We start from the raw sequence: 113933 nt of genomic DNA on the forward strand, positions 1-113933 counted from the left end.
CCTTCGCCGGCCAGCACATGCTGAACCTGCTGCTGGCGGTGGCCATGATTGGCTTCGGCGCCATCTTCTGCCTGTCGCAGGCCTGGCTGCCCTTCCTGCTGATGCTGGCGATCGCCTTCGTGCTGGGCGTGCTGATCATCATCCCGATCGGCGGCGCGGACATGCCGGTGGTGGTGTCGATGCTCAACTCGTACTCGGGCTGGGCGGCGGCCGGCATCGGCTTCTCGCTCAACAACCCGATGCTGATCATCGCCGGCTCGCTGGTGGGGTCCTCCGGCGCCATCCTCTCGTACATCATGTGCAAGGCGATGAACCGCTCCTTCTTCAACGTGCTGCTGGGCGGCTTCGGCGGCGCGCCCGCGGCGGCCGCGGCCGGCGGCCAGGCGCAGCGCAACGTCAAGTCCGGCTCGGCCGACGACGCGGCCTTCCTGATGGGCAATGCCGAGACCGTGATCATCGTGCCGGGCTACGGCCTGGCGGTGGCGCGGGCGCAGCATGCGCTCAAGGAACTCACCGAGAAACTGGTCGAGCGGGGCGTGACGGTGAAGTACGCCATCCACCCGGTGGCGGGCCGCATGCCGGGCCATATGAACGTGCTGCTGGCCGAAGCCGAGGTGCCCTACGACCAGGTCTTCGAGATGGAAGACATCAACAGCGAGTTCGGCCAGGCGGACGTGGTGCTGGTGCTGGGCGCCAACGACGTGGTGAACCCGGCCGCCAAGACCGACCCCGCCTCGCCGATCGCCGGCATGCCGATCCTGGAGGCCTACAAGGCCAAGACCATCATCGTGAACAAGCGTTCGATGGCCGCCGGCTACGCCGGCCTGGACAACGAACTGTTCTACATGGACAAGACCATGATGGTGTTCGGCGACGCCAAGAAGGTGGTCGAGGACATGGGCAAGGCGGTCGACTAGACACGGTGCAGGCCGCGGACGTCATCTGCCTTGGCGGGATTTACGCGGCTCGTAGAAGGTGATACAGCCTGGGACTGTCAGTCGACAGTCGTCCAACCGGCGACCGAGAGACCAACCGGTGGTGCCCCTTGCAGGCTAGCGGTGCACCGCACGTGGGACAAACGCGCTTTCGCCTCCGCCAGATGCGGCCCTAGTGATCCGGCATCAAAGGCCGTTCATTCGAACGGGAGATCTCCGTGGCGGTGGCGGGCGCGTCCCCTTCGTCCTGCACTACGACTTGCAAGCGCTGATACGCACGGCCGCCCTCCTTCCCTGAACATGCTGCGGCGACCAGTCTACGCCTGGAGCTGTCGCAGCCAATCATTGACGAGGTACAACTCAGCCAGGTAATCAGTGCGCCTCGGATGCGCTGAACCGTCGCCTGTAGTAACCCGGGCTGGTTCCAAGCCGAGTCCTGAAATGATTGCGCAAGGTGGCTGCAGCACCAAAACCGACTTGCACCGCGATTTCATCCACGGACAAACCGGTCTCTTCGAGCAATGCCCTGGCGCGGCCGAGGCGCTCGGAAAGCAGCCACTCCCCTGGCGGCATCCCCATCGTACTGACAAAGTGCCGCTGAAAGGTTCGGGCACTCATCGCCGTTTGCTTTGCCATTTTGACAATCGACCAGCCTTCGTCCAGTGTTGCGCGCACCGCGTCCACCAAGGGTGCCAGCGAAGAGCCGCTACGCTTTGAGACCGGCTCGTCGATATATTGGGCCTGCCCGCCTTCGCGGTGGGGTGGCATGACAAGCCGGCGTGCGACCTGATTGGCTGCGCGCGGCCCAAGGTCCCGGCGAATCAGGTGGAGGCACAAGTCGATTCCCGCCGCACTACCGGCAGACGTGAGGACATCGCCGGCATCGACGTAGAGCACGTCCGCTTCCACTTGGACGTCCGGATATCGCGCCGCGAGCGCTGCGGCATGACGCCAGTGCGTAGTCGCACGCTTTCCGTCGAGCAACCCCGCTGCCGCCAAGACAAAGGCGCCCGTGCAGATCGACATGACGCGCGCCCCGCGTTTGTTCGCCTTCCTCAACGCGCGGCAGAGTTCCGGCGGGACGTCCGCTTCGATACCGCGCCACCCCGGGATAATGATGGTCTTCGCTTTGGCCAGGAGTTCGAGGCCGCCGTCAGCCTGTACCTGGATGCCACCCGAACCGCGCAACCGTCCCGACTCGGCGGAACAGGTCGTGAAGCGATACCAGCTGTCGCCCATTTCAGGTCTTGGCAGACCGAACACTTCAACGGCGCAGCCATATTCAAAGAGGCTCAGGCCGTCATACACGACGACGGCAACCAGTCCGGCGTTGACAGACGATTGTGATTTGGTCTTTGGCACGATAGGGACGAAAACTGGCATTGATGCCACTAGCGATTGATTTTGCTCCATCTGCACTACGTCTCGCAAGACTCTCCCCCATGTCTGTTGCGGGTGCTGCGATCCGGGTCGCCGCCACTCCCCCCCAAGTTGGCACGATCTTAACGCAAATTGTCGTTCGTGCCACTGGTGAGTTTGATTTGCACTGCTTATCCTGTGGTCGGTGGTTCGCGGTACGGCAAGCGACACGCGTCCGCCAGCAAGTTCAACCCACAGAGAGAGTGAAAGTGAAAGACAAACTATTCATGCTTCGCCCCGGCTTTTTTTCAGGCTCGGAAGGTCCGTTCTATTGCGGAGATTCCGTTGCCGTTGAAGGCCTGCTCGGCTTCTTCCCGCAGTTGCGCAATGAAGTTGATGTCGAATACATCGATGCGCCCCGCCCTCGCATGGCAATTGTCGGACTGATTGGCGAGGCGAACCAGTCCGCCCCCGTCCTGGTGCTCGGCGCCGGGCGCGCGCCGGTCGATGACGGTGTGGAGATTCACGTACACGGCCAGGCGCGTTTTATCGACTCGCCCGACCATATCCGTCGATACCTGTCGTCGCAGTACGGTGTGGCGCGTCCCGCCTCCTGACTACAGCCCAACCCGGCTCATGCGTGAAGAGGCCTTCCATGCACCCCCGGCGGGCCATCGCAACCATTGCGATCGGCGGCATCGTCTACCGCAACATTGCGGCACCCATGCGTGGCGGGCCTCGACTTCGGCTCTGCTCGGTAATCGCTTCAGGCAATCGCCCGAAGTCCCTTGAATAAGCTATGGATTCTCCAATGTCTTCGCCCAAGCACGCCAAGGTCCTGATTCTCGGCTCCGGCCCTGCCGGCTATACCGCCGCCGTCTATGCGGCGCGCGCCAACTTGTCGCCGGTGCTCGTCACGGGCCTGGCGCAAGGCGGCCAGCTGATGACCACGACCGATGTCGAAAACTGGCCGGCGGACGCTACGGGGGTGCAGGGCCCAGAGCTGATGCAGCGCTTTCTCGACCATGCGGAGCGCTTCAACACCGAGATCGTGTTCGACCACATCCACACGGCAAAGCTCGACGGCAAGCCGATTCGCCTGATCGGCGAATCCGGCGAGTACACCTGCGACGCGCTGATCATCGCGACCGGCGCATCCGCACAGTATCTCGGCCTGCCGTCCGAGGACGCCTTCATGGGCCGCGGCGTGTCCGCCTGCGCGACCTGCGATGGCTTCTTCTACCAGCAGCAGCATGTGGCCGTGGTTGGCGGGGGCAATACGGCAGTCGAGGAAGCACTGTATCTGGCCGGCATCGCGAAAAAAGTCACGGTGATCCATCGCCGCGACAAGTTCCGTGCCGAGCCGATCCTGGTCGACCGTCTGCTCGAGAAGGAGAGGCAAGGCGCCATCGAGATCAAATGGAACCACGTGCTCGACGAAGTGAATGGCGACGCGGCCGGCGTGACCGGCCTGCGCCTCAGGCATGCGCAAACCGGCGAGATCGCTGACCTCGCGGTGCAAGGCGTCTTCATCGCCATCGGCCACAAGCCGAACACCGATCTCTTCAAGGGCCAGCTCGAGATGGCGAACGGCTACATCATCACCAACGGCGGCCTCTGCGGCAACGCCACGGGCACGAGCGTGCCGGGCGTGTTCGCGGCAGGCGACGTGCAGGACCATATCTATCGGCAGGCGATCACCAGCGCCGGCACGGGCTGCATGGCCGCGCTCGATGCGCAGCGCTATCTGGATCTCGCGGCTGCATGAGCATGGTCACCCATCGCAACAGCATGGCGTCGCGTCACCGATAAGCAAGCTCCTCTTCGACAACAACATGACAAGCTCACTAGCCTCTTCCCTGCTACGCCCGGTCCCCTACATGGGCGTGATCCACGTCGTTCACGAAGCCGTCAAGCTCGGCTTCCGGAACGGCCATCCCGACTGGTGCAATCTCGGCCAGGGGCAGCCTGAAATCGGGCCCATGGCAGGCGCGCCGGAACGGCTGGCTTCGCTGCAGTTCGACGTGGCCGATTGCGCCTACGGGCCGGTCGGCGGCATCGATGCGCTGCGTCAGGCGGTTGCGGACGATTACAACCGTCGCTATCGTCGCGGCAAGGCATCGCAGTACACGAAGGACAATGTCGCAATCGCCTCCGGTGGGCGGCTTGCGCTGTCGCGCCTGCTCGCCACCCTGGGAGAAATTCGTCTGGGCCACATCGTGCCCGACTACACCGCCTACGAAGATCTGATCGCTTACCACCGCCACCGCTTCACGCCGGTCACGCTGCCGGTGGGGCCCGAAGACGGCTTTGCCATCCCGGCGCAGGCGCTCGAGGGATTGATCGCCAGGGAAGAACTGAACGCGCTGCTGTGGAGCAATCCCAACAACCCCACGGGCGCCGTGGTGCGTGGTGAAGCACTGGCGCAGTATGTGGCGGCGGCGCGCAACACGGGCTGCTGGATGCTGCTCGACGAATTCTATTCGCACTTCGTGTTCGAAGATGGCCACGCCCCCGCTGACCATCCGGTCTCTGCCGCCGAATTCGTCGAGGACGTGGAGACGGACCCGGTCGTCATCGTCGACGGCCTGACGAAGAATCACCGTTACCCCGGCCTGCGCGTAGGCTGGGTGGTGGGGCCGACCGACGTGATCGACATGATCAGCCGTGCGGCAAGCGCCATCGACGGCGGCCCGCCGACGATCGTGCAACGGCTTGCCGTGCAGGCGCTGCAACACGACCGTGCGGATCAGGAAACGTCCGCATTGCGGGAAATGTTCGCCAGGAAGCGCCGCATCATGCTCGACGCGCTGACCGAAATGGGCGTCGAAATCCCCTGCCCCGGCAACGGCACGTTCTATCTGTGGGGCCGGGTGCATCGGCTGCCCGCGCCGCTGAACACCGCGGACACCTTCTTTACCGAGGGTCTCAAGCGCAAGGTCATGACCGTGCCCGGCAGGTTCTTCGACGTCAATCCGGGCAAGCAGCGAACGACCGGGTATATCGACGCAAGCTGGGTGCGCTTCTCGTTCGGCCCGCCCGAGCCCAATCTCCGCATGGGACTGGAGCGCCTGGGCGACATGGTCAACAGCGCCAGACGAGGGTAATCCGGATGTCCCCCGATACCTACCTCTCGCACGGCGTCATCGATCCCGACGATTTCGGCGGCGCCGTCAATCCGCCGGTCTTCCACGCGTCGACCGTGACGTTTCGCAATCTCGACGACATGGAAGCGCGCGGGCGTGCCATGTCGGGCGCCGACACGGATGTCATGTGGTACGGCCGCAAAGGCACGCCGACCACCTTCGCGTTGCAGAATGCCTTGGCCCAACTCGAAGGCGGGCACCGCTCGCTGCTGGTGTCGTCGGGCCTGGCGGCGTGTACGAGCGCGATCATGGCGTTCGTCAAAGCCGGCGATCACATCCTGGTGAGCGACAGCGTCTATGGCCCGACGCGCCACTATGTCGAAACGGTACTGGCCCGCTGCAACGTGTCTGCGACGTTCTACGACCCCACGCTTGGGCCCGACATCGCGGCCTTGTTCCGTCCGACCACGACCCTCGTGTTCGCCGAGTCACCGGGTTCGCAGACGTTCGAAATGCAGGACATTCCTGCCATTGCGAAGGTCGCACACCGGCATGGCGCGGTCGTCGTGATCGACAACACGTGGGCCACGCCCTTGTTCTTCAAGCCATTCGAGCACGGCGTGGATGTCTCCGTGCATGCGGGAACGAAATACATCGTTGGGCATTCGGACGCTTTGATGGGTGTGATCACGACCAACCGCGAGTCATGGAACACGGTGCGCGAATATGTCTTCGCCACTGGCCAGCACGCGGGCCCGGACGACGTTTATCTCGCGCAGCGGGGCTTGCGGACGATGGCCGTGCGCCTTGAGCGGCATCAGCGTAGCGGACTGGCCATTGCCGATTGGCTGGCGGGCCGTCCGGAGGTGGCCCAGGTGTTGCACCCCGGGCTCCCAGGTGCGCCGGGCCACGCACTCTGGCGTCGGGATTTCACCGGGGCTTCAGGATTGTTCAGCGTCGTACTCAAGCCTGGATATGGGCGCGAGGCGTTCCGCGCCTTCATCGACGACCTGAAGTTGTTCCGCCTGGGCTTTTCCTGGGGCGGATTCGAGAGCCTGGTGATGCCCTTCGATCCCAGGGAGGAGCGTCCCGCAGCCGCCTGGCCGTATGCCGGCCAGGCATTCCGATTGCACGTGGGCCTTGAGGCCAAGGAGGACTTGATCGCCGATCTGGAAGCCGCGTTCCGCCGACTTGTCGGGCAATAGCGTTGCCCTTCAAAAAAAATATCTATTCCTACATTGGAGACAAGGCATGAAATCCCTGAAGTTGCTGTTGCAAAGCGCGTGCATCGCGACCCTCCTGAATGTCATGGCGCCTGCCGTGCACGCTGAAGATCTGCTGGATTCGGTCAAATTCAGCGGTGTCCTGAAAGTCGGCATGGAGGGCACTTACCCACCCTTTGGCTATCGCAATGGCGACGGTCAGCTCGACGGCTTTGACGTGGCCGTAGCCAAAGCCGTGGCCGACAAGATGGGGCTCAAGATCCAGTTCATCACCACCGAGTGGAGTGGCATCATTGCCGGCCTGCAAGCCGGCAAGTTCGACGTCATCGTCAACCAGGTGAGCATCACGCCGGCGCGCCGCCAGGCTCTGGATTTCACCCAGCCATACGTCTATTCCGCGGTCCAGGTACTTCAGCGCAGCGATGACAAGCGCGAGTTCCAATCGCTGGAAGAACTGAAGGGAAAATCCGTCGGCGTCACCCTGGGCAGCAATTATGCCGAACTGGCGAAATCTGTGCCGGGTATCCTGGTGCAAACCTATCCGGGTACGTCGGAAAACCTGCGTGACCTGGCGGCCGGGCGCATCGATGCCGCCCTCAATGACCGCCTGATGCTGCCGTACCTGATCAAGAACTCCAAGATGCCGCTACGCACCGGCGCGCTGCTCGCTGGCACGAAGCTAGAGATGGGCATCCCGTTCCGCAAGGGCAATCCCAAGTTTGCCAAAGCCATTGACGACGCGCTGAACGCGTTGCAGCAGGATGGCACATTGCGCAAGCTGTCCATCCAGTGGCTGGCTACCGACGCCAGCAGACCCATCGCCCAGTAATCGCTGCCACGCCGGCCGGCTCGTTCCATTGCTGCAGGCATGGGCCTGGCCGGCCACGCGGCCACTGCTACGGATTGAATCATGGAATCTCTTGATCTAGTTATTCATGCATCGCCTGTACTCCTGCACGGAGCGGCGATCACCGTGAAATTTGCCTTGGCGTCGATGGTGTTCGGCCTGCTGGTCGGGATCGTGGTCGCCATCATGGGTATCAGCACCAGTCCAATCCTGGGCGGCATTGCCCGCACCTATGTCAGTGTCATGCGCGGCACGCCCCTGCTGGTGCAGATGTTCGTCGTCTACTATGGCCTGCCAGACCTCGGCATTTCCCTGGATCCCACCAGCGCCGGCATTCTTACCCTTACGGCCAATGCCGGCGCGTACCTGTCGGAGAGCATGCGCGGCGCGATTCTCGGTATCGGCAGAGGGCAATGGAGCGCAGCGCACAGCCTCGGGCTGAGCCATCTGCAGACACTGCGCTACATCGTCTGCCCGCAGGCCTTGCGGCTTGCCGTGCCAAGTCTCGGCAACACGCTCATCAGCCTGATCAAGGATACGTCGCTGGTGTCAGTCATCACCGTGACAGAGTTGCTCAGGTCGTCCCAGGAGATCATCGCATCCACGTTCCAGCCGCTTCCCCTGTATCTGTCGGTAGCGGCGATCTACTGGCTGCTCAGCACCGGATTGTCATGGGTGCAGCGTCGCCTCGAGGCGCGTCTGACACTGCCCGTGACGCGTTGATTTAACGGGTCGGAACCCCGAAGAAAGCAATCTGCAAGTAGGAGACAAAACAATGATCGCGCTCGAAGGCGTATCGAAGTGGTACGGTCAGTTCAAGGTGCTTGATGCGTGCAGCACCCAGGTAGAAAAAGGCGAGGTCGTGGTCATCTGCGGCCCTTCCGGATCAGGAAAATCCACGCTGATCAAAACGGTCAACGGCCTCGAGCCGTTTCAGCAGGGCCGGATCAGTGTGGACGGTGTGATGGTCGGCGATCCGAAGATCAAGCTCGCCCAGTTGCGTGCGCGGGTTGGCATGGTGTTTCAGCATTTTGAGCTGTTCCCGCATCTGTCCATTCTCGACAACCTGTCCCTGGCGCAGGTCAAAGTGTTGAAACGCCGCAAAGCGGAGGCACAGGAGAACGGCATGCGGCTGCTCGAACGCGTCGGCCTGAAAGCGCATGCGCGGAAATACCCCGGGCAGCTTTCGGGCGGGCAACAACAGCGTGTTGCGATTGCGCGCGCGCTGTCGATGGATCCGATCGCCATGCTGTTCGACGAACCGACATCGGCGCTCGATCCCGAAATGATCAATGAGGTGCTGGACGTCATGGTCGAACTGGCACGCGAGGGCATGACGATGATCTGCGTCACCCATGAAATGGGGTTCGCGAAAAAGGTCGCCAGCCGCGTGATTTTCATGGATGGCGGCGCCATCGTCGAAGATGCCGGCAAGGAAGCCTTCTTCGGCGACCCGAAGTCGGCCCGTGCGAAGGAATTCCTCGCAAAGATTCTGCATTGACTCACACCAGCTTGCATGAAGGCGGGGGAAGTCGAGGGCGATCAAGGTCCCCGCTGACAACACCCGCCGCCTCCCCATCTTGGTCCACCTCCCCAAAAATCGAAATCATGAAGATCACGGATCGCCTTGCCTCTTTCTCCCGCCTCGATCTGGTCGGCGCGGCCACGCCCCTGCAAAAGCTCGATCGCCTGTCCGGGATGCTCGGGCGCGACATCTACATCAAGCGGGATGACACCACGCCACTTGCGTTTGGCGGAAACAAACTGCGCAAGCTTGAGTTCCTGGCGGCTGACGCCTTGCGCCAGGGCGCCGATACGCTGGTAACGGCCGGAGCCATACAGTCGAATCATGTCCGGCAGACGGCCGCGCTGGCGGCCCGTCTTGGGCTACGCTGCAGCGCTTTGCTGGAAAACCCGACCGGCACGGCAGACAGCGACTACCTGCACAGCGGCAACCGCCTGCTGCTCGATCTGTTCGACGCCCAGGCCGAGCCGGTTGCCAGTCTCGACAACGCCGACGCACAGTTGCAAGCCCTTGCGGAACGGCTGCGTAGCGAGGGGCACAAGCCTTATGTCATCCCAATCGGCGGGTCCAATCCGCTGGGGGCATTGGGGTATGTACGTGCCGGCCTGGAACTGGCCCAGCAAGCCGAAGCGATGGGTCTTGCATTCTCGGCGGTCGTGCTGGCGTCCGGCAGTGCCGGAACCCATGGCGGGCTTGCGTTAGCGCTCGCACACGCGATGCCGGGTACACCGGTCGTCGGCGTTACCGTGTCGCGCAGCGTCGCGGCGCAAACGCCGAAGGTGGCTGGGCTGATCGAGGGTACTGCTGCGCTGCTCGATGTCGAGGTGCCGGCAGGGCTGAAAGTCGAGCTGTGGGACGAGTACTTCGCACCTCGCTATGGTGAACCCAACCAGGCTGGGCTGGAGGCCATCCGCATCCTGGCCGGTACCGAAGGCGTGTTGCTCGATCCCGTTTATACGGGGAAGGCGATGGCCGGCCTGCTCGATGGTGTCGCGCGCCGGCGCTTTACCGGCGATGGCCCGGTGTTGTTCCTGCATACCGGCGGTGCGCCGGCGTTGTTTGCGTATCGCAATGCAATCAACATGGAAATACGGACAGCGGCTACGACGATCCCAACGACGTCCGCGTTCTGACCCATGGCGCATTAGATCTCGTTGGCGTTGCAAACGACCAGAACGACCTTCCTTTCGATACCGAATGGGGGCTCGACTGGGCGTACATCGGGCGAATGTTGCGACACGTCGATCAGGCTATGACGCCTCTGGCGTATCGGATCGGCATTCGAACCGTGGGATCCGTTCGTCCGCTTTTGACGATCAGCAAGGGGAAAAAGGCCCCGTCACCAAGATGGGTGAGGCCTTTGCGTTGCAGGCCGCCGAGGCAGCTCAAAGAGCATGTGATGGATGCATGCGAGCATTCTGCAAGACTGCCTGCACCACTGCGCAAGAAGGCCTTTGTTACATACCGTTGGACTGTCTTTAGAACTTGTGGCGAATACCTGCGGCGACACCAAGCATATTGCTTTGACCGCTGGCAAGCGTGTAGCTATTGCCAAGGGACAGGCAGTTGGCAAAGCCGATCATCGCAGAATCCAGTCCCAGACCCGCATTCTTTGAATATGCCATGGTCAGGTAGACATCAATCCGCTGGTCGACGCCGGCTACCTGGCCGGCAACCCGCTCTCGCTGGCGCGCAGCCGGCGCGGCGCGGCCACGCCGCGCATCTCGCGCTACCTGAGCCACGACCTGAAGCAACTCAAGCAGCACTTGTTTGGCGCCGATACCCGTACCACCACATCCGCGCCAATTTATGGCGCAGTTAGACAAACTGCGCCATAATCGCGCCACCGTTTAAACGAACTGCGCCACAGCCCACATGTCCACCGCCAATGCACTGCTAGAAAGCGTTCGGAAAGCCTCCGCGGGATTGATGCTCGCGGAGTTGCTTGCACAGCATCCCGACGTTGCGCGACGGACAGCACAACGCTGGATCAGCCAATTGATCGATAGTGGACAGATCAGAGCGATCGGCGAAGGGCGCGCCCGCCGTTATCTTCCAGTGAAATCGGCAGCGATTGCCCCGGCTGCCACTGAGGAAGACCGCCTCCCAAGTTACATCCCGCTTTCCGCCGACAGCCGCGATATCGTGGCGTATATCGACCAGCCGCCGGAGGCGCGGAAGCCCGTGGGTTACCAACGCGAATTTCTTGACGTCTATCGGCCCAATGTCACTTGGTATCTGTCGGAATCGCTGCGGCGTCAGCTACACAAGATGGGCAAGACCGCGCAGGCTGATGCACCCGCTGGAACCTATAGCAGGGCAATTCTGAACCGGCTCCTGATCGACCTATCATGGGCATCGAGCCAATTGGAGGGGAACACCTATTCCCGGCTGGACACCCGTGAGTTGATCGAGCACGGGAAAGTCGCGCAAGGCAAGGCGGCCATTGAGACCCAGATGATCCTCAACCACAAGACTGCCATCGAGTTGCTGGTGGAGAACATCGGTACGGTCGGTTTTGACCGCTACACCTTGATGAACCTGCATAGCGCCTTGTCGGAGAACCTGTTGCCTAACCCTGCCGATGAAGGCCGGATTCGCCAGCACGCCGTGGACATTGGCCAAAGTGTTTACCGTCCCCTGTCCGCACCACAACAGATCGACGAGGCGCTGAATGTCCTGCTCGAGAAGGTGAATCAGATTGCCGATCCCTTCGAACAGTCATTCTTCGTGATGGTGCATCTGCCGTACCTGCAGCCATTCGCCGATATCAACAAACGCACCTCGCGCCTGGTGGCCAATTTGCCGCTGTTCCGCGCAAACCTTTGTCCGCTCACTTTCCTCGATGTGCCGGAGCACGCTTACAGCCGCGCCATCCTCGGCATGTATGAGATGGCCCGCGTCGAGTTGCTGCGCGATCTCTATGTTTGGGCCTACGAGCGGTCGACGCAAGAGTATCTGGCCATCAAGCAGGATCTGGCGGAACCAGATCCGCTGCGACTTGCCTGGCGTGATCTGATCAAACAAGCGATCCGGGACGTCGTGATGCAACCCAATCAGGATGCACTAACAGTGATTCGGCAGGCGGTCATGGCAAGAGTGCCGGAAGCCGAGCGCGACAATGTGCAAGCGCTGATCGTGGAAGAGCTCCGGCGCCTGCACGAGGGTGTGCTGGCACGCTACGGCTTGCGCCCCTCGGAGCTCACCGTTTGGAAAGCAGTCCAAATGGCGGGGCCGCCCAACTGATCGCATTGCCGCGGCGCGAGATGGGAAGCACTCAGCTTTGTCTCCTCGGCGCATGGCGCAAGATCCTGCGATACGCACGACAAAAGCACTTTCTTCGCGCCCTCAGCCACATGAGCCACCAGCAGGTCGACCTGCGCCTCGTGCGGGACAATGTCGGGCACGCGTGCGTTGCGACCACAAGCGCCTGCCTGCACACGGAAGACAACGTGCGACACACGGCTACGCAGGAACGGCACTGAATCGCGTGGAAACGCTAGCATTGGCGCCCCTTTGTTGCCAGACTTCGGTTTTCCGCTTCGGCAAACGCATTCTTGAACTCGGGAAGGCGACCGGCTTGTCCCAAGAGGCATTTGCCGATAGGGTTGGCTTTGCACGGACCTATATGCGTCGGATTGAAACGGTACCAGCCACTCCGATGCGCTGCCGGGATCTTTGTGCCTGAGCAATTCAAGACTCTAGCCCTTCAAGCAAAAGCTCACCTCGGACCCAGCTAGCGTACCCAATTCTGCGAGACATCGATTGAGCCGCCAAAGATATTTGGAGACCCGCGGTTGGCGGGCAAAGGCAGCAAAAGTTCAATGCCGGGCAGATGGCTTAGGCAGAAGTTGAGGGGCGGCGGAGCTGACGCGCTACCGTCGTGCCCACGGCCCTGCCCGCAGCACCCTTGCCCGCCGAGGACGCTCCCTCGTGCTGCCGGCCATCGGCCAGATCTGGGCGGCGCGCTGCATCTGGTGCTGAAGGAGAGATTCGCGCCGGCTGCCGAGCGGCGGCGCGCGCGTGGCCCCGAATGGGAAAGCCAAATTCACGCTGGCCACCTCCGGCGCCTACCTGCATACAGAGGACGATGCCCGGCACGCGGCCACGCAGGAGCTGCTCTGAATCGGCTGGACGCCAACCACTGCAGTGCCAGCCGAGCCGGAGGCGGTGCCGTTGGACTCCACTGCCGGCACGCCCTGCAAACTTTCACGTTCGTGAAAGTATCCGTGGCCCTGTCACTCGGCCCTCGTGGCTACGCTCGGCGGGTACGGCAGACGGACAGGACCCCGCGTTCGTCACGCGAGAGGGGTTAGGTTCGGCGCGGGTGGCGCCAAACCCGTGCCGAGCCGTCTATTGCGGAAACGAGGCGCGGTACGCCAGTGCACCACCGGCGGATGGGATGGACGTCCTGCGCAGGCGGAAGGCCCTGCCGGCCGGCGACCCTGGCGCCACGTCGCGCCCCTGGCAGATATCTTGATCTACCCAACCTCGGATCAAGGTTGGGTAGAAATTCTGGCGATTAATTGCATTCTTGCACCATAGGCATATGGCACGTTCACCGTTCGTCTTCACGCGAGCCTGCGTGAGCGCGCATGGGGCAGCGCTCGGGTTTCGGGGCGAATTTTCCCTCGCCCAGCTTCGCCCATCCATTGACTCCACGCGCACCATGAAAGTGCTTCTTGAGACGCTAATTTTTCATATAATATAAGATATATGATTGTAACTTATAGAAATCTGCAAGGAATTTTCGCCTTACATGGGAACTACTCGTCGGTTGAAGGGATGGCTCTTTGCCTGCAAATTGGTGTCCCGCCTAGCCTTGCGGTCGTCGATTCTTTAAGATAAATGGATGTAACTAAAATGAGGTCGTTATGACTTCCTGGGGATTCTACGGACGGACGGGGACGCTGGAGACGCTCGACCGGATTGTCCATGGTCCAAACTGGTTCTTCTGCCGCATCCAAGGCCGACGACGCATCGGCAAGACGACCCTGCTGCGCGAGCTCTCCAGGAGCGAGCCGTCGTTACTCGCCCGAATGGTCTACATGCAGATACCGGACTCGGACGAGCGAGATGTGGCGGCTGGGTTTCGTCGGGCGCTGGAAGACTGCGAATCCCAAACCGCCAATGCACTGGCCCCGCAAGTCACTGACTTCGCCTCGATGGCTGGCGTGATCGGCGATCTATGCCGCAGCGGCGTGATCGTTGTGCTGGACGAATTCCAGTACTTCACGCAGGCCAGGCTCTACGCCTTCAACTCATTCCTGCAGGAGCAAGTGGACCGGTTGCGCGATACGCAAGGGGGCGGGCTATTTGTCCTCGGCTCCCTGCAGTCGGAGATGAGCGCTCTCCTCGGCGATAAGGGTGCGCCGCTATTTGGGCGGCTTACGGCGACTATCGATCTGCAGCACTGGGATTTCGAGGACTTGACCGAGGTGTATCGCGCGCACGACATCCGCGACCCGCACCATTGGCTCACGCTCTGGGGCTTCTTCGAGGGCGTTCCCAAGTTTTACCGGGACGCGTATGACCAGGGCCTATTTCAGGTGGGCGCCGGGTTTCAGGAGGCCTTGCTCGAGCGGATGTTCCTGCGTGAAGGCAGCCCTCTGGCCGAGGAGGCGGACACGTCCTTCCTTCGCGAAGTGAAGGGCAGGCTGCTCTCGGTACTGAACTTCCTCGCAGAGCATCCGGGCTCGAGCCACGGGCAACTGGTCGACACACTGCTGCGGGATGAGGACGCCGCGTCGTTGAAGGCCACGGTCAAACGTTTGGTCGACAACTACCATATGGTCGACAAACGCCACCCGGTGTTTTCAGAGAGCAAGAGCCGCAACGCCCGCTATTACATCACCGACAACTTTCTGCAGGCATGGCTGTCGGTCGTGAAGCCGGCGCGGGACGCTTCCCGCATGCGCCCACTATCGAAGGCGATCGATCTGACGCTGCCCCGGCTGCACGGGCACGAGGGATACGCCTTCGAGAAGCTGATTCGTCAGTTGCACGTGGAGTGCTCGCGAAAGGGCGTGGGCGACTTCTCGCTGACCTCGATCGAACTGGGCTACTGGAATCGGCCGCGGGACGAACGGAACGCGATCGAAATCGACGTTGTCGCACTCGACGAAGACACGCGGCGCATCCGCTTCGGCTCCTGCAAGCGCAGCGCGAGCAAGCACATCCGGTCCTCGCTTGCCGAGTTCGAGCGACACATCGAGCGGTTCATGTCGACAAAGGAAGGGCGCCGGGTAAAAGGATGGACGTTGACCAAGGCCCTGTTCTCTCCAGTCTTTTCCGAAGAAGAGGCTCGGGTGTTGACGAGCGCCGGCTACCAGTGCCTGGACTTGCCGGCGTATGCACGGATACTGGCGTCTCCGCGGTCGGCGTGATGCTCCAGCCGAGCCTTAGCCTTTCCACTGCCCGGTACAGATACTTCCATTGGCCACGCACCAGGATGCAGGTCGCGTCCATGCGCCAGCTTCTACCCACCGGGCGCTTGCGACGACGAAACACCTTGTGCAGTTCCGGCAGCAGCTTGAGCGCCCACCCCGCTCAGACCTTTACTTCAAACAAGCAGCCGGACAGCGGCGCCTTGGCCAGCGTTTCCAGCGGCACCTGTTGACGCGAGGAGGTGATGTAGAGCGTGTCGAGGCTAGCGCCGCCGAGCGCCACATCGCTGGGGCACGGCACCGGCATGCCCACCACGCGATCGAGCGTGCCGTCGCGCGTGAATCGCACCACGCTCCAGCCTTCGCACAGTGCAGTCCAGATGCCGCCGCCGGCGTCCAGCGCAAGCCCGCTCAGCTTGCCCGCGCCCGGCGGCATGCTGGCCAGCCGGCGCACCGCGGATGAGCCGGGTTGCAGCATCAGGATGGCACCGGAGGCGGGCGTGGTGGCATAGAGCGTGTCATCCGCTGCGCTCCAGCACAGCGCCTGCACGGCCTCGCCGATATGCCAGCGCGCGTCGAGGCTGCCGTTCGCGCGCAGCAGGCCCACCGACGACCCTCCCTCCGCCGATTCCATCGCGGCCCACACGGCTTGCGTGACTTGCGCGCCGTCGCCAGCATCGCCACCATCGCAAAACGCCTGCAGCGGCGTGCGAGGCCAGCCCTCCAGCGGGCGCCGGCTGCCGTCCGCCGCGATGGCGACCGCGCCATCGTCATGCATGGCCCAGACCTCATCACCGCGCAGCAGCATGCCCTTCACAGGCGCTTCCAGCCGCAGCAGCTGCTCGTCGCGCGCGGGATCCTGCGTGGTGTCCAGCATGCGCACCGAGGGCGCCAGCACGTCGGCCCAGTACAGCCGCTGGCGCTGCGCGCACCACAGCGGATGTCCGCCCTGGAAAGCCCACGGCCCGGGCACGGCCGTCACCGCGGCGTCGCCTGCCGGCGCGCGCACGCCTTCGAGTTGCGCACCGATACGGCGGGCTGCCTGCGCCACTTCCGGGCCCAGCAGCTCCAGGCGCGCCCGCGTGAGGCGGTAGGCGGGCCCGGCCACGCTGATGGCGCCGCGCACCGCTCCTTCGGGGTCGACGATGGGCGCGCCCACGCAGCGCACACCCATCACGATCTCTTCATCGTCAATCGAGTATCCGCGCGCCGCGGTGATATTGAGCTCCGCGTTGAGACGGCGGCGATCGGTGATGGTGAGCGGCGTGAGCGCCTTCAATGTCAGCTCGCGCACGATGGCATCGCGTGCCGGGCCCTCCATGGCCGAGAGGATGGCCTTGCCCTGGCTGGTGCAATGCACAGGCTTGCGCTGGCCAAGCACCGCGGCCGAGCGTTCGCTGTGGGCGCCGTCGCAGCGCTCCAGGGAGATCACCTCCAACCCGTCCAGCGTGGCGAGATAGCACGTCTCGCCGGTAAGGTCGCGCAGTCCGCGCATCTCGTGCGCGGCGGCGGCCACCAGGTCCGGCATGGCGTAGGCCTGGCGCGCCATCTCGAAGCAGCGAAAGCCCAGCCGGTACACCTTGCGCAGCGGATCGCGCCGCAGCATGCCACGCGCCACCAGCGTGGCCAGCAGGCGGTACACCGTGGTGCGCGGGAGCGCAAGCTGCGCGGCCAGGTCGCTCTGGCTGACGCCGCCGGGGGTGGCGCCAACCGCTTCCAGCACGTCGATGGCTTTCTCGATTGCGCCGGTACCGTCACCGGGATTCACGGACATGGTGGCTTGTCTCAATATATGGAAAAAATGAAGGAGTCTGGCGGGGCCGCTCCTCTGACGAGCATTTTAAGTTCCGGGGAAGTTCAATACCATTCAAACAGCCAGCACAGCTGACACGCGGCCAGATTTGTCCCACCGATTGGGACGAGGGCCGCCCCAACTACTTGCAACCCGGACAGCGCGCACCATGAGCACCAACCCCACCTTCACGCCTCCCCCGCCCCTGGCCAAGATCCCGCAGCGCGCCCCCGCGCCGTTCGTGCCGGATTCGGTACTTGACCGCCTGGCCAAGGTGACCAGCGGCTCGCTCACCACGCAGCTCTACATCAAAGGCTTCCGCCAGCCCGTATTGCACGGGCTGACGCCGCTGAACCCCAAGGTCAAGCCCTTTGCCGGGCGCGCGTACACCATGCGCTTCATCCCGGCGCGCGAAGATATCGACGTCTACGGCAACCTCACCACCGAGCCCTCCGCGGACAACCTGCAATGGGTGGGCGTGGAGCAGATCGAGCCGGGCCATGTGCTGGTGATCGACAGCAATCGCGACGGCCGCGCCGCGTCGATGGGGAATATGCTGATCACGCGCATGATGATGCGCGGCGCCCGCGCGGTCATCACCGATGGCAGCTTCCGCGACGGCACGGAACTCAGCCAGATGGATTTCCCGGTGTGGAGCACAGGCGTGACCGCCACCACGCGGCTGTCCTACCACCATGTGGCCGACCTGCAAGTGCCGATTGGCTGCGCCGGCGTGGCGATCTATCCCGGCGACGTGATCCACGGCGACGGCGACAACATCACCGTGATCCCGGCCCACCTGGCCGAGGAAATGGCCAACCTGTGCGAGAAGCGCGACGACATCGAAGCCTACCTGGCGCTGCGCGTGCAGGCCGGCGAAGCGCTGTGGGGCCTGTACCCGCCCAGCGAAGCGACGCGCGCGCAGCATCGCGAATGGGTTGCCGCCGGCCGCCCGCCGATTCCGGCAGCCAAGCCCGCCGGCAGCCGCTGAGTCCGCTGCATCCCCCAACCGGACACAAGACCCAAATGACAGCCAAATTCACCCCCGAACAACATGCCGCGCTGATCCGCCGCTACTTCGACGCCTGCAACGCGGCCGACTACGACGCGCTGGTGGACTGCTTCACGCCCGACGCCGTGCACTACTTCCCCGCCGGCCTGCCCGAAGTGCCCTGGTGCACCGCCGACACCATCGCCAAAAAATGGATCTGGTGCGTGGAAACGCTCGGCTCGCAATGGACCATCGAGCGCCTCATCGTCAGCCATGACAGCCCTGAAGCGATGATCGAGTGGACGCACTGGAAGAACAAGAGCGGCACCGCGCTGCGCGGCGCCGAGTGGTATGACTTCGATCCGGAAACCGGCAAGATCGCCGAGATCCGCGCCTACTACGCCTCGCCCGCCGACAAGGCAACGCCCATCAACGAACTGGTGGCATTCGACTACGCTGGCCGCGGCTATCACTTGAAGAGCGTATGACCATGACCTCGCTGCTCCAATCCATCGACGCGCGCAGTGGCCAGCCCACCGGCGCAAGCTGGCCGGCCTCCACGCCGACGCAGATCGATGCCGCCGTGGCCTCCGCTGCTGCAGTGGCCGGCCAATGGGGCGCCAGTTCCGCCGCGCAACGCGCGGCCCTGCTGCGCGCGCTTGCCGCCGCGCTCGAAGCCGATCGCGAAACCCTGGTGCCGCAGGCCGACAGCGAGAGCGCGCTCGGCCTGCCGCGCCTGAATGGCGAACTGGACCGCACCGCCTTCCAGCTGCGCGGCTTTGCCGACGTGCTGGAGCGCGGCGACGCGCACGCCAGCCTCGACGATCCCGCCGTGGCCGGCGCGCCACCCGCCGGGCGTCCGCGCTTGACCCGCGTGCGCGTACCCGTGGGGCCGGTGGCGATGTTCTCCGCCAGCAATTTCCCGTTTGCGTTCTCGGTGCTCGGCGGCGACACCGCCGCGGCACTCGCGGCCGGCTGCCCGGTGGTCGTCAAAGCGCATCCGGCGCATCCGGAACTGTCGCGCAAGACCGCCGCGCTGGCGCAGCGCGTCGTGGCCGAACAAGGGCTGCCCGCTGGCATCTTCGGCTTCGTCGAAGGCGCAGCCATCGAGACCGGCGTGCGCCTGGTGCAGGCGGAGGCGATCGCGGCCGTGGCTTTCACCGGCTCGTTCAAGGGCGGCACCGCGCTGGCCAAGGTGGCTGCCGAGCGGCCCCACCCGATTCCGTTCTACGGCGAGCTCGGCTCCGTCAATCCGCTGGTGGTGCTGCCGGCCGCGCTGCGCGGCAACAGCGCGGAGCTGGCGCAGAACCTGGCCAGCTCGATCTGCCTTGGCAGCGGCCAGTTCTGCACCAGCCCCGGCGTGATCGTGGTTGGCAAGGACGCGGCGGGCGACGCCATTGTCGGCGCGCTGGCCGGGGCCCTGGACGCGCTCGCGCCGCATGCCATGCTCAGTGCCGGCATTCGCGCCGCTTTTGACCAGGGCGTGGCGCGCTGGCGCGCGTCCGGCAAGCTCAAGCCACTGCTCAGTGAAGTGGCGCGAGCGGACGCCGGCGGCCTGCCTCGCCCCTACCTCGCCGAAGTCGACGCTGCGGACTTTATCGCCGACCACAGCCTGCACGAGGAAGTCTTCGGCGCCGCCGCGCTGGTGGTGCGGATCGACTCGCCGGAGCAGGCGCAGCAAGTGCTGCGCGCCGTGGGCGGCTCGCTCACCGTGACGCTGTGGGGCGTGGATGCCGGCAGCGAGACACCGGACGCCACCACGCTGGAACTCGTGCGCGCCGCCACCCAGGTGGCCGGGCGTGTGCTGTTTGCGGGCGTGCCCACCGGCGTGGCCGTGACCGCCGCGCAGCAGCACGGAGGCCCCTTCCCCGCGTCGACGCAACCGCTTTCCACCTCAGTGGGCTACGCCGCGCTCGATCGCTTCCTGCGCCCGGTGGCGCTGCAAGACGCGCCGGCCTGGCTGATTGCACGCGCGGGGGTGCCATGCTGAGACATATCGTGTTGTTCCGGCGCAAGCCAGAGGTAACCAAGGACGCAGTGCTGGAGGCGGCGCTGACCGCACGCATGCTGGCCCTCGGCGCGCAGGTCCCGGCCATACGCAGCTGGCGCTTTGCCGCCAATGAGCTGGATCGTGCGATCTGCTGGGACTATGTGCTGGAGTCCGAGGTGGATGGCAAAGCCGCGCTGGATACCTATCTGTTCCATCCTTTGCACCAGGCGCTGGTGGCGGATCTGAAGCCTTACTTTGAGTGGGCCGCGGTGGACTACACGGTTTGAGGCGGCGGGGTTTTCCCGCGCATCGCGCACGACCGTCCCATTTGCTGGGAGTGCGCTGGCGATCCCGCCGCGCGAGCATCGCCAGCGCGCGCAAAGCTTCCTATTGTGTTGATTCCCGCAAGATCAGGACAAAGGAGCCCGGGCATGGAGACACAAGCCAATTCGCATCACCCTGAGCAGCAAGAATTTCCGCTTCCGCAAGCCGCTTCTGCGCAGCGCCGCGGCTTCCTGAAGGGTAGCCTTGCACTGGCGGCCAGCGCCGCCGCCGGTAATGCCGCAGCGCAGTGGACACCTTCGCTGCGCTACCCCGACCCCAGTGTCGTCATCCTCGACCCCTCCTTCTCGAAGTACCGTCTGTTCAACGCCAGCGTGGAACAGCTCGCCACCGGCCTGCGCTGGGCCGAGGGCCCGGTGTGGATCGGCGACGGCGGCTACCTGCTTGTCAGCGACGTGGCGTCCAACCGCATCATGCGCTGGGATGAGGCCAGCGGCCAGCTCACTACCTTCCGCGCGCCAGCCAACTATCCCAACGGCAACACGCGCGACCGCGAGGGCCGGCTCATCACCTGCGAAGGCGCAATCACGCGGCGCATCAGCCGTACCGAGCATAGCGGCAAAGTGCTCACGCTGGCCGACAACTTCGTAGGCAAGCCCTTCAACTCTCCGAACGACATTGTCTGCAAGTCCGATGGCTCCATCTGGTTCACCGATCCGCCCTTCCAGCTCAGCAACAACTACGAAGGGCGCATCGGCAAACCAGAGCTGCCGCACGCGGTTTATCGCATCGACGGCGAGACCGGCAAGCTCACCCAGGTCATCAACGACCTGGCCGGGCCGAACGGCCTGTGCTTCTCGCCGGACGAGAAAACGCTCTATGTGATCGAAGGCCGTGCCCAGCCCAACCGGCTGGTGTGGGCCTACAGCGTCGGGCCCGATGGACGCCTGACGAACCGCACCAAACATATCGACGCCAACGGCCCCGGTGCGCTGGACGGCATCAAGTGCGACGAGGACGGCAACATCTGGGCTGGGTGGGGCAGCGGCGGCGCGCCCGGCGTGGACCCGGCACCGCTGGACGGCGTGATGGTGTTCAATCCCAAGGGCAAGCCCATTGGCCATGTCCGCCTGCCGGAGCGCTGCGCCAACCTGTGCTTCGGCGGCCTGGAGAACAATCGGCTGTTCATGGCCAGCAGCCACTCCATCTACGCGCTGTACGTCAATACGCGTGGCGCCGGCGCTGCCTGACGCGAGGCGGGTGTCAAACGCAACCGGCGCGCTCTTGGGCGCGCCGGTTGCGTATGGCTTGGTGCGGCTTGGTGCGCTATCGCTAGCAACTGCCTACGGCCGCACCCCAAACTCCACCTTGTCCCCCGTCCAGGCCAGCGCCTGCTCGCTCAAGCTAAACCCAAGACCCGGCCGGCTGGGCACGATCATCCTGCCGTCGCGCAACTCCAGCCGCTCGTTGAACATCGGCTCCAGCCATTCGAAATGCTCCAGCCACGGCTCCTGCGGATAGGCAGCAGCCAGGTGCAGGTGGATCTCCATGGCGAAGTGCGGCGCCAGCTTCAGCCCCTTGAAGTCCGCCAGGCTCATGATCTGCAGGAAGGGGGTGATGCCGCCCACGCGCGGCGCGTCGGGCTGCACGAAATCGCTGGCATGCGCGGTGATGAGCTGCGCGTGCTCGCCGAAGCTGGTCAGCATTTCGCCGGTGGCGATCGGCGTATCGAGCGAGGCCGCGAGCGCGGCGTGGCCTTCGATGTCGTAGGCGTCGAGCGGCTCTTCGATCCACACCAGGTTGAACTGCTCCAGCACGCGGCCGAAGCGCTGCGCGGTGGTGCGGTCCCATTGCTGGTTGGCGTCCACCATGAAGGGGAAGTCGTCGCCCAGCAGTTCGCGCACCGCCTTGACGCGCTTGAGGTCGGTGGCGGTATCGGGCTGGCCGACCTTGATCTTGATGCCGCCGATGCCGTTGGCGCGGGAGGCCTCGATGTTCTTCAGGACCTGGTCCAGCGGCATCGACAGGTAGCCGCCGGAGGTGTTGTAGCAGCGCACGGAATCGCGGTGCGCGCCCAGCAGCTTGGCCAGAGGCAGGCCGGCGCGCTTGGCCTTGAGATCCCATAGCGCGATATCGAACGGGGCGATGGCCTGCGTGGTCAGGCCGCTGCGGCCCATCGACGCCCCGGCCCACAGCAGCTTGTTCCAGATGCGGGCGATGTCGTTCGGGTCCTCGCCGATCAGCTCCGGCGCGATCTCCTTGGCGTGGGCGTACATGCCGGGGCCGCCTGCGCGCTTGGAGTAGCCGAAGCCAATACCCTCGTGACCGTCGCGGGTGCGGATCTCGGCAAAGATGAAGGCGATCTCGGTCAGCGGGCGCTGGCGCCCGGTCAGCACCTTGGCGTCGCTGATCGGGGCCGCCAGCGGCAGGGTCACCAGCGAGACCTTGACCCACGCGATACGGTCGCCCGAGGCTTGTGCCGCTGGCATTGGCGCGGCGGTTGCTTGATGTGAAACGTTGCTCATGATTTGTCCTTGTCTCTCTCGAATCCTGTCTTGCGGCGCAGCGCATGTGCGCCGTCATTCCGGCTTGATACCGGCCTCCTTGATGACCTTGCCCCAGCGCTCGGTCTCGGACTGCACAAAGCGCGCGTAGTCCTGCGAGCTGGATGCCACCACCACGAAGCCGCTGGCTTCCAGTCTGGATCGGATCTCCGGCTGCCGGAACGCCTTCATCATCTCCGCCTCCAGCTTGTCGAGGATGGGCTTCGGCGTGCCCTTGGGCGCGGACAGGCCAACCCACGACACCGCCGAGAAACCGGGATAGCCGGATTCCGCCACCGTCGGCACATCCGGGAACAGCGCGTTGCGCTGCGCGCTGGTGACCGCCAGCGCGCGCAGCTTGCCGGCCTTCACATAAGGCAGCACCGCGTCCTGGTTCACGAACATGGTGGGGATCTGGTTGGCCAGCACATCGGTCAGGGCCGGGCCGCCGCCACGGTAAGGGATGCCGACCATGTTCAGGCCCGCTGTCTGCTTGAGCAACTCCATCGCCAGGTGGCCGGACGACGCATTGGTGACGCCGTAGTTGACCTTGCCGGGGTTGGCTTTGACGTAGTCGACGAACGCCTTGAAGCTCTTTGCCGGAAAGGCGGGGTTGACCACCAGCACGTTAGGGCCGGCGATCAGCTGCGAGATCTGGATGAAATCGCGGCTCGAATCGTAGCTGGGCTTGGGCGACATGCCGTGCGCGATCGCGTTGCTGCCGATGCCGGAGAGCAGCAGCGTGTATCCGTCCGCGGGGGCTTTTGCCGCTTGCTCGGCGCCGATGGTGCCGCCGGCGCCGCCCCTGTTCTCGACGATGAACGGCTGCTTGAGCGCCTTGCCGAGCTGCTCGGCGATCAGGCGGCCCATGATGTCGCTGGTGCCGCCGGCCGGGAACGGCACGATCATGCGCACGGGCTTGGCCGGCCAGGTGTCACCTTGTGCGTGCGCGGTGGCCATGATGCCTGCGAGCGCCAGTGCACAACCGGTTAGAAACCTTCTTTTGCTGATGCTTGTCATGCTGTGTCTCCTGATTTTTATAATGAGATGCGGAAGCGCAAGAACTGCAGGGGATCAATCGACCACCCCGATCGGCCAGGGCACGAACTCGTTCAGGCCCACCCCGAGCGCTTCGCTGCAGGTCTTCTCGCCGGAGGCGTGGCGCAGCAACTGCGCGAAGATCTGCTGGCCCATCTGCTCGATAGTGGCTTCGCCGTCGATCACCACGCCGCAGTTGATATCCATGTCCTTGGCCATGCGCTGGTACATCGGCGTGTTGCTGGCCAGCTTGATGGTGGGCGCGGGCACCGAGCCAAAGCAGGAGCCGCGTCCGGTGGTGAAGCAGATCAGGTTGGCGCCGCCGGCAATCTGCCCGGTGGCGGAGACCGGGTCGTAGCCCGGCGTGTCCATGAACACCAGGCCGTGCTGCGTCACCGGTTCGGCGTATTTGTAGACTTCCATCAGCGGCGCGTTGCCGCCTTTCTTGGCGCCGCCCAGGCTTTTTTCCAGCACGTTGGCGAGACCACCCGCGTTGTTGCCGGGGCTGACGCGCCCGTTGATCTGCGTGTCGCGGCCCTTGTTGTATTCGAGCCACCAGTTGATGCGTTCGACCAGTTTCCGGCCCACCTCGGGCGTGACCGCGCGGGCGGTCAAGGTCTGCTCCACACCGAAGATCTCCGAGGTCTCCGACAGGATCGCGGTGCCGCCGTGGCGCACCAGGATCTCCATCGCCGCACCCAGCGCGGGATTGGCCGACAGGCCGGAAAAGCCATCGGAGCCACCGCATTGCAGCCCGACGGTGATGTGCTCCGCCGAAACGGGCTCACGCGTAACGGCATTGGCCGTGGACAGCATCTGCTCGACCAGCGCGATGCCGGCCTCGATGGCGCGGCGCGTGCCGCCGGCGTCCTCGATCACCAGCGTCTTCAGCATGGGGCCAGGCTGCAGGCCCTGGTCGGTCAGGAAGGCGGGCAATGCGTTGTGCTCGTGCCCGAGCGCGATCACCAGCGCGCCCGCGGTGTTGGGGTGGCGGATGTAGCCGCCAAGCGTGCGGCGCAGCAGGTCCATCGGCTCGCCGCTCATCTCCATGCCGCTGCCTTGCTCGTGCACATAAGGCACCACGCCATCGACGCTGGGAAAATCCGCCATGCGCTGGGCGTCGAACGCGTTGGCGATCTTGCGCGCCACCGTGGCGCCGCTATGGCCCACCAGGAACACGCCGATGTAGTTGCGCGTGGCCACGCGGCCATCGGCGCGCACGATGCCCATGAACTGCGCACGCTGCGCCGGCGGCACGTAGTCCGTGGGCTTGTAGTCCAGGCCGTGGCGGTAGTCCTTTACCAGCTCGCCGAAGGCAATATTGTGGCTGTGCATCCAGGTGCCGGGGGGCAGGTCATCGGCCGCGAAGCCGATCACCGTGTTGTACTTGAGCACCGGCTCGCCCTTGGCGATAAAGCGCGCGGCCACCTTGTGGCCGGACGGCACGAGCTGCAGCGTGACAAGACTCTCGCCGGGCACGGCGGTGCCGGCTGGCACTTCCATGCGCGCCACCACCACATTGTCCTGGGGGTCGAGGCGGATAAAGGGGTTGCGCGCGCTGTCCTGCCTATCGGGATTGGGATCGGGATTGGGATTCATCTTGTTGTCCTTTGCGAAGTCGTTCAGGCGAGCACGCCGATGGGCCAGGGCACGAACTCGTTCTCGCCCACGCCCAGCGCTTCGCTGCAGGTCTTCTCGCCGGAGGCATGGCGCAACATCTGCGCGAAAATGCGTTGCCCCATCTCCGCCACCGTTGCCGCGCCGTCCACCACCGGGCCGCAATCGATGTCGAGGTCGTCCTCCATGCGCTTGAAGGTGCGCGTGTTGGAGGCCAGCTTGATGGTGGGCGCGGGCAACGCGCCAAAGCCCGAGCCCGTGCCCGTGGTCAAGCAGATCAGGTTGGCGCCGCCGGCAATCTGCCCGGTGGCGGAAACCGCTTCATAGCTGGGCGCATCCATGAACACCAGGCCGCGCGCCGTGACGGGATGCGCGTACTCGTAGACCGCCGTCACAGGGGAGCTGCCGGCGCGGCGCACGCCGCTGGCGGCCTTCTCCAGCGCGTTGCTCAGGCCGGTGGCGCCGCCGTCGGCGCGCACGCGGCGGTTGAGCTGGGTATCGCGCCCCGCGTGGTACTGGCGCCACCAGGCCATGCGCTGCGCGAGCTGGCCAGCCACCTCCGGCGTCGCGGCCCGCGCGGCAAAGCGCTGCCCCAGGCTTGCCAGGTCTACGGTTTCCGACAGGATCGCCGTGCCGCCCTGGGCCACGAGCAGGTCCACGGCCGCGCCCAGCGCCGGATTGGCCGAGATGGCGGAGAAGCCATCCGGCCCGGCCGCTTGCAGGCCCACCACCAGGTGCTGCGCCGAAACCGGCTGGCGCACATGCGCGTTGGCCGCCGGCAGCATCTGCTCGACGATGGCAATGCCCGCCTCGATGGTGTTGGCGGTGCCGCCGATTTCCTGCATCACCAGCGTCTTCAGGGTAGGGCCTACTTCAAGCTTCTCCTGCTCCAGGAAGCCGTAGATATTGTTGCGCTCGCAACCCAGCGCGATCACCAGCGCGCCGGCGATATTGGGATTGCGGATGGTGCCCGACAAGGTGCGGCGCAGCAGGTCCATCGGCTCTCCCGTCATCTCCATGCCGCAGCCGATTTCGTGCACGAAGGGCACCACGCCGTCGACATTGGGATACGCTGCCAGGCGCGACCCGGTGAACCAGTCGGCCACCTTGCGCGCGGCGGTGGCGCCGCAATTCCCCACCACGAACACGCCGATATAGTTGCGCGTGGCCACGCGCCCGTCGGCACGCACGAAGCCCTGGAAGACGGCACGCCGCGCCGCAGGCACGGCTTGCAGCGACGTGCTTGCGCAGGCGGCCTCGGCTGGGGCATCGCTGGCCGCGTCATCCGCCGCCAGGTTGTGCGCATGCACCCAGCCACCGGCCGGCACGTCTTCGGCGGCACGCCCGATGGCGATGCCGCCCTTGATCACCGGCTCGCCTTTGCGGATGGCCCGCACGGCGAGCTTGTGCCCCCCGGGGATGCCCTGCAATGTGTTGGCGCCGGCTTCCGGCAAGAGTGTGCCGGCTGCGATCTCCGTGCGCGCCAGCACGACATTGTCGGGCTCGGCAAGGCGGACGGTGAGCTTGTATGAGAACGGGTTCATGGTGTCTTGGTGAGGCCTGGCGCCAGCGTTTTGCCGCAGGATGGCGGGCCGCTGCGCGCCCTGATGGATGCGCTTCCATTTTTCGGGATGGTGGCCGACAATACAAGCCTGCCCGGCGCCACCCGGGCGCCGGTTTCCCATGATCTGGGACAAAGCCGCGGCCAAATGCGCCGTGAAGTGATTCGCACCGATCAAATCAGGGAAAACGCGTAGCGGACGGCACCGCCCCACCCTTCACCGATACCAAGCCAATGGCAACCGACAAGGCCGCGCCAGCACCGCAACACGACCCTGCCCCCGGCGGCGGCCGCATGGTCGACGTGGCCCGCATGGCCGGCGTATCGCGCGTGACGGTCTCGCGCGCCATCAGCCATCCGCACCAGGTCTCGCCCGCCACCTTGGCGGCCGTGCGGGACGCCATCGCCAGGCTGGGCTATGTGCCCAACCTGAACGCCGGCAGCCTCGCCTCGCGGCGTTCGCGCATCGTCGGGGCCATCGTGCCCACGTTGTCCAATGCATGGTTTGCCGAGACCATGGACGGCCTGGGCGAAGTGCTGGAGGCCAGTGGCTACCAGTTGCTGCTCGGCCAGACACGCTACCGGCAGGCCCAGGAAGAAAGCCTGATCGATGCCTTTATCGGCCGGCAGGTGGATGCGGTGGTGCTGACGGGCGTGAGCCACGCTGGCACGGTGCGCGCCAAGCTGCGCCGCAGCGGCATGCCGGTGGTGGAAACGTGGGATCTCACCGACGACCCCATTGACATGGTGGCGGGCTTCTCCAACCGGGAGGCCGGCGCCGCGGTGGCCAGGCACCTGCTGGCGCGCGGGTACCGCCATCTCGGCTTTGTCGGCGCCGAGGAAGACCGTGCACTGAAACGCCTGGCGGGCTACCGCGAGACCATCGCCGCGCAGGGAGTGCCCAAGGTGACGGTCTGCACGGTGGCGCCGCCCTCCTCCATCGCGGACGGCGTGCGCGGCCTCGTCGAACTGGTGCGCCAGAATCCGCAACTGCAGGCCGTGTACTGCAGCAACGACACGCTCGGCGTGGGCGCGCTGCAGGCGTGCCGCGAACAGGGCTGGGCGGTGCCGGGGCGCATGGCGGTGGTGGGCTTCTCCGACCTGGCCATCGCCGCGGCCAGCGTGCCGGCGCTGAGCAGCGTCAAGGTGCGCTCGCATGAGATGGGCAGGTGTGCCGGGCAGATGCTGCTGGCTCGCCTTGGCGCACCGGATAGCGCGTTCGAACGTGAAGCCCGCATCGTCGATCTCGGCTTCAGCGTGATCGCACGCGACAGCAGTTGAGGCCCGCCATGAAGCACGCCAAACCCGCTGATCAGCAAATGCAGGCCCGTACCGGCGCCGTGCGCATGGCGGACGTGGCTCGCGCCGCCGGCGTGGCCAGCGTGACGGTGTCGCGCGTGATCAACCATCCCGATACGGTCGCGCAGGCCACGCGCGAACTGGTGCGGGCCACCATCCGGCAACTCGGCTACGTGCCGGACCTGACCGCCGGCAGCCTGGCTTCCACCCGATCGAAGATCGTCGGGGCCATCGTGCCCACGCTGTCCAACGCATGGTTCGCCGACACCATGGACGGCCTGGCCGCCGCGCTGGCGCCGCAGGGCTACCAGCTGATGCTGGCACAGTCGAGCTATCACCCGCGCGAGGAGGCAGGCCTGGTCGACGCCTTCCTCGGCCGGCGCGTGGATGCCATCGTGCTGACGGGCGTGAGCCATGAGAAGAGCGTGCGCGACAAGCTGCGCCGGCTCGGCCTGCCGGTGGTGGAAACCTGGGACCTGACCGACGACCCGATCGACATGGCAGTGGGCTTTTCCAACGCCGGCGTGGGCGCGGCGGTGGCGCAATACCTGCGCGAGCGCGGGCACCGGCACATGGGCTTTATCGGCGCGGACGAGTTGCGTGCGCGCAAGCGGCTCGAAGGCTTGCAGGCGCACCTGGTCGAGCTTGGCATGGCGCCGGCCGAAGTGGAATGGCTGCCGCCGCCCTCCACCATCGACGCCGGCACGCAGGCATTGACGCGCCTGCTGGAGCGCGCCCCGCACATCCAGGCCGTCTTCTGCAGCAACGACATCCTCGGCGTGGGCGCGCTGCTGGCATGCCGTCAGCACGGCTGGCAAGTGCCGGGACGTGTCGCGGTGGTGGGCTTCTCCGACCTGGCGATGGCGGCGGCCAGCTATCCCACGCTGACCACGGTGCAGGTGCAGCCCCGCGAGCTGGGGCGCCAGGCCGGCGAGGTATTGCTGCGCCGGCTGCAAGGCGCCGCTCGGCCCAGCCGCCGCGCGCAGCGGGTGATGGACCTCGGCTTTCGCATCGTGCCGCGCGAAAGCGCATAGGTGCAAGGGTGCATGAGTGCATCGGTACGTCGACGTACAATCTCCGCATTCAAGGAAATGATCCAAGAAGACAGGCATGGCAGTCGTCGGACCGGACGTGAGAGCTTGCCACCCGCCGCCAACGCGCATGAATCGGCCTACCTCTAGGGATCGGCACCGACACCAATATCCAGGACTTCGCGATGCTGCATATCGGGGACCGCACGCCGACGATTGAGGCGGGTCCCCCTCAGAAGATATCCGGCTCCCGCGTCGGCGCCGTCCCTCCCAGCAACGCAAAGTCACACCCTTCATCCGCCTGCGTCACCTGCTGCGCGAAGATCGCGCCATAGCCCCGCCGGTAGCGCGGCAGCGGTGGCGTCCACGCCGCGCGGCGGCGCGCCAGCTCGGCGTCGTCCACCAGCAACGCCAGCTTGCGCGCAGGGATGTCCAGTTCGATCAGGTCGCCGGTGCGCACCAGCGCCAGCGGCCCGCCGACAAACGATTCCGGCGCCACGTGCAGCACGCACGCGCCGAAGCTGGTGCCGCTCATGCGCGCGTCGCTGATACGCACCATGTCGCGCACGCCTTGCTCCAGCAGCTTCTTGGGGATCGGCAGTTGCCCCCATTCCGGCATGCCCGGTCCGCCCAACGGCCCGGCATTGCGCAGCACCAGCACGCTGTTGGCATCGATGTCGAGATCGGGCGTGTCGATGCCGGCGTTCAGCGCTTCGTAGCTGTCGAACACCACCGCGCGGCCGGTGTGGCGGTGCAGGTGCGGCTCGGCGGCGGCGGGCTTGATGACGGCGCCGCCGGGGGCGAGGTTGCCGCGCAGCACGGCGAGGCTGCCGCCGCCGACCAGCGCGCGTTCCACCGGCAGGATCACATCGTCGTCATGCACCGGGGCGCCGGCGATGTTGTCGCCTAGCGTGCGGCCGTTGACGGTAAGTGCATCCGTGCGCAACAGCGGCCGCAAGCGTTCCAGCAGTCCGCGCAACCCGCCCGCGTAGAAGAAGTCCTCCATCAGGTACTTGCCGGCCGGACGCAGGTTGGCGATCAACGGCGTGTTGGCGGCAAGCGCGTCAAAGCGCTGCAAATCCAGCGCCACGCCGGCGCGCCGCGCCATCGCCACCAGGTGCACCAGCGCATTGGTGGAGCCGCCCAGCGCCAGCACGCACACCACGGCATTGTCGAAGGCTTCGGCGCTCAGCACCGTGGACGGCGTGAGGTCCTCCCACACCATCCCGACGATGCGCCGCCCGGTCTGCACGGCCATCTGCGCGTGGCGCGAGTCCGGCGCGGGAATCGACGCCGCGCCCGGCAAGGTCAGGCCCATGGCTTCGGCGGCGCTGGTCATGGTGGACGCCGTGCCCATGGTCATGCAGTGCCCGGGCGAGCGGGCGATGCCGCCCAGTACTTCCTCCCAGTCGTCATGCGTGATGGTGCCCGCGCGCAGTTCGGCCCAGTTCCTGAACATGTCGGAACCCGAGCCCAGCGTCTTGCCGCCGGCATTGCCGCGCAGCATGGGCCCGGCCGGCATGAAGATGGCGGGCAGGTTCATCGAGGTGGCGCCCATGATCAGGCCGGGCGTGGTCTTGTCGCAGCCGCCCATCAGCACCACGCCATCCACCGGATAGGAGCGCAGCAGTTCCTCGGCTTCCATCGCCAGCAGGTTGCGGTACAGCAGTGCGCTGGGCTTCTGGAACGGCTCGGCCAGCGACATGGCGGGCATTTCCAGCGGAAATCCGCCGGCCTGCCAGATGCCGCGCTTGACCTCTTCCGCGCGTTCCTTGAAGTGCGTATGGCACGGGTTGATCTCGCTCCATGTGTTGAGGACGGCGATGACTGGCTTGCCGCGATATTCCTCGGCACCAAAGCCGATCTGCGCCATGCGCGAGCGGTGGTTGAAGGTGCGCATGGACGCCTTGCCGAACCAGCGGTGCGAGCGCAGTTCTTCCGGCGTCTTGCGAGTTGACTGCTGGGTGTCCGTCATGATGCTGCGCCGCGATGCTTAGCCGCGCACCGGCGTGGACCACACGCCGGCCGCCTGCAACAGCCCGCGCGTATAGCCCAGCGCGAAGGACATGAAGCGCTCGCGATTCTCGTCAAGGTCGGACACGGGCACGTGGTCCGGGCACAGCGGGCCCTTGTAGCCACCGCGCTGGTAAGCCTTGATGGCCTGGAACATGTCGACGTCGCCCTCATCCGGGAAGACCTCCTGGAAGTCCAGATAGCCGCCGCGGATATTGCGGAAGTGAACCATGAAGATGCGGCCGGTAGCGGCAAACTCCTCGATCACCGGGATCATCGCGCGGCCCGGCTCCCTGAACATCTCGGCAACCGTGCCCTGGCAGAAATTCAGGCCGTGGTTGGCGCTCGGGCTGAGTGCGAGGAACCGGCGGATGCCGTCGGCCGAGCCGACCACGTGCTCGATGCCATTGAGGCCACCCACCGGGTAGGCGGGGTCGTGCGGATGGCAAGCCAGGCGCACGCCGGCGCGGTCGGCGGCGGGCACCAGCCCTTCGACCAGGAACTCGATGGCGTCCCAGCCGGCCCGCTCGGTCACCGGCGGCACGTCGCGCGCCATTTTCTGGCCGCACAGCATGGCGGTCTCGGCGTCGCCTTCATCCTGGTTGGTGGGGTAGCCCACGCCCCAGTAGGAATGCTTGCGGTCGTCGTCGGCCGAGTACTCGGCGTAGACGAAGCCGGAGTTCTGCGCGCCGCCGCGTCCCGGCTTGAGGCCGGTGCGGGTGATGCCAACCATCTGCACGTTGTACTTGAGGCAGGTGATGCCGGCGTCGGCCGCCACCTGGATGTTCCGCGCCAGCAGGTCGCGCTGCTTGCGCGCGCTGTCGAGATCCACCAGCGAATCCAGCAGGATGGAGCCCACGTCGAGCGCGAACACGTCGAGCTTCAGGCCGAAGCCCTCCACCCACTTGCGATAGGCAGTGAGCTTGCCGGCATTCCAGGCGCTGACGCCGCCGCTGGCCGACACCAGTTCGGTGCCGCGGTTGTCCAGCACCACGCTCTCGACCCCGAGCTGGGTGGATAAGCGCAGGCGGCGCTCGTCGGGGTTGAGTAGCTGTTCGCTGATGTACATGCTGCGTCTCCTGGATGCGAATTGGGGCGCGGGCGTCTTGGCCGCCACGTCGCTCCACGCTGGAGCCGGGGCATGTCCACCCGCGATGAACACGTGTCCATTCTTCTGGAAGCGGCTGCCTGCCGCAAGCTCGGAACGCGCCCGGCGCGCGCCAGACCGCCTCGGCGTCCCAGGATGTGGAAAATGCAGGCAATCGGCATCCGGCTTGCGAGGATGGCAAACAATCGGCCGGTCCGGCGGGCCGAAGCTGCACATCTTCACCGCATTTCCCAAGGACTGGGACGCCGCCCACCCTCGGCGCCGGGCACCGCTATCTTGTTGCCAGGTCCTTCTCTAGCATGCAGCCATACACCCCGGCAGCACGCTGCCTCGGGGACGCGCCGCCATACAAGGCCCGGCGCCTTTCGTGCCCTCAAACAAGACTGGAGACCGCCATGTCAGCCGTCATGACATCCGCCACCTCGAATGCGGCGGAGTCCGCCTCCGCGGCCCCATCCACCACCACCGCACAGCCCACGGCAGCCGCCATCGCCAGCGGGCGTTACCGTTACCTGATGCTGGCCCTGATCACCATCGTGCTGGCGCTGAGCACCGGCGACCGCGCCACGTTATCGGTGGCGGGCCCGCATATGGGCAAGGAACTCGGGCTCGATGCGGTGCAGATGGGCTGGCTGTTTTCTTCCTTTGCCTGGGCCTATGTGCTGAGCCAGGTGCCGGCCGGCTGGCTGGTGGACAAGATCGGCGCCAAACAGGCCATCGGCCTGGGGCTGGTGCTGTGGTCGCTCACCACCTTGCTGATGAGCACGGTGCACTGGTTTGCCTTTGCCTTCATTGCGCTGCTGGTGCTGCGCTTCCTGCTGGGCGCGATGGAGTCGCCGGTGGGACCGTCATCGGGACGGGTGATCGCGGCGTGGTTTCCCTCCACCGAACGCGGCGTGGCCGGCGCGATCTTCAATAGCGCGCAGTACCTGTCGCTGGTGGTGTTCACGCCGCTGATGGGCTGGCTCGACCATCGTTTCGGCTGGCAGCACATCTTCTCGGTGATGGGCGCGCTGGGGCTGCTGCTGGCGTGGGCGTGGTATCGGCTCTATCACGCGCCAGCCGCGCATCCGCGCGTGACGCAGGCCGAGATCGACTACATCGAGCAAGGCGGCGCGCTGGTGCATCTCGGCGGCAAGAGCGCCAAGGGCAGCAAGGGCCCGACGCTGGCGCAGCTCGGCCAACTGTTCCAGAGCCGCATGCTGGTGGGCATCTTCATCGCGCAGTACTGCATCAGCGCGATCACCTGGTTCTTTGTCTCGTGGTTCCCGAGCTACCTGGTCAACGGGCGCGGCTTCTCCATCCTGCAGGCGGGTTTTGTGGCCGCTGTACCAGCGATCTTCGGCTTTGTCGGCGGCGTCTCCACCGGCTTCGTGTCGGACGCCCTGCTGCGCCGCACCGGCTCGCTGACCCTGGCGCGCAAGCTGCCGATCACCATCGGGCTGCTGCTCAGCGCGACCATGATTGCCTGCAACTACGTCGACACCGACTGGATCGTGATCGCGTTGATGAGCATCGCCTTCTTCGGCAAGGGATTCGGCTCGCTGGGCTGGACCGTGGTGGCCGACACCGCGCCGGCATCCATCGTGGGCAGCACCGGCGGCGTGTTCAATGCCGTGGGCAATATCGCCGGCATCGTCACGCCGATCGTGATCGGCTACATCGTGGCCGATACGCATTCCTTCAATGGCGCGCTGGTGTATGTCGGCGCGCATGGCCTGCTGGCCATCCTGAGCTACTGGCTGATCGTGGGCCGGATCGAGCGGGTGGTGCTGCCGGCGAAAGGCTGAGGGCTGGGCCTTGCCGCGCATGCGCTAAGCATGCCTCATACAGCCCTGGCAACCGGATCGAAGGCCGCGCGATCCCGCGCCCGGCGAATACGCTCAGAAAGCCCGGCATGGCGCAGCTGCGCTCGCAATGTCAGCAAACATGATGGGCTCTGCCTGCGCCGGCGCTCCCCAAGGAGCCTCAGCCATTCCCACCACAAGCCCCCATGATCGCGCGCATGCCATCATCAGCGTGTCGGGCCTGCGCCACGGCGCAGACCGCTTGCAGATGCGCCCAGTTCCTGCGCAATGACCGCATTGGTGTGACCCTCGTGGGCCCACAACGCTATTCGCGCGCGGGTTCTGGACTCAGATCCCTCCCTCCGCCGAACGGCACTGGCCTGCCGCGGACTCTCGTCTCCCGTCAGCCAAGCCAGCCCTTGATGGTTGCCGACATGACACTGGCCGAAATCCCATAACGATCATGCAGTGTCGGCAGGGCCCCGGCGTCGAGGAAGGCATCCGGCAGGCCGATCTGCCGGAATGGGGCGTTGACGCCCGCCCGCATCAGCGCTGCCGCCACGCCTTCGCCAAGACCGCCGATCACCGTGTGGTTCTCCGCGACCACGACGAGCCGGCCGGCGCGCTGAGCCTCGCGCACGATGGTCTCGGTGTCGAGGGGCTTGATCGTCGGCACGTGCAGCACGGCCGTGCCGATGCGATCCGCCTCCAGCGCCTTGGCCACTTCGAGCGCGCGCATGGTCATGATGCCCGACGAAATCACCAGCACCTCCGCGCCGTCGCGCAGCAGCTTTGCCTTGCCAAGCTCAAAGCGATAGCCGTACTCGTCCAGCACCACGGGCACGTTGCCGCGCAACAGCCGCGCGTAGACAGGACCGCGATGCGCGGCGATGGCCGGCACCATTTGCTCGATATCCAGCGCGTCGCACGGATCGATGACCGTCATGTTCGGCATCGCACGCATCAATGCCAGATCTTCGGCGGCCTGATGGCTTGGCCCGTAGCCTGTCGTCAGGCCCGGCAGCGCGCAGACGATCTTCACGTCCAGGTTGTCTTCGGCGATGGCCTGGTGCATGAAGTCGTAGGCGCGGCGCGTGGCAAACACTGCGTACGTGGTGACAAAGGGCTGTGCCCCCTCATGCGCAAGGCCGGCGGCGGCGCCCATCAGCAACTGCTCGGCCATGCCCATCTGGTAGTAGCGCTCGGGGAACGCCTTCGCAAACAGATGCAGGTCGGTGTACTTGCCGAGGTCCGCCGTCATGCCGATGACGTCGGGCTTGGTGCCGGCCAGTTCCACCAGCGCCTGTCCGAACGGGGCCGGACGCGTCGCCTGGCCTTCTCCGGCAATCGACGCGATCATCGCCGACGTCTTCAGTCGCGGCTTGTTCAAGGTTGCGTTGCTCATGCTTGCCTCCCGGCTTCCAGTGCTTCCAGCGCGAGCTGCCACTCGTGGGCGTCGACGCGGATAAAGTGGTTCTTTTCGCGTTGCTCCAGGAAAGGAACGCCGCAGCCCATGCGGGTATCGCAGACGATCATGCGAGGCTGCGCGCCCGGATGCGAGCGCGCCGCGTCGAATGCAGCCGCCACCGCCTCGATATCGTTGCCATCGACGCGCTGGGTAAACCAGCCGAACGCCTCCAGCTTTGGCACCAGCGGCTCGAACGCCATGATCTGGGTCGAGGGGCCATCGGCCTGCTGGTTGTTGACGTCGACAATCGCGATCAGGTTGTCCAGCTTCCAGTGGCTCGCCGACATGATGCCTTCCCAGATCGCGCCCTCATCCAGTTCGCCATCCGAGAACAGCGTATAGACAAAGGCATCGGAGCCCTTGCGCTTGAGGCCCAGGCAGCGGCCGACGGCGATCGTCAGGCCCTGCCCCAGCGATCCGCCGGACATCTCCATGCCTGGCGTATAGCTTGCCATGCCCGACATCGGCAGGCGGCTATCGTCGCTGCCATACGTCTCCAACTCGTCCGCCGGCAGGATGCCGGCTTCAAACAAGGCGGCATACAAGGCAATGGCGTAATGCCCGTTGGACAGGAGGAAGCGATCGCGCCCCTCCCATTCGGGATCTTCCGGGCGGTATCGCATGGCGCCGAAGTATGCGACGGCCAGGACGTCGGCAATGTCAAGTGCTTGCCCGATGTAGCCCTGTCCCTGCACTTCACCCATCAACAGGGCATTCCTGCGGATGCGATAGGCGCGCTCTGGTAATGGGACGGATGGCGCGGATGACGCCGGCGCGTCGGATGAAGAAGAATGCATGTTCGTCTCCTGCATGAATCTGATGATCAAGGGGATGGGAAATCTCAACGGTTGACGGCCTTCGCCGGCACAAGGAAGACAAGCGTGGCGCCCAGAACGATGGCTACCGAGATGAAGATCAGGCCGGCCGTCGATTTTCCGGTCAGATCGTTGAGCCATCCGACGATGGCAGGCGAAAAGAAGCCAGCCAGGTTGGCGAAGCAGTTGACAGCGGCGATCCCCGCCGCGGCCGACATGCCACCCAGCAGCGCGGTGGGCAAGGCCCAGAATTGCGACGATGAAGTCAGGATGCCCGCTGCCGCGATACTGAGGCAGACGATCGAAGCGCCGACGCTGCCAAGCAGGGGGAGCGTGGCAAAGCCAGCCGCCGCCACCAGCATCGGGATCGCCAGGTGCAGGCGGCGCTCGCGGCGCCGGTCCGCGCTCATGCCGACCAGCGGCAGCGCGATGATCGCGCACAGGTACGGCAGGGCGGTAAGGATGCCCACCCACAAGGGATCCGCGACGCCGGCCTTCCTGACAATGGTCGGCAGCCAGAACGTCAGGCCATACTGTCCCAACACAACGCAGAAGTAGATGGCCGCCATCAGCCAGAGGCGGCGATCGGCAATGAACGCGCGAGTCGACACGTGCATGACCTTCTGCGCGTTGTCGCCGGCCACATTGCGTGTGAGGAGCGCTTTCTCCGCATCGGTGAGCCACTTCGCACTCTGGATGCCGTTGTCCAGGTAAAGCAGGATGGCGACACCGAGAAAGAGCGACGGCAGCGCTTCCAGCATGAACAGCCACTTCCACCCGGCCAGGTCCAGTACGCCGTGGAACGCGTGCATGATGTAGCCGGAGAGCGGTCCGCCCACGATGCCCGCCAGCGGTATCGCCATGAAGAACATCGACAGCGCCTTGGCCCGCCTTTCCGACGGAAACCAATAGGTCATGTAAAGAATGACCCCGGGCGCGAATCCGGCTTCCGCGACGCCCAGCAGGAATCGCAAAACGTAGAACGAGGTGGGGGAACTCACAAAGGCAAAGCTCGCCGAGATGACTGCCCACGTCAGCATGATGCGCGCGAGCCAGTTGCGCGCACCCACCTTGTGCAGGATCACGTTACTCGGAACTTCGAAGAGAAAATAGCCAAGAAAGAAGATCCCGGCACCCAGGCCGTAGATCGTTTCGCTGAACCGCAGGTCATTGAGCATCTGCAGCTTGGCGAATCCCACATTGACCCGGTCCAGGTAGGCGCCAAGGTAGCAAAGCATCAGGAACGGTATCAGGCGCCGCACCACTTTTGCGTAGGTTCTGGATTCAAAGGAGGCCGCATCCGCGTGCGCCATCACATCGCTCGTAACGGGCGAAGCGTATTTGGTTTTCATGGTGTCTCCTGCCATGCGCCCCAGGTTCGCCCGGGTGCGCCGATTGTCCCAGCCGATGTTCCGCCGGTGAAGGCGGCAGCCGATGAAAGATCAGTGAATCAGCATCCCGCCGTTGACGTCGAGCGTGATGCCCGTCAGGTAAGCGGACAGGTCGCTGATCAGGAAGAGGCAGGCGTTGGCCACGTCGGCAGCGTCACCCAGGCGACCCAGCGGAATCCCCTTGATGATGTCGGCCCGCATTTCCGCCGTGAGCTTGTCGCCGGTGATGTCCGTCTGGATCAGGCCCGGCGTGATGGAGTTGACGCGGATGTTGTCGCCACCGAATTCCCGGGCCATGGCGCGCGCAAGGCCAAGCACGCCTGCCTTGGCCGCGCTGTAGTGCGGACCGCCGAAGATGCCGCCGCCACGTTGCGCCGAAACCGACGACATGCAGACAATGCTGCCGCGCTTTTGCGCCTTCATTTGGGGCAGCACGGCCTGCGACATATAGAGCGTGCCGCGCAGGTTCACATCGAGCACGGCGTCGAAATTGGCGGGCTGGATGTCCAGCGTCCGTACCGGCTGCGTGATGCCGGCGTTATTGACCAAGCCATCGATCCGGCCGTACTTCTCCAGGGCGGCGCGGGCCGCCAGCTGGCAGGCCTCGCGGTCCGTGACATCGCAGGCGATGCCAAGATGACCTTCACCAAGTTCCAGGGCTGCCCGCTCAGCGTCCGCCAGCCGCAGGTCCAGCACCACCACCTTGGCGCCCTGCGCGGCAAGGGCGCTTGCCGTTGCCTTGCCGATGCCGCGGGGGGAAGCGGCGCCGGTTACGATCACAACCTTGTTCTCGAGCATCATGTCTGTCTCCTGATTGTTGAGATGATGATCCGAGTGTCGTGGCTGGCGAGGCGCCGATCAATGCAGTCCGTCTCAGCTATTGCTGAGAAATTTTCAGATGAGAGACGCGATTCAGCGAAAATGGCGATGGTGCGCCGCACAATTCACGGCGTTGAGCGGGCGATCGGCCAAGCAAAGCGTGGGTTAAGCTCCCGCTCTTTTTCCGGCGCTTGACTTCAGTTCACGGTCGATCCAGTCCAGAAATCGTTGGACCCGAGGTAAGTCCGCATTCTGTGAGGGGCAGACGATGTGATGCGCTCCCACCTCCACGGCGTACGTCTGGTCAAAGACAGGTACCAGCGTTCCCTTCCGGAGATGAACTGACGCCAGCAGCATGCTTTCCAATGCCACGCCGATGCCAAGAGCCGCGGTCTCCAGTGACATGTACGAGCGGTCAAAGGAAAAATCGAACGCCTGGTGCTCACTTGAGACGCCGAACCTGGCGAACCATTGCTGCCACTGGACAAGAGGCGTCTCTGAGAAGACCAGGCGTTGCCCAAGCAGATCAGCCGGACTACGGACGGGGTGCCTGGCAAGATACTCCGGGGACGCCAGAGGGGCGATGAACTCGTTGCGGAGTGTCTTGACCTGCAAATCACGCCAGTGCGCATAGCCATAGCGGATATCGATGTCATAGTAGCCGCTGGTGAACGAGACATCCTCATAGGAGCAGGATAAGTTCAGCTGAATGTCGCCGTTGTCGGCCTGGAACGACTCAAGCCGCGGCAGCAGCCACATCAAGCCGAAACTCGGACTCGAGTGCACCCTGAGTATGTCGACTTCGGCCTGACTGGATGCGCGTTCGGTGGCGCGGCTCAGTTCTGCAAGCGCCCCCGTCACGTCGCGCAGGTATTGCTCCCCAGTTGGTGTGAGGGCAAGCCCTCGCCCTTGTCGAAAGAATAGGGGCCGGCCAACGATGGACTCGAGATTGGCAATCTGATGGCTCACTGCCGACGCGGTCAAACCCAACTCCTCGGACGCCCGGCCTACGCTCTTCGTTCTGGCGACACTCTCAAACGCGACGATCGACTTCACCGGCGGAATGCGCATACTTGGTTCTCTTGTAACAGCGGCGGGAGAGTCAATACTTGAAGAGCCCGTCCCGGCGGTCTTCTGCTCCCAAGTCAATCGGTATACCGCCGAGGCATGAAAACAAGCGGCATGATCCTGAAGTTTCGCATAACGTACACCACCGTTGTGGAGGGTCCCGCAAGCGGTGATGACATCCCCGCAGAGCCACGCGAGTCGTTTCACACCAAGGCTGTTAACGACGGAGCCGACAACGGCGTCCCCGCTTTCGAAGCGGGGCTAAGATGATACAGCCAAAGTTCCAATCGCCTCATCAGCAAACGGACGCAGTGCTATGAACCAGAAACCAGCGCGACGAGTGTCTTGGTGACCACGCCGAAGTTCGAACCGTTATCCATGTATGACGCGTTTAGGAACGGGGCGGTGCGTTTGGACGGGATGCACGAAGCCCCCACCCAACTCGCTGGCCGCTCAGCTTCCGAAACCGAATTTTCCCTCTGCGGCGATGGCCTTCATGGCCAGCCGCGAGCTGGGTGCTTCGCGTGACTGCAGGGATACGGACAAGAAGCTCTTGTCTTCGCTGCGGCGGCCGATGGCGACCGCGGCCTGCACTGTGTAATCGGCCGGAATGCCGAGGCTGCTGCGTGCCAGGTCCTTGTCGAAGCCGGCGATGCCATGGGCGTGCCAGCCTAGCAGAGAAGCTTGCAAGGCGACGTAACCCCAAGCAGATCCCGTGTCGAACTCGTGACTTGCGTTGTGCGCGGGCGCCGCTGCACCTGGCACTTGCGCGCTGTTGGCCGAGGCGATAATCAGCAAGGCCGACGCGCGCTGGGCCCAGCTCTGGTTGAAGGCGTTGAGCGTGGCAAACAGCGGCAGCCAGGCCGGCGTGTCAGCCCTGGCGTAGATGAAACGCCAGGGCTGCAAGTTGAAGGCCGAAGGCGCCCAGCGGCCGGCCTCGATGATGGTCAGCAATGCTTCCTCGCTGATGCTCTCGCCCGTGAATGCACGGGGCGACCAGCGGTCGATGAAGATGGGGCTGACTCCGTATTCCGGTTGGCGGGTTGGTTCTGGCATAAAGAGACTCCTTTAGGGTGACCGATATGGAAATGAAGCTGATCGCCGCACCGGTCGCCACTCGGTGCGCTGGCGGTGCGTGTGCCCGTTCAGGCGTGAAAGCTCATGCGAACGAGCACACTTCATCGAAAGCAGGTCGAGGAAGCCGACCCCACATATCGCGATGCGGATCACCGCAGCCCAGCGCACAAACGAGGTTGGTCTTCACACGTCCGCCGGGGAAGAAATCGCGGTCGACGCTGTCGCGCCTGAACCCCGACATGGGCCCACAATCGAGCCCCACCGCACGGGCGGCGACGATGAAATACCCCGCCTGCATTGAAGAATTTCGAAATGCCGTTTCTTCGGACAGAGCCGGACTGTCTGTGAACATCTTCGACCGCGTCGGATCATGGGGAAACAAGACATCCAGCCGCTCGAAGAAGCGGGTGTCATAGCCGAGTATCGCGGTCACCGGTGCAGCGAGAACCTTGTCAGCGTTCCTGCCCAGCATGGACCTTGCGAGGCGTTCACGGCCTTCCTGTCCGCTCACGAACACGATGCGCAGCGGATTGGTGTTGGAACTGGTTGGACAGAACTTCATCAGCTCGTAGAGCTCGGCCAGCTTATCCCTCTCGACAGGCGCATCGGTCCACGCATTGAAGCTGCGCGCCTTGAGGAAAATCTGGTCGAGGGTCTCTTTGGCAGTCTCGTTATGCATTCCCTAACTCCCTGATATTTACCTTGAATCGTTGAAAGTGACTCGGCGCTCGACTCCACGATGCAAAGCACGAGGCCAGCAAGTCGATCTACCGGCCATCCTGGAGCGCGAGTTCCTTCACGAGCCTGCGCGCCTTGCGCCGCCAGAGCACCCAGGCCCGGTCCAGATGGGAACTCGTGGTTGCATCCGACGCTCGCGCTTCGTCATCGGTGAGATAGCGCACCTCGCCTAGCGCCATTCCCTGCAATTGCAGGCGGGCATTGGTCTCCGCGTAGACGGCCCGATGCACCGCCTGGCGCAGCGATTCGCCCACCACGGTGCTGCCGTGCCCACGCATCAGCACGATCGCCGAGCTACCCAGTGACGAAACCAGTCCCTGCCCCAGGATGGGATTGCTGACAAGCAGATCGGAGCCATCCCCTGCCACGTCTCGCATCTCGAAGACGGGGCAGCCGCCGCCACCGAGAAAACCGCAGGTGTGGCACACCGGTCGCAAGCGCGTGCCCGTCGCGCCGAAAGGAATCAGCGTGGGTGAATGGCTGTGAACGATGGCTTTGACGTCTGGCCGTGACCGATAGATCTCGGTATGAATGAACCGCTCCACGTAGGTCTGCATGCCGCTTTGCCCGATCACCTGGCCATCCAGATCGACCCTCAGGATGTCCCCCACTCCCACCAGCGCCGGCGCCATGCTGCGTGCAATGAAGAAGCTCGCGGGATCACTGTCCGACCGCACGCTGACATGGCCGAATCCGTCAAGCACGCCCTCGCCATACAAAATGTGATTGGCATCGACCAGGTCGTCTACCAGAATGCTGTCCGAATCTGCCTGCGTTCCCACACACACTCCCAATGATCAGAAAATCGCCCACAAAAAGGGGCTGGTACACCCGCCCGCCGCCACACCACCTGCTATCCACGTCCAAGCCGATCTTGCCGCCTACCCTGATCGCGCCTGTTTCGGGTAATCGATGGTGAAGTGCGGCAGGATGAGGTCGCTGCGCACGCGCACAAATCGCACCGACACCGGTTTACCGACCGCCGCCTGCGGCCATTGCCCGGGCAACAGATTCGATGTCAGCACCATCTCGCCATCGGTGCCGTCCAGCCGCACATGAACGATAGGCAGCGGCGTGCGCAAGGCGAAGGCCGGGTCCATCACACGGTGGTTGACCACGTGGCCGACGATCACGCCCGTGCCGACAAGACGCTCCCATACCGGATCGGCGGCGTGGCAACGAGGACAATATTCGCGGGGCGGCCAGCGCCAGGTCGCGCACTGGCCGCATTTCTGGCCCAGCAGTTCGCGCCGCTGGCAGCCCGCCCAGAAGGCCGCGCTATCCGGATCCGGGCGAACGCCCGGTGGCAATGCAGACGTCATGCCCCCCTCCTTAGGATCAGCGCGCTGTCGCCGGATTCGCTGCCGACCAGCGCGAACTCGGCATTTCGCACCTGGCGACAACGGCAGCGGTCATAGTCGTGGCCTGTGCTGCACAGGTCGTCGCGCACGCCACCCTCGCGCAGCTGTTGCACAGCCTCGACAACGTGGCCAAGACCCGCGATGTTGCCCTCTGACAAGTGGCCACCGTGAGTATTGGTCGGAATCACCCCGTCAAGAGCCAGCTCGCCGCTGCGGACCCGCGCCGCGGCCTGACCGGGCGGCGCGAGGCCGAACTGCTCGATGTGCAATAGCGCCATGCCCGTGAAGGGATCGTAGATCTCGGCGACGTCGACGTCCTCCGCCCGAATGCCAGCCTTTCGGTAAAGCGACTGCGCCAGCGTTCCTGCATGCAGGTCCCAGTGATTGGGGCCGATCCGCGAACGCACCGGGGCACCAAGGGTGCCCCCCTCGATCGCTCGGATCGTGACCAGCGACGACCGCAGCCGCCGAGCGTCATCGGTCGATGAGACGACGACGGCCATTGCGCCGTCGTTCCATATGCTGCAGTCGAGCAGGCGAAACGGCTCAATGACCCACGGCGACTTCTGGTGGTCCTCAACCGTGATCGCTTCGGTCATCAGCGCCTTGCGGTTGAGCCTGGCGTTCGCCCGCTGCTGCACGGCCAGCTCGGCGAAATCACGGTTATGCAAGTTGTAGGCATGCATGTAGGCGCTGACGTGCGGACCGTAAAGGGTCGCAGGATGCTGCGCACCGAATGGCTCGTTCCACTGCCGATGACCCGAATGCCACGTGTCCAGGCCCGGCAGAAAGCCGGGCTCGGAGCGGGAGTTCGCGGCCCGGTAGACCAGCACATGCCGGCACATGCCGGAATACACGGCCATCGCCGCCGCCGCGATGGCCGAGGCCGCCCAGGCTCCGCCGCTGCTGTCACAGAATGACATGCGACATGCTCCAAGCCCCAGGCTGTTGGCCAGCTCGGCAGGCGCCGGCGTATCACGCAAGCCCCAGTAGTAGGTCACCAGGCCATCGATGTCGCCCGGCTCGAGCCCGGCGTCCGCGATCGCGTGTAGCGCGGCCTCGGTGGCCAGCGACAGCACACTGCGGCCACTGTTCTTGGAAATCGCGGTCCATCCGACGCCCGAGATCGCCGTACGATCCATCATCGCGTTGTCCGCCATGAACTCACTCCGTGGGCGAATCAACTGGCAAGATTCTTCTGCACCCAGTGCGGGAACCCGGCAATGACGTCGGCGGGAATCGGCACCTTGGCTGCGGCGCGCTCAGCCATGCGAGCCTTGACCCTCTGCGCGGATTCGTCGAGCCGAGCCAGCAGCGAAGCGAGCTGGACGCCGACCAGATGGCCGTCGCGCTTGACGATGCGGCCACCGACGATCACCGTGTCGATGACACCGGCATGGGTCTGCAGGACGAGCTGCGCCACCGGATCGTTCACCGGTCGCACGCCAATGTGATGACCGCCCACCACGATCAGATCCGCCTGCTTGCCCGGGGTCAGACTGCCTGTGCGGTCGCCGAGACCGACCGCCTCGGCGCCGTTGATCGTGGCCCACTTCAGGGCATCCGCAGGGTTGATGGTCATGCCGTAGACGTCGCGCCCCTGGGCGAGCAGCGGCTCTGCATCCGCCCATCGCACGAACCCCAGCGCCTGACGTGTCGGAGTCAGGATGTCGCCGCCGTTGAGCGAAACGATATCGGCGCCGATGGTTGGCTTGAGGCCGTGTCGGATCGCCTCGTTGATGGCTAGCCGGCCCATGCCCATGTTGATCTCACTCTCCGGCGTGGTCGAGAGCCAGGCTCCGGATTCCGCCACGAGCTTCCAGTCGGACGCCTGTAGCGCGGTCGCGTGCACCAGGATCACGCGCGAATCGAGCACGCCGGCCGCGGCGAGCTGCGGCACGCCCGATGGCAAGGCCTTGCTGGTGGCGATGTGCACGGTCGACACTGCGCCATACTCATCGGCAAGGCGCTTCTGGGCGAGATTCACCGAAATCGGGGATAGCCCGATTTCAGACAGGGCGGCGGCCAAGGTCACCCGTCCGGACGAGGAGAACCGCTCTTTGGCAATCCGTGCGAAATCTGCCAGGCGATCGTAGTCGGGCGGAGCGAAGATGTTGGACTGGCCCAGGCCGTAGGCATAGACCCCACGGATGCCCGACTCCACCAGCGCGTCCACGCCAGCATCGGCATGCTCGGGCGTGTTGGTGATATGGGCGTAGTCCAGCAGGGTCGTCACGCCCGAGTCGAGTGCTTCGAGCGCCCCCACCAGGGTGCCCAAGCGCGCATCCTCGGCCGTGTAGGAAGGGGTGGAATCGGCCCAGAAGCCGCTGATGTATTCCTGCAGTGAAATGGAGCCGCAGCAGCCGCGAAGCTGAGTCTGCCAGGTATGGCGATGGGTGTCGACCGTACCCGGTGCGATGATCCCGCCTTCGGCGTGGATGACTTCTGCATCGCTCACGCCCAGATCACGACCGACGGCGACGATCACGTCGTCCTCGATCAGGACCTCACCATCTGCAATGACACCGAGCTTGGGGTCGACCGTGACCACATGTCCGCCCCGGACCAGAATACGCCGCCTGTTCATGCCTGACTCCTTTCGGTGCTAACCGAACCCTTATCCGTCGTCTGAAACATCATCTTTCTCCCGGTTTTCGAATGACCGCAATCCTTGTGTGAACGCCCATTTGCCCGCCAGTCACCAAGAAACCCGGAGCTAGCCAGCGGCGGCTCCAGGCTCCCGTGGCCGTCAGGCGTCTGTCGGCTCTCCGAACGACAGCGGATACTCCTGCCGTACGTTCCATTCCTGCTCGGGCTCGTAGCCGTAGATCCAGCCCAGCCCAAGTGGGGTATCTCCCGCACGCTCACGCGCCCGGAACTGCTCCTGCCGCTTTTCCCAGTCGCCAGCGTGCACGAGACGGCTGTTGATGAGGGATTGCCGCTGTACGGCATGCGCACGCGGAATACGCACGTTGCGGAATCCGGCCAGGGCCGCTTCGGGATCGCCCCGCCCGGCATCGAGCCAGCGCGACAGCACATAGGCGTCCTCAAATGCCTGCGCCGCGCCCTGCCCGGCATTCGGCAGCATGGGATGTGCGGCATCTCCGATCAACTGGATCCTGCCGCGACCCCAGTTCTGCGAAGGCTGACGCCCGAACAAGCCCCACTTCGAGCACTCAGTCACTTCATCCAGCAAGCGGCTGAGATCGGCGGTCGGGCAGGCGAAGCTGCTGCGCATCTCGTCCGGCTCGCCAGGGATGGTCCAGCCCTCCGCCACCCACCCCTCCGCATCAGCCTGCGTGGTGATGTTGATGATCTTGCTGCCGCGCAGGTAATAGGTCATCAGGTGCATGCCCTTGCCGATCCAGCCATAGAAGCCGTGCGGGCCGAGGAATCCCTCGGGCAATCGGCTGCCATCGATCAGCGCGCGCCACACCATCTGCCCCGTGAACTGCGCCTCGTCCTGGCCATACAGATACTCGCGCACCCGGGAGCGGATGCCGTCGGCACCGATCACCAGGTCGGCCGTGTGCGTACGGCCGTTGGCGAACGCCAGCGTGATACCGCCCGGCCCTTCCGAAAGGTCGGAGAGCGCGTGCGCCAGGTGGATCCGGCCGGCATCGATGGCGCCAGACAGGACGCCGATCAGGTCGGCCCGGTGGAAGGCGTAGTACGGCGCGCCGTAACGTCCGACGGTGGTGCCAGGATCGGCGAACCGCGTCTCGGCCAGCGGCTCACCGGAATACAGCGAGCGCTGGATGTAGCCGGTCACCGGATTGCCCACTGACGCCAGTAACTCGCCCAGACCGATCGCGGTCAAGGCCTTGACCGCCTGTGGACTGATGTTGATGCCCGCCCCGACCTCGCCCAGTTGCGGGGCGCGCTCGAAGACGTCAACCTCGAAGCCGGCGCGAGACAAAGCGATGGCCGTGGCCAGCCCGCCAAGGCCGCCACCGACAATTGCGATGGAAGGAGTTTTCCCATTCATGACGTCTCACCTTTCTGATAGTTCTTCAGGTCGTCTTGGCATGCGCGAAGCGCACACGCCTGACATGGATTCAACGGGCAGCCTGCACCTGGCGCTCCCGAACGGTGTTGCGCAACGGCGCGAGACCGGTGATCTCGACGCGAACCTCGTCGCCATCGACAAGCCGCTCGCCGCGGGTATGGCCAACACCCGCAGGCGTGCCAGTGGCGATCACGTCGCCGGGTTCCAGGGTGAAGTAGCGGCTGGCGGCCGCGATGATCTCGGGAATGCTTGTGATCAGACTGGCCGTGCTGCCATCCTGCTTGACCACGCCATTGACCAGGCAGCGGATACGCAGATCGTTCGGATCGCCGACCTGCCAGGCGGGCTTGACCGCGCCGAGCGGGGAAAAACCGTCCAAGCCCTTGCAGGCCGTCCAGTCGAACTGGAACGGCGGCGCGATGGCGACTTTGCGGCGCAGCAGCCCACGCGCGGTGATGTCATTGAAGCAGGCATAGCCGGCCACATGGTCGAGGGCATCTTCCGGACGGATGTCGCGCCCGCCGCGCCCGATCACCACCGCCAACTCGGCCTCCCAGTCGACCGCGAAGGCGGGATCGGCGGGGATCAGCACGGCGTCGCCGTCGCCGACCAGAGCCGTGGTCGGTGGAACCAGGAAGAAGTATGGCTGCCATCCATCGGGGATTTCGGTGACGCCCATCTCGGCGATATGGTCGCGATAGTTCGCGCCCACGCACAATACCTTGCGCGGATGGCGGATGGAGAGCAGTTCCTGGCCCTCCAGCGGCTCCAGCGCATCCGGGTCGATGTCACGCAGGAGCGACGCCAATGCATCCCAGTCGTTCAGCGCATGGACAAGGCCTGGATAAGGGCGCAGCGCATCGGGGACCACGACGCGGCCGTCCGCACGACGGATCGCAGCTACCTCGGCCTCGCGTCCAGCCGATTCCATGCGATAGGTGATAAGACTCCAGGAACTCATGTTGTTGCCCTTTTTCGATGCTATGTCGTTGGTCTGCCAGCGTCGTTTGCCAGCGTCGATGCCAGCCGGTGCCTCGTCCGTTTGCACGGATTCCGCTCCCTATCGCTTAATAGGTCCGCCGGGGGGGATCGGTCCCCACAGGTTCATGGACACCGGATTGGCCTCCCACGTGGTCGGCCGCATCGGGAAATACTCGTGCCAGGGTCTCGGTTCGTAGTAGCCCTTGTCCTCGTCGAGCATGACGTCGAGCTGGGTGAACAACTCGATGTGGTTGCCGTCGGGATCGTCGTGGTAAGCGAAGATGTTGTGACCCACGGCGTGGCGACCGGGCCCCCAGTTCAAGCGGATTCCATGCTTGACGAGGTTGTCGATCATCCCCTGCAGGTGCGTCAGATCTCTCGCCTCGTAGGCCATATGGTGTATGCCGGACATCGTGTCGCTCTGCATGAAGACGCCGGCATGGTGATCGGCGTTGCAGCGCATGAATACAAAAAAGTTGCTGATCGAGTCAGACCAGCGGAAGCCGAGCGCCCCCTCGTAGAAAGAACGCATCGCCGCGATCGACGGCGTGTACGCGCCGACGTGTCCGAGCTTGCTCGGTCGATGGTCGAAGCTGAGACCGACGCCGCTTTGCTCTTGCTCCTGGTACAGGTGCAGTGCAGCTCCTGTCCCCGGCTCGGTAAGCACCAGCACATCGGGGGTACCCGGACCGATGTCCGAACGCCGCTCGGCCTTGAGACCGGCTGCCGCGAGACGGCGTTGCGCGGTCGTCAGGTCCTCGTTGATCTCATATCCGACGATGGAGCGTCCGCGGGACGCCTCAGCCTTGTTGATCACGATGCAGTGGTGGTCTCCCCCGGTGGTGAGAAACACCTGCTGCGGCGACTCGTCGAGCGCGACGAACCCCAGCACCTTGGTGTAGTGTTCGGTGAGGCGGGCGACATCCGGCGTATCGAGAGAGACATACCCCAGCCGCGAGACATGCACGGGCGAATCGGCAGTCCTCGCGCTATCGGGCGTGGTGGAACCTGTCATGTTGTATTCCTCATGTTTACGCTGCAAGGGCGTAGGTATCGGCTATGTGGTAGGTCGGGGCAGCTTTCGGCGACTGCCCGCAAGTCCACGCTTCAGGCGCGCATTCCGGCTGGAACGCGCTTCAGATGGCTCCGGCGTTGCGCAGCTCGGCGACCATCTGCTCGTCGTAGCCGAGTACTTCCCGGTAAACCTCGTCGTTGAATTCACCGACCGCCGATCCCGCATGGCGAATCTGCGATGGTGTCCGGCTGAAACGGATCCAGGGCGCCAGCAGAGTAACGTCGCCGGCCTCGGCGTGCGGCACGGTCACGAACGCGTCGCGCTCCTTGATGTGGCGGTCCTCCAGGACTTCGCCGATCGAGTAGACCGGGCCCACCGGGATCTTCAACGGTGTTAGCAGATCGAACAGCTCCTTCGGCGTGAACTCCTTCAGCCACCCCGCTGCAGTCTGCTGAACGAGCTTGAGGTTCGTCCGACGCGCCTCGACCGTTGCCAACCGCTCGTCCGCCAGTGCGTCGGCATGTCCGAGCGCTGTCGCGAAGCCGGTGAACTGCTCTTGCGTCATGTCCGGCACGTGGAAAGCAACGTGGCCGTCCTTCGCCTCCATGTACGCACCCGCCGGCCCCTGCCCCTCGAAGTGCTCGTGGAAGCCCTGCACCATGAAACCCATGAGCGCCTCCTGCATCGAGACGTCGACCTTCTGCCCCTCGCCTGTCATCGAGCGATGGTAGAGCGCCCCGAGAATACCAACAGCGAGCGAGACGCCAGCCGCCTCATCGCCGATGCCGAGCACCTGGGTGCCGTGTGCACCCGAAAGCCCCCAAGAGGTGGCGGCCCAGCCCGACACGGCCATCGCGACGGTCGCGTAGGAACGGAACGATGCGTATGGGCCGGTCTCGCCGTAACCCTTGGACGAACCGTAGATGATCGAAGGATTGAGCTCCTTCAACGCTTCATAGCCGAAGCCGAGCCGGTCCATCACGCCCGTCGAGAAATTCTCCACCACGACGTCGGACTTCTTCACCAGTTCGGCGAAAACCTCGCGGCCGCGCGCGCTCTTGAGGTTCAGCGTGATCGTCTTCTTGTTCGCATTGACGGCAAGGAACTCGTATCCGTCATGGTCGGCGTCGACCGGCATCCAGGCATGGCGAAAACGATCGGGTGCTTCCTGCTGCTCGACCTTGATCACTTCGGCGCCCATGTGCGCCAGCAACATCGTTGCGAAAGGGCCGTTCAAGACATGCGAAAGGTCGAGCACGCGAACTCCGCTCAGCGGCCCGGAGCTTTTGGTTGCATTCATCAGATACCACTCCTCGGAATGAAAATGCCAGAATGAAGATGACAAAGCGAAGACAGGCTGGAAGCCGTTGCCCTCTGATGGCTGATCCGTTCGTGACCGGGCGATGCAGCCGACGGCGGCCCGCGGCGCGTTCCGCCGGCGACCTCCAGGGTCGGGGGCCAGCTCAAGCGTCACCCCTTGGAGCCTGCATCTGCGCACCAGCCGCCTCGCCGGCGAACAGTGCTGCAGTGGATGCAGTGAGATTCACAGTCTTGAGTTCATGGAAGGCATGCAGGCCTTCGAGCCCCAGCTCACGGCCGACGCCCGATCCCTTGACGCCGCCAAACGGAGCCTGCACGTTGTGGGCGAACGCATTGATGCTGAACGTACCTGCGCGCACCGACCGCGCCACCCGAGCGGCGGTCTGCGGATCCTCGGTGAAGACGCCGCCATGCAGGCCGTACTCGGTGTCGTTGGCGATCGTCACCGCCTGGTCGAGCGTGTCGTAGGGCAGCACCACGGCCACAGGTCCGAAGATCTCCTCGCGGCTCACGCGCATCGCATTGCTGGCATTGGAGAACACGGTCGGCTGGACGTAGAATCCGGTGCCAAGGTCCGCGGGCACGCCACCACCGGTCGCCACGGTCGCCCCCTCTTGCCGGCCGGTCTCGATATAGCCCAGGACTCGGTCGCGCTGGGCCCTCGAAGCCAACGGCCCCATCATCGTGGCCGGCTCGCAGGGATCACCGACGACGAACGATTCGGCGGCTCCAACGACCACATCCAACCATTGGGCATAGCGGGAGGCCGGCACCAGGATGCGCGTGAATGCCGAACAGAGTTGGCCGGTATTGGAGAAAGTCCCCTCGACGATGCCGCGCAAGACCGTGTCGCGGTCGGCATCCTCCGCGATGATCGCAGCGGACTTTCCGCCGAGCTCGAGCTGCAGACGAGCGAAGTTCGCGCCAGCAGTGCGCGCGATCTCACGGCCAGCGGCCGTCGACCCCGTGAAGCTGACTTTGTCGATGCCGCGGTGGGCCACGAGTGCTCGGCCGGTCTCCCGGCCTCCCGTAACCAAGTTGAAAACGCCCGGCGGCAGGCCGGCCTCGCGGAACGCTTCTGCCACCAGGTAGATGTCCAACGGCGTCTCCGGCGCCGGCTTGAACACCACCGTGCAGCCACTCACCAGCGCAGGCACGATTTTGGCGATGGCCATATTGAAGGGGCTGTTCCAAGGCGTGATCGCGGCGACCACGCCAACCGGCTCGCGCAGTACCGCGGCCGGCCCCCAACGCGTCTGGCGGATGTCGCAGAGCGCATCCTGTCGCGCCAACTCCAGGAAGTACCGCCCCACCCACAGGCCGGCGGGTGCCTTCTTCATCGAGATCGAAGCGGGCAGCCCCATCTGCGCCGTCACCAGCTCGGCGATCTCGCCGAGCCTGGGCTCCAGCAGCGCGAGCGCGCGCTCGATGAAGGCGGCGCGCTCGGCCGTTGGCAAAGTGGGCCATGGGCCCTGATCGAAGGCGCGCCGGGCCGCCGCCACTGCCGTGTCGACATCGCTGGCGTCAGCATCCGGAACCTGGCCGAAGGCCGCTTCCGTCGATGGCGACGTGACGACGATGCGCTCACGCGAGTTCGCAGCGCGCCACCGGCCATCGATGAACAAGTCGTGCCGCACATTCATGTTGTGTCTCCTCTCATATGACGAAACGCCGGCAACGGTACCGAGCCCGCATGAGCCACGGGATTCATCCGTAGCCGTGACATGCCCAAAGCATAGCTAATGCAATGTTTTGGTGTCAAGCAGGAATATTCAGAAAACAAGTGACGTTGCACGGCGGCATGAGAAATCCTTGTAAATCCCCATGATTCCTGAGAAATCCGGATGTGCATGCACTTATGCTATTGAACGCCTTTCCAAGGGAAAGCCCTAACAACAATGCACTTGCTATGTTTGGAACACTTGTGCACGATAGATGGATAGGCTGCGTGCTCCGCTCATCCGCAGCGCTTGAGGGACCCCCGACACCGGCGGCAACCGGACGGCATCCTTCTTGCACCGGAGACGTCGCACATCCTGCATCGACCATCAACATCGACCTTCAACTCAGAGAGGATCGGCCATGAAAACCCCACTGCATTTCGGCTTCTTTAGCTCGTTCTCACAGCCGGCTTGGCACGCGCCAGACGACCGGCTCTTCGGCGATGACTGGCCGACCGGCGCCTACCACGCCTGGCTCGCGCAACGGGTCGAGGAGGCCACCTTCGACTTCCTGTTCTTCCTGGATACTTCGGCGGTCTCGCGCGTGCTTAACGACAACACCGATATCGACCTGCGCCACGCGCTCACGTCGCCGCACAACGATCCAGTCGCGCTGCTCAGCTATCTGGCTGCCAAGACCAAACGACTGGGCCTGATTGCCACCGCCTCGACCACGCTGTACCCGCCGTTCCTGCTTGCGCGGCTCTACGCCACGATCGACAACCTCAGCCACGGTCGGGCCGGATGGAACATCGTCACCTCCAGCGAGAACGAATCCGCGCAGAACTACGGGATGGACGCATTGCCGCCTACGCAGCAGCGTTACGACATGGCCGACGAGTTCGTCGAAGTCGTCAACAAACTATGGGATTCCTGGGAGCCCGGCGCCATCGTCAAGGACATGGAGAACGGCTGCTATACCGACCCGGCAAAGGTTCACTCCATCGATCACGTCGGCCCGCATTTCAAGGTGCGCGGACCGCTGAACTCGTATCCCTCGCCGCAGCGGCGCCCGGTGTTTGCCCAGGCCGGAGGGTCGCCTCGTGGGCGCGAGTTCGCGGCCCAGCATGCCGAGCTGATCATGTCGGTGACGATCGGCGGCGTCGAAGCGATGAAGGAGTTCAAGGAAGACATCCATGCCCGGATGAAGAAGCACGGGCGGGATCCGCGCGAAGCCCGCATCCTCTACGCACTGCATCCTTACATCACGGAAAACAACGAATCCCTGCGCAAGTCGATCACCGATTCCCAACTCATCCCCGTGCTCGGCAAGCACAGCGCGCACTTGGGCGTGGATCTGCTCTCTTTCGACCTCAACAAGCCCTTCCCCTCCGACGTTGTCGCCAACGGCACGACGAGCATGCTGGAAATGCTCAAGGAAAAAGGTCGCAGAGGCATCACGTTGCGCGAGGCGATCATCGACTTCAACTGGGGCGACGATGAAATCGGCGCAGTCGGCACTGCGCAGTCGGTGGCCCGCAACCTGGTCGAGGTCATGGAAGAAGTCGGCGGCGACGGCTACATCATCATGGCGACGCAGGACGCGAACCGGGCCTATCTCGACGGCATCTTCGACGGGCTCGTCCCGGAGCTCAAACGCCTCGGCGCGATGCGGACCTCGTACACGGACGGCACCCTGCGCGACAACCTTTTCGCCTTCTAAACCCCTTTGCGCGCGCAGGCAACATTGGTCTCGCGCACCTACGACTCAGGACGCAAACACCCATGACTATTGCATCTCCTTCCAACGTCACGGCTGACGTCGCCATCGTCGGTGGCGGCTTCGCCGGCCTCGCGGCCGCGCGTGACCTCACCCGCGCTGGCCTGAGCGTCAAACTGTTCGAAGGCCGCGACCGGCTGGGAGGCCGGACCTGGTATCGCGACAGCTCGCTCGGACGCCCGCTGGAATTCGGCGGCGGCTTCGTCCACTGGACCCAGCCGCACGTGTGGGCGGATCTCGTCGCCTACGGCTTGGAGCTCGAACCCGTCGATCCGGTCGACACCGTCTACTGGATCGGCGACAGCGGCGTGAAAAAGACGCCTATCGACCAATACAGGGCATTTGTCGGCCAGGGCCAGGCGGCGCTGGCTGCCGGCGCCCTGAAAGCCTTTCCTCAGCCGCATGAACCATTTCCGTTGACGCACGAGGCGATCAAAGCGGATCAGGTGTCTGTAGCCGATCGCATCGCCCAGCTCGGCCTGCCAGAGGAGCTTGCGCAGATCCTGCGCGGCCACTGGACACTGTCCTTCAGCGGATCGACCGCCGACGGTGCCTGGTCGCAGATTCTCCGCCATACCGCACTGGCCGGCGGCGTCTGGCAGATGCGCGCAGAGTCTGCGTCGACCTATATCATTCGCGGTGGCACAACACAATTCGTCGATGCATTCGCCGCCGACACCGACGCCGAGATCCACCTCTCCACGACGGTACGAGCCATCCGCAGCACGGGGGAAAGCGCCTCGATCGAGACCGAGAACGGCGACACCTTCCACGCACGCCATGTGATCGTGACCGTCCCGCTGAACGTGCTGGGTGCGATCGAGTTCGAACCCGCCCTGTCCGATGTGAAACAGGCCGCTGCACAGCAAGGGCAGGTCTCGACGGGCTTCAAGGTATGGATGCGCGCGAAAGGCAAGGTGGACCGCTTCATCGCCTTTGCGCCGGACAGCTATCCGCTGACCATGATGGGCTACGAATATGAACTGGACGGCGATACCATCCTGCTCGGCTTCGGCCCGCGCACGAATGATCTAGACCTCACGGACGTACGTGCCGTGGAAGCGGCGGTACGGCAATGGCGACCGGACATCGAACTGGTCGGGGTTGACGCCCACGACTGGAGCGCCGACCCGCTCGCCGGCGAGACCTGGGCGATGCTGCGCACCGGTCAGCTTTCCGGCCAGATCGAGGAACTCATCCGACCCGAAGGCCCAGTGCGCATTGCCGGCAGCGATTACGCGCTGGGCTGGAGCGGCCACATCGATGGCGCTATCGAGAGCGGCCGGCGCGCCGCCCGCGAGATCATTCGTGAACAGGGTCGTTGACGACGACCCGCGACTGCGCTGAACAGGTGTTCGCGAGCCGATTGCCCAACCTCGGCTCGACCGCAGCACGTCTTCGCGGCCCCATCCCGGAAGCGCCCCGGTCAGACGCCCGGGGGGCGAGAACTTTCACCGACCGCGCCTTTCAGGCCGAAAGGTGTTTGCTGATGGCGCCGACCTGCTCCTTGAAGAGCAGCGCCATCAGCAGTCGCTGCGCGCCACTCACCTGCCGTTCGGTCACCTCGGCATGCGAGGGACCGAAGATCACCCGCTGGTACATCAATCCGTCTCCGATTGCCAGCACCGCGTCGATCAACTCGTCATCCACAGACAGCCCGGCTGCCTCGAGAGAAACCCGGACCCGGTTGCGGTAGCTCGTCTGGTGCCGCTGCACGATTTCCAGCAACTCGGGGGTGTGACGCGCGAACACGTACACCTCAGTCAGGAATGCCGGAATCTCGGGCCGCTCGTGCATCATCTGGATCATGTGGCCCAGCAGTTCGTCGCCCTGCCGCTTGGGCCGCGCCAGATACGACTTGGAAACATCCAGGCAGCTCTCCAAGGCGGCCTCCAACACCCCGATCAAATGCGGAAAATGATGGCGCAGGCTGCCCTGGCTCACGCCCGCCTCCGCGGTCAGTGACCTATACGTCAATCGCGGCATGCCTTCACGTGCGACCAGCTTGATCGCCGCGTTCACCAGCGCCTGCCGACCCTCGCCGTATGGCAGACGGCGAGAACCCATGTCATCGTCCACGTTCAGACATCCATCGTTATGAACACCCAATTCCGTCCTCTCAATTCATGCGAGCGCAACGTATCCAAACGTGGCGCGGTGGCTCCGACGGAGCCAGATCTCGAATCCGAAAAACCGGTGGGAGCATAGCGCATTCGCCATGCTTCGCGTCGCAAAGAGCCGTTTCACGGAATGGCGGTCCTTGGCAGCATGGCACAACGCTATCCAGGTCGCGTAGCTGGCGGCTTGGTAGCGGATGCGCCGAAGCGGAGCCCACGTGCTCAGCCATGAGCGGCGCCCAGTGCATCGCAGTATGCAGACAACCAGCACCCCCCACAGCTCCTGGGGCACCAATCCGGGTGCTTGGCGCACAAAACGACCTCCCGGCGCTGGCCATGGATCTGGCCTCATGCCTGCGCAGGCGGGCGCCAAGAGCGAGCCGCGCAGCATTCATCCGGCGACGTTAACCTCAATCCAGCGCACCTGTCAATGGCTGGGCTGACCGGTGCACAATTGCCGCCGCCAGGCCCAGGCGCCTAGCGGCCAGCACCAGCATCCATTGGACCTTGACGCACGATCGCGCGGACACCCGATCCGGGCCTCCGCGCGATCATCGCGACAAACTGGTTCAACGCATTCAGCCGGTTGCCGCCGGCCTAGTCCGCCGCAGCCCTCACGATTGCAGCCGTGCGCGACCCCGGGTGCCCAGGACTTCAATCACACTGATCACAAGGGCCGCGCCTGCAAGCAGCGCGCAGAGCAGCACCGAACTCGTCCCGGTGCGGAGCATGGTCTCCGGCCCGAAGTCCTGCGGTCCGCCCGGCCCCGGCTGGGAGATCAGCAGGATCACGATCGCAGAGCCGAGTGCTGCGCCGATGCGCTGTACGGTAACCAGCATGCCCACCGCGCTGCCGGCGTTGCGACCCGCGACCGTCAAGAGCGTCGACGCCATGTTCAGGCTGAAGAAGACACCACTGCCGAAGCCGGCGACAGACAATGGCACGATGAGCACGGCCGGGCTGACATGGGGATCGGCCCGCAGGATGAGGTAGCTGACCAGGTAGCCGCACGACAGCATCAAGAGCGATGCGGGGATGACCCAGCGCTTGAGCATGTGGGCCAATCGATCGCCGACAAGAGGCCCGATGGAGCTACCGAGCGAGAAAGGCAGAATCACGAGTGCCGCCGCGAGGGCACCCTCGCCCCTGCCGCTTTGCCATATGACCGCGAAGGCAATGTAGATCGAGCCGGTGAAGCTCGCGAACGTCAGGAACGCCGAAGCCAGACCGAATGAAAACGTCGTCTCCTTGAACAAGCTCAACGGCAGCAGCGGGAACGCGTTGGCCCGCTCGAGGCGGCCCTCCCAGAAAATGAAGACGATCAGCAGCAGCACGGCAGCGATCGCGCTGATCGACGCCCACCAGGCCACTTGGCCGTTGCTGATCTGGATCAGGGGTACGAAGAATCCGACGACCGCCAGCGACATGAGGATGGATCCGAGCAAGTCGAATCGGCCTAGACCTTCTGCCGTACTACTCTTGCCAGGCAAGGTGGGAACACCCAGCAGGATGGCGAGGACGCCCAGCGACAAGCCGTATGCCAAGGCCCAGCGCCAGCCATTCTCCATGCCGACCGTCTCGATGATCCAGCCGCCGATGATGGGGCCAAAAAGTGCTGCGAATGCCACGACGAAAGCGTAGAAACCGAATGCCCGTGCGCGCTCGGCACCGTGGAACATGACCTGGATGAGCGCGGCAATCGACGGAATCATCAATCCGCCGGCAACGCCGTGGAGCAGACGGAACACCACCAGATGGCGCTCGTCCGAGGCCAGGGAAACGCCGATTCCGGTGAGCACGTAAAGCAAGGTGCCCAGAAGGAACATCCACTTGTGGCCGTAGCGGTCGCCCAGCCTGCCTCCCGGCACCAGGGAGAGCGCGTAGGCGAGCGCATAGCCGGCGAGGACCCAGGACGACGCGGCCTCGGACAGGCCGAGCCCCTTGCGGATCGACGGCAGCGCAATGTTGGCGCACGTGAGGTCGAAAAAGGACATGGCAAGCGTCAGGAAAAGGACCGCAAGCGCGATCCATCGAGCGGCGGATGATTGTCCGACCGCAGTATTGCCAAGAGTTGTACTGGACATTGGGGGCACCCTGGGGAGGAGTTGCGAACCGTCTCTGGACTGGCCTCGCAACAAGGATTTACACGGGTATTTGAAAAATACGGCTAGAACGAATAGGTTACTGACGCGACGAAACGAGGTTTGTTTCTCCACCCGACATTCGGGCCACCAACAGTGGAGGCGCCTGTATACACCAAGCCCAATGTCATGTCATTCCGCCACTTGTAATCGACCCCGACCAAAAAATAGTATTTGTCCTTTAAGCCCTGATCTTTTAGCCCATCCGGCAAGAACAAGCGGCCGACCTCGCCCTTCAACACAACTCGCTCGGTCAGATTTTTCCATCCCTCCAGCGCCAAAGCCTGCCGGCCCCGGCCATCAGGGAGCCCGACGTAATATTTACTGATTACGCCGGTCCATTTAATGGAGAAATTTTGAAGATAATATATTGCGTACAACGATGTGGTGTTTGCGTACGCCGCGCCCGGGTAGAAGTTATAGCCGACACTGATGTCGTAAACACCGGGCCCCAGCTTTGAGCGATACCCCAGGTATGCCGTCGAATCTATCCGGTTATTGTCCACCATCTTGATGGTGGAGGACCAATTCCCTACGTAAATTCCGTTGTCAAACCCATAAAACAGACTTGCCTGCAGGGTCGGGAAAATCGCCCTGTCTTCATAGAAATCCTGGTCCGCACCCGCCCATTTATAATGACTCAGGATCGCGATACTACCGTGAAGATCCCCCGCAACAGCCTGTCCTGCACTGCCTGCTGCTGCCGTCAGCACTGCCGCGGACAGCCAGCACGAACGTGGCTTCAGATATTTTCTTGCGGGCCTTGTCATGCTGAAAACACTCCTCATATCAACCTCATCATCTTGTGTGGAAGACAAAGAACTCCCCGGCCATCGCTCGAATGGACTGCTCAGGGAGTAACCTGGTGGTGGTGGTGTTGTAGTGAATGAACTTCTTGTGACTAGTCTCTGGATACTCGCTGGTCAAACCACAGCTGGAGGCCGTGTGGCCGGGTTGCATTCGGCCTCAGGCTCTCCGCGGTTGCTGGCATCCTTGCCGGGCCAGCTGCAGCTCAGTTGTGTAGCGCGTGAGAAGCTGCACCCGGGTGCCCTGACCATGGTATGGCCAGGTATGCGGACATAGCTCCGTCGAGAGCACGCTGGCAACACTTGCTTTTGCTTGCTCTACCGCCAGACACACGGCGGAACATGCGCTAACACGCCAGACCCCGCCCTCGCTCAAACAGGAACTCGTCGGCATCCGCCCGTTGCGGCCCGGACCGCATGTGACTAACCGTGACGCCCGATAGAGCCCGCCCCATAGCCACCACCATGCATGAGTGATTCATCTCTCCTCCTTGTATTATTTTTTTTGGTTCGCCGCCCTTATATAAAGATAAAGGTAACGGCATTACTAGGAATGCACGGCATCCCGTTCACAAGATCTACTGGAACCGGCAGAGCCCATCGCAATGCCAGGTCGTACCGGCCCTTCGCAACCGGACAAGGGGCTTCAGGCTGCCACCTGCTTCAAGTAGGTATCCTTGACCAGGACTTTTCCGTCACGGAAGGTCCATAGATCACACCCGAGCGCATCGATGCCGGCCGAAGGCGACTGCACCCGCCACTCGGTCACAGCACGATCGCCGGACACGAACTCGGCAACAGAGGTCCAGCGCATGTCGGCCAGGCTTTCGAATCGCTTGGCAAAAAATCCACGGATCGCGTCGGCGCCCTCAATTACCTGGCCATTCCCATTCGCGCCAGACGCCGCCACCATGATCGCGTTCTCGGCAAAATGCTGCATCACGCCATCCAGGTCATGGCGATTGAAAGCCGATAGCAGGTCATTCAGCATGTCCGCGGTAAATTCATTCACACTCATCACGCACCTCCCTCTCATCAAAAAAAGCAATCCAAGGTTGGGACAACATCAGTCCTAGCGGCGTACTGTCTGGCACACCGCGTTTCATGACATCGATGACCGTCACTGCGAACGAGGCCGACGTGCGCTGCATCGTCCATTCCGAAGCTGGGTCATGGAACGTCATTTCGTTCATGCCGCGACCTCGCTTCGAGCCGCCGGCTCTGGTGAAAAGCCACGGAATCTCGAGCCATGAAAAATCAGCGGATCCACGCTCTGGATCAACTCATAGTCGACAACCTCCAGAAGCGCGATGACATGGTCTCCTGCGTCGTGTTCGGCATAGGGAATGCAGTTGAGCCAAGCGCACGCCCCATGAATCCGGACGGCGACATCCTCGACGTAGCTCCTGGTGACACCGTTCCAGCGCGCCTGCCTGTCCTTGGAGGCCAGTTGGCGGCACAGTCCCTCCTGCCCCTGCCCAAGAAGCGAGACACCGATACGCCGGGCCTTGCGCAGCGAGGGCCACGTCGTGGAGGCACTCTGCACGGCCACGGAAACCAGCGGCGGATCAAGCGAGATCCCGGGCATGAACGAGGACGCAACCAGAACATGGTCGTCTCCTCCGACTTTCGCGGCAATCGCGGCGACGCCGGCGGGATAGTGGGCAAAGACGCGCTTCAACGCGCCTGGATCGATCTTCGAAACCATCTTTTGTCTCCTACTCAATCACTCTTTGAGTGCATCGTTTTGTTTTTCATGCCGCCGGCGATGCCGGACATTGCGCAAGCCAGGAGACGACGCCCGTGTCGGGCTTCCTGCGCTTGGCGGCCAACCTACTCGCCGCGCCGCGGATGAAGAGTCTTGCCCGCGGCTCGTCAGCGCACCTCGTCGCGATCGAGGAAAATGTCGGCCCGGTACGTCTGCTTCAACGGCACGCCCGGAACCTTGGGGGCTGGCGCGCGGCCGATGATGGGTGTGGGCTCTTCGTACAGCAGGCCCAGGGCCTGCAGCGTGGGGATGTCGTGCACCGTGAACAGTCGCAGCGGCTCGCTGCCGGTGTTGACCACGCGATGCCACGCGTAATTCGGAATGGCGAAGGTGTCGTGCCGGGCGATCTCCAGCGTCTCGTCGCCCACCTCGATCCGGCCTTGGCCCGAGATGACCAGGCCGATACTGCTAGAGGTTCGGCGGTGCTTCGCGCCCTGGAAGCCGGGCTCAAATTGCTGCACCCAGCAGTCCATCGTCGGGAACGTCGGACCGCCGTTGACCGGATTGGCGTAGCGCAGGGCCAAGCCGTCGTACTCATTGCCGACGCGACCGTCCTTGGCATACTGGTCGAGGATCGGCTCGATGTCTTTCCATGCGTAGCGGATGGGCTGGCGCGCCTGGCGCGCCTGCTCGTCCACGGGACGCAGCAGAGTGGCCCGCAGGCCCTGGAAATCCGAGCCGGAGTCACGCTGCGCCTGGCTAGCGCCCCCATACGGCTCGAAGAATGCCTGGTTCAGGCCGAGCGTCAGGCCCAGGTCCAGCGCGTCCCACCAGATCACCTCGTCGTTGGTGGGATTGTGGTGGTCGTGCCAGGATCCGCGTGGGGTGAGTAGCAGGTCATAGGTGTCCATCGGGAGCGGCTCGCCGTCGACGACGGTGAATGCTTCGGGATTGCCCTCCAGGATGAAGCGCAGCGCATTCATCGTGTGCCGGTGCGACCAGCAGACTTCTTGCGCGCGCATGGCCTGGATGCCAGCAGCCAAGGTATGGGTCGAGCCGGGAGGCCCCTGTGTGATTCCGGGGTTGAGGAACACGATGCTGGTACGACCTACGCCGCGCGGGCCGAGGATGCGCGAAGCTTCCACCAGCCGCTCGCGCGTGAGCGACCAGGGCCACACGTAGCCAGTGCCGCGCGGCTGCGGACCCCCGATGGCGTTTTCCAGCAAGGGCTCCATTGTCCACTGACCGATGATGTGTTCGGCCTTGATCTTTGCGTCGTACTCCTTCAGATCGCGAACTGCCGGATCTTCGCTGGAGGCGGATCTGTTTTCGTTGGCTGACATGCGGTCCTCCTAGGGCCGTGAACAGAGCTGAGGGACGGTTTCGACAGGGGCGGCTTGCGCGATGGTGCAAGTGGCGGTGGCGATGCAAGACGCCCGTTGAGCGAGTAGCGCTACTCTGAATCCGAAAACTCCCGCTGCAATTCGGCCCATCGCTTGCCGGTCTCGATACCGCCCGCGCGGTAGTTATCGGGTACGAACATATATGGCGGGCGTACCGGCCCCGGATTGACCAGCCCGGCATGCTGGAAGCGCAGATGCCCGACCGCGATGCTGTAATCCATGAACCCTTCAAGGTCGCCGCCCGCGAACATCGGTCGCTCCGCCCAGCGCACACGATCGCAGAGCCGGCTGGCCAGCGCCCAATCGCGCGCCAGGATAGCCTTCGACACGGCATGGAGTACCGCCGGTGCGCAGGCCGTGGCCCCCGACCAGGCAGCCAGGGCCCGCTCCGGCATCTTCTCAGCCAGCGCCTGCCAGTCACCGGGCAACGGCAGGATGCGGATCTTGTCGCCAATGGCACGCATGTCGGCTTCCAGCGCAGGTCCGCCGGTATGCTTGGCGGCCACAACCTCTGGGATCTTGGCGAGTTCGGCGTAGGCCTGCGATGAGATCTTGCCCTTGAAGGCGACCGGGTTGTCGTAGACGATCAGCGGCACGCCCGGCAGCGCCTCGGCCACGTCACGGTAGAAACGGACGATGCCCTGATCGTCCAAGGCCAGCCACATCGGACGCCCCACGAACAGGCCGTCGGCGCCGCGCTCGACCAGCGCCTTGCCGCGGCGGATGGTGTCACGCGTGTTGAGCGTGGTGATACCGGCGAACACAGGACGCCGTCCGGCTACCGTTTCGACGACACAGGACACGAGATCGTTCAGCTCGGGCTCCGTCAGCGTGGCGCATTCGCCGAAGGTACCGGTCGTGGCAATCATCTCGATGCCCGAGTCCACGACCAGCCGGATCATCTTCTCTGTTTCGGCGAGGTTGACTGTCTGCGTCGAGCGCCAGTTCTCGGCATCGGGCGTCGCGGGCGTGGGAACGATGCCCAGCATGCCGCGAAAGTCGGCGTAGGTGATTTTCATGTGAAACTTCCTTGTTGGCTGTTGTTGAACCATTGGAGAGAGGCGATGCAGCTCAGTAGAGCTTCACGTTGATGTTCTTGTTCTGCGTGAACGCCAGCAGCTCGGACAGGCCTTCTTCACGGCCCAGTCCGCTCTTTTTGTATCCACCAAAATCGGCGCCGGGGAAATGCGCGCTGCCATGGTTGACCCACACGTAGCCTGACTCGATGCGCGCTGCCAGGCGATGGGCGCGTGCAAGGTCGCGCGTCCAGATCGACGCGGTCAGGCCGTACTCCAGGCCATTGACCTGCTCGAGCATGGCATCCTCGTCATCCCAAGGGGTCACCGCGAGCACCGGTCCAAACACCTCCTCGCGGAACAGGCGCATCTGCGGCGTCACGTCGGCGAACACCGTGGGCTCGACAAACCATCCCTTGGCCAGCGCCGGGTCGGGGCTGCGCCGCCCCCCCGTCACCAGGCGTGCACCTTCGGCCCGCGCCGACTCAATCAGATCCAGCACCTTCTCGTAGTGCTGCCGGGACACCAGACTGCCCATCGTCGTGTCGGGATCTGTGGGCAAGCCACAGCGATGGCGCTGAGGGATGCGCCGGGCAAGCTCTTCGATCACCTGCCCATAGACAGACTTATGCACGAAACAACGCGAGGTGGAGCCGCAACTCTGTCCAGCCCAAGTCAGGTTCATCCCATTGATAACGCCGTCGATCGCTCGGTCAAGGTCTGCGTCCTGGCAGATGACGAGCGGATTCTTGCCGCCGAGTTCCAGCGACACCGGCATCACCTTGTCCGCCGCGGCCCGCAGGATCGAGACGCCGGTGGAAGTGGAGCCGATCAGCGTGGCCTTCTTGACGAGCGGGTGGGCCACCAGCGCCTGCCCGCATTCGTGTCCGCCGGTCAGGATGTTGACGACACCCGGAGGAAAACATGCCCACGCGATGTCAGCCAGACGGTAAGCGGACAAGGGGGCTTGATCCGGAGCCTTGAGCACCACTGCGTTGCCAGCGGCGACCGCCGGAGCCAGCTTGGTTACCAGGAACATCGCGGGATGGTTATAGGCGACGATGCGCGCCACCACGCCCAGCGGCTCACGCACCGAGTAGTTGAGATGGGCATCGCCCATCGGCAGCGTCTGTCCCTTGGCTTCATGCGCCAGTCCAGCGAAATAGTCGACCACGCCGGCGGCCACCTGCGCATCGCTGACCATTTCGCGCACAGGATTGCCGCCATTGATGGCATCCAGCCAGCCCAGTTCGCTGGCCGCCTCGCGCACGCCTTGTGCAAAGGCACGCAAGGCCCTGGCCCTCTCGGCAGGCTTGGTACGCCGCCACTCGAGGAACCCCTCCTGTGCCGACTGCACCGCCGCGTCAACGTCATCGGCATTGGCATGCGCGGCAGGCCCGAGGTCATCCTGCGTCGCTGGATTGAGCGTTCGCTGATAGCCGCCGAGCGGCTCGTGGAATCGCCCGCCGTAGAACAGTTTGCGGGAGTCCGGCAACGCCGGAGGGATGGCAGCAATATGCGTCATGTTTTCAACCTAGAGATACCTTGATGAGCCTGCGGCATGGACCGTCTGGTGCGGCCCCAGGAGGCGCACCAGACCTCAACCATTGCCTGACGGGTTGAATTAAACGACTCAAATACTTAGGTTTCTATAGGTGTTTTCTACTAGCGATGAAGAGTTCACGTAAATTCAGCGAGTGGATAGAATTGGTTCCTAACCTTATTGGAGTGCTCGATGCAAGGAGCCGTCATAGACGCAGTGGCACAGGCTGACCCCTTGGCGCAGATGCCGATGCCGAACTGCGATACGACCGAGCGGCCCCATGGCATCAACACTCTTCGCCGGAATCCGCATGCAAACAGACTTGATGACCAGCCGCTCCAAAGACACCGATAAGCGCCTGGAAGACGACGTCTCTACCCAGAGCCTCGACGAATCCATCGGCTTCCTTCTGAATGAGGCGGCCCGCCTGAGCCGGCGCCTGCTATACGGCCGCCTGGCGGCCCGAGGCATCCGCGGGGGTAGCTGGCACCTGTTGCGCGTGCTGTGGGACGGCGACGGCTTGACGCAGCGCGAGCTGGCCGAACGGCTGGCCATGACTCAGCCGTCGACGCTGCAAATGCTGCGCACCATGGAGCGCGATGACCTGATCCGTTTCGAGCGTGACATCCTCGACAGGCGGAAGACGCGTGTCTACCTGACCACCCGCGCATGGGACCTGAAAGTGCCGTTGCTGCACATGGCCGACGAGGCGACCCGGGTGATGGCGCAACGCCTATCGCCAGCAGAGGAAGTGGCGCTCAGGATGCTTCTGCGTGGCATACGCGACACCGCATCCGCAGTCTTGGATAGCGAGTCGCCGGACGAGGTGGCGGCCCCCGCCCTCTCGCCCGGCCGGAAGCAGAAAGCCATGGCGACTACCGACGAGCCCCCCAGGCATCTGCAAAGCCCGCAAGCCGGCTTCGAGTTTCAAAAAAAATAAGGCAACGTGAATCTGGTCATGAGCGCACAAGCACTCTTCGACAACTAGACATGCACCAACACAACACCGCTACAGAGTCCAAGCCTACCCGCACGAAATCATGAATGCAGCTCACGATCACGCCTTTCCGCACGCTCAAGCCGAAACATGTATCTCCTCTGTCGAGGAGATCGTTGCGGAGATTCATCTGGGCCGCATGGTTATCCTGGTCGATGAAGAAGACCGCGAGAACGAAGGCGACCTCATCATTGCAGCGGATCACATCACACCTGAAGTCATTAACTTCATGGCGCGCTACGCGCGTGGCCTGATCTGTCTGACACTCTCGCGCGAGATGTGTGAGCGGCTTCGTCTGCCCCCAATGACTCAGCGTAACGGCGCCAAACATGGCACAGCATTCACGGTATCGATCGAAGCAGCAGAGGGCGTCACGACCGGGATTTCAGCAGCTGACCGCGCGAGAACCGTTCAGGCTGCAGTCGCCAGAGGTGCCCGGGCCGAGCACTTGGTTCAACCCGGTCATATCTTTCCTCTTCAGGCCGTCGATGGCGGGGTCCTTATTCGCGCGGGTCACACAGAAGCAGGCTGTGACCTGGCCCGCTTGGCTGGCTGTAGCCCGGCCTCTGTGATTTGCGAGGTGATGAACGAAGACGGATCCATGGCGCGATTGCCCGATCTGCGACTATTCGCGGCGCAGCATGGGTTGAAGATTGGCACTATTTCGGACCTCATCGAATATCGCAGCCGCCGCGAATCGATGATTGAGCGCATGAGCACCCGCACGCTGGACACGCATTGGGGTCATTTCGTTGCGCATGCCTATCAGGACCGTCCTGGTCAAAACGTGCATCTTGCGCTGGTTCACGGGCAATGGGCTGAAGACGATCTGGTACCGGTCCGCGTGCACGAACCGCTGTCTGTCCTTGATGTACTGGAAATTAACCGAACCGAACACTCGTGGAGTCTGGATTCAAGCTTGGCTCACATTGTGCAGGAGGGCCACGGCGTTGCCGTATTGCTCAACTGCGGAGAAAGCACCGAACAACTGCTTGCTCAGGTCGCTAGAGCGGCACATGCCGCGCATGCTCCCATCCGGAGCCCTATGGACTTGCGAACCTACGGCACGGGAGCACAGATCTTGCGCGAATGTGGAGTGCGCCGGATGAAGCTATTGGGGACACCACGCCGCATGCCCAGCATGGCGGGTTACGGGCTTGAGATCGCCAGCTACGTCGAGCCTCAAGCCATCTGAAATGCATCACGATCGATACTATTCTCCATAGCGGCCATCTTATGCCTGAAAATATAAATCCATCTCCACCCACCGCATTTCCAGCGAATAACGACGGCCCTGACAAAATTCTTTTCTCATTGCCGTCTTCCTTGTTGCGGGGGCGTGAAGCAGTGTTGAGTCGCCTTCGCACAACCCTGCGTGAGCACGACATCACGGAGCAGCAATGGCGCATACTCACAGCGCTCTCTTCAGCCATTTCCTCAATCAGGCCTAGCGAGCTTTCCCAGCTGACCTCATTAAGCATGCCCAACCTCTCGCGACGACTAAAGACGCTGGAATCTCGGCTTTTGATAGAGCGCGCAGCGGATGAAAGAGATCTTCGTGCAACACAAATCAATATTACGCCTATGGGGCAATCGCTAGTGGAGAAAATCACTCCCCACTGGAAGGAAAACTATAAAAATATAGAATTATCGCTCGGCAAGGAAGATGCTCATGTACTTTATAACTTGCTCGAGGATCTCGCAAAGAAACTGGGCTCGCCGACTGCCAGTGAAACCGATTAGCATATTTACCCGGCTCCGCAGCTATCCGGCCGCGAAGGCCCGGATTGCCGACCCGGGCGGGGTCCGGCAAGTCTTCGTGAAAGCCGGTACAGCTGCGTGACACGAGTGCGGCGATGCCGGAGGCGCGCAGCGTCCACGCGGTCCTCCGCGAGGTCGAGGCCCGCGCGGGCAGGATCGCCGTCCGACTGGTAGGAGACGATGCGGAACCTCGGGGGGCCAGCCGATGCGGTCATGAAGTCGCCTACGCTCAGCTTTCCTGGACGAACCCGGAGGTCTTGACGATCTCTCCCCAGCGTTCCGAGTCGGCCCGGGCAAGTTGATCCAGTTCCTGCGGCGAGGAGGCGACGGCCTCGAAACCCTGCTTCGCAATCGCCTCGGCGAAAGCGGGCGTCTTGACGGCTGACTGAACCAGAGTGACCAGGTGATCAAGCACCTTCGCGTCGGGCTTGCCGCCAATATAGATGCCATGCCATTCGCGCATCCCGAGTCCGCGCACACCCTGCTCCTCGAAGGTGGGCACGGACGGGAAGAAGCGGGAGCGCCCGACACCCGTGCTGGCGAGGACACGCAGCCTGCCATTGGTGGCTTGCGCCATCAGCGCGGGTAGCGAGCCGGCGCCCGCTGCAATTTGCCCCCCCAGGATGTCGACGATCATGGGGCCAGCGCCCCGGTAGGGGACATGCACCATGTTCAGTCTCTGGCTTCGGCTGTAAGCGTGGGCCATGAAGTGCAGCCCCGAGCCGGTGGCCGGCGAGCCGTAGGCCACGACCTGGCGCTGCTGGCGGACCCAGGCCGTGAAATCAGGCAAGGTTTTCACTGACTCCGGCACCGCCGGCCCGACCGCCAGCCCGAGTTCGTAGCGGCACACCAGGCTGACGGGCTGCAGATCCTTGAAAGGCGAAAAACCGAGCTTGCGGAAAGTGTGCGGATTCACCGTCAGGACGCCGCTGGGATTCGAGATCAGCGTCGTGCCGTCAGGCGCCGCAGCCAGCGCAGCGCTCACTGCGATGTTGCCGGAGGCTCCCGTGCGGTTATCGACAATGATCGCGCCGGCGAGCTTGCCGGTCAGTTCGTTGGCAAGACGCCGGGCCACGAGATCGACGCCCGACCCCGGCGTGAAGCCGACAATGATGCGTGCGTTCGCGGGGAGCACCTGGGCCGATGCGTGCTTCGCCAGCAAGCCCGCCATAAAGGCCAGCATCAGTTCGCGACGGGTGATATGCGCCATGTTGTACTCCTATGTGACGGTCCTGTTGACGCAAGACGTGGGATGGTATCTTCAGGTTTCGGCGGTGAAGCCCAGCTCCCGGGCGACTCTTCCCCACTGCCGCCGGGATTCCTGTTGAACCAGTTCGGGCAGATGGCGCGGACTAATGCATCCCGTCTCCAACGCGTTGTCCTTGAGCGCCCCGACCAAGGTCTTCTGACCAGCCATCGACCCCTTGGATTGGACCTCAATTTTAATTCGGTTCCTATAAGTGTTTTCTCGAGGTATAAGACTGCTACTCCCGGACAGCCCTGTGGAATAAAATTGGCTCCCAATCGACAGCGCTTGCCCGCGAGCGCAGCGCTAATATTTCTGAAGAGCACACCGCTGGAATGAGCCGATGACCCGCAACCCACGAACGCCTCCCAAGCACGCGGAGGAAGACGTCCCGACCCAGAGCCTGGATGAGTCGATCGGATTCCTGTTGAACGAAACGTCCCGACTGAGCCGGCGATTGCTCTACGGCCGCCTGGCAAGCCGAGGCATCCGGGGCGGTAGCTGGTATGTGCTTCGCGTGCTGTGGGAAGGCGATGGCGTGACCCAGCGCGAACTGGCCGATCGTCTGGGCATGACGCAGCCGTCGACGCTGGAAATGCTACGGTCCATGGAGCGCGATGATCTGATCAGGTTCGAACGTGATTCGCTCGACAAGCGAAAGACGCGCGTCTACCTGACCACTCGGGCACGGGACCTGAAAGTACCGCTCCTGCATCTGGCCGAAGAAGCCACCCAGGTCGTCGTGCAACGGCTGTCCCAGCCCGAGCAAGTGGCCCTCAGAATACTGTTGCGGAACGTACGCGACACCACGGCGGAAGCGCTCGGCCACGAATCCCTGGATAACAGTGGGGCCCCGGCACCTGCGCTCGATCTACGGCGCGAAACTGCGGCGGCTGAGGGCAACACGGCACAGGCACCCGGTCCAGGCAAGGGAAAGGGACGCCAACGAACGGCCCCCTGACACACGGGTGGCCGCCGCACATGCACCCGCCCTCGGAGCGAAATCCGGTCCCCAAGGACCTCGACCGCACCAGCCTGCCAGCGTAACTGCACCACATCCCACCTGCCCTGTTCAGAGCAGGCCACAAGTGCGTTGACCCTGTCCACCGCTTTGCGGCGGTATGGCCATCAAGCCCAGACCTGCTGCCAAAGCAGAACGATCAGCGCTCGGAATCCCCAAGCTCGCGGCGAAGCGGCGCCCGGCTCTTCTCGTTGTTCAATCGGACAAATTTTGAGAGGAGCGCAAGAAACGTGGCCTGCTCCTCTTTCGTCAGCGGCTCGAGCAGCCGGTGACGCAATTCGTGCACGGACGGCACAAGCTCTTCCAAAAGCTCCGCGCCGGCACGAGTGAGTCGCAGTAGGCGATAGCGCTTGTTTTCCGGCGGCACGAAGCGCTCGATCAGTCCTCGCTCTTCCAAGCGGACAGCAAGCGAGGCGGTCGTTGAGTTATCTAGAGCACACAGCTTCGCCAATGTCACCTGATCGATATCGGGATGATCCTGGAGGATGCGCAAGGCACCATATTGGATCGCCGTTACCTCTTGCCCTATCACGGCATGGAACATCGAGACGGAGATCTGATGGGCACGACGGATCAGATGGCCGGGCTGGTCATAGAGGTCCGTCGACAACTCCTCTTCGGGTCCGCCCGGTTTTGTGGTGCGACTGGATGATGCGGTCTGGCGACTCATGTCCTTCCCTCGAAATTTGGGTACTAGGGATTAATCCCTAGTACCTGTGCAGCAAAAAGATCTTTCGCGCACGGTTGACGATGAGTATACTTAACGTCAGATTAAGTACACTGAACGTTGACTGAAGAGCAAGCCTTTCGACAGGTAGAGAGGCGAGCCATAGGTGACGCCCCCTCACAAGGAGACAGCATGTTTGCACTCAACCAGTGGTATGCCGGCGGTTTCTCATCAGAGTTGACAGATAAGCCGCTTGCGCGCACCTTGCTCAACCGGCACCTGGTGCTGTTCCGCAGCACTGACGGTGTCGCGGGAGCACTCGAAGATCGTTGCTGCCATCGATCCCTGCCGCTCTCATGCGGCACTGTGGAAGAACGAGGTATCCGGTGCGGTTATCACGGCCTGCTGTTCTCGCCGCAAGGTAAATGCCTCGAAATTCCGGGACAGGATCGCATCCCCGACAAGGCTCGCGTGGAAAGCTTTCCCGTGGTGGAAAAGGATCAGATCTTGTGGATATGGTTCGGTGCCCATCCCGAAAGCAAACCCGATATCGAGCCCCCCGCGTATCGCTGGCATAACGACGAGCGCTACGAGTACCGAGGTGGCGTGGTTCACTATGATGCGCCGTATCAACTCATCCACGACAACCTGCTGGATCTGAGCCATCTCGGCTACGTTCACTTGCGAACGATTGGTGGCAACCCCTCCGTGCATATGAATGCCGAAATGAAGGTGGAGAGCAAGGGAAACACGGTACGGATCGTCCGGCACATGATGAACTCTCAAGCGCCGAAGACTTATGTGGATGCCTGGGGTTTTTGTGATCGGATCGACCGATGGCAGGAGATTGAATTCGACGTCAACCACATCCGAATCTGGACCGGCGCAGTTGGCGCCGGGACCGAGTCGCTGGATAACCAGGATCGTGGCGGCTTCCACATGCGTGGTCTCCATTGCATTACGCCTGAGACCGATAGGACCGCGCACTATTTCTGGACCATTGCCACAAACCGGCCGCCATCCGGCAGCAGCAATCTGGATGTCGTTTATGAGCAGACAGCGTTGACCTTCGAGGAGGACAAGGTCGTAATCGAAGCGCAGCACCAGAACATGTGTCGCTTCGGAACGCAACCACAGGTCGACATTCACGTCGACATTGGGGCGAACCGCGCTCGCCGCATTATCGCAGCGTTGACCGCCAAGCAGGCAAGCTAGTCTGACCTCACGGACACCGCATAAATCGATTCGGAAAGACAGCGCGAAGCGCCCGCTCATCCAGCAATGAACTAAATCACCAAAGGTGGTGGTATCGACGCCAGGAAGCCGAGGCTTCGATACGTCCGCGGAGAAGTATCCGCAGGCTGCAGGATAGCTGCTTGCGCGCGTTGTTCTCAGTCATACAGTGGAGATAGAGATGTCAGGTAACCGAGGTGTTGTATATGTCGCCCCAGGCAAGGTAGAGGTTCAGTCGATTGCCTTTCCCGAATTGATCGAACCGAGCGGCCGTAAGGCAAACCACGGGGCGGTGCTCCGTGTCGTGTCGACCAATATTTGCGGATCGGACCAGCATATGGTGCGTGGCCGCACGACGGCTCCCGCGGGTCTCGTGCTAGGCCACGAAATCACCGGGGAAGTGGTAGAGGTAGGCTCGGATGTCACCACGCTGCAGAAAGGCGACATTGTATCGGTACCGTTCAATGTCGCCTGTGGACGTTGCCCGATGTGCAAGGAGATGAACACCGGCGTTTGCCTGAGCGTCAACCTTGCACGGCCCGGTGGTGCATATGGGTATGTCGACATGGGGGGCTGGATCGGCGGACAGGCCGAGTACGTGATGGTGCCCTATGCGGATTTCAATTTGCTGAAGTTTCCCGACCGCGAGCAGGCCATGGAGAAGATTCGTGACCTGACGTGCCTGTCGGATATCCTGCCAACCGGCTACCACGGCGCTGTGACCGCGGGCGTCCGTCCCGGCTCGACGGTTTATGTCGCCGGCGCTGGTCCGGTTGGTTTGGCAGCGGCCGCGTCGGCTCGCCTCCTCGGCGCGGCTGTCACGATGGTCGGCGACGTCAATAAGGTTCGGCTGGCACACGCACGCAACGTCGGCTTTCACACGGTCGACCTTTCCGAAGACGCTTCGCTCGCCGACCAAATTGCGGCCATCTTGGGGGAGCCTCAGGTGGATTGCGCTATCGACTGCGTTGGCTTCGAAGCTCGGGGCCACGGTCACAGCGGCTCGCATCAAGAAGCTCCTGCAACGGTCCTCAATTCACTGATGGAGGTCACGCGGGCCGCAGGCAAGATTGGTATCCCCGGGTTGTACGTGACGGAAGATCCGGGCGCAACTGACGCAGCGGCGCAGCGCGGAAGCCTGTCCGTTCGATTTGGCCTTGGTTGGGCCAAGTCACACAGCTTCTTCACAGGGCAAACGCCGGTCATGAAATACAACCGAAACCTGATGCAGGCCATTCTCTGGGACCGGATTAAGATTGCCGACATCGTAAACGTGCAGGTAATCACGCTCGACGAGGCGCCTCAAGGCTATCTGGAGTTTGATTCCGGCGTGCCGAAGAAATTTGTCATCGACCCGCATGGACTGCTCGCGAGCTGACGAATGCACGAGCAGGCCTGGCCGGCGCGCGGCGCAGTCTCCCGAAGATCCGCCGCTATCCGTCCCACGGCGGGATGCAGCCGCGGAGAATCCTTGATCGTCGGATCGAAGCAGAACTTGTCACGAATATTGGCAGCCCATCATGAAAGTGAAGATATTGAAGAAGGTCGAGACGGCAACGGATATTCTCTCCTTCGAGCTTGTGGATCCCACCGGAAGACCCCTACCCGGATTCTCCGCAGGATCGCATATCGACGTCCATGTCGGCAATGGGTTGGTACGGCAGTACTCCTTGAGTAACGATCCGAACGATACGCATCGCTACGTCCTTGGTGTGCTGCGCGACCCCAACTCCCGTGGCGGGTCGATCGCAATGCATGCTCAGGACGAAGGGGCGGAGATTGAAATCGGCGAACCCAGAAATCACTTTCCGCTTGCCAAGGAAGCCAAGCACTCGATTCTGCTCGCGGGCGGGATCGGCGTGACGCCAATACTCTGCATGGCAGAGCGATTGACTCATCTCGACGCATCGTTCGAGTTTCACTATTGCACTCGCGCACCGGAAAGAACCGCCTTCCGCGAACAATTGATGCGTCCCGGAATGAAGGGCCACGTACGAGTCTATTTCGATACGGCACCGCCTGAGGAGCGTATCGATCTGGAAGCGATTCTCGCGGCCCCCGATGTAGACAAGCATGCCTATGTCTGCGGGCCCTCGGGCTTTGTCGATGCAGTGCTGTCGCGCGCGCGAAATGCCGGCTGGCCGGAATCCAACCTCCATCGCGAGTACTTCAGCGCTCAGAAAGGAGCCGTCGCAGGAAATAGCGCATTTCAGGTCAGGCTGGCTAGCTCCGGAAAAATCATAGACGTTAGCGCTGATCAAACCGTGGTGGAGGCGCTTGGTGCGTGCGGCGTCGAGATCCAGACCTCTTGCGAGCAAGGCATATGCGGCACGTGTCTCACGCGCGTGTTGGAAGGCGATCCCGATCACCGCGACGCGTACCTGACCGATGAGGAGCGCACAGCGAACGACCAGTTCCTGCCATGCTGCTCACGCTCCAGAACCCCGGTCCTGACGCTGGATCTGTAGATGTTGAGGACCGTCAATTCTGCGGCTGGCTCCCATTGATTCTTGCGCTTCGGCGCAGTCTCCGGTTGAGATAGCGCTCGCGCCGCACGACGTGCTTGCAGTTACTGCGCCCGTGCGCATCAGCCTGTGAGATGTATCCGGTCGCCTGCCCTCCCGCCAGATCCCGCACGCGGGGCATCTTCGACCAGGCAAATCCAATGCGGCCGACCTGTGGATCAGTCAACGCATTGAGCTCGCGCGTATTGCCGTAGCGCAGCACCTGGGTGCCGCGCCGGCTGGCCGCGCAGGGCCTTCATACAAGGAGAAAGGAAGCGGGAATCTTGCTGGATCGCGCGCACGGCCACAAGAAGGGGTTTCGGATATGGATATGCGGAACCGGGCCTGGCTAGACCGCCCGCGCCCGGCGCCCGGACGAAGGCTCGGCGGCAATCAGCGCGCGCGTGTACGGATGCGCGGGATGGCGCCAGAGCTGCTCCTGCGGCGCGTCTTCGACAATCTGCCCGGCTTGCATCACCATGACGCGGTCCGCCAGATAGCGCACCACGGCGAGATCGTGTGAAATAAACAGATAGGCCAGGCCGAACTCGCGCTTCAGGCTCACCAGCAGGTTCAGGATCTGGGCCTGGATCGACACGTCGAGCGCCGACACCGGCTCGTCGCAGACCACCAGATCGGGCCGTAGCAGCAAGGCGCGCGCGATACCGATGCGCTGGCGCTGGCCGCCGGAGAACTCGTGAGGATAGCGGCCCAGCGCCGACAGCGGCAAGCCAACCCGGTCGATCATCAGCGCCACCTGCCGCAGGCGCTCCCGCGCGTTGGACATGCCATGCACGCGCAATATCGTCTCCAGCGTGTCGCGCACGCTGCGGCGCGGGTTGAGCGACGCGTAAGCGTCCTGGAAGATCATCTGGATGCGGGGACGCAATGCGCGCAGCGGCCCCGGTTTCAAGGCCCCCAGGTCCATGCCGTCGAGCAGCACGCGTCCGGAACTGGCGGGCACCAGTTGCAGCAGCGTCTTGCCCAGCGTCGATTTTCCGCAGCCGGACTCACCTACCAGCCCCACCGTTTCGCCGGCCGCAATGTCGAAAGACACACCCCTCACGGCATGGGTAACGCCCGCGCGGGTGGCGTAGCGGGTATGCAGATCAATGACTGACAACAACGGCATGAGGTACCTGTTTCTCGTTCTGAGACTGGCCTGGCACTGCGCCGCGGTGGGCGGGCCCGCAGGCCACGCGGTGCAGCGCCGCTTCGGGTTGCGCGCAAGCGCCCGCCGGCGCCGCGCGGGGCCGTTCACGCACGGCTGCCGGCAGCGGCTGCGGCCTTGGCGGCTGTGCCAGGCACTGCGCCTCGGCCTGCGCGCAACGCGGCGCGAAGGGACAGCCGGCAGCCTCCCGCGCCGACTCTACGCTGCCGGGAATCTCGGCAAGCCGTGTGTCGCGATAGAACCTGCCCTGGTCCAGCCGCAGCGAGGCATCGAGCAGGCCGCGTGTGTATGGGTGGGCCGGGCCTGCGAACAGCTCGCCCGCCTGCGCTTCTTCCATCTTTCGCCCGGCGTACATCACCACCACGCGGTCGGCCCATTGCTCCACCAGGCCGAGATCGTGGGTGATCAGCAGCAGCGCCATCGACAGTTCGCGCCGCAACGTATCCAGCAGGGCCAGCACCTCGGCCTGGATGGTCACATCGAGCGCGGTGGTGGGCTCGTCGGCAATCAGCAACTGAGGCTTGCAGGCGATCGCCATGGCGATCATCACGCGCTGGCGCTGGCCGCCCGAGAGATTGTGTGCAAAGGCATCCACTCGCTGCGCCGGGGCGGGAATGCGCACCAGGTCCAGCAGCTCGATGGCCCGCGCGCGCGCGGCGCGGCGCGACAAGCCCTGATGCCGGCGCAGCACCTCGGCGATCTGGTGGCCCACCGGCATCACCGGATTGAGCGAACTCATCGGCTCCTGGAAAATCATCGACATGGCGCGCCCCCGCAGGTCGCGCAGCGCCGGTGGCGGCAAGCCCAGCAAAGACCGCCCGGCAAAGCGGAGGCTCCCGCCGCTGATACGCCCCGGAGCAGGCAGCAATTGCATCAGCGCCAGCGCGGTGGCCGATTTGCCGCAGCCCGACTCGCCTACCAGCGCGAGCGTCTGCCCGGCTTCGATAGCAAAGCTCAGGTCATGCACCACGGGCTGGGTACCGAAGCGGATCTCCAGTTGCTCGACTTCCAGCAGTGCACTCACGCGCTCTCCCCTGATACGGCCGCATGCGCGGCGGCAAGGCCACGGCCGGCCTTTCTGGCATCGGTCTCAGTCATATCTCAGTCATGTCTCAGTCGTAGCGCAGGCGAGGATTAAGCGCATCGTTGAGGGCATCGCCTACCAGGTTCAGCGCCAGCACGGTCAGGATGATGGCGGTCCCCGGCAGCGCGGTCAGGTACCAGGCGCTGCGCAGCACCTCGCGGCCGGCGCCGATCATGCTGCCCCAGCTCACCACGTTGGGATCGCCCATGCCCAGGAAGGACAGGGCCGATTCGATCAGGACGGCACTGGCCACCATGACCGAGGTGGTGACGATCACCGGCGGCAGCGCATTGGGCAGGATCTCGGCAATGATGATGCGGCTGTTGCGGTAGCCCACGCTGCGTGCGGCCAGCACGAAATCCGCCTCGCGCAGGGTGCGGAACTCGGCCCGCACCAGGCGCGCCACCGTGGGCCAGGAGGCCAGCCCGATCGCCAGCGCAATGGTGGTGACCGACGGACTGCCGATGGCCACGATCACGATCACCAGCAGAAAGCTCGGCACCGTCTGCACCAGCTCGATCAGCCGGCTCAGCAGGGCGTCAGCCGCGTGCCCGAAGTAGCCTGCCACGGCGCCCACCAGCGTGCCGATCAACAGGCTCAGCGACGCCGCCGCCAGTCCCACCAGCAGCGAGACGCGCGCTCCGTGCACGATGCCGGCCAGCACATCGCGGCCAAGCGAATCCGTGCCGAACGGAAAAGCGGGATCGGCGCCGGGCCACAGGAACGGCTGGCCCACCATGTCGAGCGGATCGCCGGGAAACAGCACACCGGCGCACGTGGCCATCCCCACCATCGCCAGCAGTACCAGTACGCCGCCCAGCGCAGCCGGGTTGCCCAGGAAAATGCGCAGCGCGCGCATGCGCGCGGCGCCCGCCAGCGGTACGTCCACGGAGGTGGTGTTGGCGGTGCCAGCCGCACCGGCGGGGCAGGTGGAAGAAATGGAATTCATATCGATACGCGCCTTGAATGGCGCTCCGCGATTCGGTTGATCGGCAATCCCGTCATGCCCTGCTCCGTGCGTCAGGCTGTCTTGATGCGCGGATCAAGCCATGCTTGCAACAGGTCGACCAGTACATTGGCGAGTACCACCAGGAAGGACGACAGCAACAGCACGCCGAGCAGCACGCTGAAATCCCGCGCCATCACTGCCTCCAGCGCTAACCGGCCCAGTCCGGGCCAGCTGAAGACCGTCTCGATCACCACCGTGCCGCCCAACAAGGCGCCAAAGTGCATGCCGGCCACCGTCGTGATGGGCAGCAGCGCATTGCGCAGCACATGGCACACGGATACACGCAGCGGATGCAGCCCTTTGGCGGCAGCGGTGCGCACGAAATCCTGGCGCTGCACCTCGAGCATGGCGGCGCGCGTCAGGCGCGCGTAGATGGCAATGAAGAACGTCGACATCGCCAGTGCCGGCAGCACCAGATGGCTGGCCACGTCGCCAAGCCGCGCCCACCCGCCCAGCTCCGCGCCGATGGTGCCGGTGCCTTCGCTGGGCAACCAGCCCAGGCGGACCGAGAACAGCACGATCGCCATCAAGCCGATCCAGAAGCCTGGCACCGAGTACAGCAGCAGCGCGGCCAGCGAGAGCGCACTGTCCAGCCAGGTGCCTACGCGCGCAGCCATGGCGGCGCCGCAAGCCACGCCGAGCACCAGCGCGATGCACAGCGCGGCGCCGGTCAGCAGCAGCGTATTGGGCAGCCGCGCCAGGATCAGGTCCGCCACCGGCATGTTGTAGCGCGGCGAGAAACCCAGGTCGAAGCGTGCCAGGTGGCCCAGGTAAGCCAGCAACTGATGCAGCACCGGCTGGTCCAGGCCAAAGCGGGACCGTATCAACGCCATGGTCTGCTCGGTGGCGGAGCCCGACTCACCCGCCAGCACGTCGGCGGCATCGCCCGGCACCAGCTGGAGCAGCAGGAAGTTGAAGACGATCACGCCCAGGGCGGTAGGCAGCGCGCGCCATAGCGTGCGCCGCAGGGCCGATCCGATTCGTAGCAGGGTTGGCATGGTGTGGTGTCCGGTCGGCCGGACTATTTGTCCAGGTAGACGTTGGCGAGGTTGGACTCGACGCCGTCGGCGGTCAGCGAATGGTCATGTACCCGCGTGTTGGCGATGGTGATGAACTGTGGCGACACCAGGTTCAGGTCGGGCACCTCCTTGCCGACGATCTGCTGGAACTGCTTGAACTGCGCCACCCGCCTGGCGGGGTCGATCTCGGACGTGGCGTCCTCCAGCAGCTTGTCCACCTCCGGATTGCTGTAGTGGGTCGCGTTGGAGAACGGCACGCCCTTCTTGAAGTTCCTGGACCAATACAAGCGCTGCACGCCGACGGTGGGATCGAACAGGTTGCTCGCGCCATTGACCGTGAAGTCGTAGTCGCGCTCGGTATAGATGCGCTTGACAAAGGCCGGCAGGTCTTGCGAGCGGATGGTCACATCGACGCCGACCTTGCCCAGCGCCGAGCGCAGGTAATCTGCCAAGCGCTTGCTGTCCTCGCTGATGGGGTTGTAGTCCAGCGTGACGCGAAAGCGCGGCGCGCCGCCCCGGCGCGGATAGCCGGCCTCGTCGAGCAGTCTCTCGGCCGCCCTGGTGTCGAAGGGGTAAGGCGTGGGCGTACTGTCGTGAAACGCCCCGAGGCCAGGGGCGATCGGCGATGCGGTGCGGGTGCCGTAGCCATAGTAGACCGTGTTCAGCACCACATCGCGATTGACGGCGTGCGCCACGGCCTGGCGCACCTTGAGGTTCTTGAAGTACGGATTGTCGAGATTGAACTCCAGCCGGGTCACGTTGAACGAGTAGCTGTTGCCCTTGGTCTCGAATGTCAGCCTGGGCACCTTCTTCAGCCGGGCCAGGTCGGACAGCGGCACCGGCGTGCGGTAGCCCAGGTCGACCGCGCCGGTCTCGAAGGCAATGGCGCGCGCGGCCGGATCGGGGATGAACTTCACCACGATGCGGTCCACGTAGGGCTTGGGCTTGTCCCAATAGTCCGGGTTGCACTCATAGACGATGTGGCTGCCGCGCACCCATTCCTTGAAACGGAAGGGGCCGGTGCCGATCGGCGCGTTGTTGTTGGGATTGCCGATGGCGTCCGTGTTTTCGTAGATATGCTTGGGCACGATCGGCGATTCGGTGGCCACCAGCGCCTTGATCAGGTAAGGCGCGGGCCTGGACAGTACGATGATCGCGGTGTAGGGATCGGGGGTCTTCACCTCCGTCACGTTGGCGAAGGTGCTGCTGCCGCGTGGGTGGACCTTCTTGAGCAGCAGGATGGAAAACGCGACGTCGGCCGAGCTGAAGTCCTTGCCGTCGTGCCACTTGACGCCCTTGCGCAGATGGAAAGTATATTGCTTGCCGTCCGGACTGATGCTCCACGAGGTAGCCAGCTGCGGACGCGGGGTCAGGTCGTAGTTGTACTCCAGCAGGCCTTCTGTCACCTTGGCGCTGACGCTGAGCGCGGGGGTGGCCACGTTGGCAAGCGATACCAGCGTGGGCGGCTCATAGTTGAGCAGCAGGTTGAGCGTGCCACCGTGAGAGGGCACGGCGTGCGCGGCCGGCATCGCCAGCGCGGCAATGCCAAGCGAGATGGCCAGTGCAGCCTGCAATGCGCCGGACAGGATGCGTTGATGCAGTTTGCGCGACGAAGGCTTTGAAGACATGGGCGGAAAATCCTGATCAGAATACGGATGGATGGCGGCGCCGGGCACCGCCGGACCCGCGGCAGCGCCGCGAGCCTGTGTCGGGAGGTCGAGCGAATTCTTCACGCCAATGCCGCATTGCCCGGGACGGCATCCTGGCCATGGCTGGCGCTCGCCTGCGCGGCGCTGACCAGGCCGTTGCGCAGATCAGCCGCCAGTTGCCCCGGATCACGCGAGGCGGGGTCGCCAATACCGCCGCCGCCCGGCGTTTCCACCACCAGCCGGTCGCCCCCCGGCACCAGTTGCCGGCCCTTGCCCCTCAGGACCTGGCCGGAAGCAAGCGAGACGCGGCCGGGTGCGCCAGCCAGGCCGCCGTCGGCACCCCGCGCCGGGAACAGCAGGCGATCCCAGGCGGCCGCCAGCACCATGGGCGCGCCTTCGGCGTTGGCCACCTCGATGACCTGCCCCAGGCCGCCGCGCTGCTGCCCGGCGCCGCCCGAGTCCGGCCGGTACTCCTTGCGCCAGAACACCAGCGGGCTCACGGTCTCCAGGATCTCCACCGAGACGTTGCGCACGCCGCTGGGGAAAGAGGTGGTGGACAGCCCGTCCTTGCCCGGACGCGCGCCGGTGCCGCCGGTGGAGAAGCTGGTGATGGCGAAGCGCCGGCCTTGCAGCAGTTCGCCGGCGGCGCCGGCGCCGGCCAGCGGCTGGCCGCCCGAGAGCTGGATATTCCACAGGCTCGACGAACCTTCGGCCGGCACCGCACCGGCGCGCGCCTGGCGCAGGCAGCCGAACACCACGTCCGGCAGCATCTGGCCGATGATGTGGCGCGCGGTGACGGCGCATGGGAACGGCGCGTTCAGGATCGAACCCTCGGGTGCATGCACGCGCACGGGAGCCAGCGAGCCCGCGTTGTTGGGAATATCGGCGCCGATCAGGCAACGGATGCCGAATGAGGTATAGGCATCGGTATAGGCCTTGGGCACGTTGATGCCTCGCGCCACCACCGGCGACGAGCCGGTGAAGTCCACGTCGATGCCCTCTGGCGAGATGGTCAGGCTGGCCTTCAGGGTAATCGGCGTTTCGTAGCCGTCGATGGTCATGCTGTTGTGCCAGGTGCCGCGCGGCCATGCGGCGATCGCGGCGGTCATGGCCTGGCCGGCCTGGCGGATGATGTACTCGCCCACCGCGTGCAGGTCGCCGAGACCGAACTCATCCATCATGGCCCGCAGGCGGCGCCCGCCGATCTCGTTGCAGGCGGCCAGCGCGTGCAGGTCGCCGATGACCTGCACCGGCTCGCGCACATTGGCGCGCACGATGTCGAACACGGCTTCATTGGGCCGGCCCCCGTCGAACAGCTTCAGGATCGGCAGGAACAGCCCTTCGTGATAGACCTGGGTGCCGTCCGGGCCTGCGCCGATGCCGCCGATGTCGACCACGTGCAGGGTCGAGGCGAACAGCGCCACCACCTGGCCCGCGCGCACCACTGGCGTGACCATGGTCATGTCGAACAGGTGGCCGGTGCCCTTCCAGGGATCGTTGGTGAGGTAGACGTCGCCCTCGGCCATGGTCGCGGCGGGAAACGCCCGCAGGAAGTGCTTGACCGATTCGGCCATCGAGTTGACGTGCCCGGGCGTGCCGGTGACCGCCTGCGCGATCATGCGGCCGTCGGGCAGGAATACCCCGGCGGAAAGATCCCCGGCTTCGCGCGTGGAGGTGCCGAAGGCCGTGCGGATCAGGGTCTGCGCCTGTTCCTCCACGACCGACAGCAGCCGGTTCCACATCAGCTGGGCGTGGAGGGTGCCGCGCAACGCGGCATGGGTTGCTAGGGGACTGGCCGAACTCATTGCGCCACCTCCACAAGATCAGCAAGGCCCGCTTGGGCCGGTACGGGTATCGACGCCTCGAGCACCAGATGGCCGCCCGGATCCAGCGAGAAGGCAAAGCCGGCCGGCACCACCGTCGTGGTCTCGTCCTCCACCACAAGCGCGGGGCCGCGTATCGCCTGGCCGGGGGGCAGCGCCGCACGTTCGTACACCGGTACCTCGTACCCCGCACCGCGCTCGCCGTCGAACAGTTTGCGCCGGCCACCGCTGGCTGCCACCGCGGCCCCGGACACCGCTTCCTCCCCCGCGCGCCCGATCGCGGGCTGAGCGGTACTCACGTTGATCGACCAGCTGATGATCTCGACCGGATTGCCGGGCAAGGTGCGGCCATATAGCGCGGCGTAGGCGCGTTCGAAGCTCTCGCCCAGCACCGCCGCGTCGGCCGCGCCCAGGGCCTGTGCATGCAGGGGCACGGGGATTTCGTGACCCTGGCCCGCATAGCGCATGTAAGCCAGGCGCTGTTCGCCCAGCGCCTGGCCGGGTGCGGCCTGGCTCACGATATCCCGCGCGCTGGCCGCCAGTTGCCCGAGGACGGCATTGACCGCCGCCGCGTCGAAGGCGTCGAGGCGTTGGTAGAAGCTGCGTACCGCCTGATAGGCAATCGGTGCCCACAGGAAACCCAGCGCCGACCCTACGCCGGCGGATTGGGGAACGATTACGCGGCGGATGCCGAGCCGCCTGGCCAGTGCCGCCGCATGCAACGGCGCGGCGCCGCCGAACGCGATCAGGGTGTAGTCCTCCACCGTCTTGCCGAGTTCGGTCGCATGGACACGGGCGGCGTTCGCCATATTCTCCGTAACGATCTCGGTCACGGCCAGCGCGGCGAACTCCGGCGTCGTACCCAGTCCAAGCGCAATATCGATGCCGAGCGCCGCGCGCGCGCGCTCCGGCTGCAACGCCACCTTGCCGACGGCAAAGCGCTGCGGGTCCAGCAGGCCCAGCACGCAGTTGGCGTCGGTCACGGTGGCCGCGTTGCCGCCCAGGCCATAGCTGGCCGGGCCGGGCTCGGAACCGGCGCTGTCCGGCCCGACCTGCACGCGGCCCAGCGCGTCGATGCGGGCGATCGATCCGCCGCCTGCGCCGATCTCCACCATCTCGATCACCGGGATGCGGATCGGCAGGCCCGATCCCTTGAGGTGCCGGTGCATGCGGCCGAATTCGAAACTGCGCGAGATCTGCGGCTGGTAGTCGTCGATAAAGCAGATCTTGGCGGTCGTGCCGCCCATGTCGAAGGACAGCGCGCGCCCGATGCCACCCTGCTCCGCCACCCGGCGTGACAGGATGGCGCCCCCGGCGGGTCCGGATTCGACCAGCCGCACTGGCTGCGCAATGCCCGCCTCGATATTGGTGATGGCGCCGCCCGACGTCATCAGGAAGAGCGGACTGCGCAGGCCCAGCGCCGCCACGCGCTCGCGCAGTCGCCCGAGATAGCCCGCCACCAGGGGTTGCACATAGGCATTGGCGCAGGTGGTGGACAGGCGTTCGTATTCCCGGATCTCAGGGCACACGTCAGAGGACGGCGAGACCCACAGATGCGGTGCCAGTTCGCCCAGGATGGCGCGCACCCGCTGCTCGTGCGCGGGATTCGCATAGCTGTGCAGGAAGGTAACAGCCACGCTTTCCACGCCCTCTGCCTCAAGCTGCGGCACGAGCGCGGCCACGGCCTCCTCGTCGAGGGGCAGCAGCGTGTTGCCGCGGCCGTCGACACGCTCCGGCACGCCAAAGCGCAGGTAGCGCGGTACCAGCGGCGCCGGCTTGTCGAGGAAGATGTCATATTGCGCGAAACGATCCTCCCAGCCGATCTCGACCAGATCGCGGAATCCCGCCGTGGTGATCAGCGCGGTACGCGCGCCCTTGCGTTCGATCAGGGCATTGGTGGCAAGGGTGGTGCCGAGGATAAAGAGGTCGACCTGGGCCAGGGAGAGCCCGGCGCTGGCCAGGAGGTCCTGCACACCGCGGATCACGCCGTTCTCGGGCGCGGCCGGCGTGGTCAGGACTTTGCTTGTGTAGCGCTGCGTGCCAGCCAGCAGGACGGTATCCGTAAAGGTGCCGCCAACGTCGACGGCGAGCCGTACGCTCGCCTGGTGTGGATTCTGGTTGTCTGCAAACATGCCGTTGTTCGTGGAGTGGGAAGGTCTGGCTTCAGCCCTCGCGGCAAGGTGCCGCGGCGCACTCGACAACGACGACCATCGGGAACTGCCCCTGGATCACGACTGGATAGATGCGTTCCCCCGCATGAAGGCAGGGAGCAAGCGCCGGAGTTCGCTGAAAACCAGAGCGCAGCATAGTCAGCGGGGGAGGCACGCCGGAACGAAGGAATTCGAACTTGCTTATGTCATGGCAATGCCTATGGATAGACACAATGCTTCCTTGCCCCGATCCGCGCGCGGGACTATGGTGCGCTCTTATGCCCTGCCCGCCGGGATCGCGCTGTTGCGCCATCCCCACGCGCGGCACCAGCCCATTCGCCGCCTCATGAGTTCAATGCAGCAGCCCCCATCTTCGCCAGGGCGTCGCACCGCGCCCGCCGCGCTGGACCACATCCGCCTCCAGCTGATATGGAACCGGCTGCTGTCGGTCGTGGAGGAACAGGCGCAGACCCTGATCCGCACGGCCTTCGGCACCTCCACGCGCGAAGCCGGGGATCTTTCCGCCGGGGTATAACAGACAAATGCGGCTCGGCCTGTTTCTGCAGGCCGCTGGCCACCGCGTGGCTGGCTGGCGCTACCCCGGCGCCCAGTTCGGCAGCGAGAACCTGCCGCATATCGTTCGCATTGTCCAGGCAGCCGAGGCGGCCAGGTTCGATACGGTATTCCTGGGCGACAACCTCGCCACCAACGCGAAGGAGCATCCCTCGTTCATCGCGCGCTTCGAGCCGCTGACCTTGCTGGCCGCGCTCCCGACCGTGACGCAACGCATCGGCCTGGCGGCCACGGCCTCGACCACCTATGGCGAACCCTTCCATATCGCCCGGGCCGGGCACTCGGCGACATCGGACTGTTGCGGCCTGCCAGGCAGGCGAGCCTTGCAGAGGTAATGACGTTTATCGAAGATGAGAAATTGTATGGATTGGTTGCGACCTGGTCGAAGTGGTGCTCCCCGCCCGCGACGGGACTCCAAGATGCCCGAAGATCGATTATCGGCATAGCATTTTGCCCAACATTATTGGCCGGTAGATTGATGGAGCATATAGTTGATGTTGAAAATCAAAGACTTACACTCCACAGGCGGTGCCGGTACGCATGCGCCGGGCGTTCTTAGCGCCGTGAGGTGTACGTCCGGAAGCCGGGCATGGGATCTGTGTTTGCTATTGGTCTGCCGTTCCCCTTGCTGGATTCGGGTTCTTTGGGGGTCCGCGGTAGCCTTCAGGTTTTCGCCCCGCCGTGAATAGTTGCGCCGCGTGGAGAGAATTTGTAGCCAACGGTCCGTGTTGAGCGGCGTGACAAAGGTCGGCAGCATTTGCCGCGGCGAGGCGTATGGAATCCGAATCCACCCAACGATATCCGGTAGCTATCCGATAGCTTTCTCAGCTGCAAATGGAACGCTCCAGATGATCCCTGCTGAAGCCTGTCTCGCGATGCGCTCTGCAGACGCGCTGCACTCTAAATCCACTGACAAGCAGGACTGCCCTGCTCCAATGTGTGCATTCATGGACGGGACGATGGCGGCAATCGCTCGTCTGGGCCTGCCCCGAAAGGCGCACGTCTAGGAGATACGTTGTCCTGCAAAGGCGTCCTTGAAGGCCCACTCGTCAGGGGATGCCTGGGCAAGGCTAGCTAGTAGCTATCCGATACTGCCACTCCCAGATCAGATTCTTAACTGGTAGCTACCAATCACAGAATCGTACGGTACACGGTGTTCCTGCGCTTTCCTAGTGACGCAAGCTAGCTCCCAGCTATCGTGCCTGTGCCATGAACAGCTGATCGCTTGTCTCACGAAGGATATCTGGTAGCTACCAAGCGCCCTATCCTCACGAACGCTAGGTTTTTCGCTCCACTGAAATTAGTCAGCAGCCATCTGATAGGTCCGCGAGACATATTCCGGCGGCCACTCCCATTGGATCTTGCCCCCTAGTGATCAGCCCCCCGCCCCCCAAAACGTGGCGACGAGCGCGTCCACTATTTTGCATCATGGCGAGCCGGTGCAATTGGTAGCTACCAGCTATAACCAACAAGCCCCTCAAGATGGTAGCTACCAGATAGCCTAATGATAGCTAGTTCAATAGCAAGCGCGTTCCTGTTTCGCCCGGCAGTGCGTTCATTCGAAGCCATCGTCTAGATAGCTATCAGATACCTCCCCGTCGTCTTGGTTACGATAGTAGCACTTTGGTAGCCATATAGTACCATTGGCTATCCGGTAGCTATCAGTTACGCTGCCGGGATTCCGATTGGTAGGATATCGGCTAGCTACCAGATAGCCGATGGTTAGAGGGAATCGTGGATGTCGAGAATCGAGTTTGTGAGCCCGTGGGAAGCCACCATCATCCTGGTCCGGACCCAGATTGCAGGACTGCAAAAGCGACGCCACCAGCAACGCTGGCTCGAAGCACCCTATGGAGCTCTGCCCCTCCGCGGTGCACGTCCCAGTTCTATCAAGATCGGAGCCAGCGGCTATCCCGTACCACCGTCACTCGATCCGGCGAACGAATTGTTCCAGCGATTTAGCTAGTAGCTATCCGATAGCCACCTGAGATGCGCTCCGCCTGCCCATCATGCTGTCCTGCCTTATCGGTGAGCGCAGAGAGAGGCTTGCGATACCGCACTCTGTGGCACGTTGTCTCGATTCATCGCTACGTGGGATTCGCAGCTGAATGGTAGCCGCTGGCTACCATGACGGTAGCTAGTTGATCGCATTGGCCGCAACGAACACGCCTGTATTCTGAGTGGTCGAGTTCGCTCCGTGGCCGCGATGGGATAGCTTTCAGCTAGCCATGAGATAGCTGGAAGCTATCATGAGGCAGTTTGGTGACGTCGGTGACAGGGCATCATCGGCAGCTACCATTCGGGTATCATGGTAGCTATCTAGTAGCTATTGATATCTAGTAGCTATCCGCTATACTTAGGCATCTAGTTAGCCAGGCTATCCGCTAGCTACCAGATATCTAATAGCAAAAAGGAATCTCGATGCCGACTATCGTGTTCGTAAGCCCTAAGGGCGGAGCGGGGAAAACGACGTCATCCCTAGTCCTGGCAACCCAAATCGCGGAGCGCGGCAAGAGCGTCACTGTCATCGACGCAGACCCGAATCATCCTGTGAAGACATGGGCCGCCGAAGGTGCGGCTCCGAAGTCCATGGCGGTGATCTCGGATGTCACGGAGGAAGACATCGCCGATAGGATCGATGCAGCGGCGAAAGAGTCCGCCTTTGTGATCGTCGACCTAGAGGGAACCGCCGCAACCATCGTCGCACACGCGATCAGCGAAGCAGACTTTGTTGTAGTGCCGACACAAGGGTCGCAACTGGACGCAGAACAGGCTGGCAGAGCATTCCGCCTCATCCGCGCACACGAGCGCGGCATCCAAAAACACAAGCCCGACTACAAGCTTCCCTATGCTGTCTTGTTCACCAGAACATCCGTAGCCATCCAGAGCCGCGAAACGACTCACATCCGGCGATCCTTCGCGAATGCAGGTATTCCAGTATTCAAGACCGAGTTGAACGAGCGTGCGGCCTTCAAGGCTATGTTCGCATACCGTCAGTCGCTCTCGGGCCTTAGCCGATCTGAGGTGTCAAACGTCGACAAGGCGATCGAGAACGCAGAAATGTTCGCAGGTGAGCTCCTTCAGTTCCTGCGCAAGGGCCATATGGAAGAGAAGAAGGAGGCTGCACAATGAGCAGAGCGAACCCACTTGACGCCGCGCTCGATGATTTCGAGCCGCGGCCGCGAGAAGACAAGCCCCGGCCCGACCGGCAGGCTATTGAGCAAGTCGCCAAGGAAAACGGCTTTGTCAGTCGTGATGCCCGCAAGCTGGAGACGGCGGCGGCCGCGCCACCTTTGCGGCGCCAGCGTCGATTCACTACTGGCCGCAATCAGCAGATCAATATCAAGGCAACGCCCGATACGATTGCACGCTTCAATGCTCTGGCCGAAGCTCTGAATATCCCGGCCGGCGCGCTGCTCGAGCGCGCAGTGGAAGCGCTGGAAGACAAATATAAGCGCTGATAGTTATCTGGTAGCTATCAGATACCATCTGAATCGCAAGAAAAGGGGGCGCGCCCCCTTTTCTTGCGCCTGCCGTGGGTACCGCAATCACTTTGGCGTTGCAGGCTGTCCTCGGGTCCTGCTCATAAAGAGGCCAAGTTCCGTCTTCAGGGCCTTCCGCCCGAGAATGGCTGCTTCATCTGGCTCGGATTTAATCTTTGCGCGCCGTGTGGCCATCTTGAAGGTAGTTTCACGATACAGCGACGCAAGCACTTCGTCTCGTGCCGACTTGTCCAACGTCTGAAAAGACGCCAGGCCTGCATCGACGTCCCGCTCAAGTGAACTGGCGAACTCGAGTTCGGCAGGGGCGATCAGGATCGGCTGACCAGGCTCCACCTTTTTACCAGCGGCAATCTCTCGCTCGATTTCGCTAAGCTCCCAGCCTTCCTTGATCGCGCGCATCAGGTAAGCGCCAGGCGACTTTACTCCGCCGACACGCACACGATGTTTCACCAACTCAATAGCCTTGCGAATGCGATCGTCCGTGTTGACTTCCCGGTTGCCGATGATTTCATTGAGTTGCCGCTTGCTTAGCCCGAAGCCCTTCACCAGGGTTTCGTAGAGATCCTTAAGCTCGTGCGGATGAGCGAAATCCAGGACCAGTTTGCCCTTCGCGTTATCGCGCAGCTTGAAGCGGAGAGCAGCTACACGACGCGATCCAGGCGTGGTCTTTGTCTCGAACTCTACATACAGGTCAGTCAATTCGTTGATTTGCTCCGTGCTCTTATCAAGCACGAGGCGCTTGAACTGCTTGTACTCCGTGAGCGACTTGACGGAGTCAGCATTGACCCACTTTCGCACCACATCAAGCGGAATCCAATCCGTCGTCCCCATGAAGCGAAGCGAGCTCAACCTCTCGTACAGAATGTAGGCATAGTTGCTCAACGCAGCCGACATGCGCAACGACAGATAGGTGTAGCGCTGTGGGTCCTTGAGTTGACGCCTGATCATCTCGTCGACCTTGAATACCACGCGTCCGCCAGAGATCCCGACCGACCCAAGCAGTGGAACGGAGGCCCACTGCGGATCGCCATCGGTCTCGTCAACAGAGACCTGTACCGATGCACTTTGGCATTCGCGCAATGCCTTCTTTAGGTGCGCCAGGTTGTTAGATGTCTCAAACTTGGCGAGCCATTTGAAATAACCCAGTTCAATATCGTAGTGCGGCAGGTCAGGATTCTCGGAGACGGTCAACCATAGCGCATTGATTGCTCTGCGAGCGAGGAGGGTGAGCGGCGAAACGTCGATCAGAACGTTAGTCTTGCGGTAGCCTATCTCACGGCTCGACTCGGTGATCGCCGTTGCAGCACCCATCTCCCCACGGACTGCGTTGAAAATGTCGAAGCCCAGTTGTTCCTGGAGGTTACGTGGGACGTCAGCCATAGGGGAGGGGTGCACTAGCGATAGTGCCGGTACTATCTATCTAAAGGTGCAATGAGTCAAGTATACGATTGCACCTTGGCGCGGAGGCGATGTCCACGCCGCACCAAAAATCTGCACCTCCGCACCAATGTATTACACCATCCGCGATGGAGCATGGCCTGCGAAGCCTTGCCTGCTAGGCAATCCAAGCGATTCGGGGGCCCATAAACCAATAGTTAACACCATAGGCCAATGAATTGCACTTTGAGGCCAATGAATAACACCATCAAGCACCAATAGTTAACACTTTTGCGGCCCAAGAAATGACACCTTCGAACCAACGAATCACACCTTGCCACCAAAAGATTACACTTTGCTCGTCGCAACCTACTGATTTCAAACAAAAAAAACGGTCTCGTATACGTTAGCTGGTTTACAAACAAAGAAGCTGCTTGCTCTCCGCGCAGAAGTGCGGAAGGTCAAAACCGAACAGGTTATCCACAGCAACTGTGGATGGACAACTAAATCTCCACGCATGCAGAGGCAATCCATTGGTCCGCAACCTAAGTTGCTCTTTAACGTGCAATCTATTGGCCCGCAAATCTAGCAACCTATCTGAAGGTGTACTCCATTGGTCCGCACTTTGAGCGATTCATCCGAAGGTGCAGTCCATTGGTCCGCAACACCATGCACCCAGGCAAAGTGCAATCTATTGGTGCGCAGTCAGCCGAGTTCGTAGAAGGTGCAGTCCATTGGTCCGCAACGCCACTCACCCAGGCAAAGTGCAATTTATTGGTGCGCAGTCCTCCGAGCCTGTAGAAGGTGCAGTCCATTGGTCCGCAATACCACCCCCCCGGGCAAAGTGCAATTTATTGGTGCGCAGTCCTCCGAGCCTGTAGAAGGTGCAGTCCATTGGTCCGCAACACCATGCACCCAGGCAAGGTGCAGTTTATTGGTGCGCAGTCCTCCAAACCTGTAGAAGGTGCAGTCCATTGGTCCGCAACACCATGCACCCAGGCAAAGTGCAATTTATTGGTGCGCAATTCTCGTAGCCGAAGCAAAACGGTGTCATTCATTGGTCCGCAATATAGTAGGCGCCCGGCTCAACGTGCAATCTATTGGTCCGCAACTGTAGCCTCGCACTTGCTAGCGGCATGGCCTGCCACCAAGATCCGCTGCACTCACGGACCATATAGTCCATGGGTGTAGCGTATTGGTCCGCAAAAAATGCTGCTTAGACGCCACTTCCGCAAAGGCGCAATCCATTGGTCCGAACAGCATCGGGAGGGGGAGCGGAAAAGCCTATAGAGGCCCTTTCCCTGGCAGTTCAGCTGGAAAGGTGTATCTCTTTGGTCCGCAAAGCCCTCCCGATTTCCAAAACTCAGTGGTTTTAATGATAGGAAGCACTTACTATTTGTTGCTCTTCCTTAAAAGCGGCCCAAAACGATGCACCTTTCACCGGCAACCTTTGATTTGCGGCCCAATTCATTGCACCAAGCCCGAGCGATAGGAAACTGCGGCCCAACCCATTGCACCAGTGAACCGTGCCGGGAAGGCTTCGTGCCGGCGGCCTCCGCTGAAGACCATGGGATCACACCAGACCCTGTGGGTGCCGATCTCGAAGGATATGTCTGGCCAGGCGTAGCTAAGGGCTCACACCAGGACAGATCACGAGGGGCAGGGATCACTTTTTGGCGAGCGTCCAGCTCTTCCACCTAGAATCGGCCGAAGCGATCCAGCGTGCTCTCTCACGAAGGGAGATCGTGGGGACGATGGTGCGGGTTCGCTGCCGCGGCACGGCTGCAGCACAGTTCGACCCCCGCCCAGGCAAGACTGGGTGCTTGCGTCTGAGCCTATGCGCGCGGTCCCTGCGACCCGCAGCCTGATCGGTCGCGCGGTGCATGACCCGATTGCCCTCGTGGGAGCAACCAGCGAATACGGTAATGACCGATGTTGGAAGGAAAGAGCCGAATCCGTGGCATCTGACGGTATGCTGCAGGCCCACCCGGAGCGCGTGGCCACGGGATGCCTTGCACATGTCAGACCCAAGCTCGAGGAGTGGCTATGGGGTCTGGGCAGGACCGTCGCGTCATAGTCACTGCGTCGTCGCGTAGATTTCTCCATTGGAACGGGATTTGGCCTTGACCAGTAAGTGAAGGCTGGTCACGAGGAGCAGCGACGAGACCGCCACCGCGGAGCAACCGCACGCCAGGCCGCAATTGAGATGCTCTCTCGTGTCCGAGAGCAGCGTCACGGGCCAAGGCGCTGGAGTACATCCAAAGACGCTGCGCGACGCTGTCGCGCAACGGCTCGATGGCGAGGCGAGAGGCTGGGTGCCTCAATCTGAATCGAAGCGGGGGGCCACAAGGCTCAGGGCAGAGCGCACGGAGCGCCAGTTCAGCGGCCATCGCCGAGGGGCTATGGAAGGTGCCGGTCGACCTGCCCGAGCGTGGCCGCCAGTACAACGCGCAGCGCCTGGCCGGTGTGGCCGTGGAGCTGAAATCGCATCTTCCTATCGAGCGGCAGGTCCGTGTGATCGGCGCCACCGGGCTCGACCAGCATTTGATCGACGGTTGCCCGTTACATGCCTTTCCAGTGCATGGGTCGAGGGGGGAAGCGGGGTGTTCATGATCGAACCATTGACCGCTTCCTTGTTTCCTATTGTGCTTGGTCACAAGGGTGCACTGGTGATTCGTGACGTCGCCTCACTCCGGGCTGTCGCTCTACGCTTTTTTTACCTGCCCGCAGCAGCCTTGAGTAGCCGCTGAAAAGTCGGACATTGCGCATGGCTAGCAGCGGGGCATTCTGCGGCATGACGCAAGCCTTGGCTCATGGTCCTTAGGCGCTTGATGGTCGCGTCAATGTTGTCGGCCTTGGCCAACAGCACCTCTCCGTCCACCCGCGGAGCACCATCGGAGGGGGGCATGGCGCGGATCTCGGCCAGCGAGAGGCCGCCGGCCTGCCAGGGTGCAATCAACGCTAACTGATCGACCACGCCCGATGCAAAGCGCCGCCGCTCGCCCGCGAACCTGGTCGCCGTGATCAAGCCCTTCTTCTCATAGAACCGCACTGTCGCGGATGGCAGGCCCGTGCGTCGGGCAACTTCTGAAATATCCGTGTTGCATCCCTTGACTTGAAGTTGACTTCAACTTCTAGCATGCCTGCAGACGATGCTCTCATCAATGGAAAGGACAGAAAATGATATCGATGGGCGAGTTGATAAGGCTGGTTCTGATCGGGGTCGGCGCGACAGCCGTGATGGACGTGTGGTCAATGATCCAGAAGAGCTTGGGCATTCCTACGCTCGACTACGCAATGGTTGGCCGGTGGGCAGGCCATCTTTGTCGGGCCAGGTTCGCGCACGCCAGCATCGGCAAGGCCGCGCCGATACCGGGCGAGTTGTCCCTGGGGTGGGCGATTCACTACGCCGTTGGCATCGCGTTCGCGGCGTTGCTGGTAGGCATCTATGGCGCGGAATGGCTGCATGATCCCGTGTGGCTGCCCGCCCTGGCCGTGGGCACGGTGACTGTTGTTATCCCCTTCTTCGTGATGCAGCCAGCAATGGGCGCAGGAATTGCGGCATCTCGCACACCAACCCCTTGGAAAAATCGTCTGCGCAGCCTGCTGACGCATGCGATCTTTGGGGGCGGTCTTTATCTATCCGCAGCAGTGCTCAAGTTGGTGTGGGAATGAGTGGGGCACTTGGAAAAATTGTCATGAACGAAAACAAGAACGACGGGATTATTCCTGCTGCCGTCTATCTTCTTGCCCTTAGCCTTTTTGCGATGGGTACCGCCGAATTCTTGATGGGAGGCATTCTCCCAATGATCGCGGCTGATCTGCGCATCACGCTACCCACAGCAGGCACCCTAATTTCCGCGTTTGCGGTTGGCGCACTGATTGGTGGGCCGCCGTTCGCCATCCTGGCGCTGCGCTGGCCTAGTCGCAGCACACTGTTCATCAGCCAAGTGGCTTTCATCGTCGCGACGGCACTCAGCCTGCTTGCACAAGGGTATTGGTCAATTCTTGTCGCGCGCTTCGCTATGGGTTTGGCGTACGCCTGCTTCTGGGCAGTTGCGGCGGCGACAGCCGTGCAACTCTCGCCTCCTGATCGCCGCGCCAAGGCGCTTTCCATTGTCGTCAGCGGCCTAACCGCTGCCATGGTTCTAGGTGGGCCAGTGGGCACGTTCATTAGCGATTCCACGGGCTGGCGCGGGGGATTCTGGGCTGTCGTGGCGGTGACTGCCGTGTCGGCGGTCTCCGGCCTCCTTGCGCTGCCAAAAAAAACACCTGGGGATGTTGTGGTGCCAGACCTCAAGACCGAGTTACGTGCAATGAAGCGCCCTGTTCTTTGGGTGGCATATGCCACGACGATGGTCACCACGGCCGCTTATATGGGCACGTTCGGCTATCTGGGGGCCTTGCTGCTCGACGTGAGCGGGTTGCCTGCTGAGTGGCTACCTGCCGTGCTGACATTGTTCGGCGTCGGCGCATTCATCGGGCTTACGATCGGCGGTCGAACCGCCGATCGTCATCAGTTCGCCACGCTTGTTACCGGCATCATTTGCCTCATTCTTGCCTCTGCGGCAATAGCGCTCTTGGCCTCACATTGGGTGGCGACAGTCACTTTGGTGCTCGTTCTTGGCTTCGCGGGCTTCCTGCTAAATCCGGCGGTATGGGGCCGCGTCTATGCGGTGGCACCGGATGCGCCAATGCTCGCGGGAGCAACGAATTCATCCGCATTTCAAGCCGGCCTAACGCTTGCCCCACTGCTTGCGGGGCTTCCTATCAGTTTCGGCTATGGACTGTCGTCAGTTGGCTGGGTGGGGGCGGCAATAGGTGCTATTGCCCTTGGGTTGGCCGCTCTCGACACACGATTGAGCCACGCACATGAATCTGCTGGTGAACTTGCATAGATGTTCAATCAAGCGCGAGTTGGCAGGTCCTGCTTATGAATCCGTCCACGCCGAGTAGGTCAGCTCCTACTTCCCGGGAAGCGAAATCGAACCAGTTAATTAAATTAAACAGAATGCTAACTAGGTCAATATTTCATTACGCTACCCCGAATATATTTCAGGTCATATTTGCATTTGCAATCATCTTATTTGGTGGGGTGGCGCGCGCTGATACTCATAAATTACCCGAAACCATCAAGTCGTCAGATACATCAAGGAATGTGGCGATGACTAAAAAGAAAATTGGAATTGTATTATTTAATGAATTCGAGACACTTGATGTCTTCGGTCCGGTGGAGATGTGGGGTGATCTGCCAGATTATCAGGTCTTCATGGTTTCTCAGAATGGTGGCCTCGTAAAGTCAGCACAAGGCGTCGAAACGAACGCAACTTACTCATTCGACAATGCGCCTCAATTCGACATTCTTATGGTCCCCGGTGGAATGGGTGCCCGTAGAGAGGTTAACAATTCCGCCTTGCTAGAGTTCCTTCGTAGGCAAGACAAAAAAACTGAATGGACTACCTCTGTATGTACAGGATCGGCTATTCTGGCAAAGGCAGGAGTTCTTAAGGGCCGCCGTGCAACATCCAACAAATTGGCATATGAGTTCGCAACAAGCCAAGATCGTAGCGTGCTTTGGCAGGGAAGTGCACGTTGGGTTGTTGATGGAAAATACGTCACATCTTCGGGCGTCTCGGCCGGAACCGACATGGCTCTTGGTCTCGTGGAAATAATATATAACCGCCAGGTTGCCGAGAAAATCGCTCATGACACTGAGTACATATGGAACGACAACGCGGCCATGGATCTCTTCTCGGTTGGGAAAAGCGATTGACATCCAGGGAGGGCCTCGCCAATGACGTGTTCTATCGTGCTCAATTGCGCGCCGTAGTACTGACGGGGTGCTTATCTAGGAAACATTGATCGAATGAAAGAAAATGACACTATTTGCCGAGTCCGTTCATCGATACTGGCGAGCGCTCTTTGTGGGTCGCACAATCTATCGAGACGACAAGTTGAGCATCGTCATCAACCCGCAGCTGGAGGATGACGAAGGCGTCACTATCCTCCACACGGTGAGCGACATGCACACTGCCGTGGCGTTGCTACCTGAAGCGGCGCAGTCTCTTGGCGCTATCGGAATTCCAGGTGAGGCCGGCGCGTTGACTGAGGCAAGGCTGCGTGAGGGTCTGGTGGAAATCGGCATTGTTATGCATGGCGCCGACAATCTCTACTATCTACCCAACGCAGCTCGTGATGCATGGCTGGCCGAACCGGAGCCCGATGATGTTCGCAGGTTGCGCGCTAACGATGCCTCGCTGTTTGCCGCATTCGAAAGTCGCGCCAGCGAGCAAGATCTCGAAGCTGCGCAGGTTGGCATTGATGACTGGGCTGTGTTTGGAGTGGTCGGCGAGGACAGCCGTCTTCTCAGCGCTGCGAGCATCTACCCCTGGGATGGCGCAGCCCTGGCCGACGTTGGCGTGCTGACCCTTGCTTCGGCACGCGGCAATGGGTATGCCACGCGTGTGCTACGAACCGTGGGCCGTCATGCCATGACCAACCGGCATGAACTTCAGTACCGTAGCCAGCTTGACAACCCGGCTTCCATTGCACTTGCCCAGGCGGCTGGGCTGGAACTGTTCGGGCGCTGGGAAGTACCTTCTCCAGATAGCCAGGAGTGAAAGGGATGAGGAGGGGCGGATGACCTCATCCATCGCGCTGAAACATCGTGTCGCGGTCTCCCCCGAAGTCTGCCTGCCGGCGACGATCGCCGGTATTTCTTGGTGCCACGCCCACCGCGACGATATAGCGCTGCTTGTGGAAGTGGCTGCGGCAGATAGCTTTGAGTTCGACTTCGATGAGCCGGGAATCGATCCAGTGCAGGACTGGCCATTGCCTTTGACCTCCAGGGGCGCGCTGTGGCCTATGGACTGGTCGCCGCCAGCCGGATATACGAAACGCTGGCCTGGGTCTCTCTTGAAGGAATGGTGCACTCTGAACACCGAGGAAAAGGCATAGGCTCAGTGTTGCTCAATTGGCAGCAGCGGCGCGGGCTTCGGATTCTGTCGGCAATCGACGCCGGTCTTCCCGCATTGCTGGCAGTGAATGTCTGGGAAGGCATTGAGTCGGCCGGCCGGCTTCTGAAGTGAAAGGCCCGGGCGCCGACGGTGCCGAGGACGTGCTGGCATACGTCGTCTGCGCCGTGCCGCACAAAGACTGGCTGGCACGAGGCCGCGGCTTTGGCTACATCGAGGTCTTGGGCGTGCACCCGCGGGTGCGCGGCTTGGGTCTTGCTAGCGCCTTACTTGCGGGCACAATGCAGACCTTTCGCGACGAAGGCCTGGAACTGGCGGTGCGCAATGTGGATGCCGAAAGCCTTACCGATGCCGGGGTGCTCTACGAGCGCCTGGGTTTTACAACCGTGCGCCGGTCGGTAACGCTGGCGAAGGAGTTTTGAACGTGGCGGCGACAGGAATGGACAGACTGGCGATTCGTCGTGCCAGCGTAGTTGATGCCCCAGCAGTGTTGCGGATCTTCGATGAAGTGATTGCTTGGTTTGTTGAAATGAGCAATGAGGGGCAATGGGGTAGCGAACCATGGTCGACTTTGCCCCAGCGGATTGCGCGAGTGACTGAAGCCTGTGCGCAGCCTGAGGCATGGGTAGCGGAAGACCAGGACGGCGGCATTCAGGCCGTATTAGTCTTGGGCGAGTCCATGCCCTATGTGCCTTCCGCGACCGAGCCGGAGGTCTATGTGAGAGTGCTGGTTGCCTCGCGTGATGCGCGGGTGCGCGGTGTCGGCCGGCGTCTGTTGGCCTTTGCCGATGACCGCGCCCGGGTTGCCGGGGCGAAGCGCTTGCGTGTGGACTGCTACGGCGGCGAGACAGGGGCTCTGGTGCGTTTCTATGAGTCCTGTGGATATGAGCGAATTTCAGCCTTCAACGTGGATGGTTGGCCAGGTCAATTGTTGGGACGTAGTCTGTGATGCGATGCACCGTGGCGTTTTCCTGCGCAAGTGCGACCGCTCCCAAGCCAGGTCGGGCACATGATCGGCCATCTATTTCAGTGCTTCTTCTGCATAAGCCACTGGGTAGTGCTCCTTGGCATAGCTATCTACCGCCCCGCCGTCACAGATAGCGGCTTTGCGTTGCTGGACTGGATTGTTGCCGCGTTCTTCAGCCTGACGCTTTCCACGCTGGTCAGCGGGCTGCTCTTTAAGGTGCTGCTCACGAGCATGGCTAAGAAGATCCGTGACAAGGAACTCAAGGACATGTTTGCACCAAAGTGAGCGGCCTCCGTATCCAAATCTCGCCCGCCCGTCCGTTCAGTAGCCGTGCAACGAGGAGCACTACACACGCTTTCCACACCGGCGACGCTCGTCATTCCTTTCCACTCTGGAGTCTCATCTCGTGCTTCACGAACTAAACAAAGACAATTTCGATACTGCACTCAGCCGATCGCCTGGCGTATATGCCGTCTGCTTCTGGGCGGAATGGTGCGGCCCATGCCGAGTCATGGCCCCTGTCTTCAAAACGGTCGCCCAAGATATGCAAGGCAGAGCACAGTTTGGCGAGGTCGATCTTGACCGGTCGCCAGAGCTGGCGGTGCGCTATGGAGTGCAGAGCATTCCGACCGTGTTGCTGTTCAAAGAAGGTCAGGTGATCGATCGGATGACTGGAGCAGCCCCAAAGCACAACGTCGTGAATTTCATCAATAAGCACCTCGCCTGAGCATGGCACTGCATCGTCAACTCATCATTCTTGGTTCCGGCCCGGCCGGCTGGACCACCGCGGTCTATGCCGCTCGCGCGAATCTCAAACCAGCGGTCATTACAGGCATGCAGCCGGGTGGTCAATTGATGACCATCACGGAGGTGGAAAACTGGCCAGGCGATGCCCACGGGCTGATGGGACCGGATCTGATGACGCGCATGCAGGAGCACGCCGAGCGCTTCGATACCGAAGTCATCTTCGACCACATCCACACAGTAGAGCTATCACAACGGCCGTTGCGGCTGGTGGGCGACAGTGGCACTGACACCTGCGACGCGCTAGTTATCGCCACCGGGGCGACCGCGAAGTACCTGGGGATCGATTCTGAAGAGCACTTCAAGGGGCGCGGTGTGTCAGCCTGCGCCACCTGCGACGGCTTCTTCTACAAAGATCAGAGTGTTGTGGTGGTCGGCGGCGGCAATACCGCTGTCGAAGAAGCGCTCTACTTGTCGAACATCGCCCGCAAGGTCTATCTGGTCCACCGCAGCGACACCCTGCGCGCGGAGAAAGTCCTGCAGGACAAGCTGAGCGCCAGAATCGATTCCGGCAAGATCGAGACCGTCTGGCACCAACAAGTGGACGAAGTGCTCGGTAACGACAAAGGCCTGACCGGCGTACGCTTGAAATCCACGCTAGATGGTAGTACCCGACAGATTGAGGCGACAGGCTTGTTCGTGGCCATCGGCCATACCCCGAATGCAGGCCTGTTCGAGGGCCAGTTAGCCATGCACAACGGCTACCTACAGATTCGCTCTGGCCTGGCCGGAAATGCCACGCAGACCTCAGTGGAAGGTGTGTTCGCTGCGGGCGACGTGGCTGACCAAAACTACCGCCAGGCGATTACCTCGGCTGGCTTCGGCTGCATGGCGGCTCTGGATGCCGAGCGCTATCTGGATGCCTTGGGCACCGGATCCTGAAGCAAGAACAACTTCCAACCTTCTAAAAACCGCTCACGTCGGTGACCTCAAATGGCAGCAATTCCAGAACCAGCGTTCCTTACCCGTTACTTCGACCGTATCGGCTATCACGGCCTCGCGGAGCCTACACTCGACGTGCTACAGCGACTCCACCTACTGCATCCGCAATCTATTCCGTTTGAGAACATCGCGCCCTACACTGGCCAAGGCGTTCAGTTGGATCTGGACGCCATTTCCGAAAAATTGATCGCGCGGCGGCGTGGCGGATACTGCTTTGAGCACAACACGCTGTTCCTTGCCGTATTGCGGAAGATTGGCTTTCATGTCACACCGCTCATCGCGCGTGTGCGCTGGCAAGTGCCGACGGAAGTGGAGACCGGATTGACACACATGCTACTACGCGTGGAACTGGAGGGCCGCAGTTGGTTCGTCGACGTGGCATTTGGATCAACGACGCAGACTGCTCCGCTCGAATTTCTGCTCGATATACCTCAAGCTACTCCACACGGTGTGTTTCGTATTGTCCAGGCAGGAGACGAACTGGGCCTGGAGTTTCAAACGCTCACGGGATGGCAGACTGTATATCTCTATACGCTCTCGCCCACAGCGGATATAGATTTCGAAATCGGCAACTGGTACACATCCACCCATCCTAAATCCGTCTTCCTCAATAATCTGCTTGTCAGCCGAACCCAGCCCAATGCTCGCGAACTGATGGTGAACGATACCTACACGCACCGCGACAATGAAGGCGAGCACCAGAAACATCGGTATACCGATGCCGGCGATTGGGCAGACTGTCTGCACAAACGCTTCGACCTCTACCTCCCCCCCGGTGAAGCGGCTAGCTTGTTCCAGCGCGTCACCGCGCACAGCCACGAGGCTGCCGCCGCCGAGCTTGCTCCGCGCTGATCCTGTCGAATGATTTTTATTGCATAAATAGCGTTGGCAACTGGAGGCTCCTCGTAACAATTCGAACTGAATGTGCGCGTTGTCGATACTTGGATGAACGAGCTAGCTGCATACCTGCTCAGACTTGCAGAAAAAGCCTTCGAAGCTGCCATAGAATTAAGCGATACATGGATTGCATGTTTGATGGCTGCTGCGCCATTGATAGCCACATTTGATGGTTGACCGAGCATGGGTGCATGGCTTCATCAGCCGAAAACACCCGCACTCAAGCAGTCGATGAAGGCGCGCAGCTTGGGTGACAAGTCTCGGCTGGCTGGCCAGACCACCCATATTTCGCCACTCTTGTCGGTGCAGCCATCCAAAATGGTTTGCAACTCTCCGGTGCGTAGATGCTCTGCCACCATAAAGTCCGCCAGACAGGCGATGCCCTGGCCGCGCAAGGCCAGATGGATTCGCATTTCCACACTGTTGCAGATCAGTGTGCGCGGAGGGTCAGGCAGGTCGTCGTCCGCTGTGCGTGGCAGCGGCCATTTCTCAAGCCGGCCTGTACTTGGAAAGCGGTAGTGCAGGCAGGCATGGGCTTGCAGGTCGGCAGGTTGCTGAGGCCGTCCGTGTGTCTCGAGATACTTAGGGCCGGCGACCAGTACTCGCCGGAACGTCCCCAGACGGCGCCGCTTAAGTCCTGAATCGGCCAGGGTGCCGGCTCGCACGGCGGCATCGAAGCCGTCGCCGATGACATCCACCAGGCGATCCGAGAAGTCCAGATCGAGTTCCACCGCTGGATAGCGCTGCATGAAGTCAGCAATGACCGGCTCGAACAGGCCACTGTAGCGAGGCAGGCTGATGCGTAGCTTGCCGTGTGGCATTTCACTGGCTTGGGACATCTCCAGTTCTGCCGCCTCGACTTCACTCAGGATACGCCGGCAGCGTTCGAGAAATCTCTTTCCTTCGGCGGTCAGCGCTAATGTGCGCGTGCTGCGGTGGAGCAAGCGCACGCCTAGGCGTTCTTCCAGGCGCGCCATGGCTTTACCCACGGCCGATGGCGAAACACCTAGTTCGCGCGCCACGGCCGAGAAGCCAAGGCGTTCTGCCACGCGCACGAATACGCCAATACTTCCAAGGTTATCCATCATGGTGTCGATTCACTTGAGAAATTTTTTCCGAAGTATTAATAACTGTAGCGTATTTTTCTTTTTGTCGCCTCAGCTTAAGCTGCTGAAAACCCCCGTTGCATCGCATGTCGTCCCCCGTCTGCAGGTGTCCATCGGGCACCTGTAACCCGTGTGAGAGAAGAGAACCATGCCTTCGATTGCCTCTTCGCCCGCAACGCGCTGGCTTCAGTTACTTTCCGCGTGCCTGACGGGCCTCTTGATTCCGCTTTGCTTTACCGGCCCTGCCGTCGTGCTGCCCGCGATCAGCCATGAACTGGGCGGCAGCGCTGCGCAACTGAGTTGGATCATGAATTCCTACATCCTCAGTTATGGCGGAGCCATGATGGTGTCGGGCAGCCTGACCGACATTTATGGACAGCGGCGCATCTGGTTGATCGGGCTAGCGTGGTTCTGTGCGTTCACTTTCGCCATCCCGTTTATGCCGTCTGTGGTGTGGATGGACGTGCTGCGCCTGTTCCAAGGAGTGGGCGGTGCAGCGGCGTTCGCTGCAGCCATGTCGTCGCTGGCGCCGCTTTTTGACGGTCAGGCACGTGCCCGCGCTTTCAGTCTGCTGGGAACGACCTTTGGTCTGGGACTGTCTTTCGGCCCCTGGTTTTTTGGCTGGATGGTCGAAGTCAGTACTTGGCAGGGTGTCTTCTATGTGACCGGGGCCCTCGGCGTACTAGGCCTTGGGCTGGTGGCGATCAGCACCCCACACGCACGGGCAGCGGCTAATGGTTCCCTGGATTGGCCTGGCGCGATCAGTTTTACGCTGGCTCTCGGCCTGTTTACCTATGGCATGTTGCTGATACCGGAGAGGGGCTGGCTAGATACAGTCGCCATCGGCGCATTGTTGGCTTCGGGGGGCACATTTGTCGGATTCATCCACATCGAACGACGAGTCGCACGGCCCATGATTGATTTGCGCTTTTTCCGCGATCCCGGATTCATCGGCGTGCAGGCGCTGGCCGCGTCGCCTGCCTTCCTATTCATTGTGCTGATCGTGATGTTGCCAGGGCGCTTCATCGGCACCGACGGCTATGGCGCATTGCAGGCAGGACGGATGATGGTCTGGCTGGCAGCCCCTTTGCTCGTCGTGCCGTTTCTGGCGGCGCTGCTCACGCGCTGGTTTACGCCCGGCACCCTGTCCAGTGCAGGTCTGTTGCTTGTGGCCGGCGGTTTGATCTGGCTGGCGCATGGGTTCTCCGTGGGCGGTGGTCAGGAGGTGCGCTTGCCTTTACTGCTCATCGGCATCGGTATCGGTCTGCCGTGGGGCCTGATGGACGGGATGGCCGTCAGTGTGGTGTCACCGGAACGGGTTGGCATGGCGACGGGCATTTTCAACACCGTGCGCGTATCCGCCGACGGTGTCGCGATCGCCATCGTTAGCGTCTTGCTCGCGACCTTGATCCAGCACAGTTTGGCCCTGGAGGCCGCGATCTTCCCGCAGACGGTGGTGCTGGAAGCCGCAGGCCGGGCTGCGCTCGGTGAGTTGCACGCGGCAGCATCGCTCTTGCCAGGCTTGGAAGGACAGTTGGCGCAAAGCTATGCGACCTCGTTCGTGACTGTTTTGCATGCTCTGGCCACGCTGGCAGCCGTGACCGCTGGCGCCGTATTCGTATTGTTGAGAAGGCAACGTGCCACCACCCACACAACCTCAGCGGAGCCGTGAAATGGAGCTTTGCCATCTTCGCTGCTTCCTCGTCGTTGCCGAAGAGTTTCACTTCGCCCGTGCCGCAGGCGTAGGCGCAACGAACCTTACTAGTTTTCAAGGCTGAATATAAGACACGCCGCAGCGCGCTCGCGCCTGCGGCGTTTTTACTGAGTTCTTCACAGCCTGAAATGATGCTTCTTTCATCATCTCTTAGATAGCTCCAGCCATTCCCTGTAAGTGATGCGGCTAATATGCTCTCTCCGATAGTCCTGCAGGAATTGGTTATATTTATTTTCTTCAGTGTGATGATGGCGGAAGCCGCATTTCGACTGGGCGGAATAGGACTGGATGTTGCTATCAAAGTAACCACACCAGAGCGCCTTGAGATTCAGGGTATCAAAGGCGTGCCGCATCACTTCACGCACCGCTTCCGGGATAAGGCCTTTGCCCCAATATGGCACGCCGATCCAGTATGCGATTTCCCCTTCCTGCTCACTGATCTCGAAATTGCTGTTGCCACCTATGAGAATTCCGATGCAACCAACTGCACGACGATTCTCCTTTAGCTCGACCGCGTAGACCTCAGGGTGATTGAAGATCGTTCGGATGATATCGGCACTTTCCTCAACGCTGGTGTGCGGCGGCCAACCGGCGATGGGGCCAACTCGGTCGTCTTTGGCATATTCGTACAGATCAGCGGCATCTGTGTCTTGCCAGGGGCGAAGTAGTAGTCGGTTTGTCTCAAGTCTCATGTCTTGTACTCATTTTCGGGTGTTTCGGTAGGACAGAGTACTGGGAAATGCGTCACCGATACATGTCAGTACCTCGGCATTTTCGGTACTTTTCGAAACCTCCATCGTGAACTGCGGTACGCTTACTGCTTTTGTATGTTGCAGCGCAGAGACACTATGCATCACATTCCGAAGCTGCTTGCTTCTGACGATTCGATACGGACGGGGGAAACCACGCTAGCCGAAGGGCTAGGGGTACCGCTTTCTTTCGGCAGTGCGTACTTGACACTGCTAATCTGCCTATCCGGGAGCGCCTATTTCACCCTTAACTTCAAAGAGCATGCGGTCAGGCGCGATGATGTGATGGTGCTGGCTGAAGACTCCATCGCCTTGCTCAAGCGCCGCTCGCGTCGCTTCAAGATATTTTTCTGCCTGATGCGGAAAGACTTTGCCGCGGAAGTCGCCTACCAACTGCCTAACCCCTTGTTCGTATTTCTTCATGACCATCCTCATTGCGTTCCAGCCACGGACGACAAACCGCTGATAGGGGGGTGGATGGCGCAGGTGCGGGATATCGCGCAGTGCTGCCCGACCTACCAGCGCATCATGCTGCGCAATCAGTTGCAGAACTTCTTTCTAAAGATTGCAGAGAAGATTCCAGCCGAACACAAAGGAAGCAGGGAGTACAGCCGCAAGGAAATTCTCAGTTGGCGTTTCTGGGAATTGGTAGGCAAGCAGTGCGCGCAGTACCGGGATGTGAAGTTCTATGCCGATTCGCTCAATATCACGCCGTTCTACTTGTCACAGCTAACTAAAGAGTTTTTCAATGACACACCCAAAGGTCTGATAGATCGACAGGTGACCTTGGAGATCAAGGCTCTTCTCTCTTACAGTGATCTAGCGATCGGTCAGATAGCGGACGAGCTTCACTTCGCGGACCCATCCTATTTATGTCGCTATTTCAAGCGTCAAACGGGGGTTTCGCTTTCCCGCTATCGCAGACATGAGCAGGAGAAGATCGGTCAGGATTGACCGGTAGTTGTAACTAGAATGGCTCATCGCACCCTGTCGGAATGGTCAGGTCTCGCACTCGCATTCAAGCTTGGAGTGAGCCTCTACAGCAATAAGCAGCAGGAGTCGAGTATTGATGGTTGATTGGCGAGCGCAGTCGGCTATCACAGAACCATTCGCTACGCGGGAGAACGGAAATCTGATGTTTGCCTTTATGAGGCATCCCTTCGCGGCCTGTTTACCCGCCAATTGAGTGAAGCTGCAAGAGCGCCAATACCGATCTGGTTGTCAGTGCCCGTCTCACCGACAGGCAGCTATCGCGTGCAAACGGCCGCTTATGGCTGCAAGATCCGTCCGCCGCCGTGTCGCCCAACGGCGGCTTATCGAAGCAGACACTCAAAAGTCAACCCGTCTGTTTCCGCGTTCCGCGAACCGTCAACTTTGAAGACCCGCCGCTAAACGTCGGTCGAACGACCTCCCGAATGGGCGGCATTAGCCGTGTGATCGCTGGCGCACCCGCAGGCATCCGCCAATTGCGCTCTGCGCCATATCGTCTATGTTAGGTGGAGTAGGGGAGAGTGGGATGCGACGAGACGGCCAACGCCAGCGGTTGCACGCGGCCGCTGCCAACGGATGCCGAGGCCGCAGCATGTGGCGGACCGCGTATCTCTTCGCCGCCGGCTGTCTGGCCTTTCTCTTGGTAGCTTGCGGGACACCGGTGGTCGGCACTCCGCAGCTCCTGTCATTCCTGCAAGACGGTTCGACGACGCGCGAAGACGTTTACCTGCATCTGGCCGAACCCAGTGCGACGTTTGAGGCCGGGCGCATTCATACGTACCTGTTGGACGAGGACCAGGCCGGCTACATCCTGATGCATCGTAGCGGGAAGGGATGGAATGGCAAGTACAGCCTGGTGCTCGCCTTTGACGAGCATGGCGTGCTGCGGCGCCACTCCCTGGTCAGGATCCGGTCGATTCCAAACTCCCCCTGACCGGCGAAGGAATTGCAATGCCTTCGCATGCGTACTGGTCCATCGCTGGCGCAGGCAGTGCGGCGTTGCTGCTAGCCGGCTGCCCGATCCCCATCCCACCAGGCTATGATCGGGACAGCCGCGAGAATGTCGCAGCCACGGCTCCGGTGGCCATCAAGGCGGGTGAGGCCACGCGCGAGGATGTGTTAATGCTGCTGGGCGAGCCCGACGTCGTGGCGCTTGACGAGTCCTGGATAGCGTATGCCAGCACCTACACCTCTGGCGGTCTCGTGGTGTTCGTGGCCGCGGGATCAGGAGCAGGCGTAGTCGGCACCGCGAACATGCGCTACCGCCGTTTGATCATCGAGTTTGATCCGCTGGGTGTCACAACCGCGCTGGTGTTCGAATCCAAACGTTGCTTCGAGTATGGCGCCGTCGCACTCAACAACAATCCGAATAGTCGAGGGGTCGGCAGCAAGCCGTGCTTGGATGCCCAGGGGCAGGACATCCCCAGCAAGCTCCATTTGCCTGCCATGCGAGAGTGAGTGCAGGTCTGTTCAAAGACTGCAGCTTCCGCCATTTGGCCGATTCCCGACGTCTCGCCGGTTGGCCAAGAATCATCCGTCGACAAGCCGCTGATTTCCGAGCGGTCCCAGCACAGACGCGCGGCTGTTCGAACAAACCACCGGGCGTGGCCGATTCGAAACCGCCCACGCCCGGAAGGCTGGGCCGAGATGACTCGCGCAAGTACGTCCGATTGGGCAGCCGCTGAACCGTCTCTGATCCACACGCCAGCGCGCAGCCTGCCTCATCGATCAGAGTATCGATGCAACGTAGGCAATTAGACCTGCTGCGGGGACAAGTAACACTTGTGCCAATAGCGTACCTGCCAGTCGACTTCCGACCAGGCATACCACGGCCTTCCTGAACTGCGACTGGGTAACCTTTCCCTCGACGACATCATCGGTCATTGCAGACATATACGGATCGATGAACAGCGCCATCGCAATCGTCGCACCTCCATTGATGATCGACGACAACGTACTTGAGGTGACCCTCACGTTCGGATCGAGATAACCTGCGTATAGCGACGCAAAAACCCCAACAGTCCACAGCGCAACGGCGATGATATTGAGGCAGATCACCGACGGTGCTATACCGTGCCCCCGGTGCGCGGCGACGATGTTCGCCTTTGCCGGCACCGCGGCTGCGTCTTTGATATAGCTGATCCCACCCTTGAAGAACCCATGCAGGATTAGCTTTGGGATTGATCGATGAACCTGAAAGTGGAGAACAGCCCTACTAAAGACACGCTGAAAAGTCGGAATGAGGAAGGCACCCAAGAGAGTCGCCAATGCGGCGGCCATCAGTAGCCACCTGAAATCCGTCACCAAATTCCCCGTACTCTCCGCCATAAGGTTCTTCTCCACACGCTTGGCCAAAAATGGGCCGAGGAAGGAGTTGGAAGTACGAGAAACGAGCATCATCACGCTGAACAGCGCAAAGGAGACTGCGATCCTCCCTGTACGAACGCCGGCAATTCGGATGGAGTAAGCCAACGTCCCGATCAGGTGGATCACAAAAGTGAGAAAGCAGATGAAGAAGAGCTGGAGATCCATCGGTATGGCCTTCTTTTGCTTGTCTGCGGGGGCGGCGTCGTTGCGAATCCAAGCCTGTTGCGTCACTTTACCAGAAGCTCTCCCATGGATTCCGCCCCTAACCACAGAGTTGCCAGAACGCCTGGCAGCATCCGATCCAACGGCCATTCCTGGCCGAGAGCGGAAGTCCGGGTCCGCAGACCAGGCCGGTCACTTCTCGGCCCCGCTCGGGGGCGTCCCTTGCGGTGCCGGCGGCGGGGAGTAAGGCTTGTAGTCAGAGTTCGTGAGTTTTGTTACCAAGCAGATATTTTTCAATGCGGGAATCAGGAAAGAACCATACGCCAGCCATTAAGGTCAGTATAAAAAACGAAGCTGCGCTGCTGAAAAAACTGGCCAGGATCGCTAATGCGTAGATAGGGATGGATAGCTTCCCTTTTAGGTCGTTTCCGATGGCCTGTCTAAGTGCGGAATGTTCGCCATCATAGTTCATGATGAGTCTTGTGAGCAGTGAGTAAGAGACAGCGCACATGAATAGGACAAATGCATACATTGCCGTCGGTGTCTCCGCAAAGGCAGATTTTCCAGTCCAGGTGGTGGTGAATGGAATCATGCTTAGCCAAAACAGCAAGTGGAGGTTGGCCCACATAATTTTGCCGTTAATACCACGGGCAACTTTAAATAGATGATGATGGTTGTTCCAGTATATTCCGACGTAAACAAAGCTTAGTACGTATCCGAAAAAATTAGAGGCGTTATTAAGGATATCTTTAAGCGAAAAGCCTTCAGGAACCTGTAATTGAAACAACATGAGTGTCAAGCTTACGGAAATGACGCCATCGCTAAATGATTCAAGCCTGTTTTTGCTGATGCTCATGATGTCATCCACTCATCTGAATTGGTTGCGAAATGCCATGCGCGCCATATATGCGACCGGGATCGTAAATGGAAGGACACTCCAGAATCCGATCGTCACATAGAGGGATGCACCCAGGAAAGCCCCGATCACAAAGCCGATCACAACACTTGCGCTTTTGAGAAGATCCTGGAAATTGGTGCGCGTCCTGGCACGCAAGTAGTTCGACAGATCGATACCCAGTTGCGTGGTGTTTCCGGTCATCATGGTGCTGGGACTGATGTACTTGATCAGTGTCTTGCTGGCAGTATTCCGGACGGCAAGCGCGACAAGGCCGAGGCCTCCAGTCAAAGCAAGGCCCGCGCCATCCGGATGATCGAACGGTTCGAGATACATGCCGGCGACCATGAAACCCAGCAAGAAGGTCGCTTCAGCAACAAACAGCCAACCTAAGGTCTGGTGGGTCTGGTGGGTCCGCTGATTGCGGTCAATCAGCATCTTGCTGATGACGACCGTGACAATGAACAGTGGTATGGCGCCGAGCTTGATCCATAAGCCAGCCCCACCTTTGACGAATGCCGCTCCCGCGAGCACCAGGTTTCCGGTGACGTGTGCGGTGAAGAAGCCCAGCAGCGCAATGAAGCCAATCGTGTCGATGGCGCCGCCCACAATAGTAAGAAGGATTGGCGCTTTGCATATTTCCCAGAGGCTGAGATTTTCGTTTTTTTCTGTATTGTTTGATGCGTTGACGTTTGCGCTCATGGTTGAGATCCATCCTGTAAATGGGTGCAGCGGGCCTTGCACTCGCCCAACTCCAGGCGCTCGGCCGATCCGGGAATGCTGAACGGTGGCAAACGCTCGCCGGCAGCATTGTCTTCGCTTGTTTGTCTCGCAGGGGCATGCCCGCGGGGGAGGGTTTCCCCCGCGGAAAGGGAGCGATCATGCAATCAGCGTCTTGGCGGCGATCGCTGCCGCCACTACGCTGGACGCGCTGATGGACAGCTGGCATCCCAGCAGGAGGGCGCCGTTGGCCACGCTTCGACCTGGCATCATCTTGTGCGCTCCGAGGGATGAGTGGTGGCGGACATGCATCAGCGCTCGACGACCGGCGCGTGCACGGGAGCCAGCGATGCGTGCGGGGTTGCCGTGCGCTGCGCGGCCTTGTGGACCATCGTGTAGGCATAGTCGACCCCCATGCCATAGGCGCCCGAGTGTTCCTTGGCCACGGCCATCACCTCGTCGTACGTTTCGCGGTTCTTCCAGTCGCGTTGCCATTCCAGCATGACCTGTTGCCAGGTCACGGGCACCACGCCTGCCTGGACCATGCGCTGCATGGCGTAGTCATGCGCTTCCTTGGTCGTGCCGCCCGATGCGTCGGCCACCATATAGATCTCGTAGTCGCCCTCAAGCATCGCGCACAACGCGAAGGTGGTGTTGCAGACCTCGGTCCACAGGCCGGCCACGACGATCTTCTTGCGGCCATTGGCGGCCAGCGCGTCGCGCACCTTCTGGTCGTCCCAGGAGTTCATCGAGGTGCGCTCCAAGGTTTGCTTGCCGGGGAAGACGTCGAGCAGTTCCGGATAGGTATAGCCCGAGAACGAATCGCTTTCGACGGTGGTGATGGTGGTCGGCACGTCGAAGATCTTCGCCGCCTTGGCCAGGCCCACGACGTTGTTCTTCATGGTCTGGCGGTCCATTGACTGCACGCCGAAGGCCATCTGCGGCTGGTGGTCGATGATGATGAGCTGGCTGTTGCGGGGGGTCAGGACTTCAAGCTTGGCGTTCGACATGGTGTTCTCCTGTGGAACAATGTTCAATGATTTTGATGTTCTGTCCGGCGACCCTGTTCTCGCTCTGTTGCGGTGTAGCGCCGTCCATGTGCAGAACTATAGCGTCGGTAAGTGCACGAACAGCCAATCTGGATTGACAATGTTGTTCAATAAATTTGATATTTGTGGAGTTGTGCTAGGCCGCGGCGATCAACGCGCGAATCAGTCATTCGCAACTGAAAGGAGCGGCCACGGCCCGGAATCATGAGCGCAGCCTTAGGGGGCGCGGTGCATTTCCAGCGGCGGGTCTGACGCAAGGCCGTCGTTTCTGTCTACGAATTGGGGCTCTTGGCGATCCCGTCCCCAGCTCGCTGCGCACAGCTGGCCCGCGCGAGCACGACCCAGGCCCCTAGCCAAGCGCATACGGGATGAGCGAGAACTGCTCCAGATGATAGGGAGGCGGGCATTCAGAAAGAAGCGCTCAGACGGGAGGCGGGCATTGCCGCCATATCCGATATGACTGTGCACGGGGCGCATTGCCTACGGGCGGCGATATGCAACCACCGAACCCGCCGCGACGACTTAAATTTTCTGGTCTGGCTGGAATGGCCGATCACGAAGGACTCGTCTTTTGCGTCCCAGTGACCGATTCTAGCGCGGAGCCGACGTCTGAACGTCCGGCCGACGGGATGGGCGAATGTCGCCTCTCGACTTCCCTGCCGTTCAATCGTTGGGAGCGAACGGCCGCATCTCGGCTGATACCGGTCATGGCGCGGCCGGCACGCTGGTGGTGGGTCCGACCACCTTCCATTACGGCACTGCCAATTCCAATGTCTCGTCGATGCTCGGCCAGGGTTGGACCGATGTCAGCGTGGTCAGCGAGGAGCAGGCGCTGTGGCCCGGCCTGGCGAGTTAGTCAGCGACGATATCTTCCGCGCAATCAATCCACCTGGGCGTTCGACTGCTTGACCACCGCCGACCACTTGCGCGTTTCCGTCTCCACGAAGGCAGGCAGTTGTGCCGTGCTCAACGTAGCGGGTTCCACCCCTTGCACCGCAAGCTGTTTCTGCACGGTCGGGTCCTGCATCACCGAATGCATCGTTTCCACCAGGCGCGTGCGGGCCGCATTGTTCAGTCCCGCCGGGCCGGCCAGCAGGTACCAGGCCGTCAGGTCGAAACCCGGATAGCCGGATTCCGCCACGGTCGGCACATCGGGCGCAGCCACCGAACGGCGCTGACTGCTGGCCGCCAGCGCGCGCAGCTTTTGGTCCCTGAGGTAAGGCAGCACGGCAACCGGGTGATAGAACATGAAGTCGACCTGTCCACCCAGCACGGCGGTCAAGGCCTGGCCGCCTTCCTTGAACGGCACATGCGTCATGCTGACGCCGGCCATCGACTTCAGCAACTCGCCGGCCAGGTGGCCCGACGTGCCGCTGCCGGCGGAACCGAACGACAGCTTGTCGGGGTGCGCCTTCGCGTAGGCCACCAGTTCGGCCAGCGTCTTGTAGGGCGCGTCGTTGCGCACCACAAGCAGCGTGGGGGTATAGCCAGGCATGCCGATGAACGAGAAATCCTTGCCCGGGTCGTAGGGCAGCTTTCGATAGAGCGCCTTGTTGATCGCAAGCGTGCCGACCGTGCCCATCGTCAGCGTATAGCCGTCGCCCTTGGCCTTGGAGACGTAATCGGTGCCGATCGATCCGCCTGCGCCTGCGCGGTTTTCCACGACGATGGGCTGGCCGAGCCGCCTGGCCAGCGCTTCACCGATGATGCGCGCGGTGATGTCGGTAGAGGTGCCGCCGCCAAACGGCACCACCATGCGTATGGGTCGCGACGGAAATGTCTCGGCCAGGGCGAGGTTGGCCACCAGGGCCATCGATGCGGCCACGGCCGCCAGTGCTTTGTTCATTGTCTCCTCCGTTTCTATGGTTAGGCTTCGGTCTCGGCCGTGCCGCTCTGGTCATACCGTGCCTGCAATGCGTGCCGCACCTCGACGTCGTGCTCGCCCAGTAAGGGCGGCGGCACAACTTCCAGCGCGCGCTCGCCGTCGTACGACACGGGGCTGCGCACGGTGCGGAATTCACCGAGCGTGGGATGCCGCCCCGAGACCAGCAGTTGCAGATGGCGCGCCTGCGGGTCTTCCAGGGCCTCGCTGGTGTCGTACATCGGCGCATGGGGTACGTCCTCGGCCTCCAGTCGCTGGCACCAGATTTCGCGCGGATGCAGCCGGAACCGTTCGCCAAGTACGTCGATCAGCACTTCCTGGTGTTCGATGCGGGCCTCGCGTGAGGCGAAGCGCGGGTCCTTGAACAGGTCGGGGCGTTCGATGGCATTGGCTAGCCCTTGCCAGAACTTCTCGGGCGACGACATATGCAGGGCGATCCATTTACCGTCGGCACAGGGCAGCACGTACGACTGTGAAACACTGGGCCGGCTGTACGGCCCCATGACTTCGCCGGCGGAATAGTAATGCGTAAAGGCGTCGAGGTTGAAATGGCTCATCGCTTCAAGCATCGACACTTCCACCTTGCGGCCCACGCCGGTGCGGTTGCGTTCATGCAGCGCGCCCAGGATGCCGTAAGCGGCGTAGAACCCGGTCAGTGAGTCCGCAATGGCGGGGCCTACCACGCGCGGATTGGCTGGGTTCACCAGCAGATTCAGGAATCCGCTGGCCGCCTGCGCCACGGTGTCATAGCTGGGCCTGCCCGCGGCGGGGCCCGTCGCGCCAAAGCCGCTGATCGCGCAGTAGATTAGCCGTGGATTGATCTCGCGTAGCCGTGTCTCGCCCGCATTCAACCGCTCCGCCGCACCCGGCCGGAAGTTCTGGATATAGATATCGGCTTCACGGATCAACGCATCGAACACTTCCAGGTCCTCGGCGCTCTTGGTGTTGAGCGTGATGCTGCGCTTGTTGCGGTTATAGGTCTGAAAATGCGGGCTGTAGAGGCCGCCCTTGAACGCGCGGAACGGGTCGCCGGTCTCTGGCTGCTCGATCTTGATGACGTCGGCGCCGAGGTCGCCCAGCAGCATGCCGGCGGCGGGCCCGGTGATGAACGTGCCTTGTTCCAGCACCTTCACGCCTTGCAGGACTTTGATCATGAAATGGCTCCGGCAAGGTCAGGCTGCGGGATCGAAGCCGTCCGGCGTCTCGCCGACATACTGGACTTCGCGCGTGGCCTGGTACGACAGCGCGAAACCGATTGGCTGGCGCAGCTCTTCGCTCAGATGGGCGATCAGACCGCCGGTGCGCGCCAGGATAGGCACGCCCTTCAGTGCGTTGAGCGGAAAGCCTACGCCCAGCAGTACCGCTGGGATCGCCGCCGACACATTGAGGCTCAACGACTTGCCGACGATGTCCGGAATGACCGACTCCACGGCTTCGGCGATTTCGACATAGACGGTGTCGGCGCCCGCCTGGCGCACCACGTCGAACAGCGCCGCCACGCGCGGGTCGCGGGCCTTGTGCAGCGGATGACCATAGCCGGGAATTGCGCGACGCGCTTCGTGCCATGCGCTTACGACTGCACGGGAGGCGGCCTCGATCGATTCGCCTGCCTGCATGCGCTGACGGATCTCGGAAAGCATCACGCCCGCGGTTTCGGAAGCGCCGAGGATCACCGAGCCGCAGCCCAGGATGCCAGCCGCCACCGCACCTTGCAGCGCATCGGGCGCCGCGGCCAGCGTCATGCGGCTGGCTTGCACGCTCGGCACCAGGCCATGTTCGGCAATGGCCACAAGCGTGGCGTCTACGACTGTCAGGGCGGCCGCGCTGGGGCGCTGGCCCGTCACTAGGAGATAGAAGTACTCGGTAAAACTGAGCTTGCCGATCAGTTCGCGCGCCAGATCGGCGCCTCGCACCACGATGGTTTCCGTATTGGAAGTACTGATGGCAGTGCGTGGCACGGTTTCCTTGCCGATCTTCATGTTGCGTGTCTCCGTTGCATGGTTGCCTGTCTGATGCAAGCAGTCTACGGAGCGCGCATTACAGATGGAAATGATGAATTTCACTTCAAATGATCGATGGCATCGATGTATGATCTCGGCTTCCAAGGAATGACCGGTCCCTGACCATGGAACTCCGACATCTTCGCTATTTTGAGGCACTCGCAGAAACGCTGAACTTCACGAGAGCCGCCGAACGCATGCATGTGACGCAATCCACGCTGTCGCACCAGATCCGTCAGCTCGAAGAGGAAATCGGCCAGCCGCTGTTCGACCGCATC

At 62.6% G+C, this 113933-nt stretch carries 104 protein-coding genes and 5 pseudogenes (1 of these 109 running past the window's edge); 53 read left to right on the top strand and 56 right to left on the bottom strand.

All coding sequences use genetic code 11. The features are described 5' to 3' along the window. A partial coding sequence (locus tag AC3FOF_RS16210) for an NAD(P)(+) transhydrogenase (Re/Si-specific) subunit beta (RefSeq protein ID WP_488727117.1) occupies window positions 1–917 on the top strand: 917 nt, incomplete at its 5' end. Window positions 918–1307: 390 nt separating this feature from the next. Here AC3FOF_RS16210 and ftrA read toward each other — a convergent pair. Next, complete coding sequence (ftrA, locus tag AC3FOF_RS16215; protein WP_488727213.1) at window positions 1308–2318, bottom strand: transcriptional regulator FtrA; 1011 nt, start codon at window positions 2316–2318, stop codon at window positions 1308–1310. Window positions 2319–2563: 245 nt separating this feature from the next. Here ftrA and AC3FOF_RS16220 point away from each other — a divergent pair, with 245 nt between their 5' ends. From AC3FOF_RS16220 to AC3FOF_RS16260, 9 genes and pseudogenes are all read left to right on the top strand, one after another. Then, window positions 2564–2911: a DUF3088 domain-containing protein gene (locus tag AC3FOF_RS16220; protein WP_488727118.1), complete on the top strand. Its 348-nt coding sequence runs from the start codon at window positions 2564–2566 to the stop codon at window positions 2909–2911. Between the two features lie 194 nt (window positions 2912–3105). Then, window positions 3106–4062 carry a thioredoxin-disulfide reductase gene (gene trxB, locus AC3FOF_RS16225; RefSeq protein ID WP_276267840.1) on the top strand — a complete coding sequence of 319 codons (957 nt, stop codon included), beginning with the start codon at window positions 3106–3108 and terminating at the stop codon, window positions 4060–4062. Between the two features lie 112 nt (window positions 4063–4174). Continuing rightward, entirely contained in the window at window positions 4175–5401 is a 1227-nt protein-coding gene (locus tag AC3FOF_RS16230; RefSeq protein ID WP_488727119.1) for a pyridoxal phosphate-dependent aminotransferase, read from the top strand. Window positions 5402–5406: 5 nt separating this feature from the next. Further along, window positions 5407–6585, top strand: a complete 1179-nt coding sequence (gene metC / locus AC3FOF_RS16235) for a cystathionine beta-lyase (RefSeq protein WP_488727120.1) — start codon at window positions 5407–5409, stop codon at window positions 6583–6585. A 46-nt stretch (window positions 6586–6631) separates the two neighbouring features. After that, window positions 6632–7432, top strand: a complete 801-nt coding sequence (locus tag AC3FOF_RS16240; RefSeq protein WP_488727214.1) for a transporter substrate-binding domain-containing protein — start codon at window positions 6632–6634, stop codon at window positions 7430–7432. Between the two features lie 81 nt (window positions 7433–7513). After that, window positions 7514–8173 (top strand): amino acid ABC transporter permease, encoded by a 660-nt coding sequence (locus AC3FOF_RS16245; RefSeq protein WP_035806877.1) that lies wholly within the window; start codon window positions 7514–7516, stop codon window positions 8171–8173. Window positions 8174–8225: 52 nt separating this feature from the next. Then, on the top strand, window positions 8226–8951 hold the full coding sequence (locus AC3FOF_RS16250) for an amino acid ABC transporter ATP-binding protein (RefSeq protein ID WP_017224765.1): 726 nt from the start codon (window positions 8226–8228) through the stop codon (window positions 8949–8951). A gap of 107 nt (window positions 8952–9058) precedes the next feature. Continuing rightward, entirely contained in the window at window positions 9059–10108 is a 1050-nt protein-coding gene (locus AC3FOF_RS16255) for a D-cysteine desulfhydrase (RefSeq protein WP_488727121.1), read from the top strand. Continuing rightward, a pseudogene (locus AC3FOF_RS16260) lies at window positions 10066–10285 on the top strand (ISKra4-like element ISBusp5 family transposase); the annotation flags it as partial. The gene AC3FOF_RS16255 and the pseudogene AC3FOF_RS16260, both read left to right, overlap by 43 nt. A gap of 168 nt (window positions 10286–10453) precedes the next feature. Here the strand turns inward: AC3FOF_RS16260 and AC3FOF_RS16265 are convergent. Then, the gene (locus tag AC3FOF_RS16265; RefSeq protein WP_488727122.1) at window positions 10454–10741 is read right to left on the bottom strand and encodes a hypothetical protein; all 288 of its coding nucleotides are present in this window, start codon (window positions 10739–10741) and stop codon (window positions 10454–10456) included. A gap of 109 nt (window positions 10742–10850) precedes the next feature. Between AC3FOF_RS16265 and AC3FOF_RS16270 the strand changes: the two genes are divergently transcribed. The 3 genes and pseudogenes from AC3FOF_RS16270 to AC3FOF_RS16280 all read left to right on the top strand — a co-directional run bounded on the left by AC3FOF_RS16270 (window position 10851) and on the right by AC3FOF_RS16280 (window position 15361). Continuing rightward, a complete protein-coding gene (locus AC3FOF_RS16270; RefSeq protein ID WP_488727123.1) occupies window positions 10851–12221 on the top strand; it encodes a Fic family protein in 1371 nt (456 codons plus the stop codon). Window positions 12222–12307: 86 nt separating this feature from the next. Beyond that, window positions 12308–12460: pseudogene (locus AC3FOF_RS16275) on the top strand (integrase); the annotation flags it as partial. A gap of 1389 nt (window positions 12461–13849) precedes the next feature. After that, on the top strand, window positions 13850–15361 hold the full coding sequence (locus AC3FOF_RS16280) for an ATP-binding protein (RefSeq protein ID WP_488727124.1): 1512 nt from the start codon (window positions 13850–13852) through the stop codon (window positions 15359–15361). Window positions 15362–15380: 19 nt separating this feature from the next. On the opposite strand, the pseudogene AC3FOF_RS16285 reads toward AC3FOF_RS16280, so the two are convergent. Together AC3FOF_RS16285 and AC3FOF_RS16290 are read right to left on the bottom strand one after the other, a co-directional pair. Then, window positions 15381–15518 (bottom strand): annotated as a pseudogene (locus AC3FOF_RS16285) (IS6 family transposase); the annotation flags it as partial. 6 nt (window positions 15519–15524) lie between these two features. After that, window positions 15525–17135, bottom strand: coding sequence for an IclR family transcriptional regulator domain-containing protein (locus AC3FOF_RS16290; protein ID WP_488727125.1), 1611 nt, complete (start codon window positions 17133–17135; stop codon window positions 15525–15527). 187 nt (window positions 17136–17322) lie between these two features. On the opposite strand from AC3FOF_RS16290, the gene AC3FOF_RS16295 reads away from it, so the two are divergent. The 5 genes from AC3FOF_RS16295 to AC3FOF_RS16315 all read left to right on the top strand — a co-directional run bounded on the left by AC3FOF_RS16295 (window position 17323) and on the right by AC3FOF_RS16315 (window position 21666). Beyond that, window positions 17323–18144 (top strand): RraA family protein, encoded by an 822-nt coding sequence (locus AC3FOF_RS16295; protein ID WP_017230541.1) that lies wholly within the window; start codon window positions 17323–17325, stop codon window positions 18142–18144. Window positions 18145–18179: 35 nt separating this feature from the next. After that, window positions 18180–18632 (top strand): nuclear transport factor 2 family protein, encoded by a 453-nt coding sequence (locus AC3FOF_RS16300; protein WP_017230542.1) that lies wholly within the window; start codon window positions 18180–18182, stop codon window positions 18630–18632. Then, window positions 18629–20134 carry an aldehyde dehydrogenase (NADP(+)) gene (locus AC3FOF_RS16305; RefSeq protein ID WP_488727126.1) on the top strand — a complete coding sequence of 502 codons (1506 nt, stop codon included), beginning with the start codon at window positions 18629–18631 and terminating at the stop codon, window positions 20132–20134. Before AC3FOF_RS16300 ends, AC3FOF_RS16305 begins: the two co-directional genes overlap by 4 nt. Then, complete coding sequence (locus AC3FOF_RS16310) at window positions 20128–20421, top strand: Dabb family protein (protein ID WP_488727127.1); 294 nt, start codon at window positions 20128–20130, stop codon at window positions 20419–20421. The genes AC3FOF_RS16305 and AC3FOF_RS16310 overlap by 7 nt, the downstream gene beginning before the upstream one ends. A gap of 144 nt (window positions 20422–20565) precedes the next feature. Continuing rightward, the gene (locus AC3FOF_RS16315; protein WP_488727128.1) at window positions 20566–21666 is read left to right on the top strand and encodes an SMP-30/gluconolactonase/LRE family protein; all 1101 of its coding nucleotides are present in this window, start codon (window positions 20566–20568) and stop codon (window positions 21664–21666) included. Window positions 21667–21759: 93 nt separating this feature from the next. Here the strand turns inward: AC3FOF_RS16315 and AC3FOF_RS16320 are convergent, their stop codons facing one another. From AC3FOF_RS16320 to AC3FOF_RS16335, 4 genes are read right to left on the bottom strand one after another with little or no spacing between them, the layout of a single operon-like run. Then, window positions 21760–22941 carry an L-talarate/galactarate dehydratase gene (locus tag AC3FOF_RS16320; protein WP_035804872.1) on the bottom strand — a complete coding sequence of 394 codons (1182 nt, stop codon included), beginning with the start codon at window positions 22939–22941 and terminating at the stop codon, window positions 21760–21762. A 54-nt stretch (window positions 22942–22995) separates the two neighbouring features. Further along, on the bottom strand, window positions 22996–23979 hold the full coding sequence (locus AC3FOF_RS16325; protein ID WP_017223812.1) for a tripartite tricarboxylate transporter substrate binding protein: 984 nt from the start codon (window positions 23977–23979) through the stop codon (window positions 22996–22998). Window positions 23980–24033: 54 nt separating this feature from the next. Then, complete coding sequence (locus tag AC3FOF_RS16330) at window positions 24034–25596, bottom strand: UxaA family hydrolase (protein WP_488727129.1); 1563 nt, start codon at window positions 25594–25596, stop codon at window positions 24034–24036. Window positions 25597–25619: 23 nt separating this feature from the next. Further along, the gene (locus tag AC3FOF_RS16335; RefSeq protein WP_488727130.1) at window positions 25620–27158 is read right to left on the bottom strand and encodes a UxaA family hydrolase; all 1539 of its coding nucleotides are present in this window, start codon (window positions 27156–27158) and stop codon (window positions 25620–25622) included. Window positions 27159–27409: 251 nt separating this feature from the next. On the opposite strand from AC3FOF_RS16335, the gene AC3FOF_RS16340 reads away from it, so the two are divergent. Next, window positions 27410–28456, top strand: a complete 1047-nt coding sequence (locus AC3FOF_RS16340; RefSeq protein ID WP_488727131.1) for a LacI family DNA-binding transcriptional regulator — start codon at window positions 27410–27412, stop codon at window positions 28454–28456. A gap of 8 nt (window positions 28457–28464) precedes the next feature. Further along, window positions 28465–29508: a LacI family DNA-binding transcriptional regulator gene (locus AC3FOF_RS16345; protein WP_488727132.1), complete on the top strand. Its 1044-nt coding sequence runs from the start codon at window positions 28465–28467 to the stop codon at window positions 29506–29508. 229 nt (window positions 29509–29737) lie between these two features. Here the strand turns inward: AC3FOF_RS16345 and araD are convergent, their stop codons facing one another. Further along, window positions 29738–31480, bottom strand: a complete 1743-nt coding sequence (gene araD / locus AC3FOF_RS16350) for an L-arabinonate dehydratase (RefSeq protein ID WP_488727133.1) — start codon at window positions 31478–31480, stop codon at window positions 29738–29740. A gap of 18 nt (window positions 31481–31498) precedes the next feature. Beyond that, on the bottom strand, window positions 31499–32587 hold the full coding sequence (locus AC3FOF_RS16355) for a mannonate dehydratase (RefSeq protein ID WP_488727134.1): 1089 nt from the start codon (window positions 32585–32587) through the stop codon (window positions 31499–31501). 446 nt (window positions 32588–33033) lie between these two features. Between AC3FOF_RS16355 and AC3FOF_RS16360 the strand changes: the two genes are divergently transcribed. After that, window positions 33034–34416: an MFS transporter gene (locus AC3FOF_RS16360; protein ID WP_488727215.1), complete on the top strand. Its 1383-nt coding sequence runs from the start codon at window positions 33034–33036 to the stop codon at window positions 34414–34416. Window positions 34417–34816: 400 nt separating this feature from the next. Here AC3FOF_RS16360 and AC3FOF_RS16365 read toward each other — a convergent pair whose 3' ends face one another. The 16 genes from AC3FOF_RS16365 to AC3FOF_RS16440 all read right to left on the bottom strand — a co-directional run bounded on the left by AC3FOF_RS16365 (window position 34817) and on the right by AC3FOF_RS16440 (window position 52118). Next, window positions 34817–35818 (bottom strand): transketolase family protein, encoded by a 1002-nt coding sequence (locus AC3FOF_RS16365; RefSeq protein WP_017225153.1) that lies wholly within the window; start codon window positions 35816–35818, stop codon window positions 34817–34819. Beyond that, entirely contained in the window at window positions 35815–36678 is an 864-nt protein-coding gene (locus AC3FOF_RS16370) for a transketolase (protein WP_488727135.1), read from the bottom strand. The genes AC3FOF_RS16365 and AC3FOF_RS16370 overlap by 4 nt, the downstream gene beginning before the upstream one ends. A 44-nt stretch (window positions 36679–36722) precedes the next feature. Further along, window positions 36723–38048, bottom strand: a complete 1326-nt coding sequence (locus AC3FOF_RS16375) for an MFS transporter (protein WP_017225155.1) — start codon at window positions 38046–38048, stop codon at window positions 36723–36725. Window positions 38049–38138: 90 nt separating this feature from the next. Continuing rightward, entirely contained in the window at window positions 38139–38888 is a 750-nt protein-coding gene (locus AC3FOF_RS16380; protein WP_488727136.1) for an SDR family NAD(P)-dependent oxidoreductase, read from the bottom strand. Window positions 38889–39071: 183 nt separating this feature from the next. Then, entirely contained in the window at window positions 39072–39977 is a 906-nt protein-coding gene (locus AC3FOF_RS16385; protein WP_017225157.1) for a LysR substrate-binding domain-containing protein, read from the bottom strand. Window positions 39978–40427: 450 nt separating this feature from the next. Next, on the bottom strand, window positions 40428–41030 hold the full coding sequence (locus AC3FOF_RS16390; protein ID WP_488727137.1) for a nitroreductase family protein: 603 nt from the start codon (window positions 41028–41030) through the stop codon (window positions 40428–40430). 103 nt (window positions 41031–41133) lie between these two features. Further along, window positions 41134–41730 carry a malonic semialdehyde reductase gene (locus AC3FOF_RS16395; protein WP_488727138.1) on the bottom strand — a complete coding sequence of 199 codons (597 nt, stop codon included), beginning with the start codon at window positions 41728–41730 and terminating at the stop codon, window positions 41134–41136. A gap of 88 nt (window positions 41731–41818) precedes the next feature. Further along, a complete protein-coding gene (locus AC3FOF_RS16400) occupies window positions 41819–42571 on the bottom strand; it encodes a class II aldolase/adducin family protein (RefSeq protein ID WP_488727139.1) in 753 nt (250 codons plus the stop codon). A gap of 99 nt (window positions 42572–42670) precedes the next feature. After that, window positions 42671–43111 carry a Zn-ribbon domain-containing OB-fold protein gene (locus tag AC3FOF_RS16405; RefSeq protein WP_488727140.1) on the bottom strand — a complete coding sequence of 147 codons (441 nt, stop codon included), beginning with the start codon at window positions 43109–43111 and terminating at the stop codon, window positions 42671–42673. Further along, the gene (locus tag AC3FOF_RS16410) at window positions 43108–44310 is read right to left on the bottom strand and encodes a thiolase C-terminal domain-containing protein (protein ID WP_488727141.1); all 1203 of its coding nucleotides are present in this window, start codon (window positions 44308–44310) and stop codon (window positions 43108–43110) included. The genes AC3FOF_RS16405 and AC3FOF_RS16410 overlap by 4 nt, the downstream gene beginning before the upstream one ends. Window positions 44311–44330: 20 nt before the next feature. After that, window positions 44331–45737 (bottom strand): amidohydrolase family protein, encoded by a 1407-nt coding sequence (locus AC3FOF_RS16415; RefSeq protein WP_017225164.1) that lies wholly within the window; start codon window positions 45735–45737, stop codon window positions 44331–44333. A gap of 162 nt (window positions 45738–45899) precedes the next feature. Further along, window positions 45900–47138 carry an FAD-dependent monooxygenase gene (locus AC3FOF_RS16420; protein ID WP_488727142.1) on the bottom strand — a complete coding sequence of 413 codons (1239 nt, stop codon included), beginning with the start codon at window positions 47136–47138 and terminating at the stop codon, window positions 45900–45902. 70 nt (window positions 47139–47208) lie between these two features. Then, window positions 47209–48207, bottom strand: coding sequence for a fumarylacetoacetate hydrolase family protein (locus tag AC3FOF_RS16425; protein ID WP_488727143.1), 999 nt, complete (start codon window positions 48205–48207; stop codon window positions 47209–47211). Between the two features lie 12 nt (window positions 48208–48219). Beyond that, window positions 48220–49155, bottom strand: a complete 936-nt coding sequence (locus tag AC3FOF_RS16430) for a VOC family protein (RefSeq protein ID WP_017225167.1) — start codon at window positions 49153–49155, stop codon at window positions 48220–48222. A gap of 121 nt (window positions 49156–49276) precedes the next feature. Further along, window positions 49277–50455, bottom strand: coding sequence for a CaiB/BaiF CoA transferase family protein (locus tag AC3FOF_RS16435; protein ID WP_488727144.1), 1179 nt, complete (start codon window positions 50453–50455; stop codon window positions 49277–49279). A 163-nt stretch (window positions 50456–50618) separates the two neighbouring features. Next, window positions 50619–52118 carry an aldehyde dehydrogenase gene (locus tag AC3FOF_RS16440; protein ID WP_488727145.1) on the bottom strand — a complete coding sequence of 500 codons (1500 nt, stop codon included), beginning with the start codon at window positions 52116–52118 and terminating at the stop codon, window positions 50619–50621. Window positions 52119–52557: 439 nt separating this feature from the next. On the opposite strand from AC3FOF_RS16440, the gene AC3FOF_RS16445 reads away from it, so the two are divergent. Together AC3FOF_RS16445 and AC3FOF_RS16450 are read left to right on the top strand one after the other, a co-directional pair. Continuing rightward, window positions 52558–53859: an NtaA/DmoA family FMN-dependent monooxygenase gene (locus tag AC3FOF_RS16445; protein ID WP_488727146.1), complete on the top strand. Its 1302-nt coding sequence runs from the start codon at window positions 52558–52560 to the stop codon at window positions 53857–53859. 62 nt (window positions 53860–53921) lie between these two features. Then, window positions 53922–55241 (top strand): flavin monoamine oxidase family protein, encoded by a 1320-nt coding sequence (locus tag AC3FOF_RS16450; RefSeq protein ID WP_488727147.1) that lies wholly within the window; start codon window positions 53922–53924, stop codon window positions 55239–55241. A gap of 142 nt (window positions 55242–55383) precedes the next feature. Here the strand turns inward: AC3FOF_RS16450 and AC3FOF_RS16455 are convergent, their stop codons facing one another. From AC3FOF_RS16455 to AC3FOF_RS16495, 9 genes are all read right to left on the bottom strand, one after another. After that, window positions 55384–55995 (bottom strand): TetR/AcrR family transcriptional regulator, encoded by a 612-nt coding sequence (locus AC3FOF_RS16455; protein ID WP_017225172.1) that lies wholly within the window; start codon window positions 55993–55995, stop codon window positions 55384–55386. Window positions 55996–56647: 652 nt separating this feature from the next. After that, window positions 56648–58117, bottom strand: a complete 1470-nt coding sequence (locus AC3FOF_RS16460; protein ID WP_488727148.1) for an MFS transporter — start codon at window positions 58115–58117, stop codon at window positions 56648–56650. An 83-nt stretch (window positions 58118–58200) separates the two neighbouring features. Beyond that, window positions 58201–58944 carry a TorF family putative porin gene (locus AC3FOF_RS16465; RefSeq protein ID WP_488727149.1) on the bottom strand — a complete coding sequence of 248 codons (744 nt, stop codon included), beginning with the start codon at window positions 58942–58944 and terminating at the stop codon, window positions 58201–58203. 682 nt (window positions 58945–59626) lie between these two features. Then, window positions 59627–59998 carry a nuclear transport factor 2 family protein gene (locus tag AC3FOF_RS16470; protein WP_017225177.1) on the bottom strand — a complete coding sequence of 124 codons (372 nt, stop codon included), beginning with the start codon at window positions 59996–59998 and terminating at the stop codon, window positions 59627–59629. Further along, complete coding sequence (locus tag AC3FOF_RS16475; RefSeq protein ID WP_488727150.1) at window positions 59985–60173, bottom strand: hypothetical protein; 189 nt, start codon at window positions 60171–60173, stop codon at window positions 59985–59987. Before AC3FOF_RS16475 ends, AC3FOF_RS16470 begins: the two co-directional genes overlap by 14 nt. Beyond that, window positions 60170–60688, bottom strand: coding sequence for a flavin reductase family protein (locus AC3FOF_RS16480; protein WP_488727151.1), 519 nt, complete (start codon window positions 60686–60688; stop codon window positions 60170–60172). The genes AC3FOF_RS16475 and AC3FOF_RS16480 overlap by 4 nt, the downstream gene beginning before the upstream one ends. A 167-nt stretch (window positions 60689–60855) precedes the next feature. Next, window positions 60856–62031, bottom strand: coding sequence for a cupin domain-containing protein (locus AC3FOF_RS16485; protein ID WP_017225179.1), 1176 nt, complete (start codon window positions 62029–62031; stop codon window positions 60856–60858). 110 nt (window positions 62032–62141) lie between these two features. Continuing rightward, window positions 62142–63110, bottom strand: coding sequence for a dihydrodipicolinate synthase family protein (locus AC3FOF_RS16490; protein WP_017225180.1), 969 nt, complete (start codon window positions 63108–63110; stop codon window positions 62142–62144). Window positions 63111–63162: 52 nt separating this feature from the next. Further along, window positions 63163–64632 (bottom strand): aldehyde dehydrogenase family protein, encoded by a 1470-nt coding sequence (locus AC3FOF_RS16495; protein ID WP_017225181.1) that lies wholly within the window; start codon window positions 64630–64632, stop codon window positions 63163–63165. A 298-nt stretch (window positions 64633–64930) separates the two neighbouring features. On the opposite strand from AC3FOF_RS16495, the gene AC3FOF_RS16500 reads away from it, so the two are divergent. The 3 genes from AC3FOF_RS16500 to AC3FOF_RS16510 all read left to right on the top strand — a co-directional run bounded on the left by AC3FOF_RS16500 (window position 64931) and on the right by AC3FOF_RS16510 (window position 67390). Continuing rightward, window positions 64931–65590, top strand: a complete 660-nt coding sequence (locus AC3FOF_RS16500; protein WP_488727152.1) for a MarR family winged helix-turn-helix transcriptional regulator — start codon at window positions 64931–64933, stop codon at window positions 65588–65590. 100 nt (window positions 65591–65690) lie between these two features. Further along, window positions 65691–66842, top strand: coding sequence for a bifunctional 3,4-dihydroxy-2-butanone-4-phosphate synthase/GTP cyclohydrolase II (gene ribBA, locus AC3FOF_RS16505; protein ID WP_035807718.1), 1152 nt, complete (start codon window positions 65691–65693; stop codon window positions 66840–66842). A gap of 41 nt (window positions 66843–66883) precedes the next feature. Further along, complete coding sequence (locus tag AC3FOF_RS16510) at window positions 66884–67390, top strand: MarR family transcriptional regulator (protein WP_488727153.1); 507 nt, start codon at window positions 66884–66886, stop codon at window positions 67388–67390. 247 nt (window positions 67391–67637) lie between these two features. On the opposite strand, the gene AC3FOF_RS16515 is transcribed toward AC3FOF_RS16510, so the two are convergent. Further along, window positions 67638–68618 carry a tripartite tricarboxylate transporter substrate-binding protein gene (locus AC3FOF_RS16515; protein ID WP_017225185.1) on the bottom strand — a complete coding sequence of 327 codons (981 nt, stop codon included), beginning with the start codon at window positions 68616–68618 and terminating at the stop codon, window positions 67638–67640. Between the two features lie 379 nt (window positions 68619–68997). Between AC3FOF_RS16515 and AC3FOF_RS16520 the strand changes: the two genes are divergently transcribed. Next, a complete protein-coding gene (locus AC3FOF_RS16520) occupies window positions 68998–69615 on the top strand; it encodes a MarR family transcriptional regulator (RefSeq protein ID WP_017225187.1) in 618 nt (205 codons plus the stop codon). A gap of 199 nt (window positions 69616–69814) precedes the next feature. Here AC3FOF_RS16520 and AC3FOF_RS16525 read toward each other — a convergent pair whose 3' ends face one another. Further along, a complete protein-coding gene (locus AC3FOF_RS16525) occupies window positions 69815–70345 on the bottom strand; it encodes a MarR family winged helix-turn-helix transcriptional regulator (RefSeq protein ID WP_488727154.1) in 531 nt (176 codons plus the stop codon). 189 nt (window positions 70346–70534) lie between these two features. On the opposite strand from AC3FOF_RS16525, the gene AC3FOF_RS16530 reads away from it, so the two are divergent. The 3 genes from AC3FOF_RS16530 (at window position 70535) to AC3FOF_RS16540 (ending at window position 74043) form a co-directional block, all read left to right on the top strand. After that, entirely contained in the window at window positions 70535–71557 is a 1023-nt protein-coding gene (locus AC3FOF_RS16530; protein WP_051078416.1) for a Rieske 2Fe-2S domain-containing protein, read from the top strand. Between the two features lie 199 nt (window positions 71558–71756). Beyond that, on the top strand, window positions 71757–72953 hold the full coding sequence (gene fdhA / locus AC3FOF_RS16535) for a formaldehyde dehydrogenase, glutathione-independent (RefSeq protein WP_488727155.1): 1197 nt from the start codon (window positions 71757–71759) through the stop codon (window positions 72951–72953). A 142-nt stretch (window positions 72954–73095) separates the two neighbouring features. Next, a complete protein-coding gene (locus tag AC3FOF_RS16540) occupies window positions 73096–74043 on the top strand; it encodes a PDR/VanB family oxidoreductase (protein ID WP_017225192.1) in 948 nt (315 codons plus the stop codon). A 13-nt stretch (window positions 74044–74056) separates the two neighbouring features. On the opposite strand, the gene AC3FOF_RS16545 is transcribed toward AC3FOF_RS16540, so the two are convergent. The 8 genes from AC3FOF_RS16545 to AC3FOF_RS16580 all read right to left on the bottom strand — a co-directional run bounded on the left by AC3FOF_RS16545 (window position 74057) and on the right by AC3FOF_RS16580 (window position 83966). After that, window positions 74057–74302 (bottom strand): hypothetical protein, encoded by a 246-nt coding sequence (locus AC3FOF_RS16545; protein WP_488727156.1) that lies wholly within the window; start codon window positions 74300–74302, stop codon window positions 74057–74059. A 126-nt stretch (window positions 74303–74428) separates the two neighbouring features. Further along, complete coding sequence (locus AC3FOF_RS16550; protein ID WP_488727157.1) at window positions 74429–75211, bottom strand: ATP-binding cassette domain-containing protein; 783 nt, start codon at window positions 75209–75211, stop codon at window positions 74429–74431. Beyond that, a complete protein-coding gene (locus AC3FOF_RS16555; protein ID WP_488727158.1) occupies window positions 75189–76274 on the bottom strand; it encodes an ABC transporter ATP-binding protein in 1086 nt (361 codons plus the stop codon). Before AC3FOF_RS16555 ends, AC3FOF_RS16550 begins: the two co-directional genes overlap by 23 nt. Window positions 76275–76362: 88 nt before the next feature. After that, window positions 76363–77193 (bottom strand): ABC transporter permease, encoded by an 831-nt coding sequence (locus AC3FOF_RS16560; protein ID WP_488727216.1) that lies wholly within the window; start codon window positions 77191–77193, stop codon window positions 76363–76365. 161 nt (window positions 77194–77354) lie between these two features. Next, on the bottom strand, window positions 77355–78341 hold the full coding sequence (locus AC3FOF_RS16565) for an ABC transporter permease (RefSeq protein ID WP_017229878.1): 987 nt from the start codon (window positions 78339–78341) through the stop codon (window positions 77355–77357). A 23-nt stretch (window positions 78342–78364) separates the two neighbouring features. Next, window positions 78365–79990, bottom strand: coding sequence for an ABC transporter substrate-binding protein (locus tag AC3FOF_RS16570; protein WP_488727159.1), 1626 nt, complete (start codon window positions 79988–79990; stop codon window positions 78365–78367). 101 nt (window positions 79991–80091) lie between these two features. After that, a complete protein-coding gene (locus AC3FOF_RS16575) occupies window positions 80092–81816 on the bottom strand; it encodes a hydantoinase B/oxoprolinase family protein (protein ID WP_488727160.1) in 1725 nt (574 codons plus the stop codon). Next, a complete protein-coding gene (locus AC3FOF_RS16580; RefSeq protein WP_488727161.1) occupies window positions 81813–83966 on the bottom strand; it encodes a hydantoinase/oxoprolinase family protein in 2154 nt (717 codons plus the stop codon). Before AC3FOF_RS16580 ends, AC3FOF_RS16575 begins: the two co-directional genes overlap by 4 nt. Window positions 83967–84339: 373 nt before the next feature. Here AC3FOF_RS16580 and AC3FOF_RS16585 point away from each other — a divergent pair. The 4 genes and pseudogenes from AC3FOF_RS16585 to AC3FOF_RS16600 all read left to right on the top strand — a co-directional run. Beyond that, window positions 84340–84516 (top strand): annotated as a pseudogene (locus tag AC3FOF_RS16585) (hydantoinase B/oxoprolinase family protein); the annotation flags it as partial. A gap of 10 nt (window positions 84517–84526) precedes the next feature. Continuing rightward, window positions 84527–84892 (top strand): LLM class flavin-dependent oxidoreductase, encoded by a 366-nt coding sequence (locus AC3FOF_RS16590; RefSeq protein ID WP_488727162.1) that lies wholly within the window; start codon window positions 84527–84529, stop codon window positions 84890–84892. Between the two features lie 2086 nt (window positions 84893–86978). Continuing rightward, window positions 86979–87689 carry a ParA family protein gene (locus tag AC3FOF_RS16595; RefSeq protein WP_017229110.1) on the top strand — a complete coding sequence of 237 codons (711 nt, stop codon included), beginning with the start codon at window positions 86979–86981 and terminating at the stop codon, window positions 87687–87689. Further along, complete coding sequence (locus AC3FOF_RS16600; protein WP_017229109.1) at window positions 87686–88018, top strand: hypothetical protein; 333 nt, start codon at window positions 87686–87688, stop codon at window positions 88016–88018. The genes AC3FOF_RS16595 and AC3FOF_RS16600 overlap by 4 nt, the downstream gene beginning before the upstream one ends. 87 nt (window positions 88019–88105) lie before the next feature. Here AC3FOF_RS16600 and AC3FOF_RS16605 read toward each other — a convergent pair whose 3' ends face one another. Beyond that, entirely contained in the window at window positions 88106–89440 is a 1335-nt protein-coding gene (locus AC3FOF_RS16605) for a replication initiation protein (RefSeq protein ID WP_276267850.1), read from the bottom strand. A 2385-nt stretch (window positions 89441–91825) separates the two neighbouring features. On the opposite strand from AC3FOF_RS16605, the pseudogene AC3FOF_RS16610 reads away from it, so the two are divergent. Beyond that, a pseudogene (locus AC3FOF_RS16610) lies at window positions 91826–91993 on the top strand (DUF3363 domain-containing protein); the annotation flags it as partial. Window positions 91994–92153: 160 nt separating this feature from the next. Here the strand turns inward: AC3FOF_RS16610 and AC3FOF_RS16615 are convergent. Beyond that, window positions 92154–92489, bottom strand: coding sequence for a MerR family DNA-binding protein (locus AC3FOF_RS16615; RefSeq protein WP_488727163.1), 336 nt, complete (start codon window positions 92487–92489; stop codon window positions 92154–92156). A gap of 128 nt (window positions 92490–92617) precedes the next feature. Between AC3FOF_RS16615 and AC3FOF_RS16620 the strand changes: the two genes are divergently transcribed. The 12 genes from AC3FOF_RS16620 to AC3FOF_RS16675 all read left to right on the top strand — a co-directional run bounded on the left by AC3FOF_RS16620 (window position 92618) and on the right by AC3FOF_RS16675 (window position 100198). Continuing rightward, window positions 92618–93112: a DUF2938 domain-containing protein gene (locus AC3FOF_RS16620; protein ID WP_488727164.1), complete on the top strand. Its 495-nt coding sequence runs from the start codon at window positions 92618–92620 to the stop codon at window positions 93110–93112. 23 nt (window positions 93113–93135) lie between these two features. Then, window positions 93136–94335, top strand: coding sequence for an MFS transporter (locus AC3FOF_RS16625; RefSeq protein ID WP_488727165.1), 1200 nt, complete (start codon window positions 93136–93138; stop codon window positions 94333–94335). A 266-nt stretch (window positions 94336–94601) separates the two neighbouring features. Then, the gene (locus AC3FOF_RS16630; protein WP_051078550.1) at window positions 94602–95210 is read left to right on the top strand and encodes a DJ-1/PfpI family protein; all 609 of its coding nucleotides are present in this window, start codon (window positions 94602–94604) and stop codon (window positions 95208–95210) included. 103 nt (window positions 95211–95313) lie between these two features. Then, window positions 95314–96057: a GNAT family N-acetyltransferase gene (locus tag AC3FOF_RS16635; protein WP_017229102.1), complete on the top strand. Its 744-nt coding sequence runs from the start codon at window positions 95314–95316 to the stop codon at window positions 96055–96057. A 19-nt stretch (window positions 96058–96076) separates the two neighbouring features. Continuing rightward, the gene (locus AC3FOF_RS16640; protein ID WP_017229101.1) at window positions 96077–96394 is read left to right on the top strand and encodes a hypothetical protein; all 318 of its coding nucleotides are present in this window, start codon (window positions 96077–96079) and stop codon (window positions 96392–96394) included. 127 nt (window positions 96395–96521) lie between these two features. After that, window positions 96522–96833: a GNAT family N-acetyltransferase gene (locus AC3FOF_RS16645; protein WP_488727166.1), complete on the top strand. Its 312-nt coding sequence runs from the start codon at window positions 96522–96524 to the stop codon at window positions 96831–96833. A 17-nt stretch (window positions 96834–96850) separates the two neighbouring features. After that, window positions 96851–97360, top strand: a complete 510-nt coding sequence (locus AC3FOF_RS16650; protein WP_488727167.1) for a GNAT family N-acetyltransferase — start codon at window positions 96851–96853, stop codon at window positions 97358–97360. A 30-nt stretch (window positions 97361–97390) separates the two neighbouring features. Further along, entirely contained in the window at window positions 97391–97663 is a 273-nt protein-coding gene (locus AC3FOF_RS16655; protein WP_488727168.1) for a DUF1360 domain-containing protein, read from the top strand. A gap of 121 nt (window positions 97664–97784) precedes the next feature. Next, window positions 97785–98105, top strand: a complete 321-nt coding sequence (gene trxA / locus AC3FOF_RS16660) for a thioredoxin (protein WP_488727169.1) — start codon at window positions 97785–97787, stop codon at window positions 98103–98105. Then, entirely contained in the window at window positions 98102–99064 is a 963-nt protein-coding gene (trxB, locus tag AC3FOF_RS16665; RefSeq protein WP_488727217.1) for a thioredoxin-disulfide reductase, read from the top strand. The genes trxA and trxB (AC3FOF_RS16665) overlap by 4 nt, the downstream gene beginning before the upstream one ends. 60 nt (window positions 99065–99124) lie before the next feature. Beyond that, a complete protein-coding gene (locus tag AC3FOF_RS16670) occupies window positions 99125–99976 on the top strand; it encodes an arylamine N-acetyltransferase family protein (protein ID WP_488727218.1) in 852 nt (283 codons plus the stop codon). A gap of 93 nt (window positions 99977–100069) precedes the next feature. Next, window positions 100070–100198, top strand: a complete 129-nt coding sequence (locus AC3FOF_RS16675; protein ID WP_488727170.1) for a hypothetical protein — start codon at window positions 100070–100072, stop codon at window positions 100196–100198. 23 nt (window positions 100199–100221) lie between these two features. On the opposite strand, the gene AC3FOF_RS16680 is transcribed toward AC3FOF_RS16675, so the two are convergent. Beyond that, window positions 100222–101106 carry a LysR family transcriptional regulator gene (locus tag AC3FOF_RS16680; protein WP_276267874.1) on the bottom strand — a complete coding sequence of 295 codons (885 nt, stop codon included), beginning with the start codon at window positions 101104–101106 and terminating at the stop codon, window positions 100222–100224. A 169-nt stretch (window positions 101107–101275) separates the two neighbouring features. Between AC3FOF_RS16680 and AC3FOF_RS16685 the strand changes: the two genes are divergently transcribed. Further along, on the top strand, window positions 101276–102799 hold the full coding sequence (locus AC3FOF_RS16685) for an MFS transporter (RefSeq protein ID WP_488727171.1): 1524 nt from the start codon (window positions 101276–101278) through the stop codon (window positions 102797–102799). 185 nt (window positions 102800–102984) lie between these two features. Here the strand turns inward: AC3FOF_RS16685 and AC3FOF_RS16690 are convergent, their stop codons facing one another. Next, window positions 102985–103533, bottom strand: a complete 549-nt coding sequence (locus tag AC3FOF_RS16690; protein ID WP_017229092.1) for a GNAT family N-acetyltransferase — start codon at window positions 103531–103533, stop codon at window positions 102985–102987. A 156-nt stretch (window positions 103534–103689) separates the two neighbouring features. Here AC3FOF_RS16690 and AC3FOF_RS16695 point away from each other — a divergent pair, with 156 nt between their 5' ends. From AC3FOF_RS16695 to AC3FOF_RS16705, 3 genes are all read left to right on the top strand, one after another. Further along, on the top strand, window positions 103690–104544 hold the full coding sequence (locus AC3FOF_RS16695; RefSeq protein WP_017229091.1) for a helix-turn-helix domain-containing protein: 855 nt from the start codon (window positions 103690–103692) through the stop codon (window positions 104542–104544). A gap of 562 nt (window positions 104545–105106) precedes the next feature. Beyond that, a complete protein-coding gene (locus tag AC3FOF_RS16700) occupies window positions 105107–105514 on the top strand; it encodes a hypothetical protein (protein WP_488727172.1) in 408 nt (135 codons plus the stop codon). Between the two features lie 17 nt (window positions 105515–105531). After that, entirely contained in the window at window positions 105532–106038 is a 507-nt protein-coding gene (locus tag AC3FOF_RS16705) for a hypothetical protein (RefSeq protein ID WP_017229089.1), read from the top strand. A gap of 270 nt (window positions 106039–106308) precedes the next feature. On the opposite strand, the gene AC3FOF_RS16710 is transcribed toward AC3FOF_RS16705, so the two are convergent. The 4 genes from AC3FOF_RS16710 to AC3FOF_RS16725 all read right to left on the bottom strand — a co-directional run bounded on the left by AC3FOF_RS16710 (window position 106309) and on the right by AC3FOF_RS16725 (window position 109734). Next, the gene (locus AC3FOF_RS16710; protein ID WP_017229088.1) at window positions 106309–107112 is read right to left on the bottom strand and encodes a lipid II flippase Amj family protein; all 804 of its coding nucleotides are present in this window, start codon (window positions 107110–107112) and stop codon (window positions 106309–106311) included. 253 nt (window positions 107113–107365) lie between these two features. Then, complete coding sequence (locus AC3FOF_RS16715; RefSeq protein WP_488727173.1) at window positions 107366–107965, bottom strand: TMEM175 family protein; 600 nt, start codon at window positions 107963–107965, stop codon at window positions 107366–107368. Window positions 107966–107977: 12 nt separating this feature from the next. Continuing rightward, window positions 107978–108706 carry a YoaK family protein gene (locus AC3FOF_RS16720; RefSeq protein ID WP_488727174.1) on the bottom strand — a complete coding sequence of 243 codons (729 nt, stop codon included), beginning with the start codon at window positions 108704–108706 and terminating at the stop codon, window positions 107978–107980. Between the two features lie 329 nt (window positions 108707–109035). After that, window positions 109036–109734 carry a hydrolase gene (locus AC3FOF_RS16725; protein WP_017229084.1) on the bottom strand — a complete coding sequence of 233 codons (699 nt, stop codon included), beginning with the start codon at window positions 109732–109734 and terminating at the stop codon, window positions 109036–109038. A gap of 676 nt (window positions 109735–110410) precedes the next feature. Between AC3FOF_RS16725 and AC3FOF_RS16730 the strand changes: the two genes are divergently transcribed. Then, window positions 110411–110629, top strand: coding sequence for a hypothetical protein (locus tag AC3FOF_RS16730; RefSeq protein WP_488727175.1), 219 nt, complete (start codon window positions 110411–110413; stop codon window positions 110627–110629). A 24-nt stretch (window positions 110630–110653) separates the two neighbouring features. Here the strand turns inward: AC3FOF_RS16730 and AC3FOF_RS16735 are convergent, their stop codons facing one another. The 3 genes from AC3FOF_RS16735 to AC3FOF_RS16745 are packed head-to-tail and all read right to left on the bottom strand — an operon-like array spanning window position 110654 to window position 113634. Beyond that, the gene (locus AC3FOF_RS16735; protein ID WP_488727176.1) at window positions 110654–111619 is read right to left on the bottom strand and encodes a Bug family tripartite tricarboxylate transporter substrate binding protein; all 966 of its coding nucleotides are present in this window, start codon (window positions 111617–111619) and stop codon (window positions 110654–110656) included. 20 nt (window positions 111620–111639) lie between these two features. Continuing rightward, window positions 111640–112809, bottom strand: a complete 1170-nt coding sequence (locus AC3FOF_RS16740; protein ID WP_488727177.1) for a CaiB/BaiF CoA transferase family protein — start codon at window positions 112807–112809, stop codon at window positions 111640–111642. Window positions 112810–112827: 18 nt separating this feature from the next. Beyond that, on the bottom strand, window positions 112828–113634 hold the full coding sequence (locus AC3FOF_RS16745; protein WP_488727178.1) for a citryl-CoA lyase: 807 nt from the start codon (window positions 113632–113634) through the stop codon (window positions 112828–112830). A gap of 146 nt (window positions 113635–113780) precedes the next feature. Here AC3FOF_RS16745 and AC3FOF_RS16750 point away from each other — a divergent pair, with 146 nt between their 5' ends. Continuing rightward, window positions 113781–113933, top strand: partial view of a LysR substrate-binding domain-containing protein gene (locus AC3FOF_RS16750; RefSeq protein WP_488727179.1) — the beginning only. The gene runs 735 nt beyond the window's last position; only the first 153 of its 888 coding nucleotides appear in the window; its start codon is at window positions 113781–113783; its stop codon lies off the right edge, out of view.

The sequence above is a fragment of the Cupriavidus sp. 96C5-1 genome, from assembly GCF_057798855.1.

Excerpts from the sequence above, each read along its gene's own strand:
- ftrA (WP_488727213.1), bottom strand. The coding sequence starts at position 2,318 with ATGCCAGTTTTCGTCCCTATCGTGCCAAAGACCAAATCACAATCGTCT.
- trxB (WP_276267840.1), top strand. The coding sequence starts at position 3,106 with ATGTCTTCGCCCAAGCACGCCAAGGTCCTGATTCTCGGCTCCGGCCCT.
- AC3FOF_RS16230 (WP_488727119.1), top strand. The coding sequence starts at position 4,175 with ATGGGCGTGATCCACGTCGTTCACGAAGCCGTCAAGCTCGGCTTCCGG.
- metC (WP_488727120.1), top strand. The coding sequence starts at position 5,407 with ATGTCCCCCGATACCTACCTCTCGCACGGCGTCATCGATCCCGACGAT.
- AC3FOF_RS16240 (WP_488727214.1), top strand. The coding sequence starts at position 6,632 with ATGAAATCCCTGAAGTTGCTGTTGCAAAGCGCGTGCATCGCGACCCTC.
- AC3FOF_RS16245 (WP_035806877.1), top strand. The coding sequence starts at position 7,514 with ATGGAATCTCTTGATCTAGTTATTCATGCATCGCCTGTACTCCTGCAC.
- AC3FOF_RS16250 (WP_017224765.1), top strand. The coding sequence starts at position 8,226 with ATGATCGCGCTCGAAGGCGTATCGAAGTGGTACGGTCAGTTCAAGGTG.
- AC3FOF_RS16255 (WP_488727121.1), top strand. The coding sequence starts at position 9,059 with ATGAAGATCACGGATCGCCTTGCCTCTTTCTCCCGCCTCGATCTGGTC.
- AC3FOF_RS16270 (WP_488727123.1), top strand. The coding sequence starts at position 10,851 with ATGTCCACCGCCAATGCACTGCTAGAAAGCGTTCGGAAAGCCTCCGCG.
- AC3FOF_RS16280 (WP_488727124.1), top strand. The coding sequence starts at position 13,850 with ATGACTTCCTGGGGATTCTACGGACGGACGGGGACGCTGGAGACGCTC.
- AC3FOF_RS16290 (WP_488727125.1), bottom strand. The coding sequence starts at position 17,135 with ATGTCCGTGAATCCCGGTGACGGTACCGGCGCAATCGAGAAAGCCATC.
- AC3FOF_RS16295 (WP_017230541.1), top strand. The coding sequence starts at position 17,323 with ATGAGCACCAACCCCACCTTCACGCCTCCCCCGCCCCTGGCCAAGATC.
- AC3FOF_RS16300 (WP_017230542.1), top strand. The coding sequence starts at position 18,180 with ATGACAGCCAAATTCACCCCCGAACAACATGCCGCGCTGATCCGCCGC.
- AC3FOF_RS16305 (WP_488727126.1), top strand. The coding sequence starts at position 18,629 with ATGACCATGACCTCGCTGCTCCAATCCATCGACGCGCGCAGTGGCCAG.
- AC3FOF_RS16310 (WP_488727127.1), top strand. The coding sequence starts at position 20,128 with ATGCTGAGACATATCGTGTTGTTCCGGCGCAAGCCAGAGGTAACCAAG.
- AC3FOF_RS16315 (WP_488727128.1), top strand. The coding sequence starts at position 20,566 with ATGGAGACACAAGCCAATTCGCATCACCCTGAGCAGCAAGAATTTCCG.
- AC3FOF_RS16320 (WP_035804872.1), bottom strand. The coding sequence starts at position 22,941 with ATGAGCAACGTTTCACATCAAGCAACCGCCGCGCCAATGCCAGCGGCA.
- AC3FOF_RS16325 (WP_017223812.1), bottom strand. The coding sequence starts at position 23,979 with ATGACAAGCATCAGCAAAAGAAGGTTTCTAACCGGTTGTGCACTGGCG.
- AC3FOF_RS16330 (WP_488727129.1), bottom strand. The coding sequence starts at position 25,596 with ATGAATCCCAATCCCGATCCCAATCCCGATAGGCAGGACAGCGCGCGC.
- AC3FOF_RS16335 (WP_488727130.1), bottom strand. The coding sequence starts at position 27,158 with ATGAACCCGTTCTCATACAAGCTCACCGTCCGCCTTGCCGAGCCCGAC.
- AC3FOF_RS16340 (WP_488727131.1), top strand. The coding sequence starts at position 27,410 with ATGGCAACCGACAAGGCCGCGCCAGCACCGCAACACGACCCTGCCCCC.
- AC3FOF_RS16345 (WP_488727132.1), top strand. The coding sequence starts at position 28,465 with ATGAAGCACGCCAAACCCGCTGATCAGCAAATGCAGGCCCGTACCGGC.
- araD (WP_488727133.1), bottom strand. The coding sequence starts at position 31,480 with ATGACGGACACCCAGCAGTCAACTCGCAAGACGCCGGAAGAACTGCGC.
- AC3FOF_RS16355 (WP_488727134.1), bottom strand. The coding sequence starts at position 32,587 with ATGTACATCAGCGAACAGCTACTCAACCCCGACGAGCGCCGCCTGCGC.
- AC3FOF_RS16360 (WP_488727215.1), top strand. The coding sequence starts at position 33,034 with ATGACATCCGCCACCTCGAATGCGGCGGAGTCCGCCTCCGCGGCCCCA.
- AC3FOF_RS16365 (WP_017225153.1), bottom strand. The coding sequence starts at position 35,818 with ATGAGCAACGCAACCTTGAACAAGCCGCGACTGAAGACGTCGGCGATG.
- AC3FOF_RS16370 (WP_488727135.1), bottom strand. The coding sequence starts at position 36,678 with ATGCATTCTTCTTCATCCGACGCGCCGGCGTCATCCGCGCCATCCGTC.
- AC3FOF_RS16375 (WP_017225155.1), bottom strand. The coding sequence starts at position 38,048 with ATGAAAACCAAATACGCTTCGCCCGTTACGAGCGATGTGATGGCGCAC.
- AC3FOF_RS16380 (WP_488727136.1), bottom strand. The coding sequence starts at position 38,888 with ATGATGCTCGAGAACAAGGTTGTGATCGTAACCGGCGCCGCTTCCCCC.
- AC3FOF_RS16385 (WP_017225157.1), bottom strand. The coding sequence starts at position 39,977 with ATGCGCATTCCGCCGGTGAAGTCGATCGTCGCGTTTGAGAGTGTCGCC.
- AC3FOF_RS16390 (WP_488727137.1), bottom strand. The coding sequence starts at position 41,030 with ATGCCAGAACCAACCCGCCAACCGGAATACGGAGTCAGCCCCATCTTC.
- AC3FOF_RS16395 (WP_488727138.1), bottom strand. The coding sequence starts at position 41,730 with ATGCATAACGAGACTGCCAAAGAGACCCTCGACCAGATTTTCCTCAAG.
- AC3FOF_RS16405 (WP_488727140.1), bottom strand. The coding sequence starts at position 43,111 with ATGACGTCTGCATTGCCACCGGGCGTTCGCCCGGATCCGGATAGCGCG.
- AC3FOF_RS16410 (WP_488727141.1), bottom strand. The coding sequence starts at position 44,310 with ATGGCGGACAACGCGATGATGGATCGTACGGCGATCTCGGGCGTCGGA.
- AC3FOF_RS16415 (WP_017225164.1), bottom strand. The coding sequence starts at position 45,737 with ATGAACAGGCGGCGTATTCTGGTCCGGGGCGGACATGTGGTCACGGTC.
- AC3FOF_RS16420 (WP_488727142.1), bottom strand. The coding sequence starts at position 47,138 with ATGAATGGGAAAACTCCTTCCATCGCAATTGTCGGTGGCGGCCTTGGC.
- AC3FOF_RS16430 (WP_017225167.1), bottom strand. The coding sequence starts at position 49,155 with ATGACAGGTTCCACCACGCCCGATAGCGCGAGGACTGCCGATTCGCCC.
- AC3FOF_RS16435 (WP_488727144.1), bottom strand. The coding sequence starts at position 50,455 with ATGAATGCAACCAAAAGCTCCGGGCCGCTGAGCGGAGTTCGCGTGCTC.
- AC3FOF_RS16440 (WP_488727145.1), bottom strand. The coding sequence starts at position 52,118 with ATGAATGTGCGGCACGACTTGTTCATCGATGGCCGGTGGCGCGCTGCG.
- AC3FOF_RS16445 (WP_488727146.1), top strand. The coding sequence starts at position 52,558 with ATGAAAACCCCACTGCATTTCGGCTTCTTTAGCTCGTTCTCACAGCCG.
- AC3FOF_RS16450 (WP_488727147.1), top strand. The coding sequence starts at position 53,922 with ATGACTATTGCATCTCCTTCCAACGTCACGGCTGACGTCGCCATCGTC.
- AC3FOF_RS16460 (WP_488727148.1), bottom strand. The coding sequence starts at position 58,117 with ATGTCCAGTACAACTCTTGGCAATACTGCGGTCGGACAATCATCCGCC.
- AC3FOF_RS16465 (WP_488727149.1), bottom strand. The coding sequence starts at position 58,944 with ATGACAAGGCCCGCAAGAAAATATCTGAAGCCACGTTCGTGCTGGCTG.
- AC3FOF_RS16470 (WP_017225177.1), bottom strand. The coding sequence starts at position 59,998 with ATGAGTGTGAATGAATTTACCGCGGACATGCTGAATGACCTGCTATCG.
- AC3FOF_RS16475 (WP_488727150.1), bottom strand. The coding sequence starts at position 60,173 with ATGAACGAAATGACGTTCCATGACCCAGCTTCGGAATGGACGATGCAG.
- AC3FOF_RS16480 (WP_488727151.1), bottom strand. The coding sequence starts at position 60,688 with ATGGTTTCGAAGATCGATCCAGGCGCGTTGAAGCGCGTCTTTGCCCAC.
- AC3FOF_RS16485 (WP_017225179.1), bottom strand. The coding sequence starts at position 62,031 with ATGTCAGCCAACGAAAACAGATCCGCCTCCAGCGAAGATCCGGCAGTT.
- AC3FOF_RS16490 (WP_017225180.1), bottom strand. The coding sequence starts at position 63,110 with ATGAAAATCACCTACGCCGACTTTCGCGGCATGCTGGGCATCGTTCCC.
- AC3FOF_RS16495 (WP_017225181.1), bottom strand. The coding sequence starts at position 64,632 with ATGACGCATATTGCTGCCATCCCTCCGGCGTTGCCGGACTCCCGCAAA.
- AC3FOF_RS16500 (WP_488727152.1), top strand. The coding sequence starts at position 64,931 with ATGGCATCAACACTCTTCGCCGGAATCCGCATGCAAACAGACTTGATG.
- ribBA (WP_035807718.1), top strand. The coding sequence starts at position 65,691 with ATGAATGCAGCTCACGATCACGCCTTTCCGCACGCTCAAGCCGAAACA.
- AC3FOF_RS16510 (WP_488727153.1), top strand. The coding sequence starts at position 66,884 with ATGCCTGAAAATATAAATCCATCTCCACCCACCGCATTTCCAGCGAAT.
- AC3FOF_RS16515 (WP_017225185.1), bottom strand. The coding sequence starts at position 68,618 with ATGGCGCATATCACCCGTCGCGAACTGATGCTGGCCTTTATGGCGGGC.
- AC3FOF_RS16520 (WP_017225187.1), top strand. The coding sequence starts at position 68,998 with ATGACCCGCAACCCACGAACGCCTCCCAAGCACGCGGAGGAAGACGTC.
- AC3FOF_RS16525 (WP_488727154.1), bottom strand. The coding sequence starts at position 70,345 with ATGAGTCGCCAGACCGCATCATCCAGTCGCACCACAAAACCGGGCGGA.
- AC3FOF_RS16530 (WP_051078416.1), top strand. The coding sequence starts at position 70,535 with ATGTTTGCACTCAACCAGTGGTATGCCGGCGGTTTCTCATCAGAGTTG.
- fdhA (WP_488727155.1), top strand. The coding sequence starts at position 71,757 with ATGTCAGGTAACCGAGGTGTTGTATATGTCGCCCCAGGCAAGGTAGAG.
- AC3FOF_RS16540 (WP_017225192.1), top strand. The coding sequence starts at position 73,096 with ATGAAAGTGAAGATATTGAAGAAGGTCGAGACGGCAACGGATATTCTC.
- AC3FOF_RS16550 (WP_488727157.1), bottom strand. The coding sequence starts at position 75,211 with ATGCCGTTGTTGTCAGTCATTGATCTGCATACCCGCTACGCCACCCGC.
- AC3FOF_RS16560 (WP_488727216.1), bottom strand. The coding sequence starts at position 77,193 with ATGCGCGCGCTGCGCATTTTCCTGGGCAACCCGGCTGCGCTGGGCGGC.
- AC3FOF_RS16565 (WP_017229878.1), bottom strand. The coding sequence starts at position 78,341 with ATGCCAACCCTGCTACGAATCGGATCGGCCCTGCGGCGCACGCTATGG.
- AC3FOF_RS16570 (WP_488727159.1), bottom strand. The coding sequence starts at position 79,990 with ATGTCTTCAAAGCCTTCGTCGCGCAAACTGCATCAACGCATCCTGTCC.
- AC3FOF_RS16575 (WP_488727160.1), bottom strand. The coding sequence starts at position 81,816 with ATGAGTTCGGCCAGTCCCCTAGCAACCCATGCCGCGTTGCGCGGCACC.
- AC3FOF_RS16580 (WP_488727161.1), bottom strand. The coding sequence starts at position 83,966 with ATGTTTGCAGACAACCAGAATCCACACCAGGCGAGCGTACGGCTCGCC.
- AC3FOF_RS16590 (WP_488727162.1), top strand. The coding sequence starts at position 84,527 with ATGCGGCTCGGCCTGTTTCTGCAGGCCGCTGGCCACCGCGTGGCTGGC.
- AC3FOF_RS16595 (WP_017229110.1), top strand. The coding sequence starts at position 86,979 with ATGCCGACTATCGTGTTCGTAAGCCCTAAGGGCGGAGCGGGGAAAACG.
- AC3FOF_RS16600 (WP_017229109.1), top strand. The coding sequence starts at position 87,686 with ATGAGCAGAGCGAACCCACTTGACGCCGCGCTCGATGATTTCGAGCCG.
- AC3FOF_RS16605 (WP_276267850.1), bottom strand. The coding sequence starts at position 89,440 with ATGGCTGACGTCCCACGTAACCTCCAGGAACAACTGGGCTTCGACATT.
- AC3FOF_RS16620 (WP_488727164.1), top strand. The coding sequence starts at position 92,618 with ATGATATCGATGGGCGAGTTGATAAGGCTGGTTCTGATCGGGGTCGGC.
- AC3FOF_RS16625 (WP_488727165.1), top strand. The coding sequence starts at position 93,136 with ATGAACGAAAACAAGAACGACGGGATTATTCCTGCTGCCGTCTATCTT.
- AC3FOF_RS16630 (WP_051078550.1), top strand. The coding sequence starts at position 94,602 with ATGACTAAAAAGAAAATTGGAATTGTATTATTTAATGAATTCGAGACA.
- AC3FOF_RS16635 (WP_017229102.1), top strand. The coding sequence starts at position 95,314 with ATGACACTATTTGCCGAGTCCGTTCATCGATACTGGCGAGCGCTCTTT.
- AC3FOF_RS16640 (WP_017229101.1), top strand. The coding sequence starts at position 96,077 with ATGACCTCATCCATCGCGCTGAAACATCGTGTCGCGGTCTCCCCCGAA.
- AC3FOF_RS16650 (WP_488727167.1), top strand. The coding sequence starts at position 96,851 with ATGGACAGACTGGCGATTCGTCGTGCCAGCGTAGTTGATGCCCCAGCA.
- AC3FOF_RS16675 (WP_488727170.1), top strand. The coding sequence starts at position 100,070 with ATGAACGAGCTAGCTGCATACCTGCTCAGACTTGCAGAAAAAGCCTTC.
- AC3FOF_RS16680 (WP_276267874.1), bottom strand. The coding sequence starts at position 101,106 with ATGGATAACCTTGGAAGTATTGGCGTATTCGTGCGCGTGGCAGAACGC.
- AC3FOF_RS16685 (WP_488727171.1), top strand. The coding sequence starts at position 101,276 with ATGCCTTCGATTGCCTCTTCGCCCGCAACGCGCTGGCTTCAGTTACTT.
- AC3FOF_RS16690 (WP_017229092.1), bottom strand. The coding sequence starts at position 103,533 with ATGAGACTTGAGACAAACCGACTACTACTTCGCCCCTGGCAAGACACA.
- AC3FOF_RS16695 (WP_017229091.1), top strand. The coding sequence starts at position 103,690 with ATGCATCACATTCCGAAGCTGCTTGCTTCTGACGATTCGATACGGACG.
- AC3FOF_RS16700 (WP_488727172.1), top strand. The coding sequence starts at position 105,107 with ATGCGACGAGACGGCCAACGCCAGCGGTTGCACGCGGCCGCTGCCAAC.
- AC3FOF_RS16705 (WP_017229089.1), top strand. The coding sequence starts at position 105,532 with ATGCCTTCGCATGCGTACTGGTCCATCGCTGGCGCAGGCAGTGCGGCG.
- AC3FOF_RS16710 (WP_017229088.1), bottom strand. The coding sequence starts at position 107,112 with ATGGATCTCCAGCTCTTCTTCATCTGCTTTCTCACTTTTGTGATCCAC.
- AC3FOF_RS16715 (WP_488727173.1), bottom strand. The coding sequence starts at position 107,965 with ATGAGCATCAGCAAAAACAGGCTTGAATCATTTAGCGATGGCGTCATT.
- AC3FOF_RS16720 (WP_488727174.1), bottom strand. The coding sequence starts at position 108,706 with ATGAGCGCAAACGTCAACGCATCAAACAATACAGAAAAAAACGAAAAT.
- AC3FOF_RS16725 (WP_017229084.1), bottom strand. The coding sequence starts at position 109,734 with ATGTCGAACGCCAAGCTTGAAGTCCTGACCCCCCGCAACAGCCAGCTC.
- AC3FOF_RS16730 (WP_488727175.1), top strand. The coding sequence starts at position 110,411 with ATGTCGCCTCTCGACTTCCCTGCCGTTCAATCGTTGGGAGCGAACGGC.
- AC3FOF_RS16735 (WP_488727176.1), bottom strand. The coding sequence starts at position 111,619 with ATGAACAAAGCACTGGCGGCCGTGGCCGCATCGATGGCCCTGGTGGCC.
- AC3FOF_RS16740 (WP_488727177.1), bottom strand. The coding sequence starts at position 112,809 with ATGATCAAAGTCCTGCAAGGCGTGAAGGTGCTGGAACAAGGCACGTTC.
- AC3FOF_RS16745 (WP_488727178.1), bottom strand. The coding sequence starts at position 113,634 with ATGAAGATCGGCAAGGAAACCGTGCCACGCACTGCCATCAGTACTTCC.